The sequence below is a fragment of the Candidatus Clavichlamydia salmonicola genome, assembly GCF_015356765.1.
Taxonomy (GTDB): domain Bacteria; phylum Chlamydiota; class Chlamydiia; order Chlamydiales; family Chlamydiaceae; genus Clavichlamydia; species Clavichlamydia salmonicola.
In genome coordinates this window covers 1-115,343 of the sequence record NZ_WTCQ01000002.1, presented here as the reverse complement: position 1 = coordinate 115,343, position 115,343 = coordinate 1, and the positions used below count along the sequence as shown (strand labels likewise).

79 protein-coding genes and 1 pseudogene (1 of these 80 running past the window's edge) are annotated in these 115,343 nt (G+C 32.9%); 48 read left to right on the top strand and 32 right to left on the bottom strand.

Annotation, left to right across the window (positions count from 1 at the left end; genetic code table 11):
- On the top strand, nucleotides 1–1,046 hold the final stretch of the coding sequence (gene ileS / locus CLAVI_RS02475) for an isoleucine--tRNA ligase (RefSeq protein ID WP_194844019.1). 2,077 nt of this gene lie to the left of the window's left edge; the window shows 1,046 of its 3,123 coding nt (coding positions 2,078–3,123); its start codon lies off the left edge, out of view; it ends in the stop codon at nucleotides 1,044–1,046.
- Here the strand turns inward: ileS and lepB are convergent.
- Both lepB and CLAVI_RS02465 read right to left on the bottom strand, forming a co-directional pair.
- Nucleotides 1,043–2,935 carry a signal peptidase I gene (lepB, locus tag CLAVI_RS02470; protein ID WP_194844018.1) on the bottom strand — a complete coding sequence of 631 codons (1,893 nt, stop codon included), beginning with the start codon at nucleotides 2,933–2,935 and terminating at the stop codon, nucleotides 1,043–1,045. The genes ileS and lepB overlap by 4 nt on opposite strands.
- 265 nt (nucleotides 2,936–3,200) lie before the next feature.
- The gene (locus CLAVI_RS02465) at nucleotides 3,201–3,962 is read right to left on the bottom strand and encodes a hypothetical protein (protein ID WP_194844017.1); all 762 of its coding nucleotides are present in this window, start codon (nucleotides 3,960–3,962) and stop codon (nucleotides 3,201–3,203) included.
- 58 nt (nucleotides 3,963–4,020) lie between these two features.
- Between CLAVI_RS02465 and CLAVI_RS02460 the strand changes: the two genes are divergently transcribed.
- From CLAVI_RS02460 to metG, 12 genes are read left to right on the top strand one after another with little or no spacing between them, the layout of a single operon-like run.
- The gene (locus tag CLAVI_RS02460) at nucleotides 4,021–4,365 is read left to right on the top strand and encodes a type B 50S ribosomal protein L31 (protein ID WP_194844016.1); all 345 of its coding nucleotides are present in this window, start codon (nucleotides 4,021–4,023) and stop codon (nucleotides 4,363–4,365) included.
- A 33-nt stretch (nucleotides 4,366–4,398) separates the two neighbouring features.
- A complete protein-coding gene (prfA, locus tag CLAVI_RS02455; RefSeq protein WP_194844015.1) occupies nucleotides 4,399–5,463 on the top strand; it encodes a peptide chain release factor 1 in 1,065 nt (354 codons plus the stop codon).
- A complete protein-coding gene (gene prmC / locus CLAVI_RS02450; RefSeq protein WP_194844014.1) occupies nucleotides 5,460–6,317 on the top strand; it encodes a peptide chain release factor N(5)-glutamine methyltransferase in 858 nt (285 codons plus the stop codon). The genes prfA and prmC overlap by 4 nt, the downstream gene beginning before the upstream one ends.
- Before the next feature lie 53 nt (nucleotides 6,318–6,370).
- On the top strand, nucleotides 6,371–7,690 hold the full coding sequence (locus tag CLAVI_RS02445; protein ID WP_194844013.1) for a signal recognition particle protein: 1,320 nt from the start codon (nucleotides 6,371–6,373) through the stop codon (nucleotides 7,688–7,690).
- On the top strand, nucleotides 7,690–8,028 hold the full coding sequence (gene rpsP / locus CLAVI_RS02440) for a 30S ribosomal protein S16 (protein ID WP_194844012.1): 339 nt from the start codon (nucleotides 7,690–7,692) through the stop codon (nucleotides 8,026–8,028). The genes CLAVI_RS02445 and rpsP overlap by 1 nt, the downstream gene beginning before the upstream one ends.
- The gene (trmD, locus tag CLAVI_RS02435) at nucleotides 8,028–9,155 is read left to right on the top strand and encodes a tRNA (guanosine(37)-N1)-methyltransferase TrmD (RefSeq protein ID WP_194844011.1); all 1,128 of its coding nucleotides are present in this window, start codon (nucleotides 8,028–8,030) and stop codon (nucleotides 9,153–9,155) included. Before rpsP ends, trmD begins: the two co-directional genes overlap by 1 nt.
- Complete coding sequence (gene rplS / locus CLAVI_RS02430) at nucleotides 9,139–9,543, top strand: 50S ribosomal protein L19 (protein ID WP_194844010.1); 405 nt, start codon at nucleotides 9,139–9,141, stop codon at nucleotides 9,541–9,543. The genes trmD and rplS overlap by 17 nt, the downstream gene beginning before the upstream one ends.
- Nucleotides 9,533–10,192, top strand: a complete 660-nt coding sequence (gene rnhB / locus CLAVI_RS02425; protein WP_194844009.1) for a ribonuclease HII — start codon at nucleotides 9,533–9,535, stop codon at nucleotides 10,190–10,192. Before rplS ends, rnhB begins: the two co-directional genes overlap by 11 nt.
- 27 nt (nucleotides 10,193–10,219) lie before the next feature.
- Nucleotides 10,220–11,116, top strand: a complete 897-nt coding sequence (locus CLAVI_RS02420; RefSeq protein WP_194844008.1) for an endoribonuclease YicC domain-containing protein — start codon at nucleotides 10,220–10,222, stop codon at nucleotides 11,114–11,116.
- A gap of 5 nt (nucleotides 11,117–11,121) precedes the next feature.
- Nucleotides 11,122–11,733: a guanylate kinase gene (gene gmk, locus CLAVI_RS02415; protein ID WP_194844007.1), complete on the top strand. Its 612-nt coding sequence runs from the start codon at nucleotides 11,122–11,124 to the stop codon at nucleotides 11,731–11,733.
- Nucleotides 11,723–11,938: a hypothetical protein gene (locus CLAVI_RS02410; RefSeq protein WP_194844006.1), complete on the top strand. Its 216-nt coding sequence runs from the start codon at nucleotides 11,723–11,725 to the stop codon at nucleotides 11,936–11,938. The genes gmk and CLAVI_RS02410 overlap by 11 nt, the downstream gene beginning before the upstream one ends.
- 7 nt (nucleotides 11,939–11,945) lie before the next feature.
- A complete protein-coding gene (metG, locus tag CLAVI_RS02405) occupies nucleotides 11,946–13,607 on the top strand; it encodes a methionine--tRNA ligase (protein WP_194844005.1) in 1,662 nt (553 codons plus the stop codon).
- Here metG and recD2 read toward each other — a convergent pair.
- The gene (recD2, locus tag CLAVI_RS02400) at nucleotides 13,593–15,797 is read right to left on the bottom strand and encodes an SF1B family DNA helicase RecD2 (RefSeq protein ID WP_194844004.1); all 2,205 of its coding nucleotides are present in this window, start codon (nucleotides 15,795–15,797) and stop codon (nucleotides 13,593–13,595) included. The two genes, metG and recD2, sit on opposite strands and share 15 nt — an antisense overlap.
- Before the next feature lie 439 nt (nucleotides 15,798–16,236).
- Here recD2 and CLAVI_RS02395 point away from each other — a divergent pair, with 439 nt between their 5' ends.
- The 3 genes from CLAVI_RS02395 to CLAVI_RS02385 all read left to right on the top strand — a co-directional run bounded on the left by CLAVI_RS02395 (nucleotide 16,237) and on the right by CLAVI_RS02385 (nucleotide 44,119).
- Nucleotides 16,237–42,066: a hypothetical protein gene (locus CLAVI_RS02395; RefSeq protein WP_194844003.1), complete on the top strand. Its 25,830-nt coding sequence runs from the start codon at nucleotides 16,237–16,239 to the stop codon at nucleotides 42,064–42,066.
- Nucleotides 42,067–42,182: 116 nt separating this feature from the next.
- Complete coding sequence (locus CLAVI_RS02390; protein ID WP_194844002.1) at nucleotides 42,183–43,103, top strand: L-threonylcarbamoyladenylate synthase; 921 nt, start codon at nucleotides 42,183–42,185, stop codon at nucleotides 43,101–43,103.
- A 26-nt stretch (nucleotides 43,104–43,129) separates the two neighbouring features.
- Nucleotides 43,130–44,119: a dipeptidase gene (locus CLAVI_RS02385; RefSeq protein WP_194844001.1), complete on the top strand. Its 990-nt coding sequence runs from the start codon at nucleotides 43,130–43,132 to the stop codon at nucleotides 44,117–44,119.
- 249 nt (nucleotides 44,120–44,368) lie between these two features.
- Here the strand turns inward: CLAVI_RS02385 and CLAVI_RS02380 are convergent, their stop codons facing one another.
- Nucleotides 44,369–44,545, bottom strand: coding sequence for a hypothetical protein (locus tag CLAVI_RS02380; protein ID WP_194844000.1), 177 nt, complete (start codon nucleotides 44,543–44,545; stop codon nucleotides 44,369–44,371).
- Between the two features lie 420 nt (nucleotides 44,546–44,965).
- On the opposite strand from CLAVI_RS02380, the gene CLAVI_RS02375 reads away from it, so the two are divergent.
- Both CLAVI_RS02375 and CLAVI_RS02370 read left to right on the top strand, forming a co-directional pair.
- Nucleotides 44,966–46,315 (top strand): hypothetical protein, encoded by a 1,350-nt coding sequence (locus CLAVI_RS02375; RefSeq protein ID WP_194843999.1) that lies wholly within the window; start codon nucleotides 44,966–44,968, stop codon nucleotides 46,313–46,315.
- Nucleotides 46,316–46,613: 298 nt separating this feature from the next.
- Complete coding sequence (locus CLAVI_RS02370; protein ID WP_194843998.1) at nucleotides 46,614–47,702, top strand: hypothetical protein; 1,089 nt, start codon at nucleotides 46,614–46,616, stop codon at nucleotides 47,700–47,702.
- Nucleotides 47,703–47,706: 4 nt separating this feature from the next.
- Here CLAVI_RS02370 and zwf read toward each other — a convergent pair whose 3' ends face one another.
- From zwf to pyrG, 3 genes are read right to left on the bottom strand one after another with little or no spacing between them, the layout of a single operon-like run.
- Nucleotides 47,707–49,185, bottom strand: coding sequence for a glucose-6-phosphate dehydrogenase (zwf, locus tag CLAVI_RS02365; protein ID WP_194843997.1), 1,479 nt, complete (start codon nucleotides 49,183–49,185; stop codon nucleotides 47,707–47,709).
- Nucleotides 49,186–49,201: 16 nt separating this feature from the next.
- Nucleotides 49,202–49,642 (bottom strand): Holliday junction resolvase RuvX, encoded by a 441-nt coding sequence (ruvX, locus tag CLAVI_RS02360; RefSeq protein WP_194843996.1) that lies wholly within the window; start codon nucleotides 49,640–49,642, stop codon nucleotides 49,202–49,204.
- Nucleotides 49,639–51,258 (bottom strand): CTP synthase, encoded by a 1,620-nt coding sequence (gene pyrG / locus CLAVI_RS02355; protein ID WP_194843995.1) that lies wholly within the window; start codon nucleotides 51,256–51,258, stop codon nucleotides 49,639–49,641. Before pyrG ends, ruvX begins: the two co-directional genes overlap by 4 nt.
- Before the next feature lie 317 nt (nucleotides 51,259–51,575).
- On the opposite strand from pyrG, the gene CLAVI_RS02350 reads away from it, so the two are divergent.
- The 4 genes from CLAVI_RS02350 (at nucleotide 51,576) to CLAVI_RS02335 (ending at nucleotide 58,671) form a co-directional block, all read left to right on the top strand.
- Nucleotides 51,576–53,711, top strand: coding sequence for a hypothetical protein (locus CLAVI_RS02350; protein WP_194843994.1), 2,136 nt, complete (start codon nucleotides 51,576–51,578; stop codon nucleotides 53,709–53,711).
- A 204-nt stretch (nucleotides 53,712–53,915) separates the two neighbouring features.
- On the top strand, nucleotides 53,916–56,066 hold the full coding sequence (locus CLAVI_RS02345; RefSeq protein WP_194843993.1) for a tetratricopeptide repeat protein: 2,151 nt from the start codon (nucleotides 53,916–53,918) through the stop codon (nucleotides 56,064–56,066).
- Nucleotides 56,067–56,116: 50 nt separating this feature from the next.
- Complete coding sequence (gene mgtE, locus CLAVI_RS02340) at nucleotides 56,117–57,529, top strand: magnesium transporter (protein ID WP_194843992.1); 1,413 nt, start codon at nucleotides 56,117–56,119, stop codon at nucleotides 57,527–57,529.
- Between the two features lie 119 nt (nucleotides 57,530–57,648).
- Nucleotides 57,649–58,671: a class I SAM-dependent methyltransferase gene (locus tag CLAVI_RS02335; protein ID WP_194843991.1), complete on the top strand. Its 1,023-nt coding sequence runs from the start codon at nucleotides 57,649–57,651 to the stop codon at nucleotides 58,669–58,671.
- A gap of 78 nt (nucleotides 58,672–58,749) precedes the next feature.
- On the opposite strand, the gene CLAVI_RS02330 is transcribed toward CLAVI_RS02335, so the two are convergent.
- Together CLAVI_RS02330 and rpmB are read right to left on the bottom strand one after the other, a co-directional pair.
- Nucleotides 58,750–60,456, bottom strand: coding sequence for a UbiD family decarboxylase (locus tag CLAVI_RS02330; protein ID WP_194843990.1), 1,707 nt, complete (start codon nucleotides 60,454–60,456; stop codon nucleotides 58,750–58,752).
- A 23-nt stretch (nucleotides 60,457–60,479) separates the two neighbouring features.
- Nucleotides 60,480–60,755, bottom strand: coding sequence for a 50S ribosomal protein L28 (rpmB, locus tag CLAVI_RS02325; RefSeq protein ID WP_194843989.1), 276 nt, complete (start codon nucleotides 60,753–60,755; stop codon nucleotides 60,480–60,482).
- A 223-nt stretch (nucleotides 60,756–60,978) separates the two neighbouring features.
- On the opposite strand from rpmB, the gene CLAVI_RS02320 reads away from it, so the two are divergent.
- The 10 genes from CLAVI_RS02320 to CLAVI_RS02275 all read left to right on the top strand — a co-directional run bounded on the left by CLAVI_RS02320 (nucleotide 60,979) and on the right by CLAVI_RS02275 (nucleotide 75,494).
- Complete coding sequence (locus tag CLAVI_RS02320; RefSeq protein WP_194843988.1) at nucleotides 60,979–62,301, top strand: transglutaminase family protein; 1,323 nt, start codon at nucleotides 60,979–60,981, stop codon at nucleotides 62,299–62,301.
- 98 nt (nucleotides 62,302–62,399) lie between these two features.
- Nucleotides 62,400–64,985: an ATP-dependent Clp protease ATP-binding subunit gene (locus tag CLAVI_RS02315; RefSeq protein WP_194843987.1), complete on the top strand. Its 2,586-nt coding sequence runs from the start codon at nucleotides 62,400–62,402 to the stop codon at nucleotides 64,983–64,985.
- A gap of 213 nt (nucleotides 64,986–65,198) precedes the next feature.
- On the top strand, nucleotides 65,199–66,179 hold the full coding sequence (locus CLAVI_RS02310) for a hypothetical protein (protein ID WP_194843986.1): 981 nt from the start codon (nucleotides 65,199–65,201) through the stop codon (nucleotides 66,177–66,179).
- A gap of 303 nt (nucleotides 66,180–66,482) precedes the next feature.
- Nucleotides 66,483–67,388 (top strand): hypothetical protein, encoded by a 906-nt coding sequence (locus CLAVI_RS02305; protein ID WP_194843985.1) that lies wholly within the window; start codon nucleotides 66,483–66,485, stop codon nucleotides 67,386–67,388.
- A 147-nt stretch (nucleotides 67,389–67,535) separates the two neighbouring features.
- Nucleotides 67,536–68,093 carry a hypothetical protein gene (locus CLAVI_RS02300; protein WP_194843984.1) on the top strand — a complete coding sequence of 186 codons (558 nt, stop codon included), beginning with the start codon at nucleotides 67,536–67,538 and terminating at the stop codon, nucleotides 68,091–68,093.
- A gap of 205 nt (nucleotides 68,094–68,298) precedes the next feature.
- On the top strand, nucleotides 68,299–68,505 hold the full coding sequence (locus CLAVI_RS02295; protein ID WP_194843983.1) for a hypothetical protein: 207 nt from the start codon (nucleotides 68,299–68,301) through the stop codon (nucleotides 68,503–68,505).
- Nucleotides 68,506–69,318: 813 nt separating this feature from the next.
- A complete protein-coding gene (locus CLAVI_RS02290; protein WP_194843982.1) occupies nucleotides 69,319–70,263 on the top strand; it encodes a hypothetical protein in 945 nt (314 codons plus the stop codon).
- A gap of 132 nt (nucleotides 70,264–70,395) precedes the next feature.
- A complete protein-coding gene (locus CLAVI_RS02285) occupies nucleotides 70,396–70,755 on the top strand; it encodes a hypothetical protein (RefSeq protein WP_194843981.1) in 360 nt (119 codons plus the stop codon).
- 183 nt (nucleotides 70,756–70,938) lie between these two features.
- Entirely contained in the window at nucleotides 70,939–72,969 is a 2,031-nt protein-coding gene (locus CLAVI_RS02280; RefSeq protein ID WP_194843980.1) for a hypothetical protein, read from the top strand.
- 362 nt (nucleotides 72,970–73,331) lie between these two features.
- Nucleotides 73,332–75,494, top strand: a complete 2,163-nt coding sequence (locus CLAVI_RS02275; RefSeq protein ID WP_194843979.1) for a hypothetical protein — start codon at nucleotides 73,332–73,334, stop codon at nucleotides 75,492–75,494.
- On the opposite strand, the gene CLAVI_RS02270 is transcribed toward CLAVI_RS02275, so the two are convergent.
- The 14 genes from CLAVI_RS02270 to CLAVI_RS02205 form a co-directional block, all read right to left on the bottom strand.
- Nucleotides 75,487–76,872 (bottom strand): amino acid permease, encoded by a 1,386-nt coding sequence (locus CLAVI_RS02270; RefSeq protein WP_194843978.1) that lies wholly within the window; start codon nucleotides 76,870–76,872, stop codon nucleotides 75,487–75,489. The two genes, CLAVI_RS02275 and CLAVI_RS02270, sit on opposite strands and share 8 nt — an antisense overlap.
- Nucleotides 76,873–77,045: 173 nt before the next feature.
- Nucleotides 77,046–77,843 (bottom strand): hypothetical protein, encoded by a 798-nt coding sequence (locus tag CLAVI_RS02265; RefSeq protein WP_194843977.1) that lies wholly within the window; start codon nucleotides 77,841–77,843, stop codon nucleotides 77,046–77,048.
- A 322-nt stretch (nucleotides 77,844–78,165) separates the two neighbouring features.
- Entirely contained in the window at nucleotides 78,166–79,005 is an 840-nt protein-coding gene (locus tag CLAVI_RS02260) for a hypothetical protein (protein ID WP_194843976.1), read from the bottom strand.
- Between the two features lie 589 nt (nucleotides 79,006–79,594).
- On the bottom strand, nucleotides 79,595–79,753 hold the full coding sequence (locus CLAVI_RS02255) for a hypothetical protein (protein ID WP_194843975.1): 159 nt from the start codon (nucleotides 79,751–79,753) through the stop codon (nucleotides 79,595–79,597).
- 43 nt (nucleotides 79,754–79,796) lie between these two features.
- Complete coding sequence (locus CLAVI_RS02250; protein ID WP_194843974.1) at nucleotides 79,797–80,156, bottom strand: hypothetical protein; 360 nt, start codon at nucleotides 80,154–80,156, stop codon at nucleotides 79,797–79,799.
- A 44-nt stretch (nucleotides 80,157–80,200) separates the two neighbouring features.
- Nucleotides 80,201–80,377: a hypothetical protein gene (locus CLAVI_RS02245; RefSeq protein ID WP_194843973.1), complete on the bottom strand. Its 177-nt coding sequence runs from the start codon at nucleotides 80,375–80,377 to the stop codon at nucleotides 80,201–80,203.
- Between the two features lie 210 nt (nucleotides 80,378–80,587).
- A complete protein-coding gene (locus CLAVI_RS02240; RefSeq protein ID WP_194843972.1) occupies nucleotides 80,588–81,430 on the bottom strand; it encodes a hypothetical protein in 843 nt (280 codons plus the stop codon).
- Between the two features lie 96 nt (nucleotides 81,431–81,526).
- Nucleotides 81,527–82,327, bottom strand: a complete 801-nt coding sequence (locus CLAVI_RS02235; RefSeq protein ID WP_194843971.1) for a hypothetical protein — start codon at nucleotides 82,325–82,327, stop codon at nucleotides 81,527–81,529.
- A gap of 87 nt (nucleotides 82,328–82,414) precedes the next feature.
- Complete coding sequence (locus CLAVI_RS02230) at nucleotides 82,415–83,251, bottom strand: hypothetical protein (protein WP_194843970.1); 837 nt, start codon at nucleotides 83,249–83,251, stop codon at nucleotides 82,415–82,417.
- Nucleotides 83,252–83,387: 136 nt separating this feature from the next.
- Complete coding sequence (locus tag CLAVI_RS02225; protein ID WP_194843969.1) at nucleotides 83,388–83,708, bottom strand: hypothetical protein; 321 nt, start codon at nucleotides 83,706–83,708, stop codon at nucleotides 83,388–83,390.
- A 901-nt stretch (nucleotides 83,709–84,609) separates the two neighbouring features.
- Nucleotides 84,610–84,828 carry a hypothetical protein gene (locus tag CLAVI_RS02220; protein WP_194843968.1) on the bottom strand — a complete coding sequence of 73 codons (219 nt, stop codon included), beginning with the start codon at nucleotides 84,826–84,828 and terminating at the stop codon, nucleotides 84,610–84,612.
- Between the two features lie 64 nt (nucleotides 84,829–84,892).
- Entirely contained in the window at nucleotides 84,893–85,783 is an 891-nt protein-coding gene (locus CLAVI_RS02215) for a hypothetical protein (RefSeq protein WP_194843967.1), read from the bottom strand.
- 102 nt (nucleotides 85,784–85,885) lie between these two features.
- Nucleotides 85,886–86,680, bottom strand: a complete 795-nt coding sequence (locus CLAVI_RS02210) for a hypothetical protein (RefSeq protein WP_194843966.1) — start codon at nucleotides 86,678–86,680, stop codon at nucleotides 85,886–85,888.
- Between the two features lie 135 nt (nucleotides 86,681–86,815).
- Entirely contained in the window at nucleotides 86,816–87,652 is an 837-nt protein-coding gene (locus tag CLAVI_RS02205) for a hypothetical protein (RefSeq protein WP_194843965.1), read from the bottom strand.
- A 767-nt stretch (nucleotides 87,653–88,419) separates the two neighbouring features.
- Here CLAVI_RS02205 and CLAVI_RS02200 point away from each other — a divergent pair.
- The 13 genes from CLAVI_RS02200 (at nucleotide 88,420) to CLAVI_RS02140 (ending at nucleotide 101,462) form a co-directional block, all read left to right on the top strand.
- Nucleotides 88,420–89,070 carry a hypothetical protein gene (locus CLAVI_RS02200; protein WP_194843964.1) on the top strand — a complete coding sequence of 217 codons (651 nt, stop codon included), beginning with the start codon at nucleotides 88,420–88,422 and terminating at the stop codon, nucleotides 89,068–89,070.
- A gap of 118 nt (nucleotides 89,071–89,188) precedes the next feature.
- Complete coding sequence (locus tag CLAVI_RS02195) at nucleotides 89,189–89,944, top strand: hypothetical protein (protein WP_194843963.1); 756 nt, start codon at nucleotides 89,189–89,191, stop codon at nucleotides 89,942–89,944.
- 183 nt (nucleotides 89,945–90,127) lie between these two features.
- The gene (locus tag CLAVI_RS02190) at nucleotides 90,128–90,892 is read left to right on the top strand and encodes a hypothetical protein (protein WP_194843962.1); all 765 of its coding nucleotides are present in this window, start codon (nucleotides 90,128–90,130) and stop codon (nucleotides 90,890–90,892) included.
- 272 nt (nucleotides 90,893–91,164) lie between these two features.
- A complete protein-coding gene (locus CLAVI_RS02185) occupies nucleotides 91,165–91,578 on the top strand; it encodes a hypothetical protein (protein WP_194843961.1) in 414 nt (137 codons plus the stop codon).
- 193 nt (nucleotides 91,579–91,771) lie between these two features.
- Nucleotides 91,772–92,827: a hypothetical protein gene (locus CLAVI_RS02180; RefSeq protein WP_194843960.1), complete on the top strand. Its 1,056-nt coding sequence runs from the start codon at nucleotides 91,772–91,774 to the stop codon at nucleotides 92,825–92,827.
- 54 nt (nucleotides 92,828–92,881) lie between these two features.
- The gene (locus CLAVI_RS02175) at nucleotides 92,882–93,175 is read left to right on the top strand and encodes a hypothetical protein (RefSeq protein WP_194843959.1); all 294 of its coding nucleotides are present in this window, start codon (nucleotides 92,882–92,884) and stop codon (nucleotides 93,173–93,175) included.
- A gap of 194 nt (nucleotides 93,176–93,369) precedes the next feature.
- Nucleotides 93,370–94,563 carry a hypothetical protein gene (locus CLAVI_RS02170; RefSeq protein ID WP_194843958.1) on the top strand — a complete coding sequence of 398 codons (1,194 nt, stop codon included), beginning with the start codon at nucleotides 93,370–93,372 and terminating at the stop codon, nucleotides 94,561–94,563.
- A 218-nt stretch (nucleotides 94,564–94,781) separates the two neighbouring features.
- Nucleotides 94,782–95,564, top strand: a complete 783-nt coding sequence (locus tag CLAVI_RS02165; protein ID WP_194843957.1) for a FliA/WhiG family RNA polymerase sigma factor — start codon at nucleotides 94,782–94,784, stop codon at nucleotides 95,562–95,564.
- A 203-nt stretch (nucleotides 95,565–95,767) separates the two neighbouring features.
- On the top strand, nucleotides 95,768–96,556 hold the full coding sequence (locus tag CLAVI_RS02160; protein WP_194843956.1) for an MlaE family ABC transporter permease: 789 nt from the start codon (nucleotides 95,768–95,770) through the stop codon (nucleotides 96,554–96,556).
- The gene (locus tag CLAVI_RS02155; protein WP_194843955.1) at nucleotides 96,553–97,311 is read left to right on the top strand and encodes an ABC transporter ATP-binding protein; all 759 of its coding nucleotides are present in this window, start codon (nucleotides 96,553–96,555) and stop codon (nucleotides 97,309–97,311) included. The genes CLAVI_RS02160 and CLAVI_RS02155 overlap by 4 nt, the downstream gene beginning before the upstream one ends.
- On the top strand, nucleotides 97,308–98,204 hold the full coding sequence (locus CLAVI_RS02150) for an MlaD family protein (protein WP_194843954.1): 897 nt from the start codon (nucleotides 97,308–97,310) through the stop codon (nucleotides 98,202–98,204). Before CLAVI_RS02155 ends, CLAVI_RS02150 begins: the two co-directional genes overlap by 4 nt.
- A 95-nt stretch (nucleotides 98,205–98,299) precedes the next feature.
- Nucleotides 98,300–98,872, top strand: a complete 573-nt coding sequence (locus CLAVI_RS02145) for a YqgE/AlgH family protein (protein ID WP_194843953.1) — start codon at nucleotides 98,300–98,302, stop codon at nucleotides 98,870–98,872.
- Nucleotides 98,873–98,948: 76 nt separating this feature from the next.
- Entirely contained in the window at nucleotides 98,949–101,462 is a 2,514-nt protein-coding gene (locus tag CLAVI_RS02140) for a glycogen/starch/alpha-glucan phosphorylase (protein WP_194843952.1), read from the top strand.
- Nucleotide 101,463: 1 nt separating this feature from the next.
- On the opposite strand, the gene CLAVI_RS02135 is transcribed toward CLAVI_RS02140, so the two are convergent.
- From CLAVI_RS02135 to CLAVI_RS02125, 3 genes are all read right to left on the bottom strand, one after another.
- Nucleotides 101,464–101,877, bottom strand: coding sequence for a hypothetical protein (locus CLAVI_RS02135; protein WP_194843951.1), 414 nt, complete (start codon nucleotides 101,875–101,877; stop codon nucleotides 101,464–101,466).
- Between the two features lie 208 nt (nucleotides 101,878–102,085).
- Nucleotides 102,086–102,553: a hypothetical protein gene (locus CLAVI_RS02130; protein WP_194843950.1), complete on the bottom strand. Its 468-nt coding sequence runs from the start codon at nucleotides 102,551–102,553 to the stop codon at nucleotides 102,086–102,088.
- A 78-nt stretch (nucleotides 102,554–102,631) separates the two neighbouring features.
- Nucleotides 102,632–103,819 carry a hypothetical protein gene (locus CLAVI_RS02125; RefSeq protein ID WP_194843949.1) on the bottom strand — a complete coding sequence of 396 codons (1,188 nt, stop codon included), beginning with the start codon at nucleotides 103,817–103,819 and terminating at the stop codon, nucleotides 102,632–102,634.
- A gap of 275 nt (nucleotides 103,820–104,094) precedes the next feature.
- Here CLAVI_RS02125 and CLAVI_RS02120 point away from each other — a divergent pair, with 275 nt between their 5' ends.
- Together CLAVI_RS02120 and CLAVI_RS02115 are read left to right on the top strand one after the other, a co-directional pair.
- The gene (locus tag CLAVI_RS02120) at nucleotides 104,095–104,346 is read left to right on the top strand and encodes a hypothetical protein (RefSeq protein WP_194843948.1); all 252 of its coding nucleotides are present in this window, start codon (nucleotides 104,095–104,097) and stop codon (nucleotides 104,344–104,346) included.
- Between the two features lie 177 nt (nucleotides 104,347–104,523).
- Nucleotides 104,524–104,772 carry a hypothetical protein gene (locus CLAVI_RS02115; protein ID WP_194843947.1) on the top strand — a complete coding sequence of 83 codons (249 nt, stop codon included), beginning with the start codon at nucleotides 104,524–104,526 and terminating at the stop codon, nucleotides 104,770–104,772.
- A gap of 185 nt (nucleotides 104,773–104,957) precedes the next feature.
- Here CLAVI_RS02115 and CLAVI_RS02110 read toward each other — a convergent pair whose 3' ends face one another.
- From CLAVI_RS02110 to CLAVI_RS02085, 6 genes are all read right to left on the bottom strand, one after another.
- Nucleotides 104,958–106,184, bottom strand: a complete 1,227-nt coding sequence (locus CLAVI_RS02110) for a hypothetical protein (RefSeq protein WP_194843946.1) — start codon at nucleotides 106,182–106,184, stop codon at nucleotides 104,958–104,960.
- A 115-nt stretch (nucleotides 106,185–106,299) separates the two neighbouring features.
- Nucleotides 106,300–107,565: a hypothetical protein gene (locus tag CLAVI_RS02105; protein WP_194843945.1), complete on the bottom strand. Its 1,266-nt coding sequence runs from the start codon at nucleotides 107,563–107,565 to the stop codon at nucleotides 106,300–106,302.
- 120 nt (nucleotides 107,566–107,685) lie between these two features.
- Entirely contained in the window at nucleotides 107,686–108,858 is a 1,173-nt protein-coding gene (locus CLAVI_RS02100; RefSeq protein WP_194843944.1) for a hypothetical protein, read from the bottom strand.
- Nucleotides 108,859–109,042: 184 nt separating this feature from the next.
- Nucleotides 109,043–110,182 carry a hypothetical protein gene (locus tag CLAVI_RS02095; RefSeq protein WP_194843943.1) on the bottom strand — a complete coding sequence of 380 codons (1,140 nt, stop codon included), beginning with the start codon at nucleotides 110,180–110,182 and terminating at the stop codon, nucleotides 109,043–109,045.
- Between the two features lie 159 nt (nucleotides 110,183–110,341).
- Nucleotides 110,342–111,253 (bottom strand): hypothetical protein, encoded by a 912-nt coding sequence (locus CLAVI_RS02090; RefSeq protein ID WP_194843942.1) that lies wholly within the window; start codon nucleotides 111,251–111,253, stop codon nucleotides 110,342–110,344.
- 180 nt (nucleotides 111,254–111,433) lie between these two features.
- Complete coding sequence (locus tag CLAVI_RS02085; protein WP_194843941.1) at nucleotides 111,434–112,831, bottom strand: APC family permease; 1,398 nt, start codon at nucleotides 112,829–112,831, stop codon at nucleotides 111,434–111,436.
- 778 nt (nucleotides 112,832–113,609) lie between these two features.
- Here CLAVI_RS02085 and CLAVI_RS02080 point away from each other — a divergent pair.
- Nucleotides 113,610–115,343: pseudogene (locus CLAVI_RS02080) on the top strand (hypothetical protein); the annotation flags it as partial.

The following is a 115,343-nucleotide window of genomic DNA, read 5'->3' as shown; positions in this document are numbered from 1 at the left end:
GAAAAGCAATGCAAAAATATGATCTTTCTAAAGTAGGAGAGATCTGTTTTGCTTTCACAGATTCCTTAACAAATTGGTATATTCGTCGTTCAAGACGTCGTTTTTGGGCCGATGATGATTCATTAGATCGAAGAGAAGCTTTTTCTGCCCTTTATTTTGTTTTAAAAGAGTTTTCTAAAATTATAGCACCTTTTATGCCATTCATTGCTGAAATGATTTATGAAGGATTAAAAACAGTTGCTATGCCACAGTCAGTTCACTTATGTGATTTTCCTCGAAGTAATAGTTCAGATATAGATTACGCTTTGATCAATGGAATGTCTGTTTTACGTCGCATGGTAGCTACAGGTCATTCTTTAAGAAAAGAACATCATTTTAAGGTTAGGCAACCATTACCAGCTGTTTTGTTTGTTTATTCTGGAACAGAAATGATTCGAGAATTTATAAAAATAGAAAAATATCTTATTGCTGACGAGCTTAATGTTAAAGATGTCATCTTTTTAGAAAAAGATCCAGATTTTGTGCAAACCCAGATTAAACCAAATTTTCGGGTTTTAGGCAAAAAAGCAGGCGCTTTAATGAAGGGTGCTCAAGAGGTAATAAAAAATCTTACCAAGGATCAAAAAATAATTTTAATGCAAGGGGAGTCATTACTTATTCAAGTAGAAGGTAAAGAGTTGTTATTAGAACAAGCAGATATTGAGATTATTCGAGAAGTTTCTGAGGATCATATAGCAAGTGTTGATGGTGAGATTATGACCATCTTAGATACCCGTTTGAATAAAGATTTATTAGACGAAGGCATCTCCAGAGAGCTAGTTAATAAAATGAATACGATGAGGCGGAATGCAGGGTTAGAGGTATGTGACAAAATTATTGTAACAATAACAGCCCTACCAATCTTGATAGATGTTATGGCTGTTTATGGTGCATATATCCAGGAAGAAGTCTTAGCTAATGCTATCAATATTTCCCAAGAACCATTTGAAGGGGATACATGGGATATCAATGGTTATGAAATGACTATTGCTATAGAAAAAAATTAATCTTTTTTTCTACTTTTTAAAAAAATTACAAGAACAAAACCACAGACAAGTCCTCTGACAATAAGGCTGGCTGTTCCTTTAGAAAAATCAGCTAAAGGTAAAAGAAGACGTGCTCGCTGAAGTGGCCAAAAGCATAAGATAGGACTTCCAATTAAACTACTTGTTGGAATGAACCCGAAATCACGACTATCTGAACTCATAGCATGATTATCACCTAAGACAAAGATATAGTTCTCAGGAATGTGTAACCCAAATTTCTTTATAAAATCGATATTTAATGAACCATTATTTAGTAATGGGGATCCACGATCTGCAAAAGGGATATAGGGTATGTGAGAGGGCGAAGCAAGGCTTTCTTCAAGTTCTTGATGGTTGAATGTAGATAACGATTTGTCTTCTTTTGAAAAAACCGGAATATCTCCAAGGAATAAGGATCCATTATTGAAAAATGCAAAACGAGGAGGGGTATAAAGAGGTCCAAAATTAGAAGGATTTTGTAAAGGTGAAAACATATGTCCACAGTTAAATAGCAAAATAATTTCACCTTCAGTTAAATGATTTAAAGGATGGATAGGGGACAATCGTTTTCTAAATCCACCAATAAATACTTGGTATGCAATTCCATTTTCTAATTCATAAGATCCATCAGGAATCCTAGGTAAGGATATACAAAAAGGATTATTGATAAGATAGTTGTTGCGAGGGAGAAAAGCAGAGCCTTTTTTTATCATAAAACGGGATGTTGTAAGGCCATCTTTAATTATATTAAGATGTTTAGGAAATAGAGGTAAAATAGTAGTCATTGGAGAAAGTAAAGGAGGTGTATCAGAAAAAGAATATAAACGACTAATAGATGGGTATGGATATGTTAAATTTGCATGATGGCGAATTTCTGCATACGCAGAAGCTTTTTTTATTTTTTCAAATTTTTTAGGATGAAGTAAATATGCTTGCTCAGGTGTAAGTATACGGGTGGTTCCATAATTTTCCATTCCCCATAATTGACAAAAGCTAGTTGGTTCTTGGAAAGAATAAGAAGAGCCTTCTGCTCTATCTGAATGCCATTTTCCTTGGCTAAAGAATTGGCCTTTCGTGTCATGTCCCTTTGCATTTAATAAAAGACGTCCAAGAGTTATCCCTGTTTGATTAAATAAAAACTCTAAATGATTATGTTCATTTTGAGAAATATTGCCTTCAAAAGAAAGAAAAGGAATACGGTAAATAGGATGAGAGAATAAAGAGGTTAAGAAAGAATCATCATGTAACTCAACGATTTCTTTGCCTGATTTATTGATTCCATAAATTTTTCCACCATAAAAATATAAAATATCCCCAGGTTTTCCTACACAACGTTTTACATAACGCTTTTTTCCTTTAAAAAAATAAAAATAGGAAGTTTCTGCATTGGGAATATTAGTATTTTCTGCAGTAAAAACAACCATACGGTTTCTTTTTAAATTTTCAAAAGATGGAAAAATTAGCTGTTTTTTAAAAGGAATTTTAAGGCCAAAGGTACTTTTAGAAACAATTATACGGTCTTTTTCAAGAATGGAAGGACGCATAGATCCAGTAGGGACTTGGTAAAATTCTACCCAAAATTGTCTAACTAAAAAAGCAGCTATTAAAGAAAAAATAAGAGAACGGCTTAATTCACAGGCTTTTTCAGTCCAGCTTTTATGAAATAAGCGTTTAGTAAAGATAAGACACTTATTAGCGTATAAATTTGCTTCTTTGACATTTGAGGCTGTTATAGCAGCAGACCATTTTTGTAAAAGTTCATCAAGGCGGCTACGATCTTCTAATGAAAATGTATAGCGTTTTTGCTCTATTTTTTTTTTCAAACTATTTAAAAGTTGGCGATGCTTTTTAAGCGAAAAAAAAGTTGTCATGAATGGCACAAAGAAAATTTTTCAACCAATCTTATAATTTAGAAGAGTTAATTACTAGGTGGAAAGGTAAAGAGGTTTGTTAAAGTAAAAAAATAGATCTATTAAGAAAAATGTGGAAAGTTTGTTTATGAATTGTCTAAATCTTGTGGAGAATTTAAAAGGTTTGCCCTTAAAGCCTTGTTTTTAAGGCGTATAGAGTGTAAGTATAAGGGGTATTTTTTTTGTTTATAACTGTTCGAAATTTTGATAAAAAACACTTTTTTATTCATAAATTAGCGTCATAAGTAGGGACAATACCACTATCGAGAGCTCGAATTTTAATATGGCGTCCATCTTTAATAATTTCTATGAAGATAGGAAAAAAAGTTGAATTATTGCTAGGTAAATAAATTTCTATAGAAGGCTTCGCTTTGTCATGATGATTGTTTTCTTTTAGAGAACGAAAAGCCTGTGAAAGTGTACTTTCAATAAGATGACCATTTTCAATATACCGAGGTTGCCAATTTTTTTTTAGAAAAGTTTTGGTTTGAACTTTTTTTCTTTCATTTTCAGGGATTGGTTTAAATTTTATTTCTAGGAGAGTATTGATCAGAGAGTCTTCAAAAGGTGTCAATTCAGAAAAATTAATATTATTTTTTTTTTCTGTGATGAGATCAAATTCTGATAAAGTATAGGAAATATGATGAGGAACTCCCATTTGAATAACTTCATTCCATGAAAGGGAATCATAATAAGACGAATTTAAAGCGACAATAAACTCTTCTAAAAAAAATCGCTGATCTGCTCCTATAGAGCAAAGTAAGATTAAAGCATGAGATTTATGAGATAAAACTATGTAAGATCCATGCGCAGATTTAAGTATATTTTTTTTTAAATTAAAAAAAGATGGAGTAACAGTAATCTCTGAAGAGTTTAAATTTAGTGATATGATAGACAGAAAAGAGAAGAAGATCAGAAGTCGTCCAAAATACTGGAAAAAAGGAGCTTGATCCTCGTCATTTTTCTTGCACTTTTCTATTTTTTGCATTAAATTGTGAGGGGTTATATTTTTACCTAAGTATGTTTTTACCGGAGATAAGGTTTTTATGAAGAAAGAAATTCACCCTTCATACAGGAAAGTTCTTTTTGTTGATTCTTCGACAGGCTATAGATTTATTTGTGGCTCTACGTTAGTTACTTCAAATAGAGAAACATTTGAAGGAGAAGAATATCCTGTATGTAATGTCAGTATTTCTTCAGCTTCTCATCCTTTTTTCACTGGTAGTAAGCAACTTGTTGATGCAGAAGGTAGAGTGGATAAATTTATGAAGCGTTATGCAAAAAAGCAACAAGAAATTATTACAGCAGATGCAGCTCAAGAAGAGGCATCAGAAGCATTAAAAGCTAAAAAAAACACTAAGATTAAAAAATCTCCTAAAAAGAAAGGTTAATAAATAAATTAACTTAAAGGGTCAGCCTGATTAATGAATAAAAAAATCATGCTTCTTATGGAGCGTCTTGTAGAAGTAGAAAAACTACTTGCTTTACAGGGCGCTTTTGATGACCCTACTCAATATAAAGCACTCGCTAAAGAGCATTCTTTTCTATCTGAATTAAAATCTGTTTTTGATGAATATGAAAAAATTTCTAAGCAGCATGAAGATGATGTTATTGATTTAAAGGCAGAGAGAGATGTTGATCTTATTTCTTATCTAGAAGAAGAAATAGCTCAACTCAAAGAGCAAGAATTTATTCTCAAAGGTAAACTTGAAAATCTTTTAGTCCCTGTTGATCCAGATGATGATAAGAATATCATCATGGAATTACGTGCTGGAACAGGAGGAGATGAAGCTGCTCTTTTTGTTGGTAATTGCGTAAGAATGTATCAATTATATGCAGCTGCTAGAGGCTGGGAATATGAGACATTGTCTGCAAATACGTCTGATCTGAAAGGATTTAGAGAATGTATTATGGTTTTTTCAGGCCCTAAAGTAAAAAGATTTCTTCAATATGAGGGAGGGACTCATCGAGTACAACGAGTTCCTGAAACTGAAGCTCAAGGTCGAGTTCATACTTCAGCAATTACTGTAGCGGTTCTTCCTGAGCCGGGTGAAGAAGAAGCTATTGTTATAGATGAAAAAGAATTAAGGATAGACACATATCGTTCTTCAGGAGCAGGTGGACAGCACGTTAATGTGACAGATTCTGCAGTAAGAATTACTCATTTACCTACAGGTGTAGTGGTTTGTTGTCAGGATGAACGCAGTCAGCATAAAAATAAAGACAAAGCGATGCGTATTTTAAAGGCAAGAGTAGCAGAAGCTGAAAGAGCAAAAAAGCACAAGCAAGAAGCTGCGTTACGAGCCCAGCAAGTAGGAAGTGGAGATCGCTCTGAAAGGATTCGTACTTATAATTATTCTCAGAATCGTATTACAGATCACAGAATTAATTTAACATTGTATAGTTTAGATAGAGTAATGCAAGGAGATCTTTTTGTACTAACTGAGACTTTGGTTAGTCATTTTTATAATCAAAAGCTTACTGAATGATCACATATTCAGATCTTTTAAAAAAAGGAATAGCAATTTTAACAGAAAAAAATGTTCCATTTTCTGAAAGAGATGCGCGATTGTTATTAACTGGTTTGCTTAAATGTTCATTATCAAATTTTTCTTTTCATATTCAATTTCAAGAAGCTGATCAATCCATTATAGATCAATATGAACAACAAATTATTCGTAGAGGTAATAGAGAGCCTTTATCTTACATAGAAGGAGAAATAAACTTTTATGGAGTGAAAATTCTTCTTTCTCCAGCAGTGCTTATCCCTCGGCAAGAAACTGAAATTTTTATTGAAAAATTTTGTAATGCAATTGTAGCAAGTTCTAAAAAAGAACCTATAATTTGGGATCTTTGTTGTGGTTCAGGATGTATAGGAATAGCAGTTAAAAAAAAATTACCTCATACAAAGGTATCTATATCTGATATTTGTTCTAAGGCCATATTAATAGCTCATCAAAATGTAAAAATTAATAATGTAGATGTAGAAATTTTTGAAGGGGATTTATTTGCTCCTTTTCAGGGTCGTAGCTGTGATTTTATTATATGTAACCCTCCATATATAACAGAAAAAGATTGGTGTAATCTTATGCCTGAAGTAAGAGATTATGAGCCTAAAAAAGCTTTAGTTGGAAAAGGATTAGATGGACTTGGATTTTATGCAAAGATAGCAAATTCTTTTTCTTCTTATTTAATGGATGACGGAGAGCTGTGGTTAGAGATTGGATCTAAGCAAGGGGAGGGGGTAAAAAAAATATTTTCTAGGAAAAAATATTTTGGTCAAATTTTTAAAGATTGGTCTGGTAATGACAGATTTTTTTCCTTGAATATGATAAAAAATTGATGTAATCTTATGACCTCTTGTTTTTTTAGAATACTCTGGTCTTTTTTGTTATCATGTTTCGCTCTTTAGCTGAGAAATTCTCTTCTGTTTTTCGGGTTTTGGGACGTTCTTCGCGTCTAGCAAAGCATGAAATTCTTCGTGCCTCAGAGGCAATCAAAGTAGCGCTTTTAGATGCTGACATGAGCTATCAATTAGTTGATAAATTTATAAATGAATTAATTCAATCAGCTAATAAAGAAATTGCTCTAGGACATTTTTTTTCATCAGAACGTTTTATTGAATTTGTTCATGATAAACTTACAGCCCTTGTTGATCATGGCAATAGAGCATTGTATTTGAATGCTATGCCTTCTGTTATCATGGTATGTGGGTTGCAAGGTACTGGTAAGACAACTCATGTTGCAAAATTAGCTAAGTTATTAAAAAAAGAAAATCCGCATAAAAAAATCCTTATAGTTTCTTGTGATTTACAAAGGCCTGCAGCTATTGATCAGTTATCAGTATTAGCAAAAGAAATAGATATAGATTTTTGCTCGCCTGATCAATCTATGAGGCCATTTGATGTGGCAAAAAAAGCTTTTAAAAAAGCTTTTGAAGAAAATTATGATGTTCTTTTAGTAGATACTGCAGGAAGATTGCATGTAGATGAAACCTTAATGAGTGAATTACAGGGCATTAAGAAAATCATTAATCCACATGAAGTTTTATTTGCACTTAATGTTTCTCATGGTCAAGACGCTGTTAATACCGCCAAAGAATTTGATAAAAAAGTGAATATTTCTGGTTTTATCTTAACAATGACAGACAGTGAAGCAAAACCTGGAGCTGCCCTTTCAGTATCAGCAGAAACAGGAAAACCAATTAAATTAGAAGGTTTTGGAGAACATCATGATGATATACAGTTCTTTGAACCAGAATCCTTAGCACAGCGTCTTATAGGTTTTGGAGATGTAATTAATTTCAAAAAAACTGCGCAAGAATGCTTTGTTAAAGAAGATAGAGAATCTATCAAAGAAAAATTAGTAAAAGCGCAATTTACTTATGAAGATTATTTAAATCAGATGCAGGGCTTTAAAAAAATGGGTCCTTTAAAGAAGTTAATGCGTATGATGCCTATTGGAATGATAGGATCTGTTGAAGAAACAGAAAAAGAAATGAAACATACTGAAGCCATGATTTTATCGATGACGTTAGAAGAGCGGCAAGAGAAGGTTCCATTAACAGATTCGCGAATACGACGAATAGTTAAAGGAAGTGGTGTGCATGTTTCAGAATTTAATAAATTAAGAAAATTTATGAAGCAGTCTAAAGAATTTTTTAAAGGCGGCTTAAGTAAAGAAAAAATTAAGGAAATGATGGGAGGATTTAGGTAATGGCTTTAAAGATTCGATTACGACAGCAGGGAAGAAAAAATCATATAGTGTATCGCCTTGTTTTAAGTGAAAGTCGATCTCCTCGGGATGGAAGATACTTGGAAACACTAGGATGGTATGACCCATATCAAAGTGCTCCTGAGGCTACTTTGAATGTTAAGGGAGATAGAATACTTTACTGGTTAGTGCAGGGTGCTGAATTAACAGAAAAAGCAACTTTTTTAGTTAAACAAGGTGCTCCAAAAGTTCTAGAAGAATATCAACAACGTATTGCAGAAAAACGACGTAAAAAATGTCTGCAACGTAGAGCTTATAGAGCTAGAAAATCAGCAGAGTAGTGACCAAAGAAAAAAAAAGTAATCAACTGGAAATAGAGATAGAAATTATTTCTTTGTTTCCAAATTATTTTCAAGGTCCTTTTGACCATAGTATTATATCTAAAGCTAAGCAAGCTGGATTAGTGAGTATTACTCATCATGATCTTCGTGAGTATGGAGTAGGTGTACAACGTCAAGTGGATGATAGAGTTTATGGTGGTGGTCCTGGTATGATTTTAAAGCCAGAACCATTACTTGCTGTACTTTCAGAATTGAAAAAAGATGATTCTTATGTTGTTTTGATGTCTCCACAAGGTAAACTTCTTGATGCCAATAAGGCTAAAGAATTGGCTTTAAAACCTCATTTGATTTTTATCTGTGGCCACTATGAAGGCATTGATGAAAGGGTCCGGATAAAAGAAGTTGATGAAGAAGTGAGTATTGGTGATTATGTTTTAACAAATGGAGCACTTGCATCGATTGTAGTTATTGATGCTTTATTACGTTTTGTTCCAGGAGTAATAGGAAATGTTGAGGCAGTAAAAGAAGATTCTTTTGAAAATGGATTATTTGATGCTCCTCATTATACTCGTCCAGTAGAGATCGATGGAATGACAGTTCCAGCTGTATTATTGGAGGGTAATCATAAAGAAATTGTTCTTTGGAGAAAACAACAAGCGATAGAAAAAACTTCTCGAGAGAGGCCAGATTTATATTTTAGTTTTTGTTTAAATGCTTTTCATAATGAGAAATTAGAAAGTATCAAAGATACAAAATTTTCTTTTGAAGGAGTTGTCCTATTTGTAAAAGACCTTGCGCATAGCAAAAATTTTTATGAAAAAATTCTTGGGTTTCATTTCATAGAAAGTAAGGATGATCAAATTTCTTTTGTGTTTGGTACAGTAGGAATGCTGCATTTGAAGCAAAGCGAAGAAAAGGTAGTTTCAGATAGTGTAATAAGAGTGATAAATCTAGGAAATCAGAGAGATTTTGCTTATTTGTGCTCATTATTACAGAAAAAATGTAAAATAAAACCAGTTTTAGATATTTGTGGCTCTCGAAAGCAAATATTTTTTCGAGATCCAGATGGCTATCAGTGGGCAGTTATATTAAAAATAGTGGAAAATAATTATGAGCAATCTAATTAAAGAATTAGAAAAAGAATATTGTAAAACAAGAATACCATCTTTTCAAGTAGGTGATACTCTTAAAGTTTCTACTCGTATTAGTGAGAGTGGTAAGGAAAGAGTACAGGTTTTTCAAGGAACAGTTATTTCACGTAAAGGTGGGGGAATTAGTGAAACAATTTCCTTGCATAGAGTTGCATATGGTGAAGGAATGGAGAAATCTTTTCTTTTACATAGCCCAAAAGTTGTCAACATGGAAGTGATTAAACGTGGTAAGGTTGCGCGTGCTAAATTGTATTATCTACGAGGTAAAACAGGAAAAGCTGCCCGTGTTCGTGAAAGAATTGTCGCTCGTTCTGAAAGAGAAATGTTAGCCAAAGAAGCTCAAGAAGCTCAACGTGGAGCATAGTGAATTTATTCGCCTTAAAAAGCTTGCTTTTAAAGAGGAAGCTTTAAGAAAAAAAGGATTTACATATATTGCTGGTATTGATGAAGCAGGACGAGGTCCTTGGGCAGGTCCTGTGGTTGCAGCAGCGTGTATGATCTCTCAAGGAATTTATTTCAAAAATATTAATGATAGTAAGCAGTTATCTTCTGTGAAAAGACGTCAACTCTTTGAAGAAATTCGTTCGCATGAAGGAGTTTCTTATGGAATTGGTATTGGAAGTGTGGAGCTAATAGATAAAATTAATATTTTAGAAGCTACTAAAGTAGCTATGAGACAAGCTGTAAGATGTTTTGAAATAATTCCTGATTATTTACTTACTGATGGATTATTGCTTGAGCTTGATTCTTTACCAGGAGAAAAAATGATCAAGGGAGATGCTCATGTCCAATGTATTGCAGCAGCTTCTATTATTGCTAAAGAAACCAGAGACGCTATTATGATAGCTTATGATGATCTTTATCCAGGATATTCTTTTGCTTGCCATAAGGGGTATGGCACAGCTGTACATCGTGCTGCATTGGATAAAAAAGGCCCCTCTCAAATACATAGGTTATCTTTTGCCCCAGTTATTGCTTCTTTAAAAAATCATTTATTAATGAAAGGATCTTAAAGATTGAAGCAATACAATAAGAATACTATGTTAAAAAGTATGACTGCTTATGGACGTGGTATTCATAGCACAGAATATGGCTCAGTTACTATTGAGTTAGTAGGAACGAATCGACGGCATTTAGATATAGTTTTTCATATGCCTCATTCTTGTCTATTTCATGAATTAATTTTACGCCGATTTTTAACTGATCATTTGGGAAGAGGTGGAGTACAGGTGTATGTCAAGTGGTCTCCAGGTCTTATGGTAAAGACTAACCTTAGTTTACCTGACTTACAGCTATCTGTAAAAATTAAGGAAGGATTAGAATACCTTTCAAGTTCCTTAGGTTATACAGAAGCAGTCCCCTATTCCTTAGTACTAAAGGTCGCAGATACAAATGTACAAGATACAGAAATTCATCAACAAGAAGAGATCATTTTTTTGTTGAATGAAGCATTAAAGCAAGCTGTTAAAGAATTTGTGATTTCTAAGAGTGTAGAAGGAAATGCGTTATATTCAGATCTAATTTTACGAGTAATGATTTTAAAAAAAATTCAGAAATCTCTTGTGGATGGTGTGGTAGGATTAAAGCTTATTGCTCAAAAAAAACTCGAAGATAAATGTAAAGAATTATCTGTACTTACTAATGAAATAGATTTAAAAATTTTTCGAGAGTTATCCATTTTATTAGATAAAGGTGATATTACAGAAGAACTAGTAAGAATCGAGCTCTTGCTGCAGCAATTAGATGATTTATTAAAAAATGTTTTAACTTCATTAAAAGAAGTTAAAGGAAAGCATTGTGAATTTTTGATTCAGGAGTTGCTTAGAGAATTTAATACAGTAGGTTCAAAGTCTTCTGATTCCAAGATGGTCTGTTTGGTAATTAATGCTAAACTGGAATTAGAAAAAATTAAAGAACAAGTTCAAAATATAGAGTAATATAAATGAAAACTGGATTGTTTGGTTCTTCTAAGAACCCAAAAATCTTTGTGATAAGTGCTCCAGCTGGAACAGGGAAATCAACATTAACAGCTATGTTATTAAAGGAATTTTCTCTGGATTTAGAAGAAACTTGTTCATGTACTACAAGAGCTCCTCGTAATGGAGAAAAAGAAGGATTAAATTATTACTTTCTTTCAGAAGAAGAGTTCACTCAACGAGAAAAAGAAGGTGAGTTTATAGAAACAGTCTATCTTTTCAGCGCTAAGTATGGTACGCTTAAGGGTGAGATTCTTCGTATATTGAATAAAAATAAACATGTTGTTGCTGTACTAGATGTAAAAGGAGCATTAGCTATAAAAAAAGCAATGCCAGTAGTCACTATTTTTATAGCACCACCCTCTATTGAAGAGCAAAAAAGACGTTTATTGGCAAGAAATACAGAGCAATCAGAAATGTTATTGCTCAGATTAAATCATGCTCCATATGAGATCCGAGCTGCTGCAGCTTATGATTATTATGTGGAAAATTCAAATTTAGAAAAAGCTTATCAAATTTTGCGAAGTATTTTTATCGCAGAAGGTCATAAACAAGGAAAGGCTAATAATGGGAACTAAAAAATATATCACTAACGAATTTTTGAATAAAAAATTTGAAAGTCCATTTACTTTAGTAAATCATGCGATTTTGCAAGCAAAAGCAAAAGTAAGTCGTGGAGAAACTTTGGGTTCAAACCTTGCGGTTGAAGTCATAGCAACTCTTATGATTGGCGTTTCAGCTACAGAAAATACAGATATCATTAGTTCTAGCATAAAGGACTAAGCTACAGGTGACAGAAAGAGTTTTAATTACAGCTGCACTGCCCTATGCTAATGGTTTATTACATTTTGGCCATCTTGCTGGGGCTTATTTACCAGCTGATTGTTATGCTCGTTTTGAGCGATTACGAGGAAAGGATGTACTTTTTATAAGTGGATCTGATGAGTATGGTGTAGCGATTACATTAAATGCTGAAAAAGAAGGCATTTCTCCAGTTGATTATGTTGAAAAATATCATCAATTACATAAAGATTTTTTTCAAAAAGTCAATATTCATTTTGATCATTTTTCTCGTACTACTACCTCTTTTCATCCACCTGTTGTTATAGATTTTTTTAAAAATCTTCATGAAGCAGGTTTTATTCAAGCACAAGAAGATGAACATCTCTTTTCAGAAGAAGAGAATCGTTTTTTAGCTGATCGTTATGTCATGGGTACATGCCCATTATGTGGATTTCCAGAAGCTCGTGGGGATGAGTGCACTGATTGTGGAGCTTCATATGATTCTATAGATTTAAAAAATCCTGTTTCCAAAATAACAGGAAATCCTTTAACGAAAAAGAAAAGTGTCCATTGGTTTTTAAGATTAGACTTATTTAAAGATTTTTTGTTGAGTATGGTAAAAGAAAAAAAATGGAAGGTGAATGTAGAAAATTTTGCTCTTTCATTTGCTCAAGATCTCAAACCAAGAGCTATTACTCGAGATCTGGAATGGGGAATACCAGTTCCATTAGAAGAAGCAAAAGGAAAAGTTTTTTATGTATGGTTTGATGCACCTATTGGTTATATTTCAGCTACTAAAGAATGGGCATCTTTAAACAACGCTCCAGACAAATGGAAAGATTATTGGCATGATCTCTCTACACGATATGTGCAATTTATTGGCAAAGATAACATTCCTTTTCACGCGCTGTTCTTTCCTGCTATGCTTAAAGGGCAAAAGCTTTCTTATAAAATTGTAGATGATCTTGTTGCTAATGAATTTTATAAATTTTCTGGACAACAGTTTAGTAAATCTGCAACTAATCAATCGATTGATTGTAATGCAATTATATCTCATTTTCATGTGGATCAAATTAGATATATGCTAGCAGCAGGAGCGCCAGAAACTTCTGATTCAGAGTTTACTTTTAAAGAATTTCAAATGCGTTGTAATGCTGAATTAGTAGGAAAATTTGGTAACTTCATAAACCGGGTACTTTCTTTTGCTAAAAAAAATGGATTTAAGAAATTTTCTTTAGATTCAGGTTTGGATGCTCGGGATCGTATTTTTATTGATTTAATAACAGGCTTAGTAAAGAAAGCTGAAACAGCCTATGCAGAATATTCTTTAAGAAGAGCCATGGCGGCTTTGATGGAGATTGCGCAATCAGGGAATGCATACTTTGATTCAACTGCTCCATGGAAAGCAATCAAAGATTCAGACAAACATAACCAGGTTGTTAAAATTCTGTCTTGTTGTTTAGTGTGTCAGCAAATTATGGCTTTTGTAGCAGCTCCTGTAATGCCAGAAACTGCTGAGAAAATTTTTAATATGATTGGATCATCAGATAGTATCAAAAATATAAAATGGTCTGAAATGATAGAGCATGCTTTAAAGCATGAGTACTCTATTGCTGAGGTTAATATTTTGTTCCAGCGTGTTGAAGAAGAAGAATTAATTAATTTGTAATAATGGATCAATAGGAATAGTTTTAGCCTGCAAAGCACTTTCTAATCCAGTCTTGCGTTGCTTAAATCCATCCCTAGATACAGCAATAGCAATTGCTTTTCCCATTCCAACTAATACCACTAATCTACGACCTCTAGTTACTGCTGTATAGAGTAAATTTCTATGTAACATCATGAAATGAGATGTATGGACAGGTATGATAACGCAGGTACTTTCACTTCCTTGGTATTTATGAATAGAGGTTGCATAAGCCAAAGATAATTCATCTAATTCAGAAAAATTATAAGGAATTTGTTTATCATCAAATGAAACAACTGCCATACGATTCTCGGTATCTAATGAAGAGATACGCCCAATATCACCATTAAAGACTTCTTTATTATAATTATTTTTCATTTGCATGACCTTGTCACCTAAAGAAAATTTTTCTCCATTTTTTATAAGAGAAAAAGTTTGAGGGTTAATTGTCTGTTGTAATGCTTTGTTTAAATTGGTAATTCCTAAAATTCCTTTTTTCATTGGAGAGAGGATTTGAATATCATCAAATACATCAAAGTTATAACGAGCAGGGATTTTTTTAGAGGCTAGTTCAACAATAAAATCTAGGGCTTCTTGTGGATCTGCATGTTTATAAAAAAGGAAGTCACATTTGTCTTGGGGAGAAAAGTCAGGGAAAAGACCTGAATTTATTCGGTGTGCGTTAACGATAATTCGGGAATCATGGGCTTGGCGGAAAATTTCTGTTAAATGTGTAACAGAAACACTTTTAGAAGCTATAAGATCTTTAAGAACATTTCCAGGTCCTACGCTAGGGAGCTGGTAAATATCTCCAATAAATATTAATCGTGTATTAGAAGGGATCGCTTTGAGAAGATGATACATTAGAGCAGTGTCTATCATACTAGCTTCATCAATGATGATTAAGTCACATACTAAGGGGTGTTCTTTATTTTTTCTAAAAGAGCGTTCTCTGAAATCATATTGTAGTAATCCATGAATTGTAGAAGCTCTTCTTCTAGTAATTTCTGTAATACGTTTAGCTGCCCTACCTGTAGGAGCAGATAAAATAATAGAGCGCGAAAGTTTTTCTGTAATTCGTATGATTGCTTTGGTGACTGTACTTTTACCTGTTCCAGGGCCCCCAGTAATAATATGTATTTTTTCTGATAAGGATTGAGAAACAGCAATTTTTTGTAAGTCAGCCAGATCTATTTTTAATGTTTCCTCTGCCCATTTAATGGCTTTGTCATGGTCTATTGTTCGTAATTGTGATTCAGCATGCTCAATACGTTTCATCTCAGCAGCAATGCCCTGTTCACAAAGCCAAAATCCTTTAAGCCAGATAGTGGCTTCCTCGTTTAGATCAGCTCTAAATAATCGTTGATCAAAGATCAATGCGTCAATATATGTCAAAATAAGAGAGGCTTCTATCAAGGGAGCACAGGTTTCTTGGTCAGACAGCATTTCTTGTGTTTTTTCGATTAGTAAATTTTGTGGACAGCAGGTATGTCCATCATCACTCATTGAGATAAGAACAAATTCTATACCAGCACGGATCCTAATAGATGAGTCAGAAAGAATACCAATCTTATAGGCTATTGTATCAGCAGTTTTAAAGCCAAAGCCAGGAATATTTCTGGCTAGTGAAAAAGGGTTTTCTCTGATTTTTTCAGCAGCTTTATTTCCAAAAATTTTAAAAATTCTACGAGCTGTATTTCTACTAATATCATAATTTTGTAGAAAAAAAATCAAATCTCTAAAAGCTTTTTGCTCAGAGAAACAATCAATAATTCCTTCTAAACGTTTTTTTCCTAAGCCAGGGATATCACTAAGTATTTGAGGGTTTTCATCAATAATTTTTAAGGTATCATTACCAAAACGAGCAATAATTTTAGAAGCAAATGAGGGGCCAATACCTTTAAATGCTCCAGAAGTTAAATATTTAAAAATAGCAGGCTCATCTTTGGGTGCATCTGCACGCACGCTTTGAACGCTAAACTGTTTTCCATGAGGAGCTGTTGTTACCCAATCTCCCTGTAACCGTAATTCTTCTCCAGGTTCTATCCCATCAAGATTTCCAGTTATGGTAGCTAGTTCTTTTTTTCCAGCTTGCTTAAGTTTTGCAACCGTAAAACCATTGTCATTATTTTTAAAAACAAGGTGATCGATATAACCAAATATTTGTTCCATGAAATCAGTTTAAGGTAAGAAAGATTAAAAAAGGAATCTTATGCTCAGATTCTATCCTTCTGAATCTATTCAGAATACTAATAAGCATTTAAAAAATCATATTATTAATATTGTTTTTATCTTTTTATTTATTATTAAAAATTTTTTTTTTGATAAATGATTGTTAAATAAATTAGAAAAGAATTAATAAAAAACAAATATAAATCGTAATCGATAAAAATAACCGTGAAGGAACAAATACTATTTTTTTAAAGGCTTTAAAAAAGTAATAAAAAAACGTTTTTTGTTTGAAAATTCCGCCAAGCTTAAATGTTACAAAGAGGTGTTTTATCTAATCATCCATTCGAAGCTCTCCAATTCTCTTCGAAATATGTGGTTTTAGGAAAAGAATTTTCATCATGTAAGTTCCTGCTACATAATACTAATGGAAGAGGCCAGAATGAATAAAAACAATGAGTCAAAAAATAATGAAAGCAAGATAAAAAATAATACATACTTTCACCCTATTGCAGGAAATGTCGTAACAGACCAAGGCCCAAACAATAAAAATTCAGGAGCAGGTGTAACTTTTGAATTTACAGCTACAGATTGTATTCTGAATAGAACTTTAAACATGTTAGGCCTGAATATCAAGCACTTAGCAGATCCTAAAGATCCAGCTGATGCTGTTAATTTACGTTCACTACAATTACAATTAGAGTTAGCAGAATCTAAGCTTTTACATATTGCTGGTGGTAAAATGGAAGGGGTCATCGATATGGCAGGGCAAAAGATTATTTCTTTGCCTATTCCAGAAGCAGATGGGGATGCAGTTCCATTTAGTTTTTTAAAGAAAAATTATTTAAATTTAGGCGGAGGAAAATTAAAGGGAAAGGTTGATTTTGCTGGCCATGTTTTAACAGGTTTACCAGATCCTACTTGGACTACAGATGCGGCTACACTAGGATTTGTTCGTAAAGAGTTGATGGCAGCATTAAGTTCTTATCTTCCATTAAGTGGTGGTTTTTTTGGTGGTATTTTAGATATGGCAAGCTTTCCTTTAACAGGACTGCCAACTCCTAAAAAATCATCAGATGCCATTCCTTTATCTTATTTTACTTCTGAAGCATTAGTGAAATCAGGTGGGAAAATGTCAGGCCCTATCAACATGGGCTCGTCTTCTATTACAAGTCTTGCTGATGCTGTAAGTGAGACTGATGCAGTCAATTTAAGAAGCTTAAAAAAAATAATAATAGGTCTGGAGGAGCATTATCTTCCTTTGTCAGGTGGAACATTAACTGGAAATTTAGGATTAAGTGGAGCGTTTATTACAGGTCTTCCAGATCCAATGGATCCTTTTCATGCAGTTAACTTAAATACATTAGACAAGTTCTTAGAACAGTTAAAAGAAAAGGTTTTGTTTTTAAGTGGAGGCTTGATGCAGGGTGTTTTGGATATGGGAAGCCAAGGGTTAACTGGATTACTAAAGCCAGTTAATATTTCTGATGCAGTAAATCTTGAGTTTTTACAGAAACATTATTTCACTTTAGATGGAACATCCATTATGGAAGGTGATTTTAATATTGGTAACCACATCATTCACAATTTAGGAGACCCTGTTACAGGAACAGATGCAGTCAATTTAAGGGCTTTAAAAATTCGTTTAAGCCTAGCTCTTCAAAATTATCTTCCTTTGACTGGAGGAGCGCTTGTAGGTCCTGTAAGCTGTGGTGGATTTGTTTTATCTGGATTAGGTAAGCCTATACATTCAGAAGATGCTGTTCCATTAGCTTATTTGCAAAAAAATTATTTGTCGGTTTCTGGTGGATCATTAGCCAGTGATCTTAATATGAATTTCTATTCATTAAAAAATTTAGCAAATCCTATAGCCAAATATGATGCAGTCAACTTAATTTCTTTGAATAATATCTTAGAAAATACTGTAGCTCATTACTTGCCTCTAATGGGTGGTGTAATGTCAGGTTCTGTTGATTTTGGACATTATTCTATTACTAAATTAGCAGCTCCACGGAATGAAGAAGATGCAGTTAATCTTTCTTATGTGCGAATGCATTATTTATCTCTTGCTGGAGGCATGTTACATGGAGAACTAGATCTTGGAGGAAATAGTATTTCAAATCTTTCAGATCCTGTTTATGGTAAAGATGGCGTAAATTTAAATACCTTAAAAAGGGTTGCAGCTGCTATAGCGGCTGATTACTTGCCCTTATCAGGGGGGGCTTTAAAAGGGCCATTGTCTATGGGGGGGGCTATCGTTACTGGATTGGCTTTCCCTTTTCATATATCAGACGCAGTATCATTAGGATTTCTTCAAGAAAATTATCTTTCATTATTAGGCAATGTCACTATGCAAAATGATTTTAGCATGGGAGGATATTCCTTGCATGATCTAGCTGATCCTATAGAAGATTGTGATGCGATTAATTTAAGATTTTTAAAAACATTTTCAATAGATGCTTTAGATGATTATCTACCACTTAGTGGAGGTCATCTTACTGGAGAGCTTAATATGATGGGCTCTTTAGTAACAGGGCTAGGGGATCCAGAAGAGCCAGCGGATGCAGTCTCTTTGGGTTATATTAAGAATAATTTTCTTTCCTTAACAGGAGGAACTCTTTCAGGTCTTATTGATATGGGAGAGCAGCGTTTAACAGGAGTACCTGATCCAATATTTGATGAAGATGTTGTTAATTTAAGAACACTTTCCCAGATTGTAGTAAGCACTGTATCTGACTATCTTCCATTAAAAGGAGGAGAGATCTCAGGTATTTTAAATATGACAGATCATCAGATAACAGGGGTTGCATTTCCTAAAACAGATAGTGATGCAGTCTCTCATCTATTTCTTAAATCTTTTGCGTTACCATTAGTGGGAGGCAGTTTATCAGGAGACTTAGATCTTTCTGGATTTACTATTCAAGGAGTAGCAGATGCAGAGTTTGATAGTGATGCAGTTAATTTAAAAATTCTTAAAGAAAAAATACATCAAGCAAGTTCTAGACTCCTTTCTTTGTCAGGAGGTGTTCTTTATGGTCCTTTAAATATGAGTGGTTCTAGAATATCAAATCTGGGAATGCCTATTTTAGGTGATGATGTAGTTAATTTAAATGCCATGAGACAGGAAACAGCATCAACTCTTCTAAATTATTTAGATCTGGCTGGTAATAATGAAATGCAATCATCTATTAAAATGGGGGGCCATGGAATTTCAGATTTAGCAGACCCTGAGTTTGCTGCTGATGCTGTTGCATACGGATTTTTAGAAAATAATTACCTCAACTATAGCGGTGGAGTAATGAAAGGTATGTTACGTATGGGTAACTATCGCATTACAGATCTAGAAGATCCAATAGAACAACAAGATGCAATTAGCTTACATGCTTTACAAAATATATTAGAATCTAGATTGCAGGGTTATTTGAGTATTGCAGGAGGGGTTTTATCTGGGGATCTTTTTATGGGAGGCCAAAAAATTAAAGATCTTTCAGATGCAGAAAGTGATGATGAAGCAGTGAATCTAGGCTTCATGAAGCACAGTATAGTAGAGCAGCTGATTAATTATTTACCTTTATCTGGCAGTACGATGCTTGGTGTTTTAGATATGGGCATGCATCCTATTAATAATGTAAGGGATCCAGTTTCTGCTTTTGATGTGGTGAATTTAAGTTATCTTCAAACCAATTTTCTTTCTTTAAATGGCGCTCAAACTATGATTGGGCCACTTTCTATGGGAAAAAAGAAAATTACTAATCTGGGAGATCCTATAGCAGAAGAAGATGCGGTGAATGTAAGAACTATGAAAACCGAGATTAGATTTATCTTGGCTTCTTATCTTTCCACTTCAGGTGGAAGTCTTTATGGTTCATTAGATATGAATGGTTCGAGTATTTCAGGATTAGCATCACCGATAGATATAACAGATGCAGTTACTTTAGGCTTTTTAAAAAAATCAGTATTAATGAATTCAGGAGGAGTTCTTCAAGGATCACTTTCTATGAGTGGCCAATCTATTAATAATCTTGGGGATGCTGTTGAAGATCATGATGCAGTGAGTTTATCTTGCATGAAGATGCAATTTCAAAAGATTCTGTCTCTTTATCTGTCTCTTAAAGGTGGAACCTTGTCAGGTTCATTAGATATGAATAATCACGTAGTGACAGGGCTTAGTTTTCCTTTATCAGATTTAGACGCAGTTTCATTACTTTATCTTAAGCAAAGTTATCTTCCTTTAGCAGGTGGGGTTTTAAAGGGAGATCTTAATCTTGGTAGTATGAGAGTGACATCTGTTGGTGATCCTATCGAATTAGAGGATGCTATTAACCTAAAAACTCTTGATGCTTTTATTAATACTGTTTTAGGCCAGGTACTTTCATTGTCTGGAGGAAAAATGAAGGGAAGCTTGGATATGGGAGGTCAGCAAATTAGGAATGTTAATACGCCATGGGAAGCTGGCGATGCAGTTAATTTATCTTACATTGATAATATTATTTCTAAAGCTTACAAAGATCTGCTGCCTATCACTGGAGGGATTTTACAAGGAGGGCTTTCTTTAGCAGGATTTTCTTTATCAGGGATTAATGATCCTACAACATTAGATCAGGCAGTTAATTTAGGATATTTGCAAAATAATGTTCTGCTTACTTCTGGAGGAACCCTTACAGGTTCTTTAGATATGGGAAGTCAACGCATTACTCAATTATCAGATCCTATTGATATCACAGATGCAGTTAATTTAAATACCCTTACAAGAGAGCTTTCTTTGGGCTTATCCACGACATTGTCTTTGTCAGGAGGTATGTTAACGGGTTCTTTGGATATGTCAGGAAATTCTATTGTTGGATTGGGAGATCCACAAGATTCACAAGATGCAGTTTCTCTTGGATACTTGATGCAAGGATTTTTACCTCTTTCAGGGGGAAGTATTTCGGGATCAATAGATTTGGGTGGGTATTTTGTTCAAAATATTGCTGATCCTAAAAGAGATGCAGATGCAGTTAATTTAAAGGTTATGAGTACTGCTATTAAGAATCTTAAAGATAATACTTTATCTATTTCTGGAGGTAAGTTAAGTGGCTTTCTTGATATGGGCTCTTTTGTAATTTCTAATCTACAAAATCCTAAAAAACCTAAAGATGCTGTCAATTTACAGACATTACATCATGTCATGAATCTTTTTTCAAATAAAGTACTGCTATTAACAGGCGGTACTATGTTGGGTAAAATAGACATGTCAGGACAGATTTTGACAGGTATCCCTGATCCAGTTTTAGATACAGATGCTGTTAATTTAAAGACTCTTGAGGCTCGCATTGGGGCTATGACTTTAAGTGATAATTCTGATAATCCTTCTTTACCTCCTTCTATTATTATGAACGAAAGTTTGAATATGAGTTTTTGTCGCATTACTTCTTTAGGTAATCCTATAAATGGGCCAGATGCAGTCAATCTTCAAACATTACAACGAATCATGCAAGAAAGTTTAAAAAACTATCTAGAGTTAAGTGGAGGATTTGTTACCGGTGCTATTGATTTTGGTTTTCAGGGATCTTTAAAAGGATTAAATGCACCCAAATTAGATGATGAAGCAGTCAATTTAGGGACCTTAAAAGAGACATTTAAGGATGCGTTAATACATTACCTGCCTACTAATGGTGGTACATTATTCGGTAATTTAGATATGTCTGGTTCAAGTATTACTAATCTAAAAAATCCAATGCATGACAGTGATGCCGTTAATTTTGGAACAGTACAAAAATTAATTAATCAACATGATGGTGATTATTTGTCATTAAATGGAGGGGTTTTAAAAGGGGATCTGAATCTTAATAACAACCTTCTTAGAGGTCTTCAGGCGCCTATTAAAGATGAGGATGCAGTTTCTCTTGGTTATCTAAGTGATAATTATCTATCTATTAAAGGAGGCGTCCTTCAAGGACCTTTAATGATGAAAGGTTTTGCTATTACTGGATTAAGAATGGCAGAAAAAGATAGTGATGCTGTGAGTAATATCACAATGAAAAATTATGTGACTTCATTAACGAGAGAATTACTCCCCTTTAAAGGAGGAACCTTAACAGGACCTCTTGAAATGAGTGGAATGCCTATTAGTGGACTAGCTTTACCAATAGAAAATGATCATGCAGTTAACTTATCTTATGTTGCTATGACTTTTCTTCCATTAACAGGAGGTATATTAAAAGGTTTTATAGATCTTACAGATAATCTTATTAAGGGAGTTTCAGATCCTGTAAATGATGCAGATGCTGTAAATTTAAGGACCTTAAATCGTTCATTATTAGGTTTTGTCCCTAATTCGTTGTCTGTTTATGGAGGAGCGATGCAGGGCCTTCTTAATATGGCAGGGAATATTTTAACTGGGGTTATTGAACCATTATCTGATCAAGATGTAGTAAACTTAAGGTATTTAAAGAAAAATTACCTTTCTTATAAAGGTGGTTCTTTACTTGGCAGTCTTAATTTAAATCAGAATAGTATTACTAATATGGCAGATCCAGTAGGGGATCATGATGCTGTAACATTACAATTTTTAGATCTTTTTATTTCACAGAAAATCACGCAATTATTACCACTTGTTGGGGGGACTTTAGTGGGTTCTTTGGGAATGAGTGATAATAAAATTGGCAACTTAGCAGATGCAACAGATGATACAGATGCAGTAAATTTAAGAGTTTTAAGAAAAGAAATAAGATCCATAGATCCAGGATTATCTTTAAAGGGTGGTGTATTAAAGGGTTATTTGGATATGTCAGGTTATTCTATTGGAGGACTTGCTTCTCCTAAAAAGGATGATGAAGCTGTTAATCTTAGTTATATTAAAAGTCGTTATTTACAACTAGGAGGAGGACTTCTTGTAGGCTCTTTATTTATGAGTGGAAAGCTTATCCAGCGATTAGGTGATCCTAAAGGACCTGAGGATGCTGTGAATCTACGGACATTAGAAGTCCGATTAGATGAAGTTACTAAAGAATTATTGCCACTTTCTGGAGGAACATTAGGTGGAACATTAAATATGCAGGGTTATTCTTTAACGGGTATTTCTACTCCTCTAGCATCTAGTGATGCAGTTAACTTAGCTTTTGTCGAGGATGGATTTTTATCGATTACAGGTGGAGTTTTAAAAGGAATCTTGGATATGAATATGCATAGAATTTCCAATGTAACAGATCCTATTTCTAATGGTGATGCAGTAAATTTACAGACTTTAAATGCACGTATTCAAGATCAGGTTCGTAAAAAATTATCGATATCTGGAGGTGTTCTTTTAGGTAATATTGATATGGGAGGATCTTATATTCTTACAGGAGTAAAAGATCCTATAGCTTTAGCAGATGTTGTTAATTTAAGAACGCTTAAGGGTGTAGCTTCTCAATTACTGTCTCTCTCAGGTGGCGCTCTTTATGGCCCCTTAAGTATGGGAGGAAAAAAAATTCATTCAGTGGGAGATCCAGAGGATGAGACAGATGTAGTAAATCTACGTACATTGCGATTCCAGTCAGCAAGAGCTGCATCATCATATCTCTCATTAACAGGAGGAGAAATAACAGGAGTGCTTTCTCTTAATGGTAATCAGATTATTAATCTTCCTGATCCAATAGAGGCTTCTGAGCCTGTAACTCTTTCTTATCTACAAAGAGCCACCCTAATGATTTCAGGGGGAGCTCTTTTAGGCTCTTTAGCTCTTTCAGGTTTCCCTATAAATAATTTAGGGGATCCAAAAGAGCCATCTGACGCTGTTAATTTATCAACTTTACAAGAGCAAATTTCTTTAGCAGGTAGTTCTTATCTTTCTATAAAAGGAGGTGAGCTACAAGGAAGACTAATGATGGCTGGTCATGTTATTTCTGGTGTGGCTGCTCCAGTAGAAGATCAAGATGTTGTTAATTTTTCTACCTTTAAGGAAGGAGTGGCGAGTGCTCTTTCTTCTTACCTTCCAATATCAGGAGGATGTATTACAGGAGGACTTTCTGTTAATAATCGTCCAATAAAAGATCTAGGCATGCCAATCAATGATCAAGATGCTGTTCCACTATCTTATCTTAGAACGCGTTACTTATCTGTTTCAGGAGGAATTTTAAGTGGTATTCTGTCTATGGGAGGATCTCGTATAGAAAATACAGGAGATCCTATAAGGCCAGGAGATGTTGTCACTGTAAGATTTTTTGAAAATCGTTTGAAAAATAGCAGTAAAGAGTTTTTGCCTTTATCAGGAGGATTAATGAATGGATCCTTAAATATGGGCAATAATCTTTTAACAGGTTTGAAAGATCCCCAAGGTGATACAGATGCTCTTACTTTAGCTTATGGAAATCATTCGTTTTTATCATTATCTGGTGGAGTTTTGAGTGGTGATTTAGAGATGAGTGGGCACACTATCTCAGGGTTAAATATGCCCATAAAAGATTATGATGCAGTTAATTTACTTTCTTTAAAAGCCTCTTTAGCCACCTGGGCTACGACATTTATCCATGTTTCTGGTGGTGCCATGGAAGGCAATATTGATATGGATTCTTATTCAATAACAGGTTTGCAAGATCCTAAAAATCAAGGAGAACCTGTTACTTTAAATTATTTTAATAAAAAAGCTTTATCTATTTCTGGTGGTATTTTAGAAGGTTCTTTAGACTTGTCGGGTCATAATTTGTCTCATGTAGGAGATGCTGTGGCTGATGATCAAGCAGTCAATTTAAGAACTCTTAAACGTACTTTAGATGATGAATTAAAGGGGTATTTAAATATTCATGGAGATGCAGAACTTAAAGGTTCCTTGCACCTTGAACAAGGATCTATCGTTACTGGCTTAAGAGATCCTCTTTATGATCATGAAGCTGTAAACTTAAAAACGCTTAATAATAAAATTTCTCAGATGCTTTCTGTTCATGGAGGTACTTTGAAGGGCAATTTAAATATGGCTGGCTATCATATTATTGGTATAGGCGAAGGAGTAGACGAGCAAGATGTCGCAAGTGTTGGAATGGTTAGAAAGCAAATAGTTGCTGTTGCAGCAGCCTATATGCCTTTAGCAGGTGGTACGATGCGCGCGAATATGAAAATGGGGCTTTATCGCATTACTGATCTAGCATCGCCAGTGGATTTAGAAGATGCTGTGAACCTAGCGTTTTTAAAATCTTCCTATTTATCCTTAGAGGGAAGCTCTGCTATGCAGGGGGCATTAAAAATGTCTGGTTATCCTATTCATGATTTAGCAGATCCAATAAAAGATATGGACGCTGTTAACTTAAGAAGTCTTGATGAACGTCTTATTGATCTCTTATCTACTGTGGCTTCTTTAAAAGGAGTTAATATGGAAGGCGATATTGATATGGGAGGGCATGCAATTAGTGGTCTCAAGGATCCTATTGATGCGCAAGATGCTGTTAACTTACGTACATTTGAAGATGTCCTTGCGAAACTTCCTCTGAATAATCTTCCTTTAGATTCTTTAGGCAGATTCATTATCAGTGGATTGGAAGATCCACTATTCGATGATCAGCCTGTTCCTTTGGCTTATCTTAAAAGAGAGTACCTTCCTAAGTATGGAGCACAATTAGCAAGTGATCTTTCAGCTGGAGAATTTCGCATTACCCAAGTAGGAAATCCCAAATTACCAGATGATGCTGCTAATCTAAGAGCTGTAGAAGAACATTGTTCATTACGGTTAAGGGATTGTTTACTGAAACAAGGAGGCACCTTAACTGGGCCTATTAATATGGCGTCATATTCAATAACAGGATTACCTTTAGCTGTTTCATTAACTGATGCGGTGAGCTTAGGATATCTTCAAAGGAACTATATTCCTTTGTTAGGTGGTTTTTTACAGGGGTCATTAGATATGAGTATGCATCTGATCACAAATATAGGAAATCCAGTAGGACCAAATGATGCAGCAAATTTACAGACAATCATTGATGTTTTTGAAGAGTTTTCAGGAAATTTTTTAACTATAAAAGGAGGAACAATTGAAGGTTTTATCAATATGTCAGGGCATCCTTTTACAGGTTTATCTGATCCTAAAGATCCATCAGATGCAGTGCCGCTAAGTTTTGTTGCAGAAAACTTCCTACCTATAAAAGGCGCCATTTTACAAGACAGTTTAGATGCTCAAGGACATGCTATTATCTTTTTAGGAGATCCTGTAGCTGAAGGAGATGCTGTTAATCTTCGATCTTTAAATGCAGCTATTGCAGCTTCTGTTAGTTCTTTAAATTTATTAGGAGGAGGGACTTTACAAGGAGCACTAGATGCAGGAGGAACAATTCTTAGCGGGTTAGCTGATCCAATTGCTCAAAATGATGCTCTTACTCTCGGTTATGCGCAATCATCTTTTCTTCCATTTTCTGGTGGGGTGCTTACTGGACCATTAAATCTTTCTGGTAGTCCAATTGTGAATGTAGGAACAGCAAAAGATGATTATGATGTTGTTAACTTGATTACAGTAAGAAAATTAATGGACGATGCTGTTATTGATTGCATTCCTAATACTGGTGGGTTTGTTTACAGTTCTTTAAATTTTAGTGGTTATGGCACTGTTACTGGTCTTCTTTCTCCTACTAATCCCACAGATGCAGTGACTCTAGAGACATTAACAAAAACATTAGAAGGGTTAATGCCTCAATCAGGAGGAGCCTTGAGTGGAGATCTAATCATGAAAGGGTTTTCCATTCATGAGCTAGCCTCCCCCAAAGAAGAAAATGATGCAGTTAATCTAATTTATTTAAAAAATTATACAGAACAATCGATGCAGGATTTTATTCCTTTTAAAGGGGGAGTTTTAGCAGGTTCTTTGGATATGAATGATTATTCCTTAAAGGGTTTAAGGGACCCCATAGATCCAAAGGATCCTGTCACAAAAAGGTATATAGAAAGACATTACATGCCACTAATGTCTCCACTATCTAAAGAAAATCTTGATTTAGCAGGCTACCAGATTAAGAATTTAGCTAACCCAAAAGAGATGACCGATGCAGTCAATTATGAAACATTATTAGCATATGTCAATAAACCTATGAATGAATATCTTTTGATTCAAGGAGGTGCTCTACAAGGTGATCTAAGCATGAGTGGACATCTTATTGCTGATGTAGCTAATCCTGAGGCTGCAGGGGATGCAGTTAATTTAAGAACTTTACAAGCGGGTTTGGCTCTTGTTTCTATGAGCCATGCAGATCCTGAGCCTCTTGTCTTAGATGCCTTAAGTCAAGACTTAGATGTGAATGGTTATTCAATTCATGGTCTTCTAGATCCAATACATTCTTCAGAGCCAGTTACTTTAGGTTATTTAAATGGTAGGTATCTTGAACTAAAGAATGATGTATGGGATATGGGCAAGCGAGTCATTGCACAAGTGGCTGATCCTATTTATGATGATGATGCTGTTACTTTGAGAGTTTTAGTTAGAGAGCTAAAAAAAACAAAAAATCTTTTACTTTCTCTCACTGGAGGATCTCTTTCTGGAACATTAGACATGGTAGGAAATCTTATTACAGGGATTGTTGACCCTGTTAATGCTGATGATGCAGTTAATTTACGAACATTAATATCTAAAATAGAAGGATGTTTACCTACAGGTGGTGGTGCCTTAAAAGGAGATCTTAGTCTTTCTTATAATAGAATTACACAGTTGTCAGATCCTTCTGTAGATCTTGATGCAGTTAATTTAAGAACTCTTAAAGAAGTGCTATCTTGTCAGATGCAAAATCTTCTTCCATTGACTGGAGGGATGTTGTTAGGAGATATTCATATGGATGGGTTTGCATTAAAAGGTCTTGCAGATCCTAAGAATGGTAATGAAGCAGTTTCTTTACAGTATTTAAAGCAACATTACCTTTCTTTATCAGAATGTAAACCATTGTCTTGTGATCTCTCTTTGAGTGGCTTTGCCATTAAAGATTTAAAAAATCCAATAATGGGTGAGGATGCAGTTAACTTAAGAACATTAGAATCGCGGTTAGATGCATTAAATAAAAATTACTTAACTATTGCAGGTGGTGCAATAACAGGTTCATTTGACTTTTCTCAAGGAGGCACTGTTACAGGGTTGGCGATGCCTATAGAAGATTATGATGCTGTTCCATTTAAATACCTCAAAGATAATTTTGTTTCTTTGACAGGATCTAGTTTTGAGGGAAATATACAAATGAATGGTTATCATTTGTTGGGTGTTGCAGATGCATTACAGGATGATGAAGTAGTTAATTTTCGTACATTATTGAAGGTGTTAGATCTTCAATCATCTGCTTATCTAAAATTATCTGGTGGAAGAATGTCCAATACATTGGACATGGGAGAAAATGCTCTCGTTAATTTAGCAGATCCTACGCATTCTGGAGATGCAGTGACTCTTGGTTATTTAACTGATCATTTTATTAGTGTACAGGGTGGGGCTATAAATGGCTCTTTAGAGATGCAGGGAGGTTTAATATCTAATATTGCTGATCCAAAAAATTCTTTTGATGCAGTTAATTTAAGAACTGTTAATACACAAATTAATTTAGCGATGGAACGTTATCTTCCAATTGTAGGAGGGGCATTATTAGGTAGACTAGATGTACAAGGATATGAATTAACAGGACTGACTTATCCAGAAAGCTTAGATGATGCTGTGCCATTAGGTTATTTGAGGAAGCATTTTTTATCTTTACAAGGGGGAAAATTAGAAGGGGGATTGAACTTAAATGGTTCTGTTATTGGTGGTGTTGCAGATCCATCATATCCCAATGATGTAGTCAATCTTAGAACATTGCAATTTGAAATTAATGATGCATTTTCACAAAAGCTTTCTATTTCAGGAGGATCTTTAAAAGGGAATCTTAGTTTAGGGAATGAGTATCGAATTTTAGATTTACCAGATCCTATTCATCTTGGAGATGCAGTCAACTATCAAACATTACTACAATCAATTATGGGCTTATTATCTTCTCAAGGAGGGGTTCTAACAGGGGATCTTCTTATGGGTAATCATGCCTTAAAGGGAGTCTGTGACCCCCAAGATGATCAAGATGTTGTTAATTTGCGTACGTTGCGTGTCTTAATAGAGAATGTTAATGTAGATTGTCTATCCCGCTATGGTGCTTCTATGGAAGGCCTATTAGATATGTGTAATAATATTATAAAGGGTGTAGCTGATGCCAAAGATCCTCAAGATGCTGTTAATCTTCGTGTATTAACAGAGAAACTATCTCATTTTATCTCTCGTGCTGGGGGTGAATTTAGTGGGGATTTAGATATGCAGCAACACGCAATTCATAATCTTGCAGATCCTACGCAATCTAGAGATGCAGTGAATTTAGCTTCTTTAAATCAAGCAATTGGATCTTTAAAAGAGTTATTTATTGCTAAAGCAGGTGATTCTATGAAAGAGAATCTTTCTATGGGAGGTAATCGTATTTTAGATCTTGCTGATCCAATAGGTGATAATGAAGCTGCAACAGTTTCTTTTGTCAAAAGAAAAATGTTGCCTTTGTCAGGAGGTGTTCTTTCTGGGGTATTATCTCTTTCAGGGCATAGAATTACTGATGTTGCTAGGCCTGTTTGTCTTACAGATGCTGTTAATTTAGAAGTTTTATTGGCTGAAATAGAAAAAAGCTCTTTAAAAAATATTTTAACAGATGGAGGTATTTTAAGTGGTGTATTAACTCTTAAAGGAGAAGGGCTTATTACAGGAGTTGCAGATCCTGTTCATGATAGTGATGTAATAAATTACTCTACGCTACAAAGAGCTATAGCTGGGTGCTTATCAAGAAAATTAGCTGTATTAGAGGGAGATTTAGATCTTTCTTCTTATCGCATAAAAAATTTAGCAGATGCTGTTAATGAAGATGATGCTGTTAATAAGCGAACCATGATGGAGTACAATCAAGAAATGAGAAGATTTTCTTTAAGTATTTCAGGTGGCACTTTATCAGGTTCTTTACAGATGGGTGGTTATGGTATTACAAATTTAGGAGAACCAGTTTCTCCTGGTGATGCAGTGACTTTATCATACTTACAAGCTAATTATTTTTCTTTGCATCAGAATGCTGTGACAAGAGATTTAAATTTAGGAGGTCATAAGATTCTTTCTTTAGGGAATCCTATGGATGATTTTGATGCAGTGAACCTAAAAACAGTTAGGCAAATGCTTGCAGAAAGTCAATCATCTTATATATCTGCAAGTGGAGCGGTTCTTTCTGGAAATTTAAATATGGGCCATGCTTACAGAATCTGTGAATTAGCAAATCCAATAACAGCTGGTGATGCTATTAATCTTGGATTTTTTACTTCTGCTCTTCAAAATTTTTTAAGTCTTGATGGCGATGTCATGAAAGGCAATTTAGATTTGGGGGGGTATAAGGTATCTCATCTTGCTTATCCAATAGAATTAACAGATGCCGTGAACTTAGCAGCTTTAAAAAATGAAATTAAGAATGTAATAGTTGATTGTGTTTCTGTGAAAGGGACTACAATGAAGGGATCAATTAGTTTTGGGAATGGTTATACTGTAACAGATTTAAGTAATCCTCAGAATGAAGGAGATGCAGTTAATTTACGCACCTTTAATGCTGTTACAGCAAATATGATGACATCTTTAGGTGGTGTTATGCGTGGATCCTTGAATATGGGAGGGCAAATTCTTACAGGACTTGCAGATCCAGTCAATGTTGCAGATGCAGTAAATTTAAGAACTGTCAGAGAGATGGTCTATGATCAACTTTCTGAAGTGATGCTTTTATCTGGTGGAGTTATGAATGGAGTTATAGACTTTGGTGGTAACAGAGCGACAGGGCTTGCTAATCCTAAAAATCCTGATGATGTAGTTAATTTAGGAACTCTTGATTCTTATCATGCTTTGCTAGAAAACAAAAAATTATCTTCATTAGGAGGAGCTCTTTTAGGCAATTTAGATTTAACTAATCATATTATTACAGGTTTATCTGCACCATTAGGGCGATCAGATGCAGTTAATATGGAATTTGTTCATCAATATGCTTTTCCACAAAAAGGAGGTGTTCTTTTTGGATCATTGGATATGGGAGGGAATAAAATTTCTTCTTTAGCTGAGCCTAAGGCATTATCTGATGCAGCTACCCTTGGAACAGTAACATCAACTATTACAAAGATAATGGATGGGTATTTACCTCTAACTGGTGCAGTATTATCTGGGGCTATTGATATGCAAGGATATACTCTTAAAGGTATTGCAGAGCCAATAAATGATTCAGATGCTGTGCCATTTTCTTTTTTACGCAAAGAGTATCTTTCTAAAGATGGTGGTACTTTGTTTGGACATCTTTTTATGGGGCAAAGAAAAATTAAAGATCTTGCTGATCCTACAGAAGATCGTGATGCTGTAAACTTAAAATCTTTAAAATCATTTACAGATCGTTTATTTGCTGATTATCTTCCAGTAATGGGTGGGGCCTTAAAAGGATCTATAGATTTTGGTGGGCAATATACTGTTACAGGGTTGTTAGCTCCAAAGTTACCTAGCGATGCAGTAAATTTAATTACTATGCAAAAAAAGATTGCCTCTTCTTTATCTAATTATTTATTGCTGACTGGAGGAGTTTTATCTGGTTCTTTGGAAATGCAGGGTAATCAGATTAATAATTTAGGAGATCCAATTAATCCAACAGATGCAGTGAATCTACGAACTTTAACAGAATTTCTGGCCTCAGTTAATCAAACATCGAATCATGAGTTTATTACACAGCAGTCTGTTAATGCTGATAAAGATATTGAAGGGCATCGCTTGATGAATGTCGGTAGAGCTGTAGATCCTCAGGATGCTGTGAATTTAGCTACATTGCAAAATATGTTGCACATTACAACATCTTCGTACTTATCTCGTATAGGTGGATTGTTATATGGAAGTATTGATTTTTCAGGAAATGGTACAGTGACAGGATTAAGAGATCCATTAGATGCATCAGATGCTGTAAATTTAGGAACATTGCTTTCGCTAACAGAAAAATACTTGCTTATAGAAGGTGGTACATTAACTAATGATTTAAGCCTAGGGAATCATTTTTTACAAAATTTAGCTGATCCTGTAATGGAGATGGATGCTATTAATCTGCGAACTATGAAAGCCTTTGTTTCTACGAATCTTAAAGATTATTTGCCTATGACAGGTGGGGTATTAAAGGGTGATCTTGATGTAGGGTCATATCGTATGACAGGGTTAGCTATTCCATCAAATCTTTATGACGCAGTCCCACTTCATTATCTTAAAGAACACTATTTCTTATTGACAGGGGGTGTCTTAAAAGGACAGTTAGATATGAATGGTTTTTCTGTAGTAAACATTCCAGATCCACAAAATGCTGGTGATGCAGTGAATATGCAGACCATGACACAAGAAATTACTAAAAGCTTAGCGCACTCGTTATCTTATAAAGGAGGGGTGATGCAAGGTTCTTTGGATATGGGGGGGCATATTTTAACAGGATTATCTAATCCTGTTATTGCTGGTGATGCAGTGAATTTTGATTATCTGTGTAATAATTTTCTTCCTATTAGTGGGGGTAATGTCACTGGTGTTATTAATATGGGTGGGTCTTCTTTGACAGGGTTAAAAGTCCCATCATCACCAACAGACGCTGTAGATTATGGAACTTTTAGAAAAGAAACAGATTTATTAAAAAATCTTTATCTTCCACGAGCAGGGGGCAATCTTTCTGGAAATATTGATATGAATAATTTCATGATATCAGAGATAGCAGATCCTATTCTTCCTCAAGATGCTGTTAACTTACGTACATTTTTAAAAGGATTATCTCAGTCTATAAGTGGCTATCTTCCTTTGACAGGTGGGCTATTAAATGGAGATTTAGATCTGGGTGGATTTAGACTTTCAGGAATTAGCTCTCCAATAGAGTTAGATGATGCCATTAATTTTGAAATTCTACAGTCTTTTACCAATCGATTATTACCAATAGTAGGTGGCACCCTCACAGGTTCATTAGAAATGAGTGGAAATCCCATTAGAAATATAGCAGATGCTACTAATGATGGAGACGCTATTAATTTAAGGATGTTGAAAAATCGTTTAGAGGCACGGTTGTCTGATTTTTTCCCTATCACAGGGGGAGGATTGCAAGGAAATCTCTCCATGCAAGGATATCAGTTAACAGGGTTAGGGATGCCAGTATCAGCAGCAGATGCTGTAAATTTAGGGTACTTAACAGCTGTGTTAGAAAATATGCTGGATTCTCAGGGAGCATGTTTACAGGGAGATCTTGATCTATCAGGTCATTGTATCAAAGGTGTTGCAGATCCTATAGATGAATATGATGCAGTTAATTTCAAGACACTTAAATTAATGGTTAATCAAGAAAATTCTTTAACAAAAGAAAATGTAGATTTTACTATTGTTTCGCATTTAGATTTTAAGAATACATTCCTAATCAAAGGCTTAAATGATCCAGAGGAATTAAGAGATGCTGTTAATCTTCAAACACTAAACAAAGCGCTTTTAGGTTGTCTTTCTTCTTTTGGAGGTAAATTAACAGGTAATTTAAGTTTATCAGATTTTTCATTAACAGATATAGCAGACCCATATGCAGAGCAAGATGCTGTGAATTTAAGATTTTTTAGAAAAGAGGCTCTTCGATTACTTTCAGGTGCCTTTGCTAAAAAAGGGGGTGTTTTATCTGGAAATATTGATATGAATGGCTTTTCAGTCAAGGGATTGGCTTATCCAATAGACCCAGCAGATGCGGTTTCATTTTCTTATCTACAAAATCATTATTTTGAGCTTTCAAATGGGGGTGCGTTATCTTCATTAAATATGAGTGGACATCGTATTGTTGATATTGCAGATCCAAAAGATCAAGGAGATGCTATATCTTTGAAGGTATTAAAATCTATTTTGAGTGGATACTTAGCGATTTCTGAAAATGGAGTATGTACAGATGTCAATATGTCAGGACATACTCTTACAGGTCTAGCAGATCCTCAAAAAGCAACAGATGCTGTAAATTTTAAAACTGTTCAAAAATATTTAGAAAATGTCGTTTTACTTTCTGGATCATCTATGAAGGGTGATTTGAACATGGGAGGAGCACGTATTTTTGGATTGCATCATCCTATAGATGGTAGTGATGCAGTTTCTTGGGCTCTTTTGCAATCTGAAATTAAAAAAGTAAGAGCTGAAGTTAAGATTGGTTCAGAAGGTATCTTAAATAGCTCTCTTGATTTTAAAAATCAATACACCATAAGAGGAATTATTGATCCAATATCTGCTGATGAAGTTGTAAATTTACGAACTTTACACGCGCATACTTCGTGCTTATTGTCACAGTCTGGAGGGTTAATAAAGGGTATCTTGGATATGGGAGGAGTTCATACTATTGATGGAATAAGAGATCCTATTTCTCCTAAAGAAGCTGTTAACCTTAGAACTTTAAGACATATGATAAAGGAACAGAAGGAGACAATGTTATCTCTTGCTGGGGGAATACTAAGAGGCGATCTGTCTTTTGGTTTTTCTGGAAGAGTAATCAATTTAGCTGATCCAAGATTACCTGGAGATGCAGTTAACTTATCATCATTAAATCAAGCATTAAGCCACTATCTTTCATTTTCAGGTGGAATCATGCGGGGTATTTTGAATATGGGAGGTTATAAAATTTCTCATCTTATAGATCCAGTAGAATCGGGAGATGCAGTTAATCTTAAAACTTTAATAAATGTGGTAGAAGAATGTCTATCTAGATCGTTATCTCTAGACGGAGGGATAATGAAAGGTAATCTATCATTTGGTGGTAAGCAGCATATTAAAGGACTTGCAGACGCTATTGAAGAGGGTGATGCAATATCTTTAAAATTTTTATCTAAGGCGCTTAAAGGATATCTTTCTGTCAAGGGAGGGGTAATGAAGGCTTCCTTGTCTATGGGTGGATATAGCATTGGATTTCTTGCAGATCCTATAACAGCTATGGATGCAGTGAATTTGAATACTCTTACCCGCATGCTTAAATCCGAATTAAATAATGTCCTTTCTCTTTCAGGCGGTCAGATGTCAGGAATTTTAGATATGGGTAAATCTCGTATTTCAGGGCTTGCAGATCCTAAGCATGATGCTGATAGTGTAAATATGAAGACCTTGAAGAAGCATGTTTCTCATCAATTAGAAAATTATATGAAATCTTCTGGAGGAATGCTTAAGGGGCAGATAGATTGCTCTTCAGGGGGCAGAATTATTGGTTTGCCAATGCCTATATCTGATGATGAAGCTGTAACAATTGGCTATATGAAAAATAGTGCTGTTATGATTTCAGGTGCTAAAATGCTTGGTGATCTGGACATGAATGGCAATAAGATTTCTTCATTAAAAAATCCTACATTGCCTGGAGATGCTGTAAATTTAAAAACATTACAGCAGTATTTAAAAGTATTATCAGCAGGATCTGTCAAAGTATCTGGTGGATATATACAGGGGGATTTAAATCTTTCTGGTTATTCTTTAAGAGGATTAGCTGAACCTGTAAATTCAGATGACGCTGTTAATTTATCTTATATGAAAAATTATGCGCTAAGTTCTTTAGGTGGTGTGATGAAGGGCTCTATGAGTCTGGGTTCTTTTGAAATTACAGATCTTGGAATGCCAACAACAGATTTTTCAGCTGTTAATGTAAAAGCAGTCAATCAACAGATTGTGCATGCTCTTTCTTCTTATATACCATCTTCTGGGGGTCAGATGTCAGGATCGATCTCTATGGGTGGTTTTTCGTTAACAGATTTAGAAGATCCATCAAGGCCTTGCGATGCAGTTAATTTACGTTCTGTGATGACTGCATTAGCATCAAAGGTGTCTATTTTAGGAGGGGAGATAGAAGGTGTGCTATCTATGAAAGGGCATGCAATTATTTCTCTTGGCGATGCTCTTTACGAAGAAGATGCTGTAAATTTAAGAGTACTACAGGAGTATATTAATCGATTAAAAGACAAAACTTTATCTTTGAACGGAGGAGCTCTTTTAGGCAACGTTTCTATGGGAGGATTTTCTCTTACAGATATAGCAGATCCTCAATCTGCAGGGGATGCTGTAAATTTAGATTATGTTCAGTCTTCTTTCTTATCATTATCTGGAGGAAGTCTTTCAGGCGAATTAAATATGGCGCAAGAGCGTATTAAAAATCTTGGCGATCCTCAGCATCTATTTGATGCGGTAAATTTGAATGCTTTACGTGCAGAAGTTGTAAAAGCCATGAGTAATTATTCTCCTTTTTCAGGAGGAGGAATGGTTGGATCTCTGAATATGAATAGCTATTCTTTTTATGGTTTATCAGACCCTGTAAAACCATCAGAAGCTGTTCCTTTATCCTTTCTTAAAAAGAATTATCTTGCATTAAAAGGAGGTAAAATGGCTTCTCCCATAAATATGGGGGGAAATAATATTTCTGAGTTAGGTGACGCTATTTTTGAAAAAGATGCTGTTAGTTTAAAGGTATTAAGGGAGAAAACAGCAGAAATATTACAAAATTATATGTCAGCGGCAGGAGGTATATTTAAAGGTATTATTCAAATGAGTGGTAATGCCATTCAAGGTCTGGCAGATCCTGTAAATCTAGAAGATGCAGTGAATTTACAAACGCTTAAGAGAACTGTAACGCAGCAATTCTCTACATTTAAATTGACTACCCTAGGAATAATGACATCTTCTATTGATATGGGGAGACAGATGATTATTAATCTTGGCTCTCCTTCTAAAGATGGAGATGCAGTTAACTTACGCTCTCTTAAAGAGGCTTTAAAAGACCATTTATCTGTGCATGGCGGAAAAATTTCTGGAAATATTGACATGGGAGGGAGTGCAGTTATTACTGGTCTTGGTAATCCAGTAGAATTTACTGATGCTGTTAATTTACAGACCTTATTGTCCTTTATTTCGAAGGAAAAAACATGCACCTTATCTACTAAAGGAGGTGTAATGACTGGGGTATTAGATATGGGAGGAGCACCTTTAAAAGGTCTTTCAGATCCTTTATCTCAAGATGCTGCTATAAGTCTTTCTTATGCAGACACTCATTATCTTCCTCTTCATGGTGGTGTGATGAAAGCTGCGTTTAATATGGGCTTGCAAGCTATCAAAGGATTAGCTGATCCTGTGGATAAATATGATGCAGTTAATCTTAAGACAGTAGCTAAATTCTTATTAAAATATATGCCTATTGATGGAGGAGTAATGAAAGGCTCTCTGAATATGGATGGCTTTACTATTGGAGGATTAGCTCTCCCTGTTGATGATGGAGATGCAGTTCCTTTTGGATATTGGAAGTCACATGGTTTGTCAACTTTAGGGACTCATAAATTACAACTTATTACAGGGGATATTCATTTTAATGAAAAGGCAGGTGTTACTGGTTTAAGGGCTCCGAAGGCCTCTTCAGATGCTGTCACATTGAATTATGTGCAAACGCATTGTGTATCTATAAAAGGTGCTGTCATGGAAGGGCATATTTTCATGAATGGGCATACAGTTAAAGGTATTGCTAATCCAAAAGCTAAGAGCGATGCTCTTTCTTATGGATTTTTTGAAACAGAGTTACATGCTGTGACTGAGTCTCTTCTTTCGATCAAGGGAGGGATTATGCATGGAAATATTAGTATGAGTTCTGCAGCCACTGTATGTGGATTACCAGATCCCATTGCTCTTGATGATGCTGTTAATTTGCGTTCATTGCGTCGAGAAATTTCTTCTAATATAGCAACGGTTCTTTCGCTAAAAGGAGGAACTCTTTCAGGAAATGTTAATATGGGAGGAAAGACAATAACGGGGCTTGCGCTTCCTATAAAATGCACAGATGGAGTGAACTTAGATTATCTAAGACAGTATGCTCTTTCTCTTCAAGGAGGGATTTTGCTTGGAGAGGTGGATATGAATAATCATGCCATGATCAATCTTGCAGATCCTCATAATGAAGCAGATGCTGTTAATCTACGCTCTTTGAAAAAAATGCTGAGTACTTCTAAGGGCAATTTTCTTTCAAAAACCGGTGGATTTATGCAAGGAATATTGGACATGGATAATCATCCATTAACAGGTTTAGCAGATCCAAAAACAGTTTCTGATGCTGTTCCATTAGGGTATGCTAGAAGAGCCTTCTTGCAGGTTTCTGGAGGTATTTTAAAAGGTTCTTTATGGATGAGTGGAAAGAGAATAGGGGGTGTTGCAGATCCAGCTACTTCTGAAGATGTGGTAAACTTGCGTTCTTTACAAGAACGGTTATCTATGTTTCTTCCAATTGTAGGTGGTGTTCTTAAAGGTTCCTTAAGTGCTGGAGGACATAGAATTAAAGATGTTGCAGATCCAGCAAGTGCAACAGATGCAGTGAATCTTCATTATATCCAAAAAACATATATGTCTTTTGGTGGAGGAGAAATGCATGGGGTTTTGCATATGGGAGGCAAAACTATTTCAGGATTGGCAGATCCTCTTAATGCAACAGATGCAGTGAATCTTCGTGTTGTGAAAACTCAGGTAGCTGAAGCTATAAAAAATTGTTTTCCTGTTTCTGGGGGTACTTTTTCTGGAAATATAAATATGGGAAATAAAATCTTAACAGGGCTTTCTCATCCAGTAAATCCCTCTGATGCTGTCAATTTGTCTTATATACATTTTTACTGTTTGCCATTAACAGGAGGAACGTTATTAGGAAGTTTAAATTTGTCGGGAAAAAAAATATATGGCTTAGGAGATGCTGTAGAAGAAACAGATGCAATGAATTTAAGAGCTGTGAAACGTTCTATTAAAGATGGTATGAGTCATTTTTTACCATTAACAGGAGGAGTCTTATTAGGTAGTCTTAATCTGGCTGGGCAGGCTTTAGAAGGCTTAAGAATGCCAGTTAAAAGAGATGATGCAGTCAATTTAGGGTATTTACAAAATCGATATCTTTCTCTTGCTGGGGGTGCTTTTTTAGGATCTATTCATATGAATGGTAATAGCATAACAGGATTACATAATCCTCAAAATGAAGGAGATGCCGTTAATTTAAGAACAATGGTAAGTGCTTTAGCCACTTATATGCCTTTAACTGGGATGGCGCAAGGAACTTTTTTAACTGGAAATTTGATTTTTAATGGAAAGGCAGGAATTACTGGATTACCCGATCCTAAGGATTTAGGGTCTCCTGTTAATCTTGGTTATTTGGTTAATCATTACTTTTCTTTAGCAGGTGGGACTCTGAGTGGCTCACTAAATATGGGGGGGAAAATTTTAACAGGATTAGCAATTCCTTGTGCGCCAACAGATGCAGTCTCACTAGGCTTTTTAGTAGGGACTTATGTTCCACTAAAAGGAGGAGTTTTAGAAGGTGATTTAAATATGAATCAGCATCTAATGTCTCACCTAGGAGATGCGTTATCGCCAACAGATGCTGTTAATTTAAGAACAATGAAGTCATTCATTTATGCATCAATGATTAATTGCATGCAAATTTCTGGTGGAATAATGAAGGGTTCATTGAACATGGCAGGAAAAACAATAACAGGTTTAGTGGCTCCAAAGGACCGACTGGATGCTGTTAATTTGGGATATATTAAAGATTATTACCTTCCTATTGCAGGTGGTGTTATTAATGGGCCTTTAAATATAAGTGGGCATATTCTTTCAGGAATAGGAGATGCTAAGAGCTTTACAGATGCGGTAAATGTCAAGGTCATGAATTTTTCTATAGAGCACCATTTAAAAGATTATCTTTCTTTTAAAGGTGGTACTATGACGGGGTCTTTATTCATGAGTGGCGAAAAAATATCCGGATTAGGGGAACCTTCTTTAGATGAAGATGCTGTTAATTTTCTTACTGTCAAAAAGATGATTAGTCAAGGGACATTAGCGTTGTTGCCAAAATCAGGTGGTAAGGTAACTGGAAATATCATCATGACTCCAGGTAATACTATCACAGGGTTAAAAAATCCTGTAAATAATCAAGACGCTGTTCCTTATGGATTTATGAAGTCAACGTGTCTTTCAGCAGATGGAGGGAAATTATTAGGAAATCTTTCTTTATCTGGACATTTGATGACAGAATTAGGAGATCCAGAAGAAGAGACTCATGCAGTGAATTTAAGGTTTTTGCAAAAATCATTACTTTCATGTCTTCATAATTCAGGAGGGCATATACATGGTAATTTGGATTTTGGTTGTTCATGGAGAGTGGTTGGTTTAGAAATGCCAATAGAGCCTACAGATGCTGTTAATTTAAAATGTTTAACAGAGCATGTACAGGCATTATTATCATTAGATGGTGGTGTGATGAAGGGCATCATTGATATGGATAAGCACGTTTTAAGAGGTCTTGCTGATCCAACAGAAGATAGAGATGCAATTCCATTATATTATCTTAAAACTCATTACATATCTTATAGGGGTAATGTTAAGGCGAGTCGGATTGTTGGGAATTTAGTATTCAATGATGTTGCAAGAGTAACCAATCTTGGAAATCCAGAAAATTTAGGAGATGCAGTTAACTTACGTTATCTACAGAAAGGATATTTATCAAAAGCAGGTGGAGTATTAACAGGTTCCCTGAATATGTCAGGTAAGAGTATTACTGGTTTGGCCGATCCTAAAAAACCTTCAGATGCTGCGAACATGTCTTATGTTGAAATGTATGCAATACCTTCTGCTGGAGGGCTAGTAAAAGGTAACTTAGATATGGGCTTCCAAAGTACTATAAAAGGTCTTGCTAATCCTACAGAACCTGGTGATGCAGTGAATCTAGCATCATTACATTCTGCTATGAATATTTCTTTTTCTTCTTATCTACATCGAGATGGTGGTCGTATGCTAGGTGTTTTAAATATGGGAAGTTTTGCGATTAAAAATATAGCCAATGCTGTAGATGAGTATGATGCTGTTAATTTAAAAACAGTTCATTTAGCAATATTATCAGGCGTAAAGGGATCAGTTAAAAAAAATGGAGATATTATGCAGGGATCTTTGCATATGGGTCTACATGCTTTAACAGGCCTTCCTTATCCTGTAAATCAAACTGATGCTATAAACCTTGCTTATTTACAAAGTTCTACTCTTTCTTTAGGGGGAGGAACAATGCAAGGTACCTTGAATATGGGCGGAAAAAGTATTATAGGTTTGCCAGCAGCTATTTCTGATGGAGATGCTGTTAATCTTAAGACAATGAAGTCAAAGATGGCTCAAATACTTGTTTCATATATGCCATTTTCAGGTGGATCTATGACAGGGCCTCTTAATATGGGGGGTAAAATGATATCAGGGTTGGCAGCTCCAATAGCATTAACAGATGCTGTCAATCTACATTATCTTAAAAATAATCACTTATCTTTTTCTGGTGGGAAGATGAAAGGCGCTATTGATATGGGAATGCAGTTGATTATGGGATTAGCAAATCCTATATCAGCTACAGATGCAGTGAATTTACAAACCCTAACTAATGGTCTTTCTTCTTCTTTGTCTTTAAGAGGCGGTACCATGAAGGGGCCTCTTAATATGGGTGGAATGGCTATTACTGGCTTGAAAAGTCCTGTTGTGCCAGGTGATGCGTTGAGTTTAGGCTATGCTAGACTATTTTATTTAAATAGAGCTGGTGGAGATATGATTGGTGTACTCAATATGACTGGTAATATTATTCAAAATGTAGGTAATGCTATTTCATCTACAGATGCTGCTAATTTGCAAACTGTTAAGAATGAGATAGGGAAGGCGTTGAATAATTTTCTCAAAAATTCAATTTATAAGCTTAGAAATAGAGCTATGGAAGTAAGAGCGCATACAGATCCTTTCTTGGATAATGATATGCTTTTAGAAACAGAAAAAGAGACGCATACAACATCTTATGCTGATACAGGACTTGCCTATAAAGCTTATCTCAGCTTTTCTAATCATATTACTGCTGGATTAGCTTATTCTTGGGGCGCCAAGACTGCGATTCAGTGGAATGCTCATCAGGAAGGGGTGCTTCAAGGAAGTGGATTATGGAAAAATTATATTTTCTTTAGTCCTTCTCAAGGAGAAAATATGATCTTTTTAAAGAATGCTTTGTATCAATTTTCATTTTCAGCAGTCACTCTTAAAAAAAGATTTAGAGGTGAAATTATGGGTGTTCACCTATCAGCTGGTAAAAAGAAAATTATTGCAATGACTGAATCATCATCTAATTCATGTTTGTTAAGTGGGTCATTCTTAATTTCTAATGATGATACACCTATTTTTCAGATTGTTAACTCATTTAAGGTGGATAAAGCACTGAAGTTTTTGTCTTGGAGTGTCATAATTTTGGACTAATTAGAGATATAAAATAAAATTTATAAGGGCCACGATAGTTCTACTTTAAAGCATGTTTTTCTTATGTTTTTTAGTCAGTTCTGTTAGGATGGTCCTTTTTTTATTCTTAGTTAATAATGGTTTTAAAAGTTTTAAAAGGTTCTAAAGACATTGATGAAGCAGCAAGGCTATTAAAAGAAGGCAAGATAGTTGCTTTTCCTACAGAAACTGTTTATGGATTAGGTGCTGTTGTTTTTTCTATTGATTCTGTTAAGAAGATTTTTTCTTTAAAAGGTAGGCCAGCAGATAATCCTTTGATTGTTCATATTGCTGATATAGTGGATGTAGATCTTCTTGCAAAGGATCTTCCTGAAGATTTTTTTTTATTGGCAGAAGCGTTTTTCCCAGGGCCATTGACAGTCTTACTTCCTAAGCACCATTCTGTTCCTGCAATTGTAACAGGAGGGCATAGTTCTGTGGCAGTAAGAATGCCTAACTATGCAATGACATTATCTTTAATTAAAGCAGTAGGAGCGCCTATTGTTGGTCCTTCAGCTAATCGTTCAGGTAAGCCAAGCAGTACTTCTATAGATCATATCATTCATGATTTTCCAAAAGGGTTGGATGCAATTTTAGAAGGGGAGCAGGCTTGTTCTATTGGGATAGAGTCAACTGTCTTATCTTTACTTAATGATTGTCCAATGATTTGTCGTCCAGGTGTAGTTACTAGTGAAGAGATTGAGGAAGTGCTTGGGAAAAAAATTAATGACAAGTCAAAAGATGCACAAATGGTAGCTTCTCCAGGATCACGGTATCGTCATTATGCTCCAACCGCCCGAATACATCTTTGTTCATCAGAAGAAAATGCTCAAAAATATATAGAGCAATCCCCAAAAATATATAGAGCAATCATTAAAAATCCACATGCATATAATTTTTATCGTGCTCTTAGAGAGGCAGATAAGTTAGATGTTCAAGAAATTATCATCATATATAATCGAGAATTGGATAATAATCCTGCTTTATGGGATCGGATTTTTCGAGCTAGTTTGTCTTGATAATTAAGTTTTTTTAAGGAGTAAGTATGATTATTGATATGCATTGTGATCTTTTAGATTATTTAGTAACATCCCCAGGGCGTTCTCCCTATGACACAGAATCTAGATGTTCCTTGCCTTTTCTTCGTGAAGGAGGAATTTCTTTGCAAATATGTGCTTGCTTTACTGATACGAAGCCAGGAAGTGGTTATATTGCTTCAGAGCAAGTTGTTCATTATCGTAAAATACAAGATCCTTATGTAAAGACTATTTATAAAGATTCCTCTATCATATTGACTAAAGATAAAACTGCATTGATGTTGGCTTTTGAAAATGCATCAGGGCTTTGTGAAGAAAATGACAATTTAAAGGTATTAGAAACACGTTTAAGGGCATATGCTGATGAATTTATTATAGCGTATGTAGGTTTAATGTGGAATTCAGACAGTCGATTTGGTGGAGGCCCATTTTCTAAAAAAGGTCTTACAGCAGATGGAAAAGTACTTATCGATCTTTTAGTAGACCTTAAAATTCCTATAGATTTTAGTCATTCTTCAGATCAAGTGTTTTATGATGTGGTGGATTATGTTGAAGCTCGCCATCCACAAGCCCAGCTGCTAGCTAGTCATTCAAATCTTCGGTCAATTGTAACTCATCCTAGAAATCTTACTCCTGAACAGGTCAAAATTCTTGTTAAAAAAGGTGGCCTAATAGGATTAAATTTTCTAAAATCTTTTTTAGGTAAAGAGTTTAAGTCGTCTCTAAAAAGACAAATTATAGAGTTGTTAGAGTTGGGCGCAGAAGATGCCCTATGCTTTGGGAGTGATTTTTTTTCTTGTTGGTTTTATGGAAATAGATCATTACCAGAAGAGATTGATGTATATCATAAAGGATACGGATCCTCTCGATGTTTAAGTGATGTTGCTGAAGAAATAGCTGTTTATCTTTCCCCTGATCTTACTCAAAAAATAATAGCTAATAATGTAATACAATTCTTAACTCAAAGAGTTCCAATAAAATTACAAATGACGAATTAATATATATTTAATTTAAATAATTAATATTTATATATTGTTCTTGATTATATGCATGTAGTTAATGCTTTTTTTTGTTATAATACAAGGTATTCCTTTACCAGCAAGGACTAGAAATCGCCATAATTTATTAGCTACATTCACAATGAAGTTATCAGGAAAAATTTCAGAAAAAGATTAGTTAAAACAATCTATAGCTATGTCTGAGCAGATTTTAAGAAAAATTCTATTAGAAGGCAGATTAATTGATTCTTAATGTCCTTTAAAAGTATGTAAGAGTCCTATTAGTAGAATTCTTGGTGAAGATAAAGCGCAACGAAGTTTGTAGATTTTAGGGATAGCCATACTTATTCCTGGCATTATATCAATACCTATTTCGTCTTTTTGTTTATATGGTATAGTTGCTCTAACAACGCTTTTATTTGACATTTTTTTATCTAAAATAATTTTTTTAAGAAATTTTATAGATTATAAGGATGTCAAGAAAAGAATATAGCTTTTATGCTTTCGGAATATTTTTTATTATTTTATTTATAATCATTCTGAATTTATGTTTTAAATAAAATACTACTTTCATTATATAAAAATGACTGAAAGGGAGTATTAAATAAAATGATGAAGGTTTTCCAATAGTAATGTTGCTTATAAATAGTCTTATTGAGTATTCACAAGAAGTCCTTTTTAGCATTATTATTGGATAGAAGACAACATCTTATAAATAAAAATTATTTTAATGTAATTGTTTGTTTATAAAAACAATATAATTTCGCGTGTTGTATATTAATTAATTGATTTTAATGATATTTTTCATGTAAAATGCTTTTAATTTTTGATTAGAGTATTCATATAGTGATCGATAATAGTTATAGAAGCATTCCATTAGTTAGCATAAATCGTTATAATGCACTTTGTGCTCAATTAGATCTAATATCTTTACAAGGTAAAGAAATTGTTGGATTCGATGATATTTTAGCAAGACATGAACATGAGGATCTTTTAAATCGCATTCAGACTCAGGATCAGCTAAGAAGTCCATATTTTTCTGTAGATAATTGTTCTTCTTGGTTTCAGCAAATTTGTCCATCAAGTTATGCAAGATTGTTTTTTTCTATGTTGAGTACTATAGCGGTAGTGATGGGCGTTTTATTATTAATTATGCCACATGCTTCTGTATATGGAATGGTGGTTATTGCAAGTATCAGTTCTTTAATAGTTGTTGGGCAAATCATTAGTAAAGTTTGTAAGATGAAAAGAATTGTCCAGCAAATAAAAGCTATAAGATCGCATCTAAAAGAAATGAATCTAGAACATGATTGGACAAATGGCTGGATGAGTGCGCATACAATGGGTGATACTTACAATAGAGGATGGTATCAAGCTATTTCTGCAGATCTTACTGAAGCTGCAAAAAATATAGGTCAAGCGGCTAGTTTAGATCTTTTTAAAGAGATAAAATTGAACATCTTTCGTTTACTTTTAGTGGCTACATTACTTATGACTATAATAGTAGGTGGGATGGCAATCTCAGGCGCAGGATTACCAATAGCTCTAATTAGCACAGGCTATGTAGGCCTTGGTATTGGCTTTGGTTTAGCGATGATCTTAACGTTTTCTTCATTGGAGTCTACTATTAAAAAAATTTATGCGAAGCTTAAGAGTAAGTGTTGTCATTTGAATAATGAAGATAGAAATGGTGCTATTTATAAAGCTTCTGTGGCTATGGTCCACTTAATGAAGGCTAGAAGAATATGTCATGAATATATCCTTGATGCAGCTTCTGTGCCAGATCCAGCACTATTATCAGAACCTTCTTCTGCTTCAGAGGTTGTAGATGGTACACTTATTGATAGGCAAGCCTTGCTTATTTTGCAAAGGAGTGAAGCTAGTATGTTAAGACAAAGTTACGCTTGTTTAGCGCCCCCATCTTATGAGGAGGTCAGTAACTGCTTGCCTCCTTCATATACTCTTACTATGAAGACTCCAAGGCATCATGCAAAGCATAAAATAAATGACTTGCCTGCTTATCCTAAGGATGCAGCTTTTGGGAAAGGCTTATTGAAGGTAGATAATTCTTCAACATCTGAAGTAGTACCAATAAATTTATGTACTTCCCTTCCAATATATTCTAAAGATGTTCCATGGGGACATTATCAAGTTGTAATGCTTGGATCAGAAAAATTTGATGATCAGGGAAATTAGTAGCAAGGACCTTGAAGGTAATGCTTAGATAGTTTTTTTTTAATAAAATTTGATTAGATAGATTTCACCAAGGTCTTGCATGGCTTATAGGCTTATTGTCTTTAATACAAGAGTAGGTGTGTAATGGTAATACCAGCTTTACTATGTTCTTTACAGGACAATCATGTCGTTATATGCTGAATTCATGAGTAAAAAGTGATCCAAATCTATTTTTGTGCTTCAAAAATTCCTACAAATAGCTTTGGAGTATCTTGATTATGTATTTTTCGATCATTTTATACGCTTGAAGGTTATGTTGATGATAGATCAAACTAAAAATTTCTTAATAACTAAAGCCTATTACAGTCGCTTATGCTATGAATTTGCTAGTATTAAATTTGACAAACAACTTACTGAAAAGGAAATAGTAAGAATTGAAGCATTTAGAGAAAGAGATTCATTTTTGCTAGATGATAACATTAATCTTTTATTTCCAGTTTGTTATAAAAGAATCAAAACTATGAAAGAGCTGTTACAAACTCAAAAGGTATGGCAAATATCTTGTTTTTTTATATCTGCAATAGTTGCTACAGGTATAGGTTTATTATTTTCATCTGCTTATGGAAGCTATGGAGTTATGATTTTAGGCTCTATAATGACTCTTTTGATATTAGTTAAACTAATTTCTGGTGCAAAAAATCTTTACCGAATTATGAGGCAATGCCATGATTTAAAAACCATGAAAGCCATAAATAATGAAGAGCATTGGGAGTGTTGGCAACAAGGCGCTTATAGAAGAGGGAAGTTTTCTTTAGATTATATACTCAAAAATTTTCAAGATATGTGTAAGTATCTTATTTTTGCAAAAAATAAAATCATCCTTATATGTACTATAGAACGTTATTATTATTCGCAATCCATTGCTATTAAAGCTTTTATGCTTGCTGGTGCTATTCTTGTTATGTTTTCAGGAATCAGTTTAATAGTAGCTTCATTGCAATCAGGGCTGTGTGTATCAGCTATATCATACGCTTTTTATATAGGTATGGGCGTTATCATTACAGGTATGGTTGCTTTGCTCGTGAATATGCGTAAACATAAAAGTATGAGTAAATTTAAGGATTATTTTATGCTTGCAGGATCAGATATAGAAGAGTTTAAAAAATCACCAATGAGTTTTGCTTTGTTTGAAACTTACTGGTCTCTTTGTTCTGCTAGAGAAAAATTTCATTTATGGTTGTGGGAATTACCTCCACAGTACTGTACACCTCCCCCTGATTATGCTCATATCTTTCCTGATGAATTTCCACCTTCTTACGATGAATATGGCGATTGTTCTATGGCCATTAATTATCCATCATTAGACCTGTATCAGGAAGATACTTTACCAGGCGCTACTGATTGCTGATTTATCAAAAAAGTTTTGATAAGAGATCTTCATATTTTGATCCTGAAGGATACAAGAAGAGATCTTTGCTGGATTGCTTCCATTTTTTTATAATAGGATTTAGCCAATTCCAAGCGGTCATTACTTCTTCCATATCTACAAATAAGTGTTTGTCTTCATAAAGTGCATCTCTAATTAAACGGGCATAAGCATCAAAGACTGTTTTTTCAAAAAAATCTCTGAAATTACACTTAGCAGTAACATTGTTGCAATGATCTGTTAAGCCAGGTGCTTTTGATTGGAATGAAAATGAAAGACTTTCTTCTGGTTGTAAATTGATTACAAGGCATTCTTGAGTATAGTTTTTCTTTTCATAAAATGTTTGAGCGCTTTTTGAAGGCTCTTTAAAAAAAATTCTAATTTCAGCAAAACGTTCAGCTAATCCTTTTCCAGAAGTTAAGTAAAAAGGGACTCCATCCCAGCGGTGATTGTCAATAAAGGTTTTAATGGCAACAAAGGTTTCAGTTGAAGATTGAGCCATAACGAAGTCTTCTTCTTGATAGGAGTTAATATGGGTGCCATCAGGAGATGTACCTCCTGCATATTGACCACGGAAAAATAAAGAAGGCGAAGGACCATCTGCTTTACGTAAAGATTGCATGATCTTAATTTTTTCTTTACGAAGATCTTCTGCTGTAAAAGACAGGGGAGGTTCTATGGCCACCATAGTTAAAAGTTGCAGCAAGTGGTTTTGTATAATATCCTTTAGAGTTCCAGATTTATCAAAGAAATTGCCTCGGCTTCCAATACTTTCTTTTTCTGAAATGATGATTTGTACAGATTGAATGAAATTTTTGTTCCAGAAAGATTCAAACAAGGTATTAGAAAATCGTAAAGAAGGAATGCCTTGTACTGTTTCTTTTCCAAGGTAGTGATCTATTAGGTAAACTTGTTCAGGCTGAAGGTGCTTATCTAAGTGTGTACGCAGTTCAAGCGCACTTTCTAAGTCTTTACCAAAAGGTTTTTCTATCATTACATTATTTAGTAAAGAGCCATCATCATTTTTTAATAAGTTGTTAATGCTTAACTTTTCTATGATGAGAGGAAAATATTCTGGAGGAGTGGCAAGGTAAAAAAGAACTTGATTTATTGGGTTATATTTTAGTTGTATCTGTTTAAGGAATAAGTCTAATGCTTGGTACCTACTGTCATCATCAAATTCAGATTGCCAGTAATCTATACAAGAAGAAAAATTTGACCAAACTTGTTTATCAAAAGATGGGAGAAATTTTACAATTTTTTCAGCGAGTTTTTGGCAAAAAATAGCAGCAGTTTGTTCTTTTCGCGCAAAGGCTATTAAACGAAAATCTGCTGGTAAAGCATTTGCTTCAAATAATGTATAAAGAGCAGGGATAATTTTACGAGAAGCTAGGTCTCCTGTAGCTCCAAATAAGACCATGATGGAAGTGGGTTTATTATTTTGAGTGTTTGCTTTTGAACACATGCTAAATTTCCTGTTATTAATAACCCAAAAAACTACGCAGAATCAATACTGCAGACAATGAATCTTTCAGACCAGCTCTTTTTTTTCTATTTAAAGAAGCATCTTTAAGCAATTTATCTGCCTCTCTAGATGTAAGTCGCTCATCCCAAAGGAGGAATGGGCATAAAATTGTTTTTTTTAAAGATGCTTCAAAGCGGTATACATCGTCAATTAATGTTCCAGCTTCACCATTTAATTTTAATGGGTTACCAATAAGAATCAAAGAAGGATCATATTTTTTGAGCATTACAGCTAGGGCTTCTACTGTTTTTTCAAAAGTTTTAAGCCAGTAAAAACATTCTTGAGGAAGAGCCATTATTCTTAATGGATCAGAAATAGCAATGCCTATACGACGAAGACCATAGTCTAAAGCAATGATACGACCTGTTTGTTGTTTTAAGTCAGCAATAGAACTCATAGATTTTTTTCTTCATTGAAGTAAGCAATGCTAGCTTTGATGAATTCAGTAAATAAAGGATGAGGTGCTGTGGGTTGTGAAAGAAATTCAGGATGAAATTGAACTCCAACCATCCAAGGATGATTGGGGTATTCTAAAATTTCACACAAGGTTGTATTATCGTTAATAAGATGGGTTCCACTGATATTAAGTCCATGTTCTTCAAATAAGGAAACAAAATTTTGATTAACTTCATAGCGATGGCGATGACGTTCTGTAATGGTATTTGTTTGATAAGCTTTAAATGCTTTTGATTGGGGTTTTAAGATACAATTGTAATTGCCTAGGCGCATACTGCCACCTAAGTCACTAATGCCAACTTGTTCTGCTTCTAGACAAATAACAGGGTAAGGAGTGGTATTATCAATTTCTGTAGAATTAGCATTATTTAGTTTAAGAACATGTCTGGCAAATTCTACCGCCATTGCTTGCATACCAAAACAGATTCCAAAAAATGGTAAATTATTTTCTCTACACCATTTTACTGCTTTTAATTTGCCTTCCCATCCACGGGGACCAAAGCCTCCAGGAACAAGACAGCCATGGCAGGTTTTAAGTAAGTTTTCCATTGCATCATCATCAGCATCAATAGTTACAATCTCTATTTTAGAGCCTAAGTGAATGGAAGCGTGATTAAGTGCTTCGAAGACAGATTTGTAAGCGTCTTGATGCTTAAGGTATTTTCCAACAATTCCAATGCGAATATTGTGAGTAAGATTTTTAAGCTTATAAATTAATGTTTCCCATTCAGGTAATTGAATAGCCAGGTGTGGAATATTTAGAGATTTACAGATAACATTTAGGATATTTTGATCACGTAATAAAACAGGAATTTCATAAATAGAATGTTTTACATCTAGTAATTCAAATACTGCATCTACAGAAACGTTACAAAATAGACCAATTTTCTTACGGATATCATGGTTTAATGGTTTTTCGGATCTGCAAATGATCATATCAGGAATTATGCCAATACTTCTTAGGGTTTGAGCTGAATGTTGCGTTGGTTTTGTTTTTAATTCTCCAGCTGCTTTTAAGTAAGGAATATAGGTCATATGTATTTTAAAGCAACTATCAGCTCTTTCGAGACAGAATTGTCGAATAGCTTCTAAAAAAGATAGGGATTCCATGTCCCCAACAGTTCCACCTATTTCTACTAAAACAATTTCAGCATTGGCAGTATGAGCACAAGCTATGATGCGTTGTTTGATTTCATGGGTAATATGTGGAATGATTTGTATTGTGCAGCCAAGGTAATCACCTTTTCTTTCTTTTCCTAAAACAGAAGCATAAATTGATCCTGCTGTAGCAATGGAGTGCTGTCCTAATGGTAGTCCTGTATAACGATAGTAGTGTCCAAGATCAAGGTCTGTTTCCATCCCATCTTCAGTAACATACACTTCTCCATGCTCGTAAGGATTCATGGTTCCAGAGTCAACATTTAGGTAAGGATCTAATTTTAAGAGTGCTACGCGATGGCCTGCTTGTTTTAAAAGTAAAGCTAAAGAAGCCGCAGTTAAACCTTTTCCTAGAGAAGAAAGTACTCCACCAGTAATAAAAATGCTCTTAAATATCATATGTTAAACTCCATGCACTTTAATTCTTAGAGAAGATAGCTCATGATCTTCCAATGCTTTTATAAAGGTCTTTATAAGGTTTTGGTAATAAGCATAGATAGGGAAAATAAGGATCTTTTTTTTGATGCTCATTAGTTTTCATTGAAATAAAGCTAGCTCAATGAAACAGCTGAATTATCACAAAAAACATTTAAAAAACACAATAATTTTTTATTCTTAATAAAATATAGAATTTTTTAATTATAGTTTATAAAAAAAATCATGACTGCAATAATAGTAATTATAAATTTTTTTATTTTTTGTTGGTCTTTTTTTTTATGCGCTCTTTTAAATGCAGTTTACTTATTAAAGTTTGTTTTGCTTCTTTTTTGATTTTAGGAGTTTCTTCTTTCGCTTCAAGTGATAGGTCTCTAATAGACTTGTGCGCCAGTACTCATAATGAAAATGCTAATAAGATCGATAAAAAAGAAAAAAATGAAAATAAGGAAGAGAAAGGGTTTCTTCGTTTTTGGCGGAGGAATCGGAAAGAACAGAAAAAAAAATCTCCTGCTACGATCAAGACATATTCCACAACAAGAAAAAGTGGACAGTTTTTAGATAATATTTCAGCAGAGATGGATCCTATTCAAGAGGCTCAAAAAAACACTACGTCAGCATTTTTTAATAATAGACCACAAGAAAATATTGTTGTAGCAGGTGCATTTATAGAAAAATCTTGTCCAGAGCATCAGTTATTTTCCAGAACCTATTCACAATCAGATGTGAAGAGAAAAGGAGCTGTAAAAGTTAGTAAAAAAGGAGCCCGTTCTAGCAGATATGTTTACAGAAATAGGAAAGCTGTTGAATCCAAGGCTAATGAAGGCGTATGGAACAATTTTAACTTAAGTTCAATTATCAATTTTCTTCAAAGAAGGACAGATGGAGAAAAAACTAAGTCTGTGTCAAGACGTTCACGTTGTTATCATCAATATAAAAGACTTGGCATTATTGATGATCAAGGAGTAATCATTAAAGTGCATGGAGCTGCATTAGGACATAATGAAGAACTAGTCCAAACAGAGGATTCTGAAGACATATGGGAGATTGAAGATGAAGATGGAGAGTTGGAAACTAGTCATCACAATAGAATGACATTCTTAAGTCAATCTAAAGCGCATGCAGTTCAGCAACGAACTCTTTCTGAAGAAGAAGAGGTTGATCAGTATGAGGATGAAAATAGTTTTATTGAAGAAGATGAATCATCTACTGAACAGTTAAGCCATAAAGTTGAAGAGACGAAGAGCATACCTGTTTCTGTAAAAAAGACAGATAAAGAGGCTCATTCTGAAACAAAAGAAAATAAAAAATCATTGATATCAAGGTTCTTGAACGCATTAAAGAGCAAGCTAGGTGGTGCTAAAAAAGAGAAAACGAAAGATATTTCCTTAGCTGGCTTATATTATTATGAAGACTTAGAAACACGAGATTCTCAACGTAGTATTCAGCAACAGTTAGAGGGAAATCAATCTGTCAATATTACTAAAGAGAATACAACATCTTTTCAACAAGAAATTTCTTGTGTTTATTGTAAGAAAAGCTTCTACGCTATTGATATTCAATCTCAAAAAATAGGCAATCAGGAATGTCCAGCTTGTGGATATAAATCTTTGTTAGTTAAAAAATATTATGTTCCTAGAAAAGAAGATGCTTTGCAAGATGAACAAAAAGCTAATTGCCCCATTAATGTAATGCAAGAGCATGTTTCTCAAAAAGACAAGACATTGAAGCCTCGTCTTTTAAAAGAAAGAGAAAAAAAAATGTTTCCTGAGTATAAAGAGCCAAACACAGGTCTTTTGTTTTCTAAAAAGATGATAGAAACTTCTCAATTTAATCCTTTAATGATGACTATTAGTGATAATCAATCAGTGAAGTTAGAAGGAGAGGTTCCTCCGAGTCATCATTGGAGTAGATTTGATTTTAAAGAAAGTGGTTTTAGTATTTCATTGCCTCTAAAGCCAGAACATTCTAAACAAATTATTGAAATAGCCAATCCAGAGACAAAAATATTTTATGAAACATATATTAGTGAGCCAAGTGTTGACGCTGTTTATGTTATTTCAGTTTGGGAGTATCCAGCTAATATTAAGATTAAAGATCCTGAGGCAAATCTACAGGAAGGTTTTTCAGGAATGTTACTAGCGTTACCAGATTCTAGAGTTCTTTTGATGAAATCAAAAGAAGTGCAAGGTTTTCATGCTCTGGAGTTCCATGTAAAAAATGCTGGATTGATGTTTAAGGGAGAATTAATTTCTATGGATAATATTCTTTATCAAATATTTACAGTCTATAAAGATAGTGGCAAACAGGCTGCTACTGCAAAGAAAGATTATGAGCATTTTATTAATTCTTTTAAAATTACTCATATGCATAAAAAGAATGCTCTTTCCTTACATTCTGGCAAAGTAAAGCTGTAGGTTATAGCAAAAAACTTGTAGAAAAAAATATGATGCCCTTGTTTTAGCTTTTTTAAGCTAGGTTCAAGGGTATTTATTTCATAAGAAAAAAAAGATAGAGAGCTTTATTTCTTATGAAATAAAGAGTTAATATCTAAAACCTTTTTTAAAGAAGGCTTCTTTGTATTGAGTGAAAAGTGCTGCGCTTATAGAATAGGCGTTGTTATGGAATTTTTTTCTCATTCAAATCATGCTTCCACAGCTTTTCATCGTGCTGATATAGATGTATCAGTTAGCCGGTTTACCCCAGTTATACTGAAATGCAATTTAGTAAATCTTACTTCAGAAATTTCTTTTAAAAGAAAAAAATCTCAAGCATTGAGTAGTATTCACCAAATGATAACTAAGGTGTATATAGAAAATATTTATGAAACAGTTCAAGAAACCCTTGATTTTTCTACTGCTTTAGCTGGTCATGATTATGAAATCTTGTGGGGGCAAGCATTGTTGCTATTTCATTATGGTTCTCACTATAAACATATAGAATCTTTAACTGAAGCTGCTGGTAAATTAGTTTTGGCTCAGACATCAGATACAGTTCGATTTGGGAAGGATTTTGCAGCTTTATTATTGACTGCGCGTATTTTTGCTGTTTTGTTTAGTATAAGTCGAGAGATGGCTCACAGTGATACAGCATCATTATTTTTTTTATCTGCAAAGACAGTAGCTACTACTCAAGTTATTCAAGATTATATTTTAAAAGAGCTTTATCATGCTTGGGGAAGGCACCTTCATCTTACTGCATGTTCTAGTCAAGATATATTAGACATTTCAGAATCTTTAAAATATTTTAATAAAGCAGAAGAAAAAGGAGCTTTTTCTCATCCATTTTATCTTGATTATGCAGAGGCTCTTGCAGACGCAGCTTTTTTTTTAGGAGAAGTAAAATTTCTTAAAAAAAGCAAATTTTTATTACAAAAAGCTCTTTTTTATTTACAAACACCTACAAGAACTTCTGATCGACCTGAATATCTTCGAGGCTGGAGTATATATGCAATAGTAGGGCGTCGATTTTTTGACTTAACTCATAAAAAAGAAGACTTTTATCAAGCTGATAAAATTTTTCATCAAGCTGTTCTTATTTTGACAGAGGACGCCAATATATGGCTTTTATGGGGTGAAATGTTTGTCTTTGCTAGTTGGATATTTAAGGCTCCGCAGGATTTAGAACTAGGTTTAGAAAAATTGACATCAATACAGTGTCAAGTAGCAGATCCATTTTATCTTTCAGCACTATTAAGCTTAGGTTTGTCCATTCTAGGTATTTTTCTAGAAGATCCTAATTTAATTAAGGAAGGATTGGTGCGGATACAAGCTGCTTTGAAATTAAATCAAACACATCCTTTTCTTCTTTATGGAGCAGGAATGGCCTTTTTATGCCGAGCGCTTTATTTTGGTGATGATGAAGATTTTGATAAAGCAGTTAAATTTTTTAAAGAATCATTAGAGTTAAGTCCATTTCTTAGTATTGCTCGCCATGGATTATTTCATGCTTATTTGATTCAAGGAAATTATAAATTAAGTGTATCATTACTTGAAAAAGCAGAAAAAGAAATTCATTTTTTAACTCAATCTAAGCCTTGTTCACATATTTATGTTAATGAATATGGAGTAGTTATATTATGTTTACATAATTTAAAAAAAGACAAAGAGGAATCCTTAATTAAGTTTGATGACAAATTTATTCTTTTAGAAAAATCTTTAAAATGTTTTTGTCTTTCTAGTGATTTATACAAAGAAAGTTTTGAAGCTATTTATAATCAAGGATGCGTGCTTATAGAGTTGGGTAACTGTACTCAACATATTGATTACTATGATCAAGCGATTGAATGTTTACTACAAGCTCATAATTTGAAAAGTTCAGTCCAAACTTATTATTATTTAGCTTTAGCGCTCTTTTTTTCAGGAAAATTTTCAGTTAATTTGAAAAAACTTAACCAAGCTGAAGATATTTTAGCTACTTTATTGCATTTTGAAAAAGAAAATGATATTTTCTGGAATCTTTTAGGAAGAGTATGTTTTGAGCTTTCCTGTTTAGATAAATTTCGTAATGATTTCAAGGTTAGGGCTGAAAAATTTTTTAAACAGGCTGTAGGGTTAGGTAATATAGAAGCGCATTATCATTTAGCGTGTTTTTATTCAAAAGAAGCAAAAGATGACCTTGCAGTAACATACTTAAAAAAGGCTTATTTGTTTAAAGCTCTTCCTTCAAGAGAAATTTTATTAGAAGAAAAACATTTTTCTAATTTACAAAAAAAACCTGAATTTCTACAACTCCTGGAGCAATGTGAATCATCCAGAGAACAACAAGCATAAATAACTAAAATGATCACCATACAACTTTCTGAGTATCTGGTAAAAGTATTATGGACACAAAAACAAACCATTTAGATGATGAATTAATTTCCCGTTTAGAGCATGCCTTTCATCACACCACTTCTCATGTTTTACTGCATGATGTAGCTAAAATTGCGTTAAAATATAATCCAATAGATTTGGCTTATGCAGCTTCATATTTACCCTCTGCAGCAAGAGTAGTATTGTATGAGAACTTACCTTGTGCAGCTGCAAAAGTTTGTTTTATTATTAACACAGATGGTGTTACTCGCTGTGCTATTTTTCGTCGCTTATCTGATTTAGAAGTTTGTTCTTTAATAGAAAAAATGCCCACAGATGAAGTGATTTGGGTATTAGAAGATATTCCTAATCGTCGATATCGTAAAGTTTTAGAAATGCTTGATGTTAAAAAGGCAGCAAAGATTAAGGAGCTTCAAAAGCACGGACGGAATACAGCAGGTCGTTTAATGACCAATGAATTTTTTGCTTTTCTTACAAATACAACTATTTTAGAAGTAGCTAATTTTATGCGAGGTAATCCTGGTATTGACCTTGCTCGGATTGTATTTATCTTAGATCATAAAGGCGAGTTGCAAGGATATGTTCCAGAAAGGAACCTTATTATTAATCCACCTGAAATGATGTTAAAAAATATCATGCTTAAGATTGATCATCAGGTAGCTCCTAATGCAACTCGTGAAGAAGTTGTAGATATTGTAGAAAGATATAAAATTTCTGCTTTGCCTGTAGTCAGTGATGAAAATTTTTTACTAGGCGTCATTACTCATGAAGATATTGTGGAAGTTATCGAAGATATTGCAGATGAGACCATAGCTTTAATAGCAGGGACTATTGAAAGTATTAGTGATTATGATCATCATGCATTTCGTCGATTTTTGTCTCGTGCTCCATGGTTGTTGGTTACTTTATTTGCAGGACTTATTAGTGCTGCAGTAATGTCTTATTTTCAGCAAATTGAACCAAAATTATTGAGTCTTATTATTTTCTTTATTCCATTGATTAATGGTATGTCAGGAAATGTAGGAGTCCAATGTAGTACCATTTTAGTCAGAAGTATGGCTATTGGAGTATTATCTAGGGGTAAGCGTAAGGATGCAATTATTAAAGAATTATCCATAGGGCTACTAACAGGTGTTAATTTGGGAATTCTATGTGGTTTCATCGTTTATCTCATGAGCTTTTTTAGAATTGGGCAATTTGCTACCAATAGCTTGCAGATTGGATATACAGTAGCTTCAGGTGTTTTGGGAGCGTCTTTGACAGCTACAGGGCTTGGGGTTTTTGCTCCGTTTTTCTTTGTTCGTATAGGGGTTGATCCAGCGCTTGCTTCAGGTCCTATTGTAACTGCTTTTAATGATGTATTATCCATGACGATGTTTTTTGTTATTTCTGGATTTATTAATGTTTGTTTTTTTTCTTAACAAATCCTTTTTTCTAAAGAGTTTAAATATACTACTGTTTTTAGTTAGTTAACAATTATTTTTTTTAATTTCCTAGAGTGCTAGATTCTTATTTTTAACTATTAACCAGGGGTAAAAATATGAAGTTTTCATCTTTGTCAAAAATAATCTTGAAAATATTTGTTTTAGCAAATTTATGGATATTTTCAGGGATACAACTTACTGCTGATGAAGCAGTGGTCACAGATTCATCTACTGAAGTAGTTGCGCCTAATGTAGAAACAGAAGCGCCAGTTATAGATGAGATACCAGAAAATGCAACAGCTGTTTTAAGAGAAGAACAAGGCGTTGATGGGTTATGTTTCTTAAAAGATGTGTTACTTTCTCCTTTAGAGAATGTTGCTGGAATGCGTGTTTTAGATATTGGATATATTGATGGGGCCTCTACTTTATATATGGTAGATAAAGGTGTACAGCATGTGGATATTTTAGATGCTAGTTTCAATGATATTGAGGGAGTACGAACTCATTTTGAAGAACTAGGTTTTAGTGATAAGGTTACTGTTACACAAGGATCTACAGAAGCCATGCCTTATCCTGAAGAGTCATTTGATGCTGTATTTGCTTTAGATGTAGCAAATGAATGCTTGGGATTAAATGATATTTTAGCTGAGTTAAAACGTGTCATGAAATATGAATCTTTAGCATATGTATTAATACCAAGTAGTTTACCTGTGCTGTTTTGTGAAGATGCCTATCAAGCGTCTATTGTTTCGTCTATTGATTCGCAATTAGCACAATGTAGATCAGAAGAAGATTTTAAAAATCTTATTGAAAATATGCCAGGTTTAATTCGAGGTGCTTTTAACTTCCGTAGTGGTAAATGGCGTCGTATTAAAAAGGAAAATGAGCTCTTTTTTGGAGATCTTTATTACTATAAAGGTGCTGAAGGGTTGAAGAAAACTAGATATCACCCTCGTTCTGAGTATATGTCGATCTTTTTAAGAGATGGTTTTTCTATAGAACATATGCAACTTCCTTCTTTTAGAAATGAAGCAGAGAGAGTGGCTTATAATAACTCTTGTACAGATCCTTCAATGAAATTAGGTAGTAATTATATTGGTAATGCACCATTTATTTTATTTATTGTAGAAAAATCTTAATTAATTAAATTTGAATTGAAAAAGTCAAAATATTGACTTTTTCAATTCATACTTGCTTGTAACAATATTCAATTGTATTTAGCAATTACCCAAATCAGAATCACCAGCTTCCATGCCATTAGGAAAATAGCGAAGCCATTTTTGGGTAACAGTCAGTTCTGTGCTTTGATCACATAATAATTCAGGAGGATGAGATTTCTTTTTACGTGTATCTAAGATGATGCTTTTTATCTCATTAGCTTTAAGGTAGATATCTTGATCAGGCTGTAAATGAGTAAATACATGCCATAAAAATGCACATTCATTGTTCAAAGTTTTTTTGATGCTATCAACAATAATGATTAAGGGCCATTTATGAGCATTAAAGAATTGGGAAAGTTCTTCGAGGGTGGTTCCATTAATAATTTCTATTACTAAGCAACCAGGGCAAAATACAGCATAAGATTTAATCATGGCACGTAGTGATTCATTAAACTCATTACTCAAGGAATGATTTTTTTCACCTAATCCTATAAAAATAGCTTTAGAGTGATTGATTTGGGAGTATTTAGAAGTCATTGGAAGAATAAGAAAATTATTTTTAGGATTAAAATGCTTTAAAATATGAGTTAAAAGTTCTTTAAAATTTTTTAAATTAATTCTTTCATTGGTAATAAAAACTATTTTAGTAGATGTAAAAGGTTCTTGAGATAAAAGCTTTAAGGCTGTGCTGAGAGGTGGATCAATATAATTTTTTTTTATTACAATACTGGTGACATTGTTCAGGCCACTTTCTGCATATTGATATAAATCTTGAATTTCAGGAATTAGAGTAGAAATGATAGGAGTGACTAATTCTTGTAGATAATTTTGAATATAAAAATTTTCTTGTTTAGGTTTTCCAAAAACTGTAGCTGGATAGATTGCATTTTTTTTATGATAAATAGATTGGCAATGGAAAAGAGAGCCTTGACTGTTAATATTATAATAACCATTGCTATCTCCATAAGGAGGTAAAGGTTGAATAAGATTGTAGGAACAGGAACCACGTAGTACAAACTCATGATTTTGAAAGCAGATATCAGGGAAAGCAGAATGTGCATGAGAAGATTTTAAAGAAGGAGTTCTTAATAGACTGCTAATGAGTAACTGAGATAGATGTTTAGGCACAGGCAACATGCTTAGAATTGTTAAAAGAGGAGGTCCTCCTAAACAAATAGTTATTGGTAAAGAGGTTTTTCCTAAAGAATTTTTTTTTTCAAGAAAAAAAGGATCATGTAGATAAGTTACATTATCATTTAGATATTGGAGTTGATTGGATTGTAGATAGTGATGGTGTGATGGATAATGAGTAGATATAAATGGAAAAGACAGAGAAGGAGTCCCTTCAAAGGCCCAGTTAGTTAATAGAGGTAAATCTTTTATGCAAAAAGTTTTTTGACTACAACGATCCCAACCTTCTAGTAAAAAAGAAGAAAAAGAAGGAGCCAAGACTTTTTTAACTCGTTTAGTATATTTCGAAACAGTAGAAAAAGAAGGATCTTCTAAAAATTCTAATAAAGAGGTAATAGTCTTACTAGAAAAAGGACCTAGTGCTAAATTAATTCGTTTAAAAGAGCCAAATAAATTAGTTGCAACAGGAAAAGATGACCCTTTTACAGAATGAAATAAAAGAGCAGGACCATTAGCAGCTACAACCCGCCGATGAATTTCTGCAATTTCCAAATATGGATCTACAGGAAACATGACATCTACAAGCTCTCCAGTCTTTCTTAAGACTGAAAGAAACTTTTTCAGATTTAGCATGGCAAAATGATCTTGTAAAAAAGCTATTTAGTATACCCAAGGTCTTTAGCTTTTTGTAAAACCTTTGTAAAACCATGTTTATCAACTGTTCTTAATGCTGCAGCAGAAATACGTAAACGAATAAAGCGATTTTCTTCTGGTACCCATAATTTTTTAGAAATAAGGTTTGGAAAAAATCTTCTTTTTGTTTTCCCAGTAATCTTTAACCCAATACCTTTTTTCTTTTTGGCAATACCACGTAAAGTGTAAGTATTTCCACTAGCAGGTACTCTTCCTGTCAAAGGACACTTTCTAGACATAAAACCTCTCAAAGAGTAAACAAAGGACTTGATCCTACATGTTTTTTAAATAAAATACAAATAGATCGATTATTTTAGAATATTCTTACCATAGGTGATACAGATCGTGTCTTTTCATTTATTGTTTTTTAGGATTTTCAAAAATTTATTTATTTTCATATTTTTTTTTTCTGTGTCTCTTATAGCTTGTGAAGATGATTTAAATTCAAAAAGACTTTATTCAATGATTGGGCAAGAAAATATAGAAAAGTATTGTGCTTTGTATGAATTGTATCCAAATACAGTAGAAGGAAGATTTATAGCTAAATGGATAAAAAACACTATGCAAAAAGAAGTAGATGTTTCTTTAGTTGTTAGAATTATTCGTGCTGTAATAGAAGGATTTTATCTTTCAGAGAAAGAATTAGCGTATGCACAAGAGATTTTTGGTCAAAATCTGATGATGGACCCTGCTAAAGAATGGTTAAAAGTAGAATTTTTTTATGATTTTCAAAAAGATTATAAGATTGATTATTATTCTACTATCTTAGATGTAATGGCTTTTTTAATTAATCAGACATGCGCAGTAAATGCTACAGAAGAAGATAAGATAAAGGCTATAGGAAAATGGATTTACGAAAGTCAGCTTTTTATATTTCCAAAGAATCCTTATAAAAATATTGATCAATATAGCTATTTATCTAAAGTTATTGACCAGCGAACAGCAGTATGCCTTGGTTTTACAGGTTTATACCTCAGCTTAGCTCAAAGAATGGGAATATCTCTAACAGCAGTAACTGTACCTCAACATATTTATCCAATGCTTACCTTAAAAAATGGAACTAATATAAACATTGAAACTACAGCTAAAGGTTTATTTACAAGAAATGACTCTTATATGAATTTTAGCAATAAGATCTTTCATCAACGATCATTTAAAGAAACTGCAGGTTTAGTGTTAATGAATGCTGGATCTATAGAGTTAGAGAAAAATCAATTTCATCAAGCTTTAGTTCTTTACCAAAGAGCGCTAGAATTAGTAGTAGATGAGCCTATTTTAAATGATTTAATCGTGATTCTTAGGATTATTTTAGGAGACGTATCCATAAAAGATAAGTATTCAGAAGATCTTTTTTGCTTAGATTCTGGACATTTTTGTAGAGGGAGTCGTCCATTAAAATTATTATGGAATGATTACCAAGATCACTCTATTGATCTCTTGGGTTTAACAGATTTAATTACGCAAAAAGAATTTGTATCTTCAAAACAAATAAAAAATTATTTAGAAAGCTTGATTAGGCGTTATCCATTTTCTAAAGAGGTGTGTTATCGTATAGCACTTTTTTATCTTGAGCAAGATAATCCCCAACAAGCAAAAGAATATTATACACCCTTAGTAGGTGATCCAGAATGGGAGTTTCACTTAGCGGAAGCTTATTTGAAAATTTATGATATGAAACATGCTTCTCAGCATGCTTTCACTATGAAAAATTTATTGATAGAAAAATCTATTAATAAAATGTCAGAAAAATTACAAGAGTTATTAAAAAAGTTATCTAGTTATTAATGATGTAAAAAAGAAAGATTAAATCTTTAAATAAATTTTTTTTTATATTAAAAGGATCTATCAATAATAATTATTAAAATATATAGTTGTTTTTTATTATGGATAATTTTTCAGATATTATTGTTCGAGCTATTAATCACTCAGTAGCAGAAGCGAAAGAAAGTAAAAGCACAGAAATTTCATCTAACCATTTATTAAAATGGTTGTTGAAGGAATCGCAAGGTTTTTTTGTTCTATTAATTAATGAGTTTGGTGGTAGCCAAGATTTATTACAAACAGAAGCAGAGAAAGCCCTGCAACATTTAGCTGTTTTTTCAGTAGAAGGAGAGCCAGTTGCAGGGAAGTCTTTGGTTCGTATCATGGATGCAGCAAAAGGTTTTGTTAAAGAATTTGGTGATTCAATTATTTCAGGGGATCATATTTTTTTAGCATTTTGGCAAGAAGGAGAGAATCCTTTTTTAGCGTGGAAAAATAATCTTAAACTATCTCTGCAAGAGGTAAAAAACAGGATACATAAAATAAGGAATGGGCGGCATATGGATTCTTCTACAGCTGAGACATCAGTAAAAAGTTTAGAGAAATTTTGTAAAAATTTAACATTTTTAGCGAAAGAAGGAAAGCTTGATCCTGTTATTGGTCGAGATGAAGAGATTCGTAGGACAATTCAAGTGTTGAGTCGTAGGACTAAAAATAATCCAATATTGATTGGTGAGCCTGGGGTAGGAAAAACGGCTATAGCAGAAGGGATGGCTTTACGTATTGTTAGAGAGGACATACCAGACTCTTTAAAAGGAAAATCTCTTTTTGTTTTAGATATGGGAAGTCTCATAGCAGGAGCAAAATTTAGAGGAGAATTTGAGGAGCGTTTAAAAAATGTTTTAGACGAAGTAGAAAAAGCCAATGGAGACTATATTCTTTTTATAGATGAAGTGCATACCTTGGTTGGAGCAGGAGCTTCTGAAGGATCGATGGATGCTGCAAATCTTTTAAAACCTGCTTTAGCAAGAGGCACCTTACATTGTATAGGAGCTACAACACTTAATGAATATCAAAAATATATAGAAAAAGATCCAGCATTAGCTCGTCGTTTTCAGCCAGTATTTATTAATGAGCCTGATGTGGAAAGCGCTGTTTCTATTTTAAGGGGTTTGAAAGAGCGTTATGAAATTTATCATGGTGTACGCATTACTGAAGGGGCTCTTTCTAGTGCAGTGCTTTTATCTCATCGTTATATCCCTGATCGTTTTCTTCCAGATAAAGCTATCGATCTCATCGATGAAGCAGGAAGTCTTATTAGAATGCAAATGGGAAGTTTACCTTTGCCTATTGATTCTAAAGAACGGGATCTTTCTACATTAATTATAAAAATGGAAGCATTGAAAAAAGAAAAAACCCAGACAGCAAATGAAGAAATGACTCTCTTACAAAAGTCTATAAATCACCTTAAAGTAGAATTACAACAGTTAAGGTTAGGCTGGGATAAAGAAAAAGAATTATTGAATCAGCTGAAGGAAAAAAAGAATAAACTTGAACAGTTAAAGTTTGCAGAAGAAGAAGCTGAAAGAACAGCAGATTATAATAAAGTCGCAGAAATTCGTTATAGTACTATGCCAGCCATGGAAACAGCTATTCAAGAGCAACAAAAATATTTGGATGCTTTACCACATCGGTTACTCCAAGAGGAAGTAGATGAAACTTTAATTGCATATATTATTTCTCGCGCTACAGGTATTCCATTAGAAAAAATGTTAGAAGGCGAAGCTGAAAAGCTTCTTCTTTTAGAAGAATATTTAGAAAATCGGGTGATTGGACAATCTATGGCTGTTCATGCTGTTTGTAATGCTGTAAGAGCTGCGCGTGTAGGGTTAAATGACCCACAAAGGCCAACAGGAGTTTTTCTCTTTCTTGGGCCTACAGGTATTGGAAAAACTGAATTAGCAAAAGCGTTAGCAGAAAAATTATTTAATAAAGAAGATGCTTTAATTCGTTTTGATATGTCTGAATATATGGAAAAACATGCAGTTGCTAAGCTTATAGGTGCGCCTCCAGGATATATAGGGTATGAGGAAGGAGGTCTTTTGTCAGAAGCATTGCGACGAAGGCCATATTCAGTTGTTTTGTTTGATGAAGCAGAAAAAGCAGATCCAGATGTCTTTAATCTTCTTTTGCAAGTTTTTGATGAAGGAAAATTGACTGATAGTAAGGGAAGAAAAATTAATTGTAAAAATGCAGTGTTTATTCTGACGTCTAACTTAGGCTCAGAAGAACTTGGGGCAGTATTTCAAAATCATTTAGATCATGATGCAGAAAAAGCTTTACATCTGCTAGGGCCAGTCGTAAAAAAATACTTTCGTCCAGAATTTTTGAATCGATTAGATGCAATTCTTCCATTTTTTCCATTAAGAGAAAAAGATATGGGGCAGATAGTAAAAATACAGTTAAATCATGTAGTAATGCGGATGAGGGAAAGGCACTTAACATTGAGTTGGACAGACGATGTGATTAAGTTTCTTTCTAAAAGGGGTTATGATCCAGTTTTTGGAGCAAGGCCATTAAAACGATTGATACAAGAATTGGTGGTTAACAAGATATCAAAGGCTTTGCTTTCTAGCGCCATTACAGCAGGTGCATCAGTGCAGTTAATGTTAGATAAGAATGATCAAATAGTTTTACAAGTTTTATAATAAATATAAGCTTATTAAAGTAGTTCTTTATAATTTATATGAATGTAGTATTTAATGTTTTTTGAAAGATAAAAATTTTTAATGTATTTTGATCTGAATCTTGTTTACAAGATTCAGATATTATATGGAAAAAAAACAAAACTCCAGATAAGCTTTTTTTATAAAGTCATTAATTACATTATTAATTTTAATTCATAGTTAAGTTTTATCTATATGCTCAGCTGTTTATCCTGTTTCAAATTACAAAAAAACCCATATTTAATATCTTCAAAATTTCAATCTACAGAAGAAATAAAAATTTGTTCAAAGAGAAGATCTCTGGGATATCTTATAGCACTTGTTGCAGGTGCTATTTTGCTTGGTGTAGGGATTCTTTTATCGTCATCTGGATTTGCTATAGCTGGAGTCATTAGTATTACTTCTGGAGGAATATTATTAGGCTTAATTATCAGTGTTTTGATATACCAGTTTTTAAATTATAGCAGTGTTTGCCAACAGGGTTCATTTACACCAGCATCTTTGTTTAAGCCTTCCTTTTATAAATTAAAAAAATTTGAAAGGTATAAAATAGAATTAGAAACATTATTAGAACAACTTAATAATGTAGATAAAGAGCTTATAGCTAAGATCATAAATTTACAAGAAGAGCAACTTCGTGAAAAACAGCGTTTAGATTATATTCATGAAAGTTTTATGCCAGATTTATTTCAAGATTTATCTAATTATATAGAGTTATATCATGAAGGGAAGGATCGAGGACTATATCAGCCAATTACTAAGCAGATACAATCTAAAAAAATGTATGAAACATTTGTAAAATGGTGGCAAGAACATCCTGATCATAGAAGAAACCCTGAATTAGTAAAAATTGAAACAGAGCATTTACTTGCTTATGTGAGAAAATTTTATACTTTTAGCCCTAATTTAAGTGTTATTAAGTCTAAAATCAAGGCGCTAGAGCTACAAGCGAATGAACTACAGGCTCTTGCTCATGAAAAAAATAATCAAATGCTATTTGTTCAAGAGCAGCTTTCTGAATCATTGACAGACGAAGAGTTAAATGTTGTAGATGTGTCTGTACCTATTTTAAGAGAACTTCTTATAGAGAGAGAGTTAGAATTTACAAAAGCTTTATTTATTACACAGCAAGTTTTTCCAGCAGAAGAAGTAATTGACTATGATGAAAATCTTTAAATGCTTATTAAGTATTGAAAAAAAGTTAAACTATTCATTTAAGGATTATTGAATATTACTAGTGTCATATAAAATTAAGATATTAACTATATTAAAATCCTTTTATTATTCAATATATACAATATAATCTGTCAGTAGCCTATGAGTATTAATAGTTGTTCAGCATCTCAGTCTTTAACCATTAGAAGTCATTACTATCCATCTATACCTAAGACTATTTTACTAAGTATTTCTTTTGTTATAGGTTTGTTTTTAACTATTATTGGATTGCTGACTCTCTCTTTTGGTTTTGTAGGAGGATGGGTGCCTGGTCTTATTGGATTAGGACTAATTCTTTTGCCAATCATGTATAAGCTGATTATTTACTATAGAAGTAAAATTCAAGAACAAAAAAATATAGAAAAGCCTGCACATATAGAAAAGCTTGAAAATAAAGCCAACTATTCTGTTTTGTTGCTACGATTTAAAAAATTGAGAGATCAAGTATTAAATAAATTATCAGAATTAAAGAAAGTAAAACAACAGCAAATTATTTTAGTCAACGCTTACTTTACTATATTGTACCAATATCAGGTTGCGCTTTTAGACATTCAGAAAAATGGCAAAACTGCATTTATCAAAGCTGAAAATCATTTACATAAATCTGTATATAAGTTGGATAATAAATTTTTAAAATTAAATAAATATACAAATGAAAATGCTAAAGTCAAAAATAAAAAAAGATGGTTTTTTAAAAAAAAATTAGAAGAGCATCAAAATAAAAAAGAAATACAAAAAGAGCTTTGGCTAGAAAAAAGGGATAAGCTTTTAAAGTTACAAAAGTCTAGAAAATTTTATTTTATACATCATTTGAATGCAGAAGAACAAGAAAAAATTTTGGCCGAAGTAACCTATGAGTTGTCTCAGAAAAGCCAAGATCCTCCTACTGTTCATATATCAAAAAAATGGTTTCCAAATAGCGCTCGAGAGCAAATTTATTTAAGTTGCAAAATTTTATTGTTAGAAGAATCTACTAAAAGAATAGAGCAAGAACTTAAATTATTAAAAATGAAGTTGCACAGAAAGGTTTCAGAAGACATTTGGAAAACCTTGACTATACCAGGAGAATTCATTGAAGATGATGAAAGGTCGATAGCAGATAGTAACCAGTCAATAGAAGATAGCATGCAATCAGGTGATGATCTTGATGCTCCAGAGACTATGAAGTAGGATTTTTCAAAAGCAAATATAATAATAAACTAAGTTTTCAATCCATAGCGCAGTTGTTTTTATATTATTTTGGATAAGTAAAAAAAAATTATGAATCGATAGCATGGTATTTTTATGTATTTAAATGGTCAGGTCCAGAGGCAAAATATGCAATTTTGTCCATGGTCGTACATTTCTTCTAAAGCACAGCATTGTGTAGGTGCTATTACTTGCGCTGTAGGAATAATATTATTTATTGTAGGTATGGTATTAGCTTTTTTACTTGTTTCTGGTGGAATGGCTGTAGGTATAAGTGGTTTAGCTATTCTTTCATCAATTTTTCTTTTAAATATCATAACGCAAATTAAATCACTAACATCTTTTAAACAGCACTCTTCTTTATTAAAACATGATTATGAAGATAAAATCATTCATTCTTCATTAACAAATCAAAATAATGATCCTGTATTAAGTCAGGCCTCTGCTTTTGATAATATCAGCTCTAAAAATGCGACTGTGAGTCATGGTGAAATATTAAATAAGAATGAGTTTCCTAAGATTATAGATGAGGTATTAAGTGAAGGGAATCAACAAATATTGCCTCAATTACCTAATGAAGCAACTCAAATAGAAAAATCTGAGCATGTTGTTTTGCCTGAAGGTGCTTGGCCTTGGGGTGAGAATAAAGATTTTTTTGGGAAGCAAGATCAAGCAACTTTGTTATAAAAAAACCTCATAAAATATTTGTGTTAACCCAATAATTTTTTAGCATGTCCATGCTTAACATTAATCAAATCAAGTTGAGTAAGCATTGTGGGACCAACAATACAGGGTCAGGTGTTTGCAAGCTAGTACAAGTGCTAGTGCAGTTATAAGAACTCGCGAAGCAAATAAAAAAGTAAGGTGAGTAGTTAATGTAATCGTAGCTTTAATGATATTTATAGGAGTTATTATTTTAGCTTTGGGTGATTACGTTTATGTACCTTCAATCAGTGCCAGAGGAATACCTTTAGTTGCTGAAGGTGGTAGTATCATTCTTATAAGGCTAATTACTTTGGCAATTCAGCAAATTAAAAGTGCATATGGTTCAACTCAATTAGATCGAATTAAAGATAAAATTGCTGTGAGAAGATTGTAACAGGCTATGTAAAAGAGAGCCTAGACAGAAAGAAATTAAAGCTGATTAACTCAAATACAATATTGCAGAGAGTTAAGAATTATTGTGGTACTTTAGACCATATACAGACGTCTCATAATATAGAATTATCAAACAAACAAGCAGCTATTGCTGAAGAAGCCATACATTCTAGAATGGATAAAAAAGAGGCGCTGTTGCAATAGGCAAATTACATTATGAACATCTTCTAAACAGCATTCTTTTTTATTGAAAAATGATTATTAATGTAAAATAGTTAATTATTAATTAACAAATAAAAATAATGATCTTCTATTAATTTATGCCTTCTTTTTTGATAATATTAGCTCTAAAACCATTCCTTTAAGTAATACTGAAATATTAAATAAGAATGAGTTTTTTTGAAATTACAGAGAAAGTATTGAGTAGAGGGAATCCACAAATATTACCTCAATTATCTAATGAAGAAGCTTAAACAAAAAAATCTGAATATGTTTTTTGGTCTGAAAATGCTTGAATTGTGGGTGAAAACAAGGGGAAGAAGCTTTTTTACAAAAAATCATCTGAGAGTGCTTTCTAGGGGCTATTTTATGGGAAAAAATCATATTTTTTTTAGCCTAAAATGTTGTTTAAAAAAATTTCTTTTATTTAATTGTTTATTAATAAAATTTTTAAATAAAAATAACTAAAAAGTCCTTGTACTACATTCTTTTTTCCTAATTTGTGGAAGATATTTTTATAAAAGTCTTGTGTTAAACCGATGATTCTTTAAAATGTCCATGCGTAACATTAACCAAATCAAGTTGAGTAAGCATTATGGCATCAGCAATACAGAGTCAGATGTCTGCAACTAGTACAAGTTCTAGTGCAGTTATAAAAAATCGCGAAGAAAATAAAAAGGTAAGGCGAGTAGTTAATGCAATTGCGGCTTTAATGATAGCTATAGGAGCTATTATTTTGGCTGTGGGCATTACTTTTATGTGTCTTCAATCAGTAACAGCAGGAATACCTTTAGTCGCTGTGGGTGGTAGTACTATTCTTATAGGGTTAGTTGCTTTAGCGGTTCAGCAAATTAAAAGTGCACATGATGGAACTCGAGTAGCTCGACGTAAGGATAAAATTGCTGGTTTGAAGATTGTGACAGGCTATGTAAAAGACAACGTAGATAAAAAAAGGTTTGAGCTGACTAACTCAAATACAATATTGCAAAGAATTAAGAGCGATCGTAATAGTTTGGAACATACACAGGTATCTCATAATTTGGAATTATCAAAAAAACAAGAAGCCATTGCTCAGAAAGAAGGATTACATTGTAGAATGGATAAAGAAGTTGCTGAATTACAATTAGCAGCAAAGCAAGAGAATGGCAATAATGGATTACATGCTCAAAAACTAGCTCAACATAAAAAAGAAATGAAATCATTGAAAGCTGAAATCAAATCTATGAAAAAAGCTAGAGATAAAATGATTAAAAGTAATCTTCCACTACAATTGAAAAATGAAAATGTAGGAAAAGAAGAAGAAAAATGGCAAAAGCAAGTAAATATGCTAGAAGAAGAACTTACTCAACTGGAGCTTTTTATGAAGGACTTACCTTCACAAACAACAACAGCACCAGTAACAACAGTAGGACAATACAAATACAATCAAGCATTTGTTAAGGAAGCAAAAATGCCTCAAGTACATGCATATGCGAGACTTCAACAACAAGTCAATGACTTAAGTGCAACTGTGGGTCAAATGAAATCATCAGTTAGATAATTAATTGTTTGGAATTTCATAAAAAAAAAGAGAATGCAGGGTCCCATTAACATGGTCTGCATTCTTTTTTTTTTGTTTTCAAAGATTTAAAAAATAATGTTAAAATAAGTAGAAAATAGAATTATTTTATTTATGTTTATTAGTTCGCCTACAAATAAATTTTATCAAAAGTCGTTATTCAAAGATGGGCTCTCTCTTAATTTGGGTAGAGGGACATTTTTAGAAGCAAAGCAAGCAAATTTACCACTAGACTTAACCAATCCAACGCCATTTTTAGACAAAGCAGGGGGCACAGCATCTGCATCTATCTCTAAACGTACAGAGTTAGGGACGATTAAAAACAATAAGTTACAATTTAAAGATGCTCTTCAAGCAACAACAGCTATTCACTTTACCCAGAGTAGTATAAGTGTTCAAATTTTAGGAATGGTTGTTTGTTGTATGAATTTAGCGCAAGGAGTTCCTTCTTCTATACAAACAGATTCTGAATAGAACAAATAATGACATTAGTGTTATAGGAGCTATTTTAATTATTAATTCATAAATTAGAATAAATATTTGTTTGTTTGATTTATAAATGAAAATAATAAAATATTGTATAAAGATCATTTTTAAACAATGATTGGATTAGTTTGATAAATATGTTTAAAAAATAAGTAGTGTTATAAATTTTCTATGAAAATCATTAATTATTGTGAGAGATCTTCTTTAAAAAATATCTCATTTAAAGGTGCCTTAATCTCAGCCAGTATTACAGTTATAGGGCTGACGCTATTGGTGATAGGGATTATTGTTTTTATGCAGCAACTTTTACCTCTTGGGGTAGTTTTATTGGGGACTGGTGGTGCTTGTTTAATCCTAGGTTTAATTAGCACGATTATTACATGTGTAAGACAGAAAAAATTAGAAAGTGTAGAAAGGGTGACTGATCAGCATGAAGGATCAGCTAATCTTACTTTGGTAGATTTACAAAGTTCTTACGATCTTTATTATACATTATATCATACGCTGGGGGAAGAAGTAGACCAACTAGTCCAAAAGATACGGTTATTGATAGAAAAAGATGAGCAATTAAAAGAAAAATTTGAAAAAAATGATGAAGCAATAAATCAATTTATCATTAATTCAAAGCAGTCAAGGGTTCAGGAAGAAACATATCTTGATCAATTAAAGGATGATAGAAGTTTTGCTTGGTGGGCAGGAGAAGAGGCTTTAAAAACAGTAACTAATTGGACTGTGGGATGGTTTTATGATACAGAAGAGGGCTCAGTAGATCCTGAAGCTAAAAAGTTACAACAGATTCAAGAATTAGTTCTTTATGAGCAAACACAACAAGGAAAGTTTGATAATCTTGTGGAAGAAAAGAAGCAAGAGCAACTAGATATACAAGTTGTGTTGGCAGGTAATCATAAAGATATGGAGGAGCTAAATCATAGAATAGAAAGACGAAAAGAACATAAAGATAAGATTAGTGATTATTTACTGCAGATCAATCAATTTATTGCAGGGATGACGCAAGTAGAAAGGAATGAATTACCAGATACGCCAGGTGCCTTTTTAGATGTAGAAGCACCTATAATGGAGGAGCTAGAGTTACCTGAGATTGAAGGGGTTGAAGAATATTTAAATTTATTTGATCCAGCAATTCAGCCTAAAAATTTCAATATTGATCTTACAACAGCATCTATTTTAACTTTTGTAAAAGATTTTCATAGCTGGATGCAAGTAGATGCTTTAGATTTTTGTGACTTTTGTCAAAAAATTTTCAATAACGAATTAGATGTATCAGCTATAACCAAAAAAATAAATTTTATTTTGCGAGAGATTTTTCCTTCATTGCAGCTATTAGTAAAAAGTAAATGTACGCGTCCTTTAAAAAATTTAATACAATTAACTGATTTTATAAGTACGAAAGAATTTTTAGCGCTATTAGCAAAGCATGTAGAAGTCAAGAAAGACTTCAAAATGTTTATCCTTACGTTATTCAATGCTATGTCAGTAGATGAAGCTATGTTTAGTATATTTATGACGATGATTAATGCCATATTTACTATGGCACATACTAAAGGGATTACATCTCAACAAGAGTTGATGTCTTTCTGTGAATACTTAGGCATTAGCATAGAAAGATATAATCATGCGGTGCAAACAGCAGATTTTGTTAATTTAATGGTAGATCTTTGTGAAATAAAAGAAGAAGAAGCGCCAGGGTTAAGAGAAAAATTAGAACAAGGGAGTGTGCTAAATTTTGCAGCTTTCTATAAGGAATATTTATCTAAAAATATAAAATATGATAGTCCTTCCAGTGTAGAAGATTTAAATAAACTATGCACAATTTTAAAAAATAAGTTAGGGATAGGGAAATTTATTGCAGATGCACTGTATTTTAGAGTGCATCAAACATCAAAATTATTTCAAAGTAGACAAGAACATATCTTTAGTTTTTTGAAAAATTTATCTAAGAATATGTCTCATCAAATCACCATTTTGAATGTTGTTAAGCAATGGGTTAACATACCTATTCCTTCTATTTTGAATATACTGGAAGGAGTGCTTTCTCTGCTCTTTCATTTTAAGTCATTCGATGCTGGTATACAGAGTAGATTCTTTAAAGATCTAGAAATCCCCCAGGTGAATCTAGAAAGAAGTATTCAGCAAGGCTATTTCTTTAGATTGATAGCACCGCAGTTTTATCGAAAACAATAATCTATCTTACATAAAGAAAAAGTTAGTTGATTTAATAAAAATATATACTCACAGGGATGCTAAGTATGAGATTCATTCTGAACACTCAAATATTATTAACTTCAAGAAAGATCAGTATTAAATTTTCTCAGAATATTTTTTAGGTATTAAGGGTAAATAAGTAAGGTAGAAGCTTTTGTAATAGTATGTTTTATTAAATAAAAAATAATTTTAAAAAAGAAATTTTTATTATTATAATTTCATTACTAATAGCTATTTCTTGAAATAGTTTTTTTTATAAAATATGGATAAAGTTATAAAATTATACTAATATATTGAAGAAACCCTATCATTAATTGAATTTTTAAAGATTTTTTTTACATATGACAAATTCTTTAACCCCATCTTCCTCGAGCAGTATTCATAAGCTTGATGTAAGACACCATGATTCTGTAAGAAGTCAAAAAAATATAGCTAAATTTGCTATGTTTTTGTCTATTATATCTTTATTAGCATTAGCATCATGTTCTTTTATTTTAGCAAGTGTTGGTGTAGTAGGTGCCATTATTGGGGGGACGTTAGGAGTATTTTTTGGTATTACTTTCATCGTTGCTGCTATAAAGTATTGTCAAAAACCTAGGGCTCAGATAAGTAGAGCAAGCTCTACTTCAAGTATAGATATATCTTTGTCATCAAAAGATATTATTAAATTAAAAAAAAATATAGAAAAAGAAGCTGATACTAAGTACAAATATAAGATGATGTATAAAAATATCCAGGCTATGAAAGAAGGAGTGACTGTATTAAATGCAGCTTTATTCAAGAAGGAAGAAGAGCTTAAGTCATTAAAAAATTTTTTTTATAAAACTAAAGATGACATTTTTTTACTACAGGAAGAAGTTAGAGATAAAGAAGCAAAAGTGACATCTAAGTTAGGAGATGCTCAATCTTTAATGGCTACTATTGAAGATAAGAAAAATCTGTACAAAGAATCTGTTGCAGAAAAAAAACAGTATAAATTAAAGCATTCATTTTCTTATAGAATCAAGCCCAAGTTCAAGCAAAAAGTAAAAAATCTTAAACTAATAAATGAAGAATTAAGCAGATTAGAGCTTCCAGAAAAAGAATGTAAAGAGGAGTTAACAATAGCTCAAAATACATTAGAGGAAACAAAAGAAAAATTAAAGGCCCTAAACATTCAAAGCGAAGCCTTAAGCAGTGATAATAGCAAATTACAGCAGTTGGTAGATGAAGAGCATGCAAGGTATCTTTCTCTAATAGAGTGCATTAACAAAGAAGAAGAAAATTTACAAAAAGTAGAGCAAGATTTAGAGGTTATAAAAGAGGCGCAATTAATCTTAAAAGGACAAAGAAAGTTACCTGATGATTATGATGTAATCGTATTACAAACAGATAATATAATTCCTATTGATGCTAGAGAGGTATTGGTAGGCCCATTACTAGACCAAGAGTCATTAAACTTTTCATATACTCCATCTCTAACCGAATCAGATAGGCTTAGTCAAGGAGATGGTGTTAGGAACAATGAGAGTATCAATAAAGTAGATTTGATCTTTATGTTTTACAATCCAAAGATTCCTAATAAATCATTTAATCCAAATAGTACAAACAATCTTAAACTAACAAAAGAGCTGACATATATATTAAAAACCAAGGGGTGCTCTTTTGTTAAAAAACTTTTCAGTTTTTTCTCTAATCCAATAAAAGAAATAATCACAGATTTTGGTATCTTTTCTATAAAAAAAAGTAGCAGTAATTTTTTTGGAGTTATTGAAAAATTAAATGATCTTATTTCATCACATTCTTCATTAGGATTATTACACGCTTTAATGACCAACCCTTCTATTAAAGAAGAGTTGCTACCTATGATAAGAATACTGCATAAAAAAGATCAAGAGTTGCCTGGATTAATGCTTTATCTTAATTATATCTTTAACGCTTTAATTAGCAGTTTATTTATTAATGTTGATTGGTCTGAGCAAGAATTCCAAGAATTTTGTCAGTTAATAGATGTTGATGATGCATATTGTACAGCTTGTATAAAAAATGGAGTGTTATTTTCTTTAATTTTAGAGAAAATCACAACAAATACAGACTGCCCAAATTTATTAGAATCTGTAAAAGAAACAGATAATGCTTTGATAAAACTTTTTAATACGATTATTCCTATTTGTCAGAAAAAATCTATCCATGATGTAGTGCCTTCTGGAGTTATGACAGGATTGTTGTCTAAAAACTTAAGTATGAAAGAGTTTTTTGAAGAAGCGCCACATTTGTTAGCTTGGTTAAAGATAAATTTAGTGGAAAAAATTTCTGGGCCTAAAAGAAAAATAATTTCTATCATTAATCATTGTAAAGGGCTTAGGGCGATAGGAGACAGCTTACTATCTATTTTATTTGTTTATCAATTATACCCTTTGGCAGATGTAGAAGTGTTCTTTCAAGCCATAAAATGGCCTAAGAAAAAATGTATGAAAGCCATTCAAGAGAAAAAGGTACTTAGTTTGATATTTTCTCTTATTTAGTATTTTTTTTTCTATAAAAGAAAAAAGGCATCCCTATACAAATAATTAAACTTGTTATTATGGCGCATTCATAAATTAATAAATCTTTTTCTTTGATAAGGTGTATAGGGGGCAGAAAGCTAGCAAATAAAGCAGCAAATATTGCAATAAGGCCTGTGATAGAAAGAGACCATATGGTGATCTTACTTTTAAATATTCCATAATGCTCATTTATTTTTGGGCAACGCGTATGTAAAATAGGAGAAGAAATTAATAAAAGGATATAAACTAATAAATATAGTTGTGTACTAAGAATATTTAAAAACCAAAATCCTGCAGGAAGATCTGATAGTAAGAATAAAAAAAATGTAAAGATGGTAACAATACAAGCTTGTAAAATTAAAATGTGTATAGGGGCTTGATTTTTATTTACTTTTAGAAAAATTTGAGGTAGATACCCAGCTTGAGCAGTATTCAAGAGACCTTGAGAGGAAGTGATAATCCAGGTATTAAATTGGCTAGATAAGCCAAGCAAAATAAGTCCAGATATTATTCTTCCATATTTAGATAATCCTATAGAACTTAATAATATAGAGCAGGCATCAGAAATAGCTCCAAAGACATTAATATCACTACTAGGTATTACAATAGCAATAGCGAGTGTTCCACATATCAAAAAAATCATCATTACTGTGCCTGCAAGAATAATGGCTTTAGGATAATTTTTTCTTGGATGTTTCATCATAGAAATTAAATTTGATGTTGATTCCAGGCCACTTAATGAAAAAAAGATACTTGTTATTAAGGCTAAAGTTGTAGTGAATCCTGTCCGAGATGGAAATATTTCTATCCAAGAAAACTGAATGGCACAAGGATGTCCTTTTATTATCCATACAATACCCATGCCAATAAGACAAATAGATGGAATAATGGTTCCTAAGAAAAAACATATGCTTGTAATACGAGAAAAAATAGCATAGCGAAAGGTAGCAGCGAAGGTAGAGCTCCAGAATAAAGCAAGAATAAAAAGAAAAACCCTCACCTTGTTATAAGGTTGGCCAGGAGTGATTAAACGAAAAAAGCTTACAGACCAAAAGGTTAAAACAGCTGGATACCAAACCAATCTATGAAACCATTGCAGCCAAGAAGCAATAAATCCCCATTGTGGGTTAAAAGCTTTTTGTACCCAGGTGAATATGTTTCCTGGAAACATAGATGCTAAATGCGCCGTGGTAAGAGCGTAGGGGATCATAAAAAAAATGACAGCAAGAAAATAATAAAAGACAGAAGACAGGCCATGAAAAGCTAATAAAGGAAAGCTTCTAAGGCTTAAAACAGCACTTAAAGAGATTGACATTACAGAAAAAATGCCCAAATATTTTTTAGGATTATTTTTCATTAATTTACCTGTTCTAATTGGTTTAATAGGAATAGTAATGGTAAAGAAGCTAATTGGTCAATAAGCCCAATAGATCTTTTCTTGCTCACATTTGAATGTAAATGATTTTTTTTCTTAATAATGGAACAATCTTAATCTGCGTATCTATCAAATAAGCAGATAGGAATAATTTTTTAATAAAAATTTTCATGTCTTGCTTTAGCTAGGTCTGTTAATGATTTTTTTATTAGAGCGCAAGTATTTTTTTTACTTATAGATCTTACGCATAAAACAAGACCATAGCCAAGATGCCAAATTATACTTAGCCCTGTTAATAATGTAGAAGTTATTTTTAAAATAGATTGAGTGCATTCATTAATAATAGAGGTAATAGATAGCCCCAATATTGCTATAATACTAAGTAAGGAGATGATGGTCATGGTGCTTCCAATAATGGCGCTTATATGAATTTTTTTTTGAATTCTTAATGCTGTTTCTATAGCAGCAGCAGTTCTAATTATAGGCATCATTTCTTTTATAATATTTTTAGATTGGAAAAGTTTGTCATTAATAGAAGCTTGTAATCGTTTTATAGCCCCTAAGGGCACCTGAAGCTTTTTTAATTCCATTGACAATAGGCATAATCGAGAGATCATAAGGGTTAATAAAATAAAAATGATGATGAGTGTCTGTATAGAAGAAAAGTAATCTATTGAGGGCTCAATAATCATCAAAATAATAGGAATAGTCAAGAGTATCATGAGTATTTTTTGTATCAATATTTTGGTTTGTTGAGCCTGTTTTTTTGGATAAAATCCAATAGACGTCATCCTTTCTGTACCATTTATATAATCTGAAAGGTAGGTTGAAGAAGGTTTGCCACTCATTGCCCAAGATAGTGTTTCATTTGGGACAAGGAGTTTATTAGAGGTAGGAACCATATCTATAATGTTCAGCAAAGAATAGCTAGCTTCTGTAACAGAAGAAGGCATTTTTATATACTCCATAGTTAATTTTATAAAAATATAAATGTAAATCAATAATGAAAAATTTTTAGCTTTAATATAAAAGTTATTTCATTGATAGAGGAATTAATTGTTGAGTGAAAGATAAAAACATATTAAATAAAGGTAATCATTACTTTTTTTAATATTATAAAAGGAAATTATTATTCAATGATTTTTATAAAAAAATGATTGGATAGAGTTTTAAAAGAGATTGAACAATTTTATTATATTTTCATGGAGTAAGATTAGCTTAAAATAAGAAACTAAAGTGTCAAAAAAATAAAAAATATATGGCTAAATGAGATGTCTAAGTTAGGTTTGTTATATATTGGCCTGGATTTTTTGTGTAATAATGATGAAGAAGAGATACTTGTTTTTTTTCAAGGGCTAATGCAGTTAACATTTTTTCAATATTATTGATGCTATGGGTTTTTTTTATAGAATGGTATGTAGAAATGATCCATAGAACAAAATGTCCAATACTACTTATTCCTAGTAATACAGCAGAAGATATCATACTAATATCTAGAGGGCAGTATCTAATGATAGAGTGGGCGCATGCGTCCCTATTAGCGCTATAGCTAATTGTAATTATTAAACAAGCGCTGACAATTAAAATAATCAACCCTGTAATTGCAACTAGGGCAGAGCTAGCCGATATAATTTGAAAAACATATTGTTTAAAAATAATGCGCTTGGTGGTGTGAATACTATTTTTCATACATTGTATAAAAAATAGTTGCTGATTTTGCATAAAGGATGTTTGTGAAATAAAAAATGATAGTTTTTTTAAAGATAGGTGGCTTTTATACAGATAAAAAAGATCATGAGACGCAATTATGAACCGTATTGTTATTAAAATTAGGGGTATAATAGTAACAAGGAGTAAAAGAATAGGATTTTTACGCGCAAGTTTAAGGTAACCTTTTCCTATTTTTAAATAACAATGCCATGGTGCTATTCCAAAGTTGGAGATAATTAATGAAGGACAAGAGGCATATAAACAGATGAAGCCTTCTTCTGAAGAAGGTTTGTTATCTTTTATCAAAGACCAAGTGTTTTTACTAATATAGAGATCTTTAAAGGAAGGTAAAGAGCATATGACATCTATGAAAGATTGATTTAATGCTGATGTAGATATAAACATTTGTATGTATTCGACGGAATATTGATATGCTATTAAAAAAACATATAAGCTTATCTTATTTATCATAATTGTACTTCGAAGAAAATCATATTTAATCATTAGGATCATCTTTTTTCTGGATCACAAAGGTTATAATGATTTTTTAAAAGTAGAGAGTTAATGAAGATACTGAAGGGCCATTGCTCGCCTGGTGGTTACAGAAAAATATAAACAGAAAGGCCTAACTAGAGAATATGTATTATAATAAAAGAAATAGGAATTATTTGGTTAAAGGCAGATGAAAGAGCTACAAGTATGACAAGTGTCTTAGCTAAAAATAAGATAAATAAACCTTCTATCATTAGCTAAGAGGTGCTTTTTCTTAGGTTGTTCATAGCGATAAAAAAAGATAAAGGTTTTGAGCGGATGATGGCTGAAATTCTATTTGTCTGTTTAAAACATCACTAGGAAGATATATAGGTTTAGAAGTAGGTATAAGGTGAATCATTCTTGTTATTATCGCATTACAACGAATGCTATCGAGCTCATACTTTATCTAAAAATGATGATTATTTAAAAATAACAGTTAAGATATTGTTATATTAAGAAATTAAAGACAAAATGCACTATTTTTTTCTGAGGAAGCTTGTCTTTGCTTAGCTAAATTAGTCAAAGTAATTTTTATTTGATCAGAAGTATTTTTGTTGCAAGCATGTCGAATTAAACTTCCCAATACTAAACCTGTATGAAATAATGCACTTAACACCATTAATGATGCTGACGAAAGCAATAAAAGATTACTAACAGAAAAGTTAGCTATGGTAGGAATATGATTCCAATGGTAATTTCCATATTGAAGTCAAGGATAGGCTAATTACAGTAGCTAATCCAATTATTCCTAAAAGAGTGATTACTGCTCCTGCAATAGATGCTTTTTGAAAAACGCGCGGGCTGTTAACTACTTTCTGAGTAGCTGTAGCAGCATCACTGATAGATTGCATTTTTGTCATGAATAATGTTTTATCAGAGATGTCTATGATTAATTTGGTTAAATCTTTCTCAGAACGATTAAGTTGTAAAAGATTTTTAATAGCTACAATAAATCTTGTTATCATGCTGATGAAAAAGGTGCTAAGAATAACACAGTGAGTAATATGGTGTATTCGTCCCAAGACAGCGCATATAGTTCCAATTAGAGCTGTTATTATTGTAAAAATTAGATTAATGCTAACAATCTCTTTTGTAACTCGATGAACACATTTTGTTTTCCATGATAAAGCGAAACAAGAGATTTATTTCCAGAAGATGAAGTAGCTCTATTCCTAGCCAAATTTAAAGTCTCATTGCGCATAGAAAGGGATTTAGATGTGGGGATAGTAGAAATAGTTATCATTAATGATGAACTAAGTTCATTTATCGCTAATATTTAAGTTATAAAATATTAATGCAGGATAATATAAAAATCAAGATGATGGGTTGTTTTTTAACTAATAGATAAATTATTATAAATCTTTATGAAGAGAGGTGTTAGGTATTTGATGGAATTTTTGAATATGGATAAGTTAATGAGGTTATAATTGATTCAAAATTAAGGTCATTATATTTAAGATGTTTTTGATGGAAAGTGAGTCGAGATGTCATTTCGGATGTCGAGGCCTAAATTGTCCATGGCTTTTTCTATTTTATTATGAATTTGAGTATGACGATAGGCGCGAGTACAAGATATTAAAGCAAAGCTGGTGTTTATTAACATGCTCATTCCAAATACTAATCCAGAAGCGAATAAAATGAGTTGGGTGATGGAAAAAATGCCAAACACAGGATTGGAGGCAATGGAGTAGCTCGTATAGCTATTTATTAAAAGAATGCTAATACCAGCGATTAAAGTAATTATAGAGATAATAGCTAAAATAGAACCAGTCAGAGAAAATTTTTGTAATGAAATTTGTTTACTAATAGCCTTTTTAACACTATAAGCAACACCTTGCATGGTATTAAATTTTTTCATTGCAACAGGAGTATCTTGTGTAGAAGAAATTTTTTTCGAAATAGACATGAGGGCGTCACTTAATCTTTTCTTAGATAAAACAAGGTTTCGAAGGTTTTTAATAGTTATGATTAGTCTTGCAAAGGAAGTGATTAGAAGACATCCAAGCAATGCAGAGGAAGCGATTAGATATAGTTGCCCTAAAAATGCATATGCAGAAAAAGAAGCAATTACAAGTAAGGTAAATAGGGCAGTAAGTGATGAGGTCCAAAGAGATCTCTTTCGATTTTGATTAATGTTATTAAGGTAGGCAGCAGAAAGAGAAGTGTTTGAAGAAGGCCCAAGGTTTTTATTTAAAGCCTCTAGACTACTTGTTAATAAAGAAGAAGATCTGGTTGTGGGAATATCACTAAAGATAAGTAACAATGACGTACTGTGTAATGTAGCTGAGATGGACATGTAAGGCCTTTAATTTTATAATAGAAGAGTTAAAACAATATGATTCTTTCCTTTTTTTAAGCTAAATTTTTTAGAATATGAAAATGATATCATTTTCTAATTCTTGAGGTCGTTGGCCAGGGTTCTTAAAGTAAACCTTAATTGATTAGCAGTATCTTTTAGCTGACATCTTCGATGGATAGATTTAATGCCAAGCCCAAGGTGCATTAAAAGGCCTATCCCTAATAAAGATCCGGATGACATTAATAATAGGTGTGTAGCAGAAAAGCTACTTATTACAGAAGTAGATCCAATGCAAGAACCAGCACAAATATTAGCAAGAATAAGCCCAACAGCAACAGCTAATCCAGTAACAGCTATAAGAGTTAAAGCAGCAGCAGCAATGGATGTTTTTTGTAAATGAATTTGGCTAATAACTATGTCCCTAGTTGATTTTGCAGCATTACTAACAAATTGAAGTTCTTTCTTATCAATAGTTTTTTCTTCATTACGTTTATCAAAAATAGATATATTAATTTGGGTAAGTTCTTTTTCGCATGTATAAAGTTGGCGAAGATTGTAAACAGCCATAATAAGTCTTGTTATCATGCTAACAGCAAGACATCCAAGCATAGAAGCTGTAGCAATAGGTAAAAATCTTCCCAAGCCTGCAAATACGCTGACTGCTATTGCTAATATTGTCGCGCAAACTAAATTAAGTGTTGAGATGAAATTAGCTATTTGATGTAATTTTTTCGTTTTTTTATAATAACTAGAAATGTTAACGATTTCTTTATTACTAACATTATTTTTTATCGAAGCAAGTACTTCCTTAGGTACAAGTACAGCATTTCTAGTGGGGACATTGCCCATGGTAGTCATTAATGATGTGCTATATAATGGGCCAGACAAAGACATGAGTTACCTGCAATTTTAATTATTATTTAGGGTTTAATAAATTTTTTTAAAAAGATTTTAAACCTATATTATATAAAATCAAGAAATTTAATTTTTTGATAAAGAAGTTTTAACCGCTGCAGCCATTCTTTCTTCTGCTAAGGTTTTAATCACTGTTTCTAGCTGATGATGGGTTTGTTTTTGCTGCATTCTTCGATAAATATTGTTGCTTAATATGCCAAAATGCCAAATCGCACTAAAGCCTAATAATGATCCAGATATTATGAAGAGAAGTTGAGTAGCAGAAATACCCCCTATTACAGAAGCGCAACCAATACAAGAGCCCCCATAAATGCTAGCTAACAATAATCCTAAACCTATAGTTAATCCAATTACAGATATAAGTGCTATTGTGGCTCCTGCTATTGATATTTTTTGTCTAGAAAGTTGATTCGTTACAGTTGCTGTAGTAGCTTTAGCAGCATTACTAATCGGCATAAGTTCTTGAGTAGAGAGTCCAGAATTATATACCAATTTATCTGAAATTGAAATAATGATTCCTGAGAATGTCTTTTTACATAAATTAAGTTGACGAAGGGTTTTAATGGCAACGCACAATCGAGTTATTATAACAATGAACAAACAAGTAAAAAGCATAGAGTAAGCTACAGGATTAAACATACCTAAGCTAGCAAGTACGCTAGTCGCTAAAGTTAATTGTATTATAAAAAATGAGGCTACTCGAGCTAAATACTTAGTAGCATAGCGACTTATTGTAGTTCTATGTTTATAATTTGAGAGTGAGACTACGCCATTTAGAGAGCTAGAAGTATTTTTTTCTGCCCAAGACATAGTGCGTATTGGTAACGAGCAGCTACCAGACATGGGTAATTCACGAATAGTGTTTATCAATAAAGAACTAGCTTCAACAGAAAAAGAAGACATTTATACCTCTAATGATTCATTAAAATGAAGGTTTTTGAAATATATTATACAAGCTTTATATATATATAAGCAAGATAATGTATCTTGCAATCAAAAAAATTAATAATAAATTAGCATTATAGATAACTAATGAGAATTATTTATTATATTGTCTAGAAATAAAGTGATATGGTCTAAGTGCAGTAAGTTTATTAATGGAATCTTCTATTTTACAATGTATATTATTTTCTTGATGTTTCCATACAAGGGCTAATTCAGTAAGTCCAACATGTAAAGCCATACTTAAGCTAAATAATGAAGTGGATGTTAAAAAGACAAGTTTAGTAATAGAAAGATTTCCTAAGATGATAGCGTTACTAGTTTGAGAAGAGCCATAAACGTTTGCTAGTAATAGTACAGTTAAAATTTCTTGGGAAGAATTTCTTATGTCATGGATACTGCTGTTATTATTTATCAAGAATGGTAGAGGTGATAGTTTTTATTAGATGAAGTAATGATTTTTTTGATCAAAAAAGTTGATATAAATACTTTAGGAGACAAAAAGTTCTAATTATCATAGCTATACCAGAGAGAAGAAAAACCTTACAGGTACCACTAATAAGACAACCAATTATTGTGACCAGTATTGCAATTATGTAAAGATAAATTCTGTTGATAGCATAGCCAAACATGTGAAGATGGGATGCATTTTTTTTATAGCTAGTAATAAGAATATGCGATTGAGATGAATACGCAGATTTATTGCTGAGGCGCTTTATTTTATTCATAGGCATATATAGCATCTGTAGAAGTGGGTATATTGTCTATGATAGTCATTAATTGCAGAGTGCACTGCTCAGAGAAAGTGGACATGATTTTTGTTTATATAAACTGTTGAATGATTAGCAAGAAAACAAATGCTTACAGACATGTGGCTCTTCTTTCTTGCGCTAATGTTGAGGTACATGTAATAGTAAATATTGATATTAAAGAGCCATTCCCATAGATATTTAGAATCATAAATACAGAGCTAATAATTATTCCTATTAATGATATTATACATATGCTAGAGGATAGAATAGACGCAAAGGAAAGTTACTTTTGCTTAGTAACAATGTTATTAATGGTAAGGCATGCTTCTTTTACTGCTTTGAGTCCAGGAGTGACATGATCAGTGTCAGTTATCATTTTTTGTTCAATATTTTGATTTAGAATTTTTAAAGAATTTTGAGAAATAGAAAATTTTTTTATTATTTTACTAGATAGAATTATTCGCGATATTGTTCCAATAAGACAGCCATTTACTAAGATGATTGTTATAATTGGCCTAAGAGATGATTGTATAGAAAATATAGCAAGGGATAATGTTAATAAAGAAGTTAAAAAAAGCTTAAGTGGGAAAGAAAAATTGCTAAGCAGTTAACAGGGCGTTGATGAAATCGATAAGTATTTAAAAGAGTTTGGTTGTTATCTGAAGAGTCATGGCCATGTGTGGCCCAGGTTAATGTGTTAGTAGCAATAAATAGTTTATTAGTGGTAGGAATAGTTGAAATGATATCGATCAAGTTAATGCTAAATGAAGATACTAAAACAGACATCTAGATACCAATTAATAAATATTTATATGGAATAAAATAGATTAGTGGAATGTGTTAGGTGCAATCATAAAAAATGATCATTTTTTTCTACATCATAATGAGATGAGTCTACCTTAGGCCAGTTATAAAATGCAGGATCTGTCTTTTCTTGTATATGTGCAAAGTTTGTTATAGCTTGAGCTAGTTTTTCTGCAGAACCAATTTTTTTTCTTGATCTAATTACAGAACCAATTCCAATACTAACATTCCATAAAAGCGAAAGGCCTAGGCCAGCTCCACTGGCAATGAAGACCCAATGTGGAATAGAAAATCCAGCACAAAGGGGAGCTCTTGAAGTAGTGCCTGTAACAAGCAGTCCAATTCCTATAATAATAGTTATTAGTGACAAGAACAAAAGCAAAGAACCTATTAATGAGGCAGCGTGGAAGCGTAATTGATTTAGCATGATATTTTGAACATCATTGCAGATTTGAATGGTGGGATCTTTCTCTTTTTGAGATATGGATAAATTTTTCTTAAGAAAAGAAGAGATCTCATGCATCTGCTTCAATTTGTGGCAAATATGTGTCAATCGAGCAATAATCATAACTGATCGGTAGCCTGAAAGAGCTATAGAAGAGACTGCGACCATAATAAGATATGCTAAGGTGGCAAGTATGTACAATACAAGAAAAAATGGAGAGCAAATGATTTTAGCCATTTTAAAAGGGCTTATTATTCCAAGGGTTTTTTTAGCAGCGTTCTCAAAAATTTTTTTAGATAATTTAAAGGAACATGTAGCAATATTTTCAGAATGATTCGCTACTAAAACAAGATGAAAGCCTTTGTAAGAAATGTCTTCGCCTTTTGCTAAAGCGTAAACGTATGCTGGGACCTCTGCTTTTTTGGAAGTATGTAGGGTAGATATAATTGAACAAGCAGAAACAATCTGAGAGCTAACGATAGGATGTACCATAAGTATCCTTAACCTTTATTTATGCAAAAAAAGAAAGGGCTTATCGCATTATTTTATATATAAATCAAATTTTAAATAGATAATATTAAAAATAAAATTGATTTAGGCAAGGGCCATTGTTTGGACAGCATGGACAATTTGCTGCGCTGAATGATTGCTTTTGTTTTTACGATGCATAGAAATGATGCATAAAGAAATATTCCAAAGAATACCTAAACAAAAAGATGTTCCTGCGCTCATTAGGAGTACTTGTTGAAGAGAAAGTCCATTAAGACTAGAAGTTAATCCAATGTCACCTAAAACACATCTTAAAATTGCTATTAGTAGGATAGCTGACAAAATCACGATAGAAATACCAATTGTAGAAGCTATATGATATTGAAGCTGACTTCTAATTGTTTTGCGTGCTTGTTTAAATGCTGATTTAATAACAGATAGTGATTGATTAGAAAGGTGAGAGTAGGATGTATTTTTTTGAAAATTTATAAAAGGGCGAGAATATGCTTTTTTTAAATTTTTACTTCTAAAATATAAATTTACAACTCGATTGACAACACGAATTAATCGATAAATAGAAAGTATTGTCAAGATCCCTAAGGTTGTAATGGCAAGAATGGGTAAAACAGTTTTATGAATATATGGAGTATTGAGCGATAAAAGAACAAGATGGGCTATGATACTGGTTAAAAAGATGATAATAGCAATTATAGTTGTTTTTTTTGCTATAGCAGATCTTTGTTTAGTAATTGTGAGATAAGATTGAGGGTTTCCTGAAAGAGAAGCATCTTTTGCAGCTAAAAATACATATTCTGAAACTTTTGCTTGATGGGATGCTGGTAGATTACTGATGCATGTAAAAAATTGGCTTCTGTAACTATTGAAAGGGTCTATGGTCATAATTAAAATGTCAGGTTGTTTTCATAATATCTAAAATAAAAAAATCATAATAGATCAATTGCATTAATGATGCCATATATTTTAATATTGGTTAATAATCAATTTGTTGTTTTTTTTTAATTCAATAACATGTAGTTAATCACATTCTAAAAGATTATTTTCTTTGAAAAAAGGTATTATCATTGCAATTGATTCTTCACTAGATGATGGAGTTTTCCCACAAAGTTCTGTGTTAAGTAGCCTTTGTGGAGTAGGGCATGATGCTTGAATAGAAAGTAATTCACTTTCAGTTAGTAAATCAGGCTCAAGCATCCGAAGAGCAACAGCGCTATTTATTGCATGCACAGTAATTTTTACTTTTATTTTTTTTGGGTTAACGCATAGTCCATCGTGTTTTCTGCATATTATTATTATTAAAATAGTTCCTTGCGCCATGCCTGTTAGGCCAGATAGAATAGCTAATGTAGAAGATTGAGAGCAGAAAGGAACGTTGTTATCAGTTTGCATATAGCATACGTAAGAAATGAGCGTGCTTCCTATTCCAAGAGTCTCTCCAAATATTTCTAAAGCAAGATTATAAATAAGTTTAAATCGTTTTCTAAGTCTTTTTTGCGAGCGAGGAATTTTTGTGGTAATGACTCGCAATGCTCTTACAGTTTGAATGACAGATCCCACCATCAAGCTAGATCCTAAGACTGTTAAAGCTGAGCCAGTAATTAAGCATGCCTTTGCGGGAGTATTGATATTTCGACTAGTAGAGATAATGCTTGTTTCAGAAGGTGATGATGAAGGGGAAATCTGAGAGGGGATTTCGCAGATACTCACTAAGGCAATGCCAGCCAATCCCAGTAAAGTTGCTGATACTATCTGAAAAACAGTTACGCTATTTCTTTTTAGATTGATGTAGAGTTGCTTTCGTGTAGTTGGGATATGTTCGCTAATGCGAGAAAAGGTGTTATATAGTGGTTGCATAATACAAGTGTTTAAAAATTAGTTGGATGTGTATTTAAGATAATTTAGTCTGTAGAAAAGTAATTGTATTTTTAAAAAGTTCCTAATATTGGAAGAGAGGCTCAAAAAAGAAGCAGGATTAATTAACAAATGAAGAAAATTATTAAATATTTGTTCATTTATTTCAATATTTGTTTTATGAAAAAAGATTTTTGCTGAAAATACTAATAATTAAAAAAACTTGAACAAGCAATTGTTAATGTAGGGACAGTTTTTTTCTAAAGCTGTTAGTGCAGGTATAATACATTTATGAAAATTTCTTGGGTCTGCTTGAGATTTTTTTGATAGGCCATGTAGAGAAGGGCTTTTAAGCGAAAAGATAAAGGTCGTTTTTAAGAAAATTTTAATGATACAGATTATGATATTTACATAGGGAGAGCTGTTTTGTTTCACTAAACAAGTGTTTTTTTTAACTTCATGGATTCTTTTATCTAGGGAAAAGGTTGATTGTATAAAGAGCTTATCCTTGAATTGGCTAGTTTTGTTCTCATTGATTTTAAGTTGCTTATATTTATTTTTTTTATTGTTGGTGTAGGATGTGGCTAATAGCTAGAGAGATATTAGTCATTAATGAAAAAAGGTAATGACTTAAGAATGTTTTTTGTGATGGTAAAGTATACTGTAATCAAAAAATAATTTTTATTTGTTTTTTGTAATATTAGAATTGATGTGAGATGACTTTATTAATTAAAATTATTAATAAGATAATATTTTAATGAAAAAGTTTTATGAGTGGTGTAGGAAATATAGGAGGATTTAATAAACCTTCTAGCCAAGGTGCTGAAGGCTCTGATCGTTTAGATGGGAGACCCCAGGGAAGTAAAATAGGAGGAGGAGGATTATTTGCTAATAGATTCTTTGTAAGCTTAAGGAGTAATAGTGAGCGTGTTGCAGCTACAGCCAAAAAGGCCTGTAATCTTATGGCGTTCAATTCAGTAGCTGTATTAGGAGTGAGTGTTGGAGTAATCAGTAGAGGGTTAGTTAAAGTAGCTGAATGGTTTAGGAATTTATTGGGTAGGGTACGAAATATGAGATCTGGATCTAATGAAGCAAATGTGCTGAGTTCTCGAGTAACAACAGCTGCTAATTTGCGTACTTCAACTACTCCAATATTGCCTCCTCGTCCATTATATGGCAAAGCTACAGAGGTTAATGCTTCTGTGTTTATGGATGAATTAAAACAAAAAATAGAAAAAAGAAGGTCAGAAGCAGATGAAGTAAGGCCATCACCAGTTTCAGTAAAGCCAAAGGTCGATAGTGGCTCTAAGTCAGGATCATCTGTTAATGCAAGGCCAGGTTTGACTTTAGGGCCGCAAGCACCAGTATTTATGAAAGAGTTAAAAGAAAAACTAGCTGAAAGAGATAAAAAAAAGAAATAATAAGAATATTTAAATTAATCTGTAAAATTTTTAACAAAATGAAAATATTAAGTTGATTAAAGTTGTAATATTTAATTAAAATTATATTAATGAAATTAATCTTTTTTTGGTAAGCATTGTGAGTGGTATTGGAAATTTAGGTGGATATGGTAGTTCGCCAAGTCAAGGAAGCCTGGGTCCTGAAAGGGAGAGTGGGAGAACGCAGAAAGGAAGATCTAGTAGTGGTACATCTGAAGTTAAGGGTCATTCATGGAGCGCAAAAGGTGTTAGTCAAAATGCTCAGACAGCAGCATCAAAAGTGAGAGCAGCAGTAGGTTCAGCTGTTAGTATGATGGGAAGAGCATTTAGCTTTATTGGCAAAGGTCTAAATCGTTTAGGTAGAGGTATTAAAAATCTTGGATCAAGCTTGTTAGGAAGGATTCGTGGTGGTCGGGGGTCAAAAAAATTTGGAGAAAATACATCTGTGGTTTTTAGACGTCACCTTGATGGAGAAGATGATGTTTTAATAAGACGTTTTAGTGATTCGCAAGATAGTTTGAGAGATGATTGGGGGAGTGATGATTCAGACGCCCGAGCACCTAGCGATGCTGATCACATTGTCATGGGAGAGTTGAAACAGGCGTTAGCTAAAAGAAAGCCTTATGAGGATGACAGCCGTCCATCTACTACAGGAGAAGGTCGTGGTGAAGGTGGGATCGTTTCGCCCAGATCTAAAGTAGATCTAGAGAAAAGGCCAGAAGTTGGTGCAGGAGTCTTGCAAGAATTAAAGGGTGTAATAGATAAAAGGGCGCAATCTGGTAAAGCATCAGATTCTGCTTCAGTTCCAGCCAAGGGTGTAAAGCCTCCAATATCTCCTAAGCCTAAAACTTCTTAAATAAGTAGGGGATAAATTTTTTTATCATAGTTTATATATCTTTTTATAAAAAAGAGCCTTATTAAGGCTCTTTTTTTTTGTTTTTATGATTTTATATTTGCAATTTTTTAATATTAAAGTTGATTAACAAGGTATTTTATATTTATAATATTAATTATAAAAAAAATGTTTTCTTGAGGTGTTGTGAGTAGTATTGGGAATATAGGTAATTTTTCTGCATCTTCAAGTCAAGGGAGTAACGATCCTGATAAGTCAAGTAATAAGAGTCGTAAGAGTAGTTTAAGTAGCAATGCGTCTAGTGTTGGCTCATCTTCTTCACGAGGTGCTGTTAATAGTGACACAAGCTCTTTAAAAGAACGTTTGAGTAATATTTCCTCAGATGCCTTGGCCAGTGGAAAAAGTCTGAAAGATAGTTTAACCAAAAAGGCGCATGTACTTCAAAAAGGCTTTTCAAGAGTGGGGGGCGCTATTGCTAATATGGGGCGAAAAGTCTTATCCCGAGGGAATTTGGGTGCTAGTAGCTCTTTGGCATCTGGTGTGACAAGTTCTTCTATTCCTGTCGCTTTCCCCAAAGGAATGGAAGAGAAATACCAAGCTATTGCTAATAGAGATCGATGGTATGGTATGAAGGCAAAGAACAGGCCCTCAGGTGCTGCATTGGTGCCAGGCAGGCCTCAGCCAGCTCCAAGGGTGAAATCGTCAAGCAGCGGTCTTGATAAGTCTCAACTTAAGTCGCTTACCACATTGCCTTTTGGAGAAAAACCTATTCCAGCCCCTAGAGTGTTTTCAGGAGGAAAGCCTATTCCAGCCCCTAGAGTGTTTTCAGGAGGAAAGCCTGCCCCTGCTCCTAGAGTGTTTTCAGGAGGAAAGCCTGCCCCTGCTCCTAGAGTGTTTCCTGGAAGAAAACCTGTGCCAGCTCCTAGAAGGCAAAAAAATGAGGCCAGTTAGGATTTTAGTGGTGGATGATGTGCTGATGTCAGTGTGTAGAAAAACATCTACATGTAAGAATAACTTTTTAATTGTATAGACTGTATTTAGGGGTATTTAGAATTGTAAATAAAAGACAAGGTCTGTTTAAAAAAATATTTTTATTATAAAATGTTAAATTTTTTACCTTATATTAATAATAATTTGAAAGGATTGTGTTTATTGTTTAAAATCAGACTTTATATAAATAAAACTTTATTAAGAAAAATATAAATTAATGTTGTTGTGTAATTATGTCTTTAAATTTTTCTAAAGGTAAGTATTCAAAGTCTGCATCTTTGTCTAATAAATCTAAAAAAAATCAGCAAGCAATTCCTAAAAAAGTTATAGGGATATTTAAAGCATCATCTTCTTATATTGAAGACTCAGCTTTAGTAAAAGTCGCCACGCAAGCATTTAATTTTTTAAGAAATAGTATTCAAAAATTCACTAAAGAGTTAATGCCTAAGGAAGTTAAGCATAGCTATGCAGTAAAGTCAGAAAAAGTAAATGAGGAAAGTTCGCAGAAAACCTCTTTTATAGCACAGCAGCTTAAACTATCTACTTTAAATAGTAGTCACAAGCTAAAAGTGAAATCAGCTAAGAAAAAATATAAAGATTATCTTAATAGAAAATCTACTCTCCCCAAAAACATATCTTCTAAATAAGTAATAGGCTCAAAAATTAGGCTTTATACACTCAGCATAATATCTGGAAGAGATCTTTTATGTCTGTATTGTTTTATTAATAATTTATTGGTAATTGATATTAATTAAATAAAAATACAATTCTTTATTTTAATATTAATAACGATTCTTGTTAAAATTAGTTATTAGTTAAATATAATTTTATTGTGTTATTATGTCTTCTATTACAGGTGGTGGCAATTATCTACCAGCAGATAATGCTTCATTAGGTGGGGCCTCATCTTTAGGGAAATCAGGTTCTGGTTCTTTGCGTGCAGAAGGAAAGGGCATGAGTGATAAATTGCGTGCTATTTGGAAGAGGTCTTCTGAAGGAAGTGGTGGAGCAGCTGCTTCTTCTCTTTCTGAAAAAACGTCAATTACAGGGTCTTTAAAAAATATTTCTTTTAAATCTGAAAATGGTAAAGCAAAGGGTCTTGCAGGGCGTGTATTAAAGTCATTTAAAAAGGCATTTACGTCAGGTAGTTCTTCACAGAGTTCGAAGAAGCCAGAGCTTTTGGAAGTTCCTCCGCCTACTTCTCCAAGATTATCAGAGAAAGGTAAAAGGGGAGTATTTATTGTTAAAGGTAATTTGCCAGAAGGATTTGAAGGAGCGATTAGACAGCTTGAAAAAGATTCTTTTAAACCAAAAGTAACACCATTGCAAGGCTATTCTGGTGGCAAATCATTAGCAGAGCAGTTAAAAGCAGCAATTGTTTTACCTGCTCAAGGTAGCCCAATGCCTCGCTCTTCAGGTAATGCAGCAAAGGTGAGTTCAGGGACGCCATCATCAATCGTTACAGGAGGTAGACCTGTACCTAATCAAAGTAGGCCAGGCACTCCAAGGCCAATTCCAGCAAGAGGAACTCCAAAGCCAATTCCACTATCCACAGCAGGCAAAACATCTGGATTGAATCCTAATCAGAGTAGGCTAGGAACTCCAAGGCCAATGCCAGCAAGAGGAGCTCCAAAGCCAATTCCACTATCCACAGCAAGCAAAACATCTGGATTGAATCCTAGCTGGGAGGAAAGGAAGCTGAAGCAAGGAAAGGCGTTAAGTAGCCAAGGACCAGGAACGCCAAAAGCTATACCACCAAAAAGAAGCAAGCTGGGTAATACATATCTTGGTAAAGGTGAGAAGAAATTTGATTCATTAGAGAGAACTTCTCCAGAAGTAAAAGAAAAAATAGATATTTTAAAAAGAAGATCCCAAGCAGATCCTAAGGATGAATAAATAAAATAGATGTCATTTTTTTAAAATAAAATATAAAAAATTGTTTGGTTAGATATGTCATCTATTTTTAGGCGTAATGATGAAGAGCTAGGTCAAAAATCGTTGTTTCTTGGTGTAGAAGAAGGGTTGCTGGCCTATAGTAATGACCATATGCAGGGGGGTATAGATTTTTCTGATCAAGAGCAACATCTTGATGCAGAACTGCCAGGTCTTACACATTTGCATGATATTCAAGAATCAGTGCAATTGCAAAAAAAAAATCTAATAAAGGTTTATGCGAGGCCAAGTTATTTAAGCTTAATTTATCATAAATTGTCTTCATTGGCTTCTTGGTTTATAAAGGGGTAGTATATAACTAATTTGGCTCATGAATTAAGGTTTAAACATCTAGTTTATTAGGTAGATAGTTTGTAAGGTAGAAAATCTAAAAAATAGAATGCCTTAATAAAATAAAAATAATATTTATTGTTTTTATTTGTATAAAAAAAATATAATAAATCAGTTTTATTTATAAGAGAGATTTTTGATTTAATAATCATATTATGAGTACACCATCTAACGGCGCAGCTAGATTAGCTAATTGGTTTGTGCAAAATTCTCCTCCTTCATCTCCTTTTTTGGGAGATACAAGCAATAAGAGTAACGAAGTTTTAGATGCAAGAGTATCAGCATTTGCAGTACCTTTTTTTCAAAATAATTCTATGGGAGCATCGTCTTCTCCTATTCCAATAACGCAAGCAAGTGGTCAAGGGAATATAGGTGCATCATCTAACGGCGCAGCTAGATTAGCTAATTGGTTTGTGCAAAATTCTCCTCCTTCTTCTCCTATTCCAATAACGCAAGCAAGTGGTCAAGGGAATATAGGTGCATCATCTAATGGAGGGGATAGATTAGCTAATTGGTTTATGCAAGATTCTCCTCCTTCTTCTCCTATTCCAATAACGCAATCAGGTGGTAAAGAAAGCAGGAGGTTAAAACGATCTTTTTCTTTTTTAGGTCCCAAGGGTAATAAAATAAAAAAGCTTAAAAAAGGTGATGATTGTCAGGCAACAGATCCGCCCTTAAAAAGGATGCCTTCATATGAAGAGATAAAAGGGGATCCATCTTCATCTTGTCCATCTATATATGTATGTGGATTTCCTTTTACTGGAGAAGCACCACTAGATAAGTCTTTATCAGAAACTCATAATTCAGAGGAGATGGATCTAGCAGAAGAGATGCTATTTAAGTTGTCTCTAGAAGATGGTGCAGATTCATCTGAGGAAATTTATACTCCAATGGTCGATGTTAATTCTGGAGATAGAAAACGCTGCTCTAGTTCGTCAAGTGATCTAAATTTAAGAAAAAGTTATCCATTATTATTTCAGTCAGTAGCGCATAGAGAGAGATATTTGCAGGAAAAAGAGAGTGTTCAGAAAGAGTGGGAAGAAAGGCAACAACAAGAGGCTGTGTCTTTACCTCCTGAAGACATGTCGGCTACAGAATTAACACCTTCATTTTCTACTACTTCTTCTAGTTTTGGGGGTTCATTGTTTGAAGGTAGAGGACCACGAATTCGGCATGTAACTTTTTCTTCAGATGATGGATCTGTTGACAGTTCTGGTAGACAATCAGGTAAGAGTTCAAGTCCATCATTATTTGGATTTTTAAGAAATTCTTTTCGTGCAATAAGTGTAAGAAGTCGAGCTAATTCTAATGAGGTGGACTCAGGAATTCCCTCATCTGGTGATGCTTGATATTTTGAAAAGAGTAGTTTAAGCAAACTTTAGAAAAATCAAAAATACTTAATGGCATATAAAAAAGAAAATTTTAAAAAAAATTATTCTAACAAAGATTCATGGTTAGCTTGTTAAGTTTTTTATCTTTTAAACAAAATTTTTTCTTAGACAAACGCTATTGTGTTTTATCTGTTAAATATATTTAATTTTTTATATGCCTCTATATAGGAATTAACATGATTGGCAGAGATAAGCGGACGTTCGATAAAAAGATCTGGGAGCGCTACCTTGCGAATAAAGCTATTGAAGATAGAGATGCTTTAATAGAACATTATCTTTATTTGGTAAAGTGTGTTGTTAGTAAGATGGGCAGCACATTGCCCTCTCATGTAAAATTAAATGATCTTTATTCTTCAGGGGTCCGAGGGCTTATTAGATCGGTAGAAAAATATAACCCTGAGCGGGGTAGTCATTTTGAAGGCTATTCAATGTTTTTAATAAAAGCGGCTATCATTGATGAGTTAAGGGAAAATGATTGGATTCCAAGAAGTGTTTATCAGAAAGCAAATAAGTTAAAACAAGTCATGGAATCTTTAAGTCAGGCTTTGGGTAGAGAGCCCACTGATGAGGAAGTGTGTCAGCATTTAAAAATATCAGCAGGAGATTATGAGGTATTGCTTAATACAGTCAGGCCAGCTGTTTTTATATCTTTAAATGGTACAGCTTATAATAATGAAGATGCGTTACCATCAGCAGCTGAAACTATAGCAGATAAAAAAGCGAAGACAAGTTTAGAAGAAGCGGAACGCAAAGAACAGGCTTTATTTTTGGAATCAGCTCTTAAAGGACTCAATAAACAAGAGCAAGAAGTGCTAGCTCTTTATTATTATGAAGAAAAAACTCTTAAAGAAATTGGTAAAGATTTAGGGGTAAGTGAGTCTAGAATTTGTCAAATCCATACTAAAAGTATTTTAAAGTTAAGAAATTCTTTATCTTTTGTATCAATGGATCGTAAATGAAAATAAATACTTATTTAAGTGTTTTAATAGATTCCTTTTATTTTAAGTTTTTGATAAAAAATTATCATTTTGATCTTTATTATGAAAATTTATTTAACAAGTAAGGAGGCTTTTTATTGCCTCTTTACTTGTAAGTGATTAATATTGCAGTGTGCATTACACAAAAATATGCTTTTTTAATGCTAACGTACAACAAGAGCAAGATGATAAAGTTTTTATTTAAAAAATTGCGCGATTTTTTTTCTGAAATTGGAGAATGGTTTTTCTTTGCAGGAGATGCATTAGGAAGTATTCGAGAGGGAATTCCTTCTTGGCGTGTAATTATTGATCATAGTTATCGTATAGGTATTGAGTCAGTGCCATTAATGGTAGTGACAGGTGTATTTATTGGCATGGTATTAGCTCTACAAGCTCATCATCAATTATGTGATAAGGGATTAGCTGATGCTATAGGACTTTTTGTTGTTAAAAGCATGTTGACAGAAGTAGGCCCTACTTTAACAGCTTTTATGATTGTTGGTCGGATAGGTGGAGCTGTAACAGCTGTGTTACGTTCTATGATGGTGACAGAGCAAACAGATGCTTTACATTCTATGGGTGTAGACCCTCTTAATTATCTAGTGCTTTCAAGGATACTCGCAGGGTTGATTATATTACCAGCCTTAACAATTATTACTGCAATTTCTGGTATTGTTTCAGCTTTTGGGTTGACTGTTATTTTAGGAATGTCTCCACAAGCTTATTGGTCAATGGTTGTAGGACATGCAGGTCTTGATGACATGTTATTATGTATAATTAAAGCAGCAGTATTTGGTTTTATGATCACTTCTATAGCTTGTTTTAAAGGGTTTAAAAAGACGTTTAAGGCAGAAGGAATTGATAAAGCAGCAGGAAAAAGTGTTACAGCGTCTTATATGACTATTTTATTTTTGAATTTCTTTATGACAGTTATATCTAATTCTGTAACCCGTTTTTGTAAGGTGGGGTTATGATAAAAATTGAAAATTTATCTAAATTTTTTGGAAAAAAACAAGTTTTAAATAACCTTAATCTTGAAGTTAAAAAAGGCCAAACATTAGTTTTATTAGGTGCTTCTGGGGCAGGAAAAAGCATTTTATTACGTCATATTTTAGGGCTAGAAGTGCCTGATGAAGGAAAGATTCTTATTCGTGGAAAATGTGTTACAGGTTTAAAGGGAAGGGCTTTAAGGCAGGCGCTAAAAGGTACTGGTATGTTATTTCAAAATGGTGCTCTTTTTGATTTTATGACTGTTGAAGAAAATGTAGCTTTTCATCCCCATACTCATGGTAAAAATGGTGATAAAGTATCTTTTTATACACCTGATGAATTGGATGATAAGGTCGCTGAATCTTTAGATATTGTTGGTCTTAATGGAACTCAAAAATTAATGACTGGACAACTTTCTGGTGGCATGAGAAAACGAGTGGCCTTGGCAAGATTATTGATTTATCGTCCAGATATTCTTTTATATGATGAGCCAACAGCAGGACTAGACCCATCATCAGGACTTCTTGTCGGAAGATTAATTACAGAGATTCAAGAACGATTAAAAGCGACTTCAGTGGTGGTTACTCATGATATTGGATCTGCTTTGCAGATTGCTAATGAAATAGCCTTACATGAAAAAGGATGTATTGCAGCCCATCAAACTATTGAAGAGTTTCAAGACGCCCCTCATTCACTTTTTAAAAAATTTTTAGATCAAAAGGACAACACACCAAAATGAAAAACAAAAAACATATATGGGTGGGTGGTTTATTGGCAGTTAGCGTTCTCATTTTTACAGTTTTATTTGCAATAATTCGACCATCTTTTGGTAATGGGAAAACTATTATTAGAGTGGGTGTATCTGATATTCAAGGCATTGTGCGAGGATCTCGAGTTAATTTAGCTGGACGTCCAGTAGGCAAGGTATTTGATATTAAAGAGATTGTTGATGCCAGAAGTTATCCAGCTGATCCTTTTGGAGATCTTTGTTTTTATGAAATTCTTTTAAAAGTAGATTCTCAAGTAAAAGTGTATACCTCAGATAAGATTGTAATTGCTGCTCCAAATTTTATGGGTGAAAAATCTGTAATGATTATTCCAGGATTATTAAAGAATGGAAAAGAAGATGTTACAGGTAAGTTTTTATATGCTGAAAGTCCTTCTTCTGTCCAAGATAAATTAAGTAAAGCTGGTATTCTTTTAGATAACCTGTCAGCATTTTTTTCAAGAAATGAAGTAGCAACAGAAGTAGTTCTTCAAAAAGTGGCACATTTTTTTGATACTATGGATAAGCAATTTCAAGAAACTGATGTAATTTTTAAACAATTAATGGATTGTTCAGTTCATTTAAAATCTGTAGTAGAAAAAGCACAAGAAGTAATCTCTGCAATTGCAGCTGTTGATCCTGCTAAAGAAGTGCAAGCTACAATAGAGCATATGAATCAATGTATCCATTCTTTTAAAACTCAAAATGATTTGCTTTATCCTGACTTAATTCAAGTAACAGCAAATTTAAATGGTCTTTTGAATACAGTTCGTTCCCATGGTCTATTATTTCAATTTAGTAAATCATGGAAAAAAGAAAGAAAATTTTCTTTATTACAGGAAAAACAAAACAAAAAAAAATCTTGACAGAAGGCGACTTTTTTTGTTTAGATGCATCTCCTCTAATGAATGCTATAAAGTACTCTAAGCAGGAAAGATTATCTTAACTATTGGGAAGGCGCATGGTATCCCGAGCTCCCTATTCAGCTTTAGAGAGAGGAACGTTATTAGTCGCTTCTCCAGATCAAACGAAGGGTATTTTTTCTCGTAGTGTGATATTGATTTGTGATCACGGTGTTAGTGGATCCTTTGGGTTGATTATCAATAAGCATTTAGATTTAGAAGTTCCAGAAGAAATTTTTTCTCAAGAAAAAGTTATTAATCAGCATGTAGGATTTCGATCTGGAGGTCCTTTGCAGACAACTCAGATGATGATTTTACATTCAGGAGAAAGTGCTGCAGCTGATGCGATGCAAATTTGTCCACAAGTACATTTAGGTGGAGACCTTGCTTTTCTTAGTAGGATGATGATGAATCCAGAAGGTCCTCATATTCTTCTTTGTTTTGGTTATGTGGGATGGCAAGAGGGTAAGCTAGAGCAAGAATTTCTAGATGGTATTTGGTATCCATATCAATCTTCCTCTGATTATGTTTTTTATCGAGATCCTAGTAAATTATGGGGTGATATTCTTAAAAATATGGGTGGTAGATATGCTTCATTAGCTACAGTCCCATCAGATATTTCTTTAAATTAGTTTTAAATCTGGTCCATAATTCTATTCCTATTTAGAGTCCTATTTATAGGATTTAAGAGAGCTAATAGGGTAGAAATTGAAGCATCAACAAATACACTCAACAAATGATGATTACATTCATTTAGATACATTAAAAAGCATATTTTTTCATCAGCTTAATTATGTGTTAGTTAAAGATACTAAAACAGCTACTCGGAGAGATATTTTTTCTGCAGCAGTGCTTACAGTAAAAGAATATATAGCACAGCAATGGTTGCAAACACAGCATAATTACTATCAGCAAGATGTTAAGCGTGTGTACTATATTTCTATGGAATTTCTCATGGGACGCAGTTTAAAAAATCATATGGATAATCTGGGGTTGACAGAGGCTTTTATTAGTTTATTTAATGAATTAGAATATGATTTAGAACATTGTATGACACTTGAAGAAGATGCAGGTTTAGGCAATGGAGGATTAGGTCGTTTAGCTGCATGTTTTATGGATTCCATGGCCACATTAGGTATCCCAGGTTATGGATATGGTATTTGTTATAAATATGGGATTTTTTCTCAAAAAATTGAAAATGGAGAGCAAGTCGAGTATCCAGATAATTGGTTGCGTTATGGAAACCCATGGGAGTTGTGCTGTGGAGAGTTTCTTTATCCTGTATATTTTTATGGAAAGACTACAGTGATTAATACTCCCCAAGGAAAAACTATAAGACAGTGGGTAGATTATGAAGAAGTGCAAGCAATGCCATATGATATGCCAGTACCAGGATTTCGTAATAAAATTGTGAATACACTAAGGCTATGGCAAGCTATATCCTCAGATGGGTTTAACTTAAATAGTTTTAATCAAGGGGACTATTTGCAGTCAATTAAGGATTTAGCAGCTGTGGAGAATATTTCATGGATTCTTTATCCTAATGATAATTTTTCACAAGGAAAAGAGTTACGTTTAAAACAGGAGTATTTTTTAGTTTCTGCTACTATTCAAGATATTTTAAGACGTTTTACGCAAACACACCTTGATTTGAATATCTTACAAGATAAAATTGCCATTCAGCTTAATGATACACATCCAGCTCTTGGAATTGCTGAAATGATGCGATTATTAGTAGATAGTGAGGAACTTTCTTGGGAAAAATCATGGCAAATTACAACGAAAGTCTTTAATTATACAAATCATACAATTCTTCCAGAAGCTTTAGAAAGATGGACAGAGGACTTGTTTAAAAAGGTATTACCTCGGCATTTGGAAATTATTCAAGAGATCAATAGAAGATGGTTAAAACAAGTGGCTATACATTACCCAGATAATGATCAAAAGCTAAAAGCGCTTTCTATTATGGAAAAAGGAGAGTATGAATCTATGGTAAATATGGCTCGTTTAGCTATTGTAGGATCAGCAAAAGTTAATGGAGTGTCTAAATTACATTCTAACTTATTGAAAGAACGTGTTTTTCAAGATTTTCAAGAGATCTTTCCTAATAAGTTTATTAATAAAACGAATGGTATTACTCCTAGAAGGTGGCTTAAACAGTGTAATCCTAAAGCTGCTTCTTTAATATCGTTGCGGATAGGAGAAGATTGGTTGTACCAATCTTCTAAGCTTGCATTATTGAGAAATCATATTTCTGATCATTCTTTTGTAAGTGAATGGGATTTAGTTAAAAGAAACAATAAGCAAATTTTAGCTCAGATCATTAAACAAGACACAGGAATCATAGTAGATCCTGCATCATTATTTGATTGTCATGTAAAAAGAATTCATGAATATAAACGACAATTATTAAACATTTTAAGTGTTGCAAATAGTTATGTAAAAATAAAAGAAAAAGGAGAACGACCTCTTATTGCAAGGACAGTAATTTTTGGAGGAAAAGCAGCACCAGGATATATTTTAGCTAAACAAATTATCGCTTTTATTACTTCTATTGCTCAGGTTATAAATAATGATCCAGAGGTTTCTGATTGTTTAAAAGTTATTTTTCTTCCTGATTACAGAGTTTCTTTAGCTGAAAAAATTATTCCAGCAGCAGACTTATCACAACAAATTTCAACAGCTGGCTTAGAAGCTTCTGGGACAGGGAATATGAAATTTTCTCTGAATGGAGCTCTTACAATAGGAACTTGGGATGGTGCTAATATTGAAATGGCAGAAGAAATAGGTAAGGATAAAATGTTTATCTTTGGTTTAAAAGAAGACGAAATAGCAAAGAAACAATCTTCTTATAATCCTGTAGAATTGTTAAAAACAGACATTGAATTATCTCATCTTTTACAACTGATTTCTGAAGGATATTTTAATGAAGCTAATAAAGAGTTGTTTAAACCTTTATTGAAGAGATTAACTGTTCATGGAGATCAGTATTTTATTGTAGCAGATTTTAATGACTATCAAAATAAACAGAAAGAGGTAGAAAGACTTTTTCTGGATAAGATCTTGTGGAATCAATGGTCTTTATTAAATGTCGCTGGATCAAGTTTCTTTTCTTCTGATAGAACAATTTATGAGTATGCTTCAGAAATCTGGGGTGTTAATGGCTTAACAGATAGGACAGGCCTATCTAAACCTTTTAAGGGTTTTGGGGTAAATCAATAAATTAATAATTTTGAGGGATCATGTTTTTCAGCTTACTTAAAATAGTTTTTTTAGAATCTATACTAAGTAAAGCTTGATCTTCTGCTACTTTTTCAATAATTTTATACATACATTTTGTTGTTACGATATCTTTGAAAAGAAGAGGTAGCTGATTAGTAAATTCTGAGGTTCTTCTTTCAGAAGAAAAGTGCTTAGTACTTAAGATTAACATCTGTATAAAGCCATTAGGTTTCATAATAATAGGAAAATTATCCAACCCTGTATATATAAGGTCTGTTGCTGCTAGTAATCGTCCAAGTTCAGTAAATAGAGTAATGTATTTGTTTGGATCTCTTATCCATAAGGTGGCAGGGGTTATTGTTTTTGAAAAAGATATTTTATCTTCCATGATAAAGCCAATCTTTTCATCATTCATTTTTCTAATTAATAAAGATTTTCCAGGGAGAGCAAGATGAAATAACGATAATTCATCTATTGCAGCAAAAAGCAGAGAAGCTTGGGAGAACTCTTTTTTTATACTTTGTATATCACAGTGTTTATTATCATGTATGGTGGTCTTAAAGATAAAATCAGGATACGTAGCTGCCTTAAAAGCTAGATGGGGAGATTTAGTTACTAGATATTCAATTCCCTGTATTTTTTTTTTTTTTTAAAAGTTGTTCAGAAATTGGTGTTATATAGGCAATAATTTTTGATTCATAATCATCATCAATCTCCTCTTTTTCTAAAACAGCAATATTATTTAGGTTAATTTGTATGGATTCTCGTAATTCAAATCTTATCAATTCAGCTATAAACCGAGGAATAATCAAAATGGTTGCTATAACCTTTAAAGTAAAAAGCAGTATTTTTTTCTTAAAAGAGATAGAAGGCATGGGTATTTCTTCTATTGAAAAGATATGTTGTTTACCATTATCTGAAAGCTTGCTTATTTGAAATTTTTTTTGATTTTTTTTTAGAATGGTAGTAGATAGCCATAATTCTAAATGCGATAAAATACGAGCATGAAGAGATTTTTTTTGATCATCTTTAGAAAATGAAACAATGTCATTAAAAAAAGATAAAGTATTATTTATAGTAAAAGGGGGCATGATTTTTATAAAAAAATAAATAATTAGCTTTTAGTTTTTGTTTAATATAAATTTAACAAATTATCATATTAAATAATGCTAAATATTAGCTTTGTGATTACGACGGGATGTTTCATTTTTTAAAAATTGTTTAATTTGATTACAAAATGTCTCTTTATCACAGGTTTTTGGGAGAAATTTTTCTTTAGAGATAAGAGTTTCAAGAACAGTTGTGACACATTGTATATTTGGTAAATCTTTACAAAAGCGTTGTAGTTGAAAGATTGGGGTGTATGATTTCATAAGGTATGCATAATGTTTTGTGCCTAAAATATGCATAGTTACAGTGTTTGTAGAAGAATGGTTAATGGGAAAGTTTGAAGATGAGGTATATTTAAGACAAGTTGTAGCAAGTAAGCAACCAAGTTCTATAAATGCTGGGGTACATAGCTCTGGTAATGTGTTCCAAATGTTCTCAGAAGTGGGAATTTGTAATTTTTCTTCCATGATTATACAAAAAGGATCATCTACAGAATTTACTATAAGGAGTTCTTTTAGAGGAACAGCTAGATGGGATAATTTTAAATTTTGAACAGCATTTTGAATAGTGTCATTATGATCAATCTCTTTTTTTAATTTTTTTATAGAGATTTCTGAATAGGATTCTTTCTGGGTAAAATGGAGAGGTATTTTAAAGATAAAGCCAGGACAGGATATTTTCTCGAAGATAATTTGATCAGATGTCATAGGTATATAAGAAATGCCTTCAATATGCTTTTGAGCTAATAAATCGTTTTTTCTCGAAGAAAAAAAAGCAGAGAGTTCTTGAGTATGCACCATTGTATTCAAGGAGGTTGTATTGATCTGAATAGGTCCATCTACAACATCTTTATTAATAATATGGTGTTCAACTTGATTAAAGTGTTTATTTGCGTTTAAATCAAAAGACCTACGTAATCCAAATCTCATAATTTCAGCGATAGCGCGAGGAAAAATTAATAAGGTTGCTAAAGTTTTTAATGTGATAAAAAGAGCTTTTTTTATTTTTGATAAAGGAACTTTATCAATAGGTTCTATGGTATAGGCTTTTTCATTATGAATATAATCTGGAAAGGATCTAATTTTAAAAGCAGGTTTATTTTTTGATGAAAATGATGTTGATAACCAGGACTCTAGGGTAGAAAGTAAGCGCGCTTTAATAGAATTTCTTTGTTCTTCTTTAGAGAAAATAACTGTATCATTGAAAAAACTAGGACGATTATGAGCGCCAAGAGGTGCTGATTGCATGCTATATTCACCAACGAAGAATATCTGTATTAAAATATAATTATAACGTGATTATTTTGTTAATAACATTATTTATTTTGTTAGTTAATAAAAAAAAGACAATTTTTTATTTTTTATGTCAAATAGGATGAAATGATAGATTTCTATAATAAATATCAAAGATAGATGTCAAAAGACGCCACAACAAGCTATAAGAAATATCAAGAATAATTGTTGCCATATAGCTGATAATATAGAGGGTATTGCTTCGCTAAGACTAGAATTATTGGGACTTTTTGGTGATTATACCTGTATGCCTTCAGGTTACTTCTATCTTACAACCTGAACCAAGTCATGAATATTTAACAGTATCTTTAGAGGCAGAGGATGTTGATGAAAGGGGAGAATGTTCAGTAGAAGTGCCCCTTTGTTTGGTTTTGTTTTTTAAAAGATTTTATAAAAGGAATAAAGATAAGAATTTATGTAAAGAATATCTGCATCCTTTTCCTTTTGTAGTGAATGGTAATGGATTATTTTTAACGCCTTAAGATGTTGCAAAAGGATTAGGAGCAGCAGCTCCCTTTTCAAAATGTTTCGAACAAGTGGGATGTTCTTAATTACTATTAACTCCCATAACAATAACAGAAGTGGGGGTGGGCAAATGACTTACGCCATCATTTGTAGTTAAAATTATTGTTTTGTGTGGTAAGAATAACATGGGATTGATGGCAGCTATAGTTGCTTATCTTAGTTATGAGCTTACATGGCAGTGCTTTGCTACAAAAATATCTGAAGACGAATGTACTGGGTTAGAAAATGTTAGCTCAGTGACAGATTGGTCCTCTTTTACTACCTTTTTACATTGCTTGTTTTCAAAAATCAGCGAACCAGCATGTGTTATAGGTTCAAATATGATGGGAATCTCTGGATGTCTGTATTTAGCAAATGTATACGTGTTTATGTTAGAAAAGTAGGATTATCATCACATCTGATGAAGAGTCTGCAGTATCTTCATCCTTTATAATGCTTAGTACAAGAGGTGAGCGCAGGAATAGCATATCTTGGCAGCGATGGAAAAATTTTGTGTCAGAAACAGGACTTTTTTAGGAGAGTCAAGATGAAGAAAAAAATAAATTTGTAAGTAATAATTTTATTTTTTTCAGATTTTTAGACGAACTTTTTTGATATCTATGAGTTGTTGATGAAAATCCTCAACACTAAGATTAAGAAAGTCATTTGTGTATGTTGAGTTTGAATCGTTATATTGTGGATTATTAATAAAAAAGTTATTTACTTGTACTTGTTCTTCTACTAGTGCAGTGATAATAGCATCCATGCATGTTGATGTGTGTAAATCTTTGAAAAAAATAACCATTCTTTTAAAAAAACTCCTATAGTCAATAGGATCAGGGGTTTTTTGTTGTGTAATATCCAAAACCATGCGTAGGCAATTATCTTTATCCACTATAAGAGGAAAATGATGACAACCTTTATATTCAATATCTGTGGTAAATAATAAGCGTGCGAAAGCTACCAAGATAGGTATTATATGGCTTTCTTGATTCTTCCACTGAATGTAGTTATGATTTTTAGGTGGGAATATTTTTTCTTCAATGATGTAGGATAGTAATCCTGGAGAGTTATTGATATGGGTCAGATCAAGAGCAGGTATAGCAAAGAAAGATTTTGTATCATGTTGTGTGAGAACAGTATTTATATCCTTAGTCATTGTTAAAATTTCTTGAAAAGGAGATATGCTCTCATCTTCTACAGCATGGGAATGAGTTGTAAAGATTAAGTTTGGGTATTCTTTTAATTGAAAGCGAATAAAGGGAGAATGACTGGGAAGATAAGAGATGATGTTCTTTGCTTGATGGGAAAGAATTTTTTCTTTTAGTTTTTGAATTTCTGTTTCAATATTTTTTTGAGTGTGTTCAGTTAAAAAAAGAGTAAGAGTTTCTTTAGAGAGCTTGTTATGAGATCTTTCTTCAGGAAAATTTACTTCTATTAGAGTGTCTTTTTGTGTTAAGAACAGATATGATCGAAGTTTATAACGTAACAGTTCAGCTATAAGCCTTGGAAAAATAAGAATAGTTGCAACGATTTTTAAAATGAAAAAAATAGTTTTTTGTTTTGAAGATAAAGGAGAAGAAAAACCCTTAGAAAGGGTTAATGTTTTTTTTTTCAGATTGTTATTATTAAAAGTGCTTACTTCAAATATACGTCCTTGAATAGACCTAGGAGTGCTATTTAACCAAAGTTCTAAATTAGCTAATATCTTAGTATGCAATGATTTAAATTTTTCGTTTTTTGAAAAAACAAGTGTGTCTTTAAAAAAAGATAATTTTTGGTTTTGTGGAGATGAAAAACAGTTTAAGGGGTTCATAATATTTGAATGTATAAATATATAGAATTCTTTCAGATTATTAATTTAATAAATTATAGTATATTATTTAATTATAAGTTTCATTTACTAACTATTTTTCAATATATTTAAGACTTTATAAGTCATCAAAAAAAGAAAAACAGTTGTCAAGATCATCAAGACGATTATTCTTGCTTGTTATAAGCATTTCTTCAAGTAATGATATATCTACCAAAGGATTGTGTTGATGTTGAATTATTAATGCATTAATAATTGACTGCATACATAATTCTGTTTGTAAAAAATCAAATAATATCAGCATTTGATGAATAATCAGCTCATTAGATGTACTCATACTTATGGTCTCTAATGTAGGAAAATCATTAAGATTTATAGGGAAGAGATTAATGAGATGCATTTTATAAGATCCATTATCTTGTTGAATTAGTTGACAATTTTCTGGACCATTGAAATTAAAAGGGATGGCAGCTAATAAAAGAGCTAATTCTACAAATAAAGGTATAATTTGTTCTTCATTCTCATTCCACATTTGTAGAGCATTTTCAGAAGATTGCAAAGGAAGATTCTCTTCAATGACATATTGAAGTTGTATTGAACTGTGGGAGGGGCCTGCTTCTTCGTTAGATTTTAAGCAAGGAATTTTTTTTAATAGTTCAAGATGTTTTATTTTTAAATTTTTTATACTAAGTCGAATAGAGTTTTCAAAATTTAACTGATTTACTAAATTTTGAATGCCTGCTGAGGCATGTATTACTCTTCCATCCTTTAATATAACGCCTAGAATAGTTCTAAACAGTACTCCTGGATAACTATTAATAGTAAAGGTAATATTTTTAAAATCGTCTGTGGGTAGACTAAGGTATGTAATTTCAGGGTGATACTTTCTATCTAAGATAGTTTCTTTTAGTAGTTGAATTATGTTATGTAATTCTAGAAATTTATTGGTTTCTGTCTTTTTTGGTATAATATGTTGTCGATGCTTTACTTTTTTTGGAGCATCTAATCTTGGTTGTAGTTGAAAGTTTAAATATTTGCGTAGACCAAAACGAATAATTTCAGCGACTAATCTTGGAATAATTAACAGTGTAGCTAGAACTTTTAAGGTGATGAAAAGAGCATTTTTTTTATATGTAGTGTGTGAAGGCAAAGTATTTTCAGTAAGCCATACAGAATGGGTATTAGTATTTAAAGGATTTATTAAAACCTGATATGTAGTTCTTTGAGAGCAAGAAGGAGCAGAGCTTAACCATTCTTCTAAATTGGCAAGGATATTGATAATTTTAGATGTGGCTTTCACTTCAGGAGAAAATATCAAATTATCTCTATGTCCCAAAGGATTAGATAGAAATGGTTGAATATAACGAGTTATTGATATAGGCATAGTGTTTTCAAATCAATTAATATCATTAAAGAAATAGTATTTTAATCTATTTCAAAAAATAATAGTTACAATTATTCCTAAATTAAGAGAAAAATATATTGATTTGAAAAAAAAAAGAATTTAAGTAGAAGTATTTTTAGCTATTTCTCCTAAACGCGCTTCTTTTAAATCTCTTAAAGAATTTTCTAATAAGGCGGCTATATTGTCATCAATTGTTTTTTCTATATTCACCAATGTTTTAATAATGAGATTCATACACTCTGGATCAGAAAGATAAGAAAAAAGTTTTTTTATCTGTTTTAATTGGTTATCACGACTATTGTGTTCAATAAATTTAACTCTTCCTATAATACTTCCTACAGGATTAGAGCTGCCTTGATAAAGAGTGAATTGAGTTGGGTCTGAGAATTCAACTCCTTTTTCAAAGATAAGTTGTGCTAAAGCGCAAAAAATAAGGCTGGCAGAGTTTTCATTGTCTTCCCACATGTTATTTGCAGAAACACTATGATCAATAGGAACTTTTTCTTGTAGAAGGAAAGGTCGACTATTTTCTTGATCATAGTACCTAGAATGAGGAATATGAATGTAAGTTGATAGGAACTCATTTTCCTGAACAATTTGTTGTAATTTCTTAAGATTTCTATGTGTTGTATATAAAACTATAGCAGCTTCTTTATAGGTATCTGATGCAGTCTCTATATTACCTTGGATAGTTTTAAAGATAAGACCAGGAAACTGCTTTGCTTCAACACACATAAGTGAATTTTTTGATGAATAGTATTTCATTCCTTCTAAGTAAGTTGAACTATTGTTAGGGTCAACATTGGTTAATAGTTGGGCATAATCATGGATAGGACTATGTTTTGTGGTGCTGAATTCTTCGTGATCTGTACTCATGAATGCATTAGGATTTATGCTTTCAGAGGATAACTTTAATTGTAAAAATTGTCTTAATCCAAATCTTACGAGTTCAGCTATTAACCTAGGAATTACAGTTACAGTGGCTAATGTTTTTAATATTCCTAATATAGCTTTTGTTTTTGGTGATAGGGATGCATTTACTTGTGGATCAGTATTAGGTGTTAAGATCCATAGCGTTTTATCAGTAGGATTTTGTTCTACAAGGTAATTATGATCTAGTGCAGAAGAATTAGATAACCATGTTTCTAGATGATTCAATGTTTTAAGTGCAGATGATTGCACTTGTATTTGATGAGCAATGTGAATGCTATCTTTAAAGAAAGACAGATTCGTTAATTTTTCTTGAGAAAAATTATGAATTGAATTTGACATAATATGTTTTTAGTAAAAAGGTTACTTGTTATATTAAAAGAAATTAAAAAATAAAGTCAACACTAATAGTACAAATTGTTTTTTAAATTGTAACTATTTTTATTTTTGATAATTATGAGCGTGTAAAATTTTTTTTATTTCAAAAAATAGCCCTATCCTATGAAGTTTGAATTCTTAAAACTGTTTATAGTTGTTCTGATTCAATCATTTGGAGGCGGTCTTGCTTGATTTTTTCCAGCTCATTCTTCACTACTAGTCCTGCAGATTGTCCTTTTGTTTCATTTTCTTCCATGACGATTTTTTGGATAATAGCGTCCATGCAGGCTTCTGTGTGTAAATCTTGGAAAAGAAAATAGATTTGATTTTTAGTAAAATCGTCATTCAAATTATGAAAATCCTTATCAGCTTTAATAGTCATGGTTATAGTGTCTTTGGATATATTCAAAATGTGCTCTGAAGGGTTTGTGTAAGGGTAGCCAGAAGTGTATAAAAAGCGAGCAAATGCTACAAACACAGGAATAGCTTTTATTTCATTGTTTTTCCATAGATTAAAAGCTTGCAATGTATTCGAATTCAATTCGTTGCTTTTGTGTTCAATAATGAAGCAAGGAAACTCTTCCCAATCTTCTTGGTCTTCGTTATAGATGTAAGCAAGAGGTAGATAAAAATGCTGTAATGTCTTTTGTTTTTTTAAACATTTTTCAACAATTCTCATGTTATCTATTTCTTGAGATAAAAGAGATTTTTTATTGCTTAATGGGGGAGTCCTTCCTATTTTAAAGGTCAATTCAGGGTATTGAGTTAGTTCAAAAGGAATTATTAAAGGAATATCTGATTGATATAATATGTTTGAAGATTTTGGATATATAACTCCATTTACTGGAGATTGTTCAAGAAGTTGAGAATAAATTGTAGCAATCTGGGAGTTTATTGCTTCAGAGTTATAAATTTTATGATTTATTTTTACTATAGGAAAATCCAAAAGATTTTCTATTCCTTTCCTTAGATTAAATCTGATTAATTCAGCAATAAGACGAGGAAAGATTAAAATAGTAGATAAGATTTTTAAACAATAAAAAGCAATTTTTTTACTTGTGGAGAGCACGTAAGGGTTTTTTATTTTTTTTTGTGCAGAAAAAATAGATAGAGTAGTGCAATTAGGTGAGTTGCTTTGCAATTCATATTTATTGTTAGGGCAGCATGATGGACCTGTTGATAGCCATAGTTCTAAATAGGAAAGAACTTGAAAAGACAAAGATTTTTTTTGTATTTGTGGAGAAATATAAATAGTGTCTTTAAAAAAAGATAAATCTTTTATTTTCATAAAAAAATTATAATAATTAATGTTAAAAACAACTAATTTAACATTTTTATAATTAAAATAGTAATCATTTTCTAATTAATTTAAAAATAAAATTCATTAAATTTTTCTTGAATTATGCCCATGAAGCAGAAGATAGAAGACCTGTACTAGCTGTATTTGTTATTGTAATAGAGGATGAGGTGATGGTGGCAAAGAAGCTCTGGTTAGCTCTACTATTCTTACATTATGAATTTCTAGTTGTTTCAGAAGTTGTTGTCCTTGTGACGTGTTCTTTTTGGCATCATTTAAAATAAGTTTGAGAAAAAGTAAACCACATTCTATAGAAAAAAATCCTGCAGAGATTAAAGCAAGAATATGACCCATGGTGCAATTTGTTATAAGAAATGTATTATGCCTGGATAAAGATGGGGTAGTTGTAAGAGGGGATAAAAAAAATATTGAGGAGCTTACAGAGTGACATCCCCATTCAAAAGAGCTACAAAAGAATCCAGAGGTGCCAGCAGCCAGTAAATTCATAATTTTTAAACAAGTATTTCTTTTGCTTTGATATATATATCGACGAATCATTTTTCTCTCTGCAGACGAAAAATAACCAGGAGTTTCATAATTTGCTTGTGGAAGTGGTTCAGGATCATTTTTCCTTGCTTGAAGAGGAACTTTAAGCATGCAGAGCTGTGCTCCAGCAAATACAGATAAAAATAAGCAAGTTATGCCATATGATTGACTAAGAAGTAGGCAGTTATCACTAAGTAAATCACGATTTCCTTCTGACAAGGTGATATTCCATTTAGATATCGTTGTCGATGTGCAATTTGCTGGAAAAATAATCGTTTTATTTCGAGTATTCATTGTTGCATTAGCAACAACAAAACAACTATTTGTAGTGTATTCACAATGCATTGCTATAGCAAAACCTGCAGAAGCCATGCCTCCCATGAAGATCAATTTTCCAGTAGTAACTATAATTTTCAAGCAGGTGCTACATTTTTTTTTTATGTTAGAGCAGGCTTGAGAAGGTGTCTTAGGGATTCTGGAAGTGACTGATGAAAGGATAGAATTAAAAGTAGGCATAGATATTGCTCTAAAATTGTAATAAATTACTTTAATAATTTAAATAAATCAACAGTTGAAAAGGTCATCCCATTAAATGTAGAAGGTTATGGTTGTCGAAAAAAACTTTCTAATAAATAGAAAAAATTATTTTTAAATATAGGATAATATTTTATAAAGGCCTTAATAGAATAAAATATATTATTTCTTTTTATTGTAATAAACCAAAAAAGGTAGGCTAATACAGGCTAAAAATCCTCCAATAATAGCTAATGCATAGGTAAAACGCAGGTTTTGAGGAACTAAAGCGGTAGGAGGAATAAATCCAACGCCAAATGTATAAAAGATAGAAATAAGACCTGTAAGACTTACTGTCCAAATAGAAAATTTAGTTTTTAATAGCCCATCTTTTCGTTTTTTTTCTGGATAACGATGATGAAGCACAATAGCTGCAAAAATCATAACTATATACATGGTTAATGTAAGTTGAGTGCAAAAGAGGCTCAAAATCCAATAAGCAAAATTAAAGTTAGAAATAAACAAAAAGCATGAAGCAACAATAGATACAAGTATTGCTTGAAAAATTAAAATAACAACAGGGCTGTTATTTATATTTACTTTAGTAAAAATAGGATGTAAGCACCCATAATTGGCACTATGCCACAATCCCCTTGCGGGGCCGCTCAGCCAAACATTTAGTTGTCCAATAATACCAAAAAGAATGGCAATAGATAGTATTTTTAGAGGCCATGTTTGTCCTGTGCATGTAAGTAAGGTCCCTAAGGCGTCAATCAATGCTGTGATTAGATTAATTTCGTTTTTAGGAATAACCATAGCTATAGAAAGAGTACCAGTAACTAAAAAGAAAAATAAAAGACCAGCAGCAATAAAAAGAGCAATGGGATAGTTTTTTTTAGGATTTTTCATATCTAATATTAAATTAGCATTGGTTTCTAGCCCTGTAAACGTTAAAAAAGCTGCAGATATCATTGCTATAGATCCCATTAATCCCTTAGATTGAGGTAAAATTTCTTTTGAAGAAAAAGATATAAAGCTAGGGTTTCCTTTTATGAGCCATATAATGGCCATGCCTATTAGAAGGGCTCCTGGAATAATAGTTCCAATGAAAAGGCATATGGTGCTGAGGTATGAAGAGAAGGATAAGTGAAGGAAGTTAATAAATGTTAGTCCCCAGAACATGATTAGAATAACAAACCAAACAAAAAATTTATTAGTAGATAGTTCAGGAAATACCATGCGAGCAATGCTAATGGCAAAAAAAGATAAAACTGCAGGGTACCATGGAATACTATGGAACCATTGTAACCAAATAGAAAAAAATCCTAGCCTAGGGCCAAAGGCTTCTTTTACCCATACAAAGACTCCACCAGGAAAAATAGAGACCAGATCAGCTGCTATGACAGCATAGGGTATCATGAAAAAAGTTACAGCCATTCCATAGTAAAAGATGATGGCAAGTCCATGATGGGCTAAAAATGGCAGGCTTCTTAAGCTAAGTACTGAACCTAAAGATAGCATAGCTATAGAAAAAGTACTTAAATATTTTTTATTAGATTTTCGAGGGGTTTCATGAAGCATGAAAATTTTCCTTACAAGTCATTATTTATTTTTTGAAAATTAAAGTTAAAAAAGAACAAAAGAAATTTATCTTAATAACTATGTGTTACAGATAATAAATATCTATATCACTCTAAGTAGGTGTACTTCTTAAATTGTAATGATGGTCTAATTTATGTAATTAAGCCAATGTTTTTCTTAGCAGTTGTAGGATCAAAATCAGTCAAGAATAATTATTAATCATAGGAGATGTTATTAGATGAAAATAAATTGAAAAATATTTTTATAATTAATTTTATAAAATTTATTCTTGAATATAATAAACAATCATAATTTTTATCTATCAATATTTATTTTTTTTTTAAAAAGACAATGAATATGGGTAGATGTTAAAAAAAAATTTCCTTCTAAAAATTCCTTTTAAAAAAAAGTTCAGAGATAAAACCATTAAAATATAATTTATGGTTTTAAAATCATTAAACATAAGTGTTTTAATAAAATTTATTAAAAATATAATTCTAAAAAATGTTTATAAATTTTTTTTTTACGAATCTTCGATTTTGTGTTTTAAGCTATGAAAATAAAATTATTAATTGGCGAAAGGAAAAGGAGATAATGTATTAGAGATAGAGAGGAAATTATGGAAAGTAATTATTTTGAATTTGAAGAAGAATCAAATAATGGAAAAAGAAATGATGCTACAGGTGTAGGAAGTAAAAATAATTCTTAAAAGATAAGTCAATCATTGGAAATTTTTGAAAAGGATAAATTACCTTTTTTAGTTAAAGATAGATGTAGCTTGAAGCATCTATTTTTTTTATGTAACGTCAAAAGAAATAAGATAGAATTAAAAAATAAATCTTGTTTTATTAAATTATCAGTTTGGTTATGCAAGCAAATTACCTTAAGAGAGATAGAAGAAAAAGCAAAACAACTCGTTGTAAAAAAAAAACAAATAAAACTGCGCTGTTTATCAAGAAAAAAAACTTTCCAGCGATCCTTAATTGATCATACTTTTTCTGTAACTACAATTGGATCTGCACCGTATCCTGAGAAAATTTCTGAATTACCTGGATATATTGTAAAATTTGAAAATTTAAATACATCGATTATTACTCTGGAGTCGCAAGAATTAGTTTCTAAAAAAGGAGATGTCTTAGAGGGCAATTTAAGCATGGCAGGGGTTTTTACGGTCACTGATTTAAGAAATCCTTTAGCTCCTATGGATGCAGTAAATCTACAGTATTTAAAAGCAGCACTTTCTTCTTTAACTGCATCATCTGTTAAAGCATTAGATTTAAAAGGTGGTGTTTTAACAGGGCCGCTTTTTTTAAGTGGAAATACTATTTCAGGGGTAGCAGATCCTGTTGCTGCTACAGATGTAACAACGCTTCAAAGTGTTTTTCAAATACTTCAAAATGTAACAACGACTAGTCTTAATGCTCTTTCTCTTTCTGGTGGCGTTCTTAGTGGCACAATTGATATGGCAGATAATACAATTACAGGCTTACCACAGCCATCAAATCCATCAGATGCGGTGCCTTATCAATTTGTTCAGCAGTTATTTTCTAATGCAATGACCTTTACAGGAGCGGGAAAACCTGGATTACCTATTACAGGGGGGACATTAATTGGTAACTTAAATATGGGAGGAGGTTTTAGAATTACAAACTTAGCAGATCCAATTTCTCCAAAAGATGCAGTTAACTTACAGACATTAACTAAAAAATTAGCAGCCATAGCAAAATCTCTCTCTATTATAGGATCCCCAAGCACAAGTTCTTTGTCAACAGGGCCATTAGATATGTCCCAATATAATATCACTTCTTTAGCAGATCCTATTGAGCCCTATGATGCAGTTAACTTGGGGACGTTAACTAATACTTTATTTATGTATTTGCCATTATCAGGGGGTACTTTAGCTGGAGCTTTAAATTTAAATAATAATATTATTACAGGTTTGCCTTTACCTATATCTTTAACAGATGCGGTTCCATTAAATTATTTGATAGACACATATCTTCCATTAGCTGGAGGAACAGTTACTGGAGCATTACTAGTTTCTGGAGAAACGACGCTAAAAGGCATAACCAGTCATATTGGAGCAGCCACTTTTTCTGAAGGAATCGCGATATCAGAAGGAGGGTTATCAGTTACTGGAATAACTGCTATCAAAGGACCAACTACATTAACTGGATCTTTAACAGTAGCAGAAGCTACAACGTTAAAAAAAGGAGCCACAATTTCTCGAGGTGGACTAACAGTAACAGTAGGAGGAGCCACCATTTCTTCTGGAGGATTAACAGTGTCAGGTACTACTGCAATAACAGGATCTACGTCGATAGCAGGAATCACAACAGTAACAGGAGAGTTGACAGTCTCAGAAGCAACCACATTATTAGGGACCTCAGAGCATATAGGAGAAGCAACTTTTGCAGGAGGAGCGAAAATATCATCAGGAGGCTTGTCAGTAACAGGAATAACAACCCTAGCAAATGCAACAACGATAGCAGAAGGAGGACTAACAGTAACA

Bases quoted from the DNA above. Each gene is read 5' to 3' on its own strand.
- lepB (WP_194844018.1), bottom strand. From the start codon at position 2,935: ATGACAACTTTTTTTTCGCTTAAAAAGCATCGCCAACTTTTAAATAGT.
- CLAVI_RS02465 (WP_194844017.1), bottom strand. From the start codon at position 3,962: ATGCAAAAAATAGAAAAGTGCAAGAAAAATGACGAGGATCAAGCTCCT.
- CLAVI_RS02460 (WP_194844016.1), top strand. From the start codon at position 4,021: ATGAAGAAAGAAATTCACCCTTCATACAGGAAAGTTCTTTTTGTTGAT.
- prfA (WP_194844015.1), top strand. From the start codon at position 4,399: ATGAATAAAAAAATCATGCTTCTTATGGAGCGTCTTGTAGAAGTAGAA.
- prmC (WP_194844014.1), top strand. From the start codon at position 5,460: ATGATCACATATTCAGATCTTTTAAAAAAAGGAATAGCAATTTTAACA.
- CLAVI_RS02445 (WP_194844013.1), top strand. From the start codon at position 6,371: ATGTTTCGCTCTTTAGCTGAGAAATTCTCTTCTGTTTTTCGGGTTTTG.
- rpsP (WP_194844012.1), top strand. From the start codon at position 7,690: ATGGCTTTAAAGATTCGATTACGACAGCAGGGAAGAAAAAATCATATA.
- rplS (WP_194844010.1), top strand. From the start codon at position 9,139: ATGAGCAATCTAATTAAAGAATTAGAAAAAGAATATTGTAAAACAAGA.
- CLAVI_RS02420 (WP_194844008.1), top strand. From the start codon at position 10,220: ATGTTAAAAAGTATGACTGCTTATGGACGTGGTATTCATAGCACAGAA.
- gmk (WP_194844007.1), top strand. From the start codon at position 11,122: ATGAAAACTGGATTGTTTGGTTCTTCTAAGAACCCAAAAATCTTTGTG.
- CLAVI_RS02410 (WP_194844006.1), top strand. From the start codon at position 11,723: ATGGGAACTAAAAAATATATCACTAACGAATTTTTGAATAAAAAATTT.
- recD2 (WP_194844004.1), bottom strand. From the start codon at position 15,797: ATGGAACAAATATTTGGTTATATCGATCACCTTGTTTTTAAAAATAAT.
- CLAVI_RS02395 (WP_194844003.1), top strand. From the start codon at position 16,237: ATGAATAAAAACAATGAGTCAAAAAATAATGAAAGCAAGATAAAAAAT.
- CLAVI_RS02390 (WP_194844002.1), top strand. From the start codon at position 42,183: ATGGTTTTAAAAGTTTTAAAAGGTTCTAAAGACATTGATGAAGCAGCA.
- CLAVI_RS02385 (WP_194844001.1), top strand. From the start codon at position 43,130: ATGATTATTGATATGCATTGTGATCTTTTAGATTATTTAGTAACATCC.
- CLAVI_RS02380 (WP_194844000.1), bottom strand. From the start codon at position 44,545: ATGTCAAATAAAAGCGTTGTTAGAGCAACTATACCATATAAACAAAAA.
- CLAVI_RS02370 (WP_194843998.1), top strand. From the start codon at position 46,614: ATGATAGATCAAACTAAAAATTTCTTAATAACTAAAGCCTATTACAGT.
- zwf (WP_194843997.1), bottom strand. From the start codon at position 49,185: ATGTGTTCAAAAGCAAACACTCAAAATAATAAACCCACTTCCATCATG.
- ruvX (WP_194843996.1), bottom strand. From the start codon at position 49,642: ATGAGTTCTATTGCTGACTTAAAACAACAAACAGGTCGTATCATTGCT.
- pyrG (WP_194843995.1), bottom strand. From the start codon at position 51,258: ATGATATTTAAGAGCATTTTTATTACTGGTGGAGTACTTTCTTCTCTA.
- CLAVI_RS02350 (WP_194843994.1), top strand. From the start codon at position 51,576: ATGCGCTCTTTTAAATGCAGTTTACTTATTAAAGTTTGTTTTGCTTCT.
- CLAVI_RS02345 (WP_194843993.1), top strand. From the start codon at position 53,916: ATGGAATTTTTTTCTCATTCAAATCATGCTTCCACAGCTTTTCATCGT.
- mgtE (WP_194843992.1), top strand. From the start codon at position 56,117: ATGGACACAAAAACAAACCATTTAGATGATGAATTAATTTCCCGTTTA.
- CLAVI_RS02335 (WP_194843991.1), top strand. From the start codon at position 57,649: ATGAAGTTTTCATCTTTGTCAAAAATAATCTTGAAAATATTTGTTTTA.
- CLAVI_RS02330 (WP_194843990.1), bottom strand. From the start codon at position 60,456: ATGCTAAATCTGAAAAAGTTTCTTTCAGTCTTAAGAAAGACTGGAGAG.
- rpmB (WP_194843989.1), bottom strand. From the start codon at position 60,755: ATGTCTAGAAAGTGTCCTTTGACAGGAAGAGTACCTGCTAGTGGAAAT.
- CLAVI_RS02320 (WP_194843988.1), top strand. From the start codon at position 60,979: ATGATTGGGCAAGAAAATATAGAAAAGTATTGTGCTTTGTATGAATTG.
- CLAVI_RS02315 (WP_194843987.1), top strand. From the start codon at position 62,400: ATGGATAATTTTTCAGATATTATTGTTCGAGCTATTAATCACTCAGTA.
- CLAVI_RS02310 (WP_194843986.1), top strand. From the start codon at position 65,199: ATGCTCAGCTGTTTATCCTGTTTCAAATTACAAAAAAACCCATATTTA.
- CLAVI_RS02300 (WP_194843984.1), top strand. From the start codon at position 67,536: ATGCAATTTTGTCCATGGTCGTACATTTCTTCTAAAGCACAGCATTGT.
- CLAVI_RS02295 (WP_194843983.1), top strand. From the start codon at position 68,299: ATGATATTTATAGGAGTTATTATTTTAGCTTTGGGTGATTACGTTTAT.
- CLAVI_RS02290 (WP_194843982.1), top strand. From the start codon at position 69,319: ATGGCATCAGCAATACAGAGTCAGATGTCTGCAACTAGTACAAGTTCT.
- CLAVI_RS02285 (WP_194843981.1), top strand. From the start codon at position 70,396: ATGTTTATTAGTTCGCCTACAAATAAATTTTATCAAAAGTCGTTATTC.
- CLAVI_RS02280 (WP_194843980.1), top strand. From the start codon at position 70,939: ATGAAAATCATTAATTATTGTGAGAGATCTTCTTTAAAAAATATCTCA.
- CLAVI_RS02275 (WP_194843979.1), top strand. From the start codon at position 73,332: ATGACAAATTCTTTAACCCCATCTTCCTCGAGCAGTATTCATAAGCTT.
- CLAVI_RS02270 (WP_194843978.1), bottom strand. From the start codon at position 76,872: ATGAAAAATAATCCTAAAAAATATTTGGGCATTTTTTCTGTAATGTCA.
- CLAVI_RS02265 (WP_194843977.1), bottom strand. From the start codon at position 77,843: ATGCCTTCTTCTGTTACAGAAGCTAGCTATTCTTTGCTGAACATTATA.
- CLAVI_RS02260 (WP_194843976.1), bottom strand. From the start codon at position 79,005: ATGTTTATATCTACATCAGCATTAAATCAATCTTTCATAGATGTCATA.
- CLAVI_RS02255 (WP_194843975.1), bottom strand. From the start codon at position 79,753: ATGGTGTTAAGTGCATTATTTCATACAGGTTTAGTATTGGGAAGTTTA.
- CLAVI_RS02245 (WP_194843973.1), bottom strand. From the start codon at position 80,377: ATGATAACTATTTCTACTATCCCCACATCTAAATCCCTTTCTATGCGC.
- CLAVI_RS02240 (WP_194843972.1), bottom strand. From the start codon at position 81,430: ATGTCCATCTCAGCTACATTACACAGTACGTCATTGTTACTTATCTTT.
- CLAVI_RS02235 (WP_194843971.1), bottom strand. From the start codon at position 82,327: ATGTCTTTGTCTGGCCCATTATATAGCACATCATTAATGACTACCATG.
- CLAVI_RS02230 (WP_194843970.1), bottom strand. From the start codon at position 83,251: ATGTCTTCTTTTTCTGTTGAAGCTAGTTCTTTATTGATAAACACTATT.
- CLAVI_RS02220 (WP_194843968.1), bottom strand. From the start codon at position 84,828: ATGTCTGTTTTAGTATCTTCATTTAGCATTAACTTGATCGATATCATT.
- CLAVI_RS02215 (WP_194843967.1), bottom strand. From the start codon at position 85,783: ATGGTACATCCTATCGTTAGCTCTCAGATTGTTTCTGCTTGTTCAATT.
- CLAVI_RS02210 (WP_194843966.1), bottom strand. From the start codon at position 86,680: ATGACCATAGACCCTTTCAATAGTTACAGAAGCCAATTTTTTACATGC.
- CLAVI_RS02205 (WP_194843965.1), bottom strand. From the start codon at position 87,652: ATGCAACCACTATATAACACCTTTTCTCGCATTAGCGAACATATCCCA.
- CLAVI_RS02200 (WP_194843964.1), top strand. From the start codon at position 88,420: ATGAGTGGTGTAGGAAATATAGGAGGATTTAATAAACCTTCTAGCCAA.
- CLAVI_RS02185 (WP_194843961.1), top strand. From the start codon at position 91,165: ATGTCTTTAAATTTTTCTAAAGGTAAGTATTCAAAGTCTGCATCTTTG.
- CLAVI_RS02180 (WP_194843960.1), top strand. From the start codon at position 91,772: ATGTCTTCTATTACAGGTGGTGGCAATTATCTACCAGCAGATAATGCT.
- CLAVI_RS02175 (WP_194843959.1), top strand. From the start codon at position 92,882: ATGTCATCTATTTTTAGGCGTAATGATGAAGAGCTAGGTCAAAAATCG.
- CLAVI_RS02170 (WP_194843958.1), top strand. From the start codon at position 93,370: ATGAGTACACCATCTAACGGCGCAGCTAGATTAGCTAATTGGTTTGTG.
- CLAVI_RS02165 (WP_194843957.1), top strand. From the start codon at position 94,782: ATGATTGGCAGAGATAAGCGGACGTTCGATAAAAAGATCTGGGAGCGC.
- CLAVI_RS02160 (WP_194843956.1), top strand. From the start codon at position 95,768: ATGATAAAGTTTTTATTTAAAAAATTGCGCGATTTTTTTTCTGAAATT.
- CLAVI_RS02155 (WP_194843955.1), top strand. From the start codon at position 96,553: ATGATAAAAATTGAAAATTTATCTAAATTTTTTGGAAAAAAACAAGTT.
- CLAVI_RS02150 (WP_194843954.1), top strand. From the start codon at position 97,308: ATGAAAAACAAAAAACATATATGGGTGGGTGGTTTATTGGCAGTTAGC.
- CLAVI_RS02145 (WP_194843953.1), top strand. From the start codon at position 98,300: ATGGTATCCCGAGCTCCCTATTCAGCTTTAGAGAGAGGAACGTTATTA.
- CLAVI_RS02135 (WP_194843951.1), bottom strand. From the start codon at position 101,877: ATGAATGATGAAAAGATTGGCTTTATCATGGAAGATAAAATATCTTTT.
- CLAVI_RS02130 (WP_194843950.1), bottom strand. From the start codon at position 102,553: ATGCCCCCTTTTACTATAAATAATACTTTATCTTTTTTTAATGACATT.
- CLAVI_RS02125 (WP_194843949.1), bottom strand. From the start codon at position 103,819: ATGCAATCAGCACCTCTTGGCGCTCATAATCGTCCTAGTTTTTTCAAT.
- CLAVI_RS02115 (WP_194843947.1), top strand. From the start codon at position 104,524: ATGGCAGCTATAGTTGCTTATCTTAGTTATGAGCTTACATGGCAGTGC.
- CLAVI_RS02110 (WP_194843946.1), bottom strand. From the start codon at position 106,184: ATGAACCCCTTAAACTGTTTTTCATCTCCACAAAACCAAAAATTATCT.
- CLAVI_RS02105 (WP_194843945.1), bottom strand. From the start codon at position 107,565: ATGCCTATATCAATAACTCGTTATATTCAACCATTTCTATCTAATCCT.
- CLAVI_RS02100 (WP_194843944.1), bottom strand. From the start codon at position 108,858: ATGTCAAATTCAATTCATAATTTTTCTCAAGAAAAATTAACGAATCTG.
- CLAVI_RS02095 (WP_194843943.1), bottom strand. From the start codon at position 110,182: ATGAAAATAAAAGATTTATCTTTTTTTAAAGACACTATTTATATTTCT.
- CLAVI_RS02090 (WP_194843942.1), bottom strand. From the start codon at position 111,253: ATGCCTACTTTTAATTCTATCCTTTCATCAGTCACTTCCAGAATCCCT.
- CLAVI_RS02085 (WP_194843941.1), bottom strand. From the start codon at position 112,831: ATGCTTCATGAAACCCCTCGAAAATCTAATAAAAAATATTTAAGTACT.